Here is an 81,429-nt window from a genome sequence, read left to right on the forward strand (position 1 = left end):
CGGCGCACCAGTCAAGCACGCGCCCGTGCCGGCCACTACAAACGCAGAGGTCACAAACTGTCGTTGCAGTACTAAGGCCATGGCGTCAGCTCGGCCCACCGGCCAGAATCTGCCCCGGTCGGCAGTTGGAATCCTTCACCCTCTTGGTTTGCAGGGCGTACAGGGGGATCGTTGGCTGATAAGGCGCGTGAGAGGCGTGCCGCTCACGGACAGCAAAAGCGGCGCGCTGCCCACGATCCATCATCGGTCCGACGCGTGTAGAACGGCTGCATCTATCGAGGGAGCCCCGCATGGCCAAGGTCAACCCGGGTCGCGTGACCCACGCCTACGACGGTCAGGAGCTGGTCGTCTTCCTCATCGGCATGCGGATCAACAAGCCGTGGCGGGTGCGGCAGTGGTGGCCGACCTTCGCCGCGATGCCGCCGATGCTCAAAGAGCTCTCGGTGGATCCCGACTCCGGTCTTCTGGGGTATCGGATGACCTTCGGCGCGGGCGGTCCGACAGTCATCCAGTACTGGAACTCAACAGACAAGCTCTACGCCTACGCCTCCGATCCCGACGCCAAGCATCGGCCTGCCTGGGCCAGGTTCAACCGTCTGGCCCGGAAAGCACCGGCAGTTGCCGGGGTCTGGCATGAGACGTTCGTGGTCTCCCGCGCCGAATCCATCTACGTTGCCATGCCCCCGAGCGGCCTCGCCAAGGCAACCTCCACGGTGCCCGTGACCGCCCGCTCCGATCGAGCGACCGATCGATTGGCCGGCGAGGCCCGCCGTGCCGACACGGCAGCGAAGCCACCCGCCTAGGACAGGCTTCCGACGTGCCCCCGGTGTCGCGCCCTCGCCCCGCAACACACTCCTGCGACGAACGAGGCATCCGCCCACGACAGGAACTGATGCGTGAGGAGGTGCTGGGGTCAGAGGGTTGTCGCGGCCCGCGGTGGTTGCCGCAGGCGCATCAGCGTGAGGACCGCCGGGACCACCAGTCCACCGAGCAGCAATACCGCGAAGGCGCCCAGTGCCGGGGCCATGGTCAGCGGGGGGCCGCGGCGAGCAGCGAGATGATCGCCAGCACGGTCGCTGCAGCGCGCCGGAGCTCTGTGGCCGGTTCCCGGCGCAGCACGGGAGTCTCCACAATGAGCTGAAGAATGATCAGCACCGGGTAGCCGATCAGTGGCAGGAGTATGGTCAGGGCCGCGAGCACGCTGATCTGGAACATCAGTGGTTGCCTCCCGGCCGGCGCGGGCTCAGCACTGGCCACCACCACCGTCGACGCCGCCCCCGGGATCTCCGGGCCCGTACCCCCAGAGCCCGGCCGTGGAGCCGCCGGCTATCGTTCCACGGTCGGCGCTGGTGCGCTCATCGAGGTGCTTCGGGCGGTAGAGGCGCAGGAGGATCAGCACGCACACCACGGCGACGGCCACGCCGATGACCACCAAGAGGGGACTGAGCGGGGATGGAGCGTTGAAGGCTTCGATGGGCATCAGGGGCGGCATGAGGAGTCTCCTTCGACGTGTCCTGGGATCAGAATGCGGGCAGCCGGCCGATGTTGACCAGGCCCATCTGCCCGACAGCGACCAGTCCTTCCCGGCCCAGCGCACCGGGGGGTGATCCAAGCCGTGTCGCGGGGTGAGAGGACCAGCACGGGACCGGGGGCACCGATAGGTGGCAGGTGGCGGTTCAGCCGTTGATCCTGCTCACCAGGACCGGGACGGAAGAGTCCATGGTGGTGCCGTTGCCGAGCTCGCCCACGTCGTTGTTGCCCCAGGCCCAGACCGCCCAATCGTCTGTGATCGCATAGGCGAAGGAATTGAGCGACTCGATGCTGCGGGCCTCGGGGAGGCCGGTGACCTCCACCGGCACGGAGGAGTTCGTCGTGGTGCCGTTGCCCAGTTGCCCGGCGTAGTTGTTGCCCCAGGCCCAGACCGTGCCGTTCTCCGTGAGCGCGTACGCCGAGGAGGAGCTCGTCTCGAGGGACCGCACTCCGGAAAGCCCGGTGACTTGGACGGGGACGGTGGAAGGCTCCGTGGTGCCGTTGCCGAGTTGCCCGGCGTTGTTCCAGCCCCAGGCCCAGACCGTGCCGTCCCCCGTGAGCGCATACGCGGACCCGCTTCCCGTCTCGAGGCCGTGGACCTCGGTGAGACCGGTGACCTGCACCGGCACGGAGGAGTACGCCGGGGTGCCCTCGTCCTGTTGCCCGACGGTGGAGCCCCAGGCCCAGACCGTGCCGTCGGCCGTGAGCGCATACGCGGACATGTGCTCCGTCGTGAGTCTCTGAACGTCGGACAGCCCACTGACCCGCACCGGGCCGGTGGTGTACGTGGTGGTGCCGTTGCCCAGCTGCCCGGCGGTGTTCAGGCCCCAGGACCACACCGTGCCCTCGGCCGTGAGCGCGTATGCGGTGTAGTCGTTGGCCGCTACGCTGCGGATGCCGGAGAGCTCTGGGACCCGCACGGGGACGGCGGAGTCCCTCCCGGTGCCGTTGCCGAGCTGACCAAATCTGTTGGGGCCCCAGGCCCAGACCGTGCCGTCCTCGGCGACCGCGTAGACCGCGCCGTTGGCCTCGAGGTTGCGTACTCGGGGGAGGCCGGTGACCCGGATCGGGACGGTGGAATGCTCTGTGGTGCCGTTGCCCAGCTGCCCGCCGGTGTTGTCCCCCCAGGCCCGGACCGTGCCGTCGGCCGTGAGCGCGTACGTGGACGGACCGTTCGTCTGCAGATCCTGGACTCCGGACAGGCCGGCGACTGGGACGGGCACGGAGGAGTTCGTGGTGGTGCCGTTGCCCAGCTGCCCGACGTAATTGTGGCCCCAGGCCCAGACCGTGCCGTCGTCCCGGATCGCGTAGCCCGACCCGAAGCTGCTGACCACTTCAGCGGTCGCAGCGTCGCGGCCCGGCAACAGCGCGTCGATGCGGTAGAGGAACGCGGCCGTCTGATCGCGCAACACTGGCCGATGCGGGCGGAACAGCCTTGTGCCTTCCGGCCCGGACCACCCGGTGGAGACCCCGGTGGCGGCCAACCAGGAGATCTGCTGGTAGAAGACGTGGCCGGTGGGCACGTCGGCGAACGGTGAGCCCGCCGGCGCCTCGAAGTCAGGGGAGCCGGCCATCCGGTAGAGGAACGCCGCCATCTGATCGCGCAGCACCGGTTGGTCGGGGCCGAACATTGTGCTGCCGTCGGATCGGGCCCACCCGGTGGAGATGCCGGCCTGGGCCAACCAGGAGATCTCCCGGTAGAAGACGTGGTTGGTGGGCACGTCGGTGAACGGCGAGGTCGCCGGCGCTTCGAGGGCCGGGGACCCGGCCATGCGGTAGAGGAACGCCGCCATCTGATCGCGCGTCGTCGGCTGGTAGGGGCGGAACTGCCGGGTTCCCTCGGGTCCGGGCCACCCGGTGGAGACCCCGGTCTCGGCCAACCAGGAGATCTCCTGGTAAAAGTCGTGGCTGGTGGGCACGTCCGCGAACGGTAAGGCCGTAGCGTGCTGGGACGGCGGCACCGTCAGCGGCAGAAAAACAGCCGAAGAGAGCCCCGGGGCCTGGGCGCGTACCGGGGCAGCGCCGGCCGGGGCGAGTCCGACGGTGCCCAGCAGCATCAGGGCCATCAACACTGTGATGACCGAGGGGAGAATGAGCACAGGAGATCGGGAACCAGACATGACCGCGGCTCCTAGCCGGCAAGGGCGCCGACCGCAGCAGAGGTGGCGGGCCGGGGAGGTCTTTAGCAAATTCTATTCCCTGGTCAGCACCATCACCCGCCCGTGACGGAGATCACTTCTGTGTGACGGCCGTCCGGGCCGTCCACGAGCGGCCCCTTGGACAAGGTGTGGTCGAACGCACCTACCACCGGAGGCGACGCCAAGCCGCGCTCGAGAGATTGACCCCCATAGAGTACGAGACCACATGACCGAACCAGCCCTTCAGACTGCCTGACCCAACGTCACCTGTCGGTGCATCGGTCCCCCATTCATGGGCAAACAGTGGCTCGGGAACCACCCGTCGACCGGAGCCGACAACTCCTTCGCCCGGCACTTGGTGCAGCTGACGGTGAAGAGCATCCGATAGCCGTCCGGCGGCAGTGGGAAGCGCTGCGGCGGGAACCTTTTGCACCCGCTGTACCGCCACCTCGCCCCGAATCGAAGCAGAGCCTTTGACGGTGCACTGCTGACCTGCCGGGGTGAAGCGCGCACCCCAGAAACGTCCGCGAAGAACGCCGACCCACGCCGGGCAATCACCACGAACACAACTCTTTCTTTTTGTGAATTCTTAGCTGGACCATGAGACGTACTAAAGGAATCGTCCTTTCCGCCCCGAGCGGCCAGGATCGCTCACGTCGACGATCAAAGATTCGGTGAAGCCTTCCCGGCAAACTGTCACGCCATAACACGGGTGTCTCCACCGGAAACTCCGCTCCATCGCAGGGGCGTGCTCGCCCGTCGACATGACGTGGACAGAGCCCCGGGTCAAGACCACTTTCGTCTCGAGCTGAGCCTCCCTGGGGATCTCCATCGGTGCTCCTCAACTAGCTACCCCGCCTGGGTACGGAGGCGACCCGCCGGGCCGGCACTGAAGCCGAGACACGCCCGTGATCAAAACGTGACTTTCCCGTTACTTTTCGATTAGTGTTCTATCTGTGCTGATCGCCCAACCGATCAGCATCCCCGTGCACATCGCCGAATTCTGCCGGTGCCCGGGGCCCCCCAGAACACATCGCTCGGCAGAAGCGGGGGAACCATGAATGGTCCCTCCCCCGGGACCTAGGGGTTAAGTCGTCAGGGCCCCCACCCTGCGACCGGGTGTCTCCCACCCGCATCCGACAGCTCACCTCGCAGGCAAGAGGGAGGACATCGCTCATGCCCATCTTCCAGTCCCGCACGCCCCGCCACCGCGCCCAGAGCTCGTTCCGCCTCGGGCGCACCGCGACCCTGGCGGTCACGGCTGGCGCCTTGGCGCTCAGCAGCGTGGCCCCGGCCCAGGCCGCCCCCGCCGCAGCCCCCCAGCAGCTCCTCAGCACCCAGGCCCAGTCCGGCAAGGCCGCGACCATCGCCGTCGCCGCCAAGAACCAGCTCGGCGTGGGCCAGGACTGCACCGCCCTGGCCACCAAGGCCCTGCGCGCGGCCGGGGTCAACCACCACGGGTGGCCGACCTCCTACCTGAAGCTCGGCACCCGTGTCTCCGCCGCCCAGGCCCAGCCCGGCGACCTGGTCTACTACGCCAACGGCGGCATGGGCTTCGCCCACATCGCGGTGTACATCGGCGGCGGCAAGGCCGTCCACGGCGGCTGGAACGGCAACCAGACGGTCATCCAGTCGGTCAACATCGGCTCCGGTCCCGTCTACATCCGCGTGCGCTGACTCCACGCGCTTGAGCTGGGTGTGCGGTTCCCGGCCGTCCCGACGGGAACCGCACACCCGACTCTCACATGAGTTCCCTGCACCGCTGGCTGTTGAGCCCCTCCCCGGAAGGGCCTCACTGATCGACGGAGCTGAACCGGTGGCCATTCTGTCTGCAGATTTGGGGAAATCTTCCTAAGCGCCGGAGGATGAGCCGCTGGTCCGCACGGGAATCCTGTCCGACGGTAGAAACTAGTCACCAGAGGAGAGGAGGAGCGATGTCCCAGGACACTGACATGAACCGGTCCAGCCTGCGCACCCTGCTGCTGCACCGGTCGCTGGTCCCCAAGTTGAACGAGGAGCCTCTGTCCTCCTGGACGCCGCAGATCCTCCAGAACCTCGAGTGACTCAGCAGCCCGTGCACAAGGTCCCGCCGAACGCGATGCGCGAGGCCGTGCTCAACGGACTGATCCACCGCGACTGGAACCGATCCGAACCGACCGATGTCCGGTGGATCGAGCATGACAGCACGCTCGTGGTGCGCAACCCTGGTGGCTTCACCGGGGGCATCACTGCGGACAACGTTCTCAGCAACCGCCACGCGCGCTATCCGGCCCTTGCAGGCCTTTTCCGCGCCATGGGGTTGGTGGAGAAACAGGGACTCGGGGTCGACCGCATGTACCAAGCGATGATCTCGCTGGGGCACCGACAACCCATCATCGTCGAAGAGGCCGGGGACCGCGTCACGTGCACCTTCGTTGGCGGGCCTCCTGTACGCCCCGTCATGGAGCTGGTGGGCAGGATCCGGCCCACGGCACGGCAGAAGGACTACCGGATCGCGATCATCGTCGACGCCCTGCTGCACCGCCCCTCCCTCACCCTGCGGGACGTCGCCGACGCCCTGCAATCGGACGTCGCCTCCGCGGAAGTGGCACTTCAGGCCGCGACCCAGTCGACGGTCGACGGGGAAGCGCTCATCCGGACCTACAAGGACGTGTGGGTCTTCGGCCAATCCTCGTGGCGGCTCATTGCTGCTCGCCGCGCATCCACGTCCGGTCCAGAGGTCCTGCCTCATGCTTCGACGGATTCCCACCGGTTGCGCGCCGTGGTGGACGCCTGGCTCGGCGTGCATCCCGCCATCACCAGCGGCGACCTGACGGAACTGACCGGCGTCGCCCGCGGAACCGCACAACGGGCCCTGCAGGATCTCGAGGGGACCGGTCTGCGGAAGATGGGGGGTGGCCGTTCCACACGCTACGAACCTGTCCCGTGATCTCGTCGACTCGCTGGAACGGGCCTTGGATCGGACGACCACGATGCAGGAGGGTCTGCGCCAAAGCCTGCACCAGCCCCAGCGCGTCGTCGAAGCCGCACGTCGGCCGCGAGCGAGTTGAGCAGAGACGCAGACATTCAATGTCTGCATCTCTAGGGAACGATGATTCCAGGTCTTCGCGGGGCAGCCTCCGCCCCTGAGGGCGGAGCGTCCGCTTCCCTGCAGTTCTTCGCCGCATTCACGCCGTCATCGGCCCGCCCCCAGACGCGCGTCGACCGGATGAGGTTGCTGGACGCCGCGGCGCAGGACGCGCTCGAGACAGCTGTTCAGCCACGTGGTGCGCAGTCGCCCCGTCAACTGCTGAACCTCCGGATACCCACGTCGAGGAGGAGATGGGGAGTCTTCTGCACCTCGTCGAGGATGAGGAAGCCGTCCGGGTTCCGGTCACCGAAGGCACGGGGGTCTCTGCGCGACGCCGCACGTCGCGGTACGGTTGACCTCGGCTTCTGCCTTCGTGTTCTTGGCTTCACCACGCCTATCGGCGGAACCTCCGAGCACCCACATGCCGAGGAGGAGGGGGAAATGGACAACAGCCGTGAAGAAGAGATCGACCAGTGGATCGTCCAGGAGGGCATCAGAACTCATCGGCGCAGTCGGATCATTCCGTCCTCGACCAATCAGATCAGCCACACGCCTGTCGGTACCGGTCTGGACGCGATGGAGAAGGTGGCGTTCTACTTCGGGGACCGGCCCGAACTGCCCGTCGTCGAAATGGGACAGATCAAGGAGCACGAAGTCACCCTTTCCTTCGGTGAGGACGTGCACCTGGACGAACCCTTCTACCCAGTTTCCGAGGAGTACAAAGACCACTGGGCCATCGCCCACGCCGATGCGCTCGCGTTGTCGACCGGCACCGTCTACGGGCAGCAGACCGCAGCACTGACCGCCATCGGAAACTCGATGGCCGGGGCCAAAGTGCTGATGAACACCAACCGCTGGGAAGTGCTCGGCTCTGTCGGCCTGGCCCATTTCACGACCGCCATCATGGTTGGTCAGGTCATGGAGCAGGCCACAGAGCCGTGGGCCAGGAACCAGCACATCTGGCTGGTCGGCTACCGGGAGCTGGGTCCCAAGCTGGTCAGCTTCCTCGCCCCGTACCACGATGAATTCCGTTTCCACCTCATCGAATCCATCGAGCAGATCACCCCGGAGGACCTGCACGGAACCTCAGCCACCATCTACGTCATGGGATCCGGCCCTGCCACCATCAAGGCTTACGACCGTGTTCGATCCGAGAACGTGGGGCTGATGACCGACACTGTCGTCACCGAGCAGGCGATGTTCATCTCCGAGGACGAGGACGGCGGGGCAACCATCGTCAATGCCGGCCCAAACGGATTGAAGATCTGGCCCCATCTCGTCGGAGAAGAAGACGGTCTCTACGCAGCGATGGAGATCACGTGGCAGAAGCGCCGGCAGGAAGCCGAATCCGCCGCTGAAGCTGTCGAGAACCTCACTGTGCGCGACTTCCTCTCCGCAGACGACGCCGACAGTACGGCTGGGTCGACGAGCATCAGCGTGGAGGACCTCGAAGCCATGATGGATCGGGAAAGCGTGATTCCCGATCACGAGAGTAGCCTGGTGGAGAACGGGACATCGGTGGCGCCCATCCCGGCACCGGAGCCCGCAACTCCGGCCCCACCTGCTCAGGAGCAGGCGCCCAGATTCACCCTCGCGCTGCTGGGCAAGCCGCAGATCTACAGTGCGGACGGTGCCAGAGCGGGCGGTAAGCCCGCCGAGACTGTGGCCTATCTGCACCTCAACGATTCAGCCGCAGATGCCATCAGAACGAGCAGAGCCCTCTGGCCGGACGCGGAAACCGAGGGTCACGCCGCACGCACACGACGGACACGCACAGCAAAGAAGATCAAGGACACGTTGCCGGAGATCTTCCGCAATGAGGGCGAGTGGAGGATCGGCCGGCTTGACACCGACATCGAATGGATCGTGGCCACCTTGACCGGGAGCAGTGATCCTCAGCAGAAGGTCGACGCCTGCAAGCTGGTGGACGCGCCCTTGCGGACCTGTGCGGAATGGGCAGACCAGCACCGGTCCCGCATAGCCGACGATCTTCGCCACGTCCTGTACGACGTCGAGAACCGGGCGCTCGCATCCGACCAGTACGACATCGCCGAGGCAGCGCGGCAGGCATCGGACAGGTTGCAGTGAAAAAAGGAATGTCGCGCAATGACGGATAGAAGCAACCCCTTCAAGAGAAAAAGGCCCACAACGGGTTCGTCCACCATGGATGCGCGTCGTGGACCGAGGCAGGGGCGGGGGGCGCGGAGCACGACCGGCGACGGAACCGTGATCCAGTCCGGCGCCTCGGCCGCGGGGAAGTGGTTGGTCTATGGCCTCATCGTCCTCATGGGCCTGGGCTCACTGTGCGGTTTCCTGGCCTTCACCCGGCCCGCCCCCGCAGCGCCACCGGTTGCCGAACCTGGCGTGAGCACCCAGCAACAAGAGGCCGGCGCTTTTGCGCAGGCTTATCTGTCAGCTTGGTTGACGGCCACCAGCGATGACCACGCCGCACTCGACGAGTACAGCCCGGAAGCCGGGGCGGGCGTCCAGGGCCGGAGCCCCATCAGCTACCGCGACCTGACCGTGGCGAGCGTGGAGGATGCGCCGGGGGACGTGACGACCGTGATCGTCTCCGCCTCCATCGAGACCACCGAGGACGAGGACGGGGAGGAAGTGACCTCCTGGACGCCATACTGGTACCAGGTCGCCGTGCAGGCTGACGGAGACACGCTGGCTCCGGTCGGACTGCCGGCGCCGGTCTCGATGCCCGCCATGGGGTCCTCCCCCGATCTCGGATATCCCGGCCGCGTGGTGAACAGGGACTTGCGGGCCACGGTGGAAGACTTCATGACGGCATACCTCACCGGCCAGGGCGATGTGACCCGCGTCGTCTCCCCGGAATCCACCATTACCGCGATCACCCCCGCCTACTGGACCCGGGCCACGGTGGAAGCCCTGACCTCGACCAAGGAGATTGCAGACTCCGACCCGGCTGATGGTCGGACGGTCGAACTGCTGGTCAACGTTGATCTCACCCGTGATGGGACCACCAAGCCCGCCCAGTACGTGCTGGGCATGACCGTCCGGGACGGGCGCTGGGAAGTCCAGTCGCTCAACTCCGCACCGGCACTGAGCAACTGACACACCGACAACGACCCCCGAGGAGCACCCCCGTGTTTACTTCCGCCGCCACCGTGCACGTTGCCCAGGCCACCGCCTCAATCCAGGCCACCGGTATTTTCGACTGGATCAATGACAAGACCACTCAGACCCAGACAGCCATCCAGGGAATACTGATCGTGCTCGGGTTGCTCGTGGCCATCATCATCTCCTGGCGGGGCAAGAACGTGGGGTCGGTCATCATGGGTGTCGTCATCGGCGGTCTCATCGCCGCGCTGCCCGCCCTGATCGTGTTCTTCGCCGGAGCGGCCCAGCAGGAGACCGCGGCCACGGGGACCAGCGCTGCCGCCGGTCAGGTGGCTGCCTACGCTCAGGCCGCTGTCCTGGCCAGGGCCTGAGAGCTGCACGGGAGACGACCTCATGAGAAACCAGGACCACGTGCAGACCGGGAAGTTCTACACCGCGGCGCGCAAGTTCCAGCAGCTCATCGGTGTGACCCCCACGGGGGAGGCGATCCCCGGGGGACCCTACACCGTGACGCAGTTCGTCGTCGGGATCATGGTCCTGGTGACCGGATTCATCACCCGTCCGATCTGGAGTCAGGGGACGATCGCCGATGTTCTGTACATCGCCGCCGCGGCCATCGGCATCACCTACGGGGTGGGCAAGCTGCCTCGCTCGCGCCGGTCGATCATCAATCTCCTCAACTGCTGCATCACCCTGATGTCGCGGCCGCGAACAGGCAAGTACCGCGGCCGGGCAATTCCCAGCTCCTACTCGAGAACCACGGCAAGACCGGCGAACCGGATCCCGTCCGACGACGCCCCGGTCGAGGATGCGACACGGGACGAGCAGATTGCGCCGACAGTCCAGCAGACGCCGATCAACTGCGGGTTGGATCGGCTGACGGCCGATATGACCACCGCGCGCTGAAGAATCGCAAGGAGCCCTCTCATGGCCGACACCATCCGCCAGCCGATCCGCTGGATGCGCGAGAACGTCTTCGTCACCCGCGACGGCGTGGCCTACGGGATCTGGCAGCTGGACGGGCAGGCCTACGGACTGGGCACCATCGCACAGAAGGAGTCCGTGCGCGCCAAGCACCAGGACCTCTTCCAGGCGCTGACCGGAGAGGTGATGCTGCTCGGGCTCGTCACCAGCAGCTCTCCCGACGCCCTGATGGGGAAGATGCTCCAGGACGTCGAGCGCCCCTCCCAGCAGTGGTTGGAGGAGTGCAGCCTGACCTACCAGGACCTGTCCGAGAACCCGTCGGGTGAGCGGCTGTACTTCCTCATCACCCCGCTCTCCTACAAGACCCCGAACGAGCTGTGGAGCAACTTCCGCCGCTCCTTCGACCTGACCGTCTCGGAGATCGCCCGCCTTCCGATCCGACCGCCGGCGGAGCGGGCCTTCACCACTTGGAAGACCCGGATGTCCCAGATCGAGAAGAACATCCCGGCCACCTTCCACCCGCAGCGAGTCGGCATCACAGCGGTCCGGTGGATCACCGACCACCTGGTGACCCGTGGTGCGGACGTGAATCTGACCTACGAGCACAAGACCGTGGCGGAGGTCGGGGAGTGGATCAACCCTTCGAGCTGCCTCCCGGACCCGCTTCTGGACGAAGGCGGGCTGAGCGACATGCCCGACGAGAAGCTGCCCCAGACCAAGCTGTTCAAGCGGCGTTTCCTCAAGATCGAGACCGGTGACACCGAACCCTCCTACCAGCAGTTCTCCATCATGGGGCTCACGCCCCAGGCAGGATTCGTCTTCCCCGGCGCCGAGTTCATCAACTTCGCCGCCTCGATCTCCCACGACATCGACTTCGCCCTGCGACTGGTCATCACTCCGGCCGACAGGGTCACGGCCAAGAACCGCAGGGCGGAGCACAATCTCAAGGACCAGTACCGGCAACGCCAGTCGGGAAGCGACTCCATCGTCGGCGGAAGCGGGGAGATCGACAAGTCGGCCCGGGCGCTCCAGGAATACGTCACCGATCTGAGCGCCACCGATCGTGAGGTCGAGGTCGCCGCGTCGATCATCTTCTCCTCCGCCGCCCCCGATGCGGAGATCGCCATGGACGAGATGAAGGACCTGCGCGACCTCTACACCTCCGACGAATGGACCCTCGACGTTCCGCTGGGAGGTCAGGAGAAGCTGTTCTGGGATTTCTGGCCCGGCTCGACGATCTCCTCCGTCTCCAACGAATTCGCGCAGATCACCACGGGCCGCAACTTTTCCATGGGCGTGCCGTTGACCAACGACCTGCTGGGCATGCCGCACGGTTTCCGGTTCGCCACCAACGTGACCACCGGGCGGTTCTCTCCGCTGCTGCTCAATCTGGCCGGCCTGGCGGAGAACGACATCTCCGGCAGCATGGGATTCCTCGGTGAGCTGGGGTCCGGCAAGTCCGTGGCGATGAAGACGGTGGCCAGCCACAGCATCGACCGCAACGCCCAGATGATCGCGGTCGATCACTCCGACAACCAGGAGTGGGCGGCACTGGCCCGGTCGCTGACCCACGCCAACGTCATCGACTTCATGCGGCCCGACTGGTCACTGGACCCCCTGCGGATCTACCGCCACCCCACGCTGCGGGTGCGCGAGACCCTGAACCTCCTGACCATGATGCTGGGTGTCTCGGTCAAGGACGACGAGGGCGTGGTGCTCAACGCCGAGCTGAAGAAGTTGCTGAACAAGGATCTCGAGATCGGGTCGCTGGGTCAGCTCAGGCACCACCTCGGTTCCGGTGCCGTCGACCAGGCCGACCGTCCGGTGGCCCGCCGGATCGCACGGCTGATGGACGTGTTCGCCGACATCGACTTCGGCGCGACCTTCTTCGACCCCGCGCTGCCGCCGATGGACTTCTCCGCTCAGGCCACGGTCTTCTGCACGCACGGAATGGCGCTGCCGAACACTGATGAGCTGAACAACGCCCAGGCGCGCAAGGAGATGAGCATCGACAAGACGATGGGGCGGTCCTCCTACGCCTACCTCGCCAGCGTCGGTCGGAACATCATGTACGCCGACGATTCCCAGGAGACCCTGTTCGCCGTGGACGAGTGCCACCACATGACCGGTTCCCCCGAAGGCACCGCCACCATCAGCGAGGCGCTGAAGACCGGGCGCAAGCACAAGGGAGCCGTGGTGCTGGGCACGCACTCGGCCTCCGAACTGGGCCCGCCACAGCTGCGCGGTCTGATTCCGCAGCGAGGTGTCTTCCGCACCCGTGACACCGAGATGGCCAAGCAGAACCTCATGTGGCTGGACCCCAGCTACGCCATCGAGGAATACGTGGACCTGGTGACGAGGGACCTGTCACCGATGGATTCGTCGGGCACGGTGCCCTTGCACCGCCGCGGTGAAGGCCTGTTCCGCGACCACCTCAATCGCATCGGCAAGATCAAGGTCCTGATACCCCAGGCTGAGAACCGCGCCAGGACGGTACTGACCAGTCCCCCCAGAGCACGGATCGAGGCGTAGACGTGAAGACGATGTCGAGCACCCCCGCCGAGGACGCCTTGTTGTACCTGTGGGTGTGGCTGAGCATCCACCGCAGGACCCGGGCGGCGCTGGCCGTGGTGTTCACCTGCCTCGTCTGCCAGATGATCAACACCCCTCCGGCCCTTGCCGCTGAGGACGATTCGGCGTCGCAGACCTCCATCGACACCTACTGGCTGCCCCTGGCCGACGTCACCGACACCCACGGCGTGCCCGTGGGCACGTACACCGAACTGCCCCTCGACTACGGCCAGACCATCTACGTCACCCGTCAGATCCGCGGAATCCTCATGCGCCTGGCCTGGATGATCTACACGCTGGTGGTCTACAGCATTCTCGCGCTGTGCGACTTCATCCTGTCGCTGGAGTGGGTGGACTGGATCCTCTCCCCGTTCGTCCTCCTGTCCAACACCGTGCAAGGACTGCTGACCCAGACGGGGATCGTGGGCCTGGGCATCTTCATCGCCGCCGTGGTGATCGCCTGGGGACTCATCCGGGGCAAGATGGGCGCGGCCATCGCCGAGATCGCTCTCGTCGCCCTGTTCGCCGGGCTCGTCTCCACCCCCATTGCCAACCCCAGCGAGCACATCAAGTCGTGGATCAGCACCTCCGCCGAGTACGGCACCGAAGCCGGGACGGCCACCGTGGCGGGCACCGAGGAGGGGGCTCCAGCCTCTGCCAGCCCGGTCTCCGGTCCGATCATCGACCTCACGGTGCGCCACCCTGCCCTGGTGCTCTCGTTCGGCTCCACTCTCGAAGGCGACGAGTGCGCCCGGATCTGGGACGACCAGGCCAGGTCCGGCGCTGATACAGAGGAGCTGCGCAAATCCGTGGTGGGCTGCAACGATGGGTTGGAAGCCGCCAACGAGACCGACAACTTCGTGGTGTTCGCGTTCCTGTTGATCTTCTGGATATCGACCGGTGGGCTCATGGCCCTGATCGTCGTCTTCCTGGCCTTCCTGCTCAAGGATGTCGTGCTGGCCGGACTCGGACTCATCAACACGGTGTTCCGGGCCCACCTGGCGGTGTTCCCGGGCGGCGGACGCCAAGCATTCATCAATGCCGGGCTGCAGCTGCTGGTCAACGTGTTCATGGTCGGGGCCTACATCTTCCTGATCAACCTCTACCTGTGGCTGGTCGGCAGGTTCACTGAGTCCTTCGGCGGAACCGCGATGATGATCGGCAACCTGATCTTCGGTTTCGTCCTGATCGCCATGGCCCTCACGTTCTGGAACCTCAAGCGGCAGGGCAAGTCGGTTGCCGAGAAGATCGCCCGTGCTCTGGGCAGTTCTCCGCTCAACCACGCCGCTCCGCTCCAGCCCTCCGGGTTCTCCCGCAGTGCCACACAGCTTGCCAGCTCCGGCAAGAAGGCCGCGGTCCAGCAGATCCGCCGCCGGTCCATGGGCAAGGGACTCCAGACGGCAGCCGTCTCAGCAGCAGCTCCCGCCACCGCGGGGGCCAGCGTCGTGGCCGCGCGCGCGGCGGCTGCCGGGTGGTTCGTCGCCGGCAGCCTCTACAACGCCCACGCCAATGCCGGCACCCGGCCCGGTTCCGGGGCGTCACCGCGCACCCACACGGCTCCGGTGCGTACCCCCAGGGGACTCGAGGCCGGCCCCACCGGCCACGAGCAGAGCGTGCGCGACGAGAACGGGGCGATCCCGATAGAGCACCAAGCTCCGCAGGACGCCTTCTCGAACTCGGAGACCGCAGAGCAGGAGCACAACGTCGCCCAAGCGCGGTCGTTGCGCACCCCCGAACTGGTGGAGCCCGCTGCTGGAGACCGGGTGCCGGTGACTGCCCGCGCACTTCCTGCTGACGGGTCCGGCGCCACAGCGGACACGTTCTCCTCCGAGGCCGCTCAGCACCCGGCCACGGAGCCCACACGGAAGCGCTCGACGATGCCGGCCGGCCAGTACGGCTCGGTGCGCGTGAACCGCAACGGCACCACCAACAACGTGCTGAGCGGGCAGCTCGTCAACTCCGTTCCCGAGGGAACCAAGGTCGTCCGCGTCTGGGACATCGAGGAATCCGCCCCGGCCCAGAACCGCCGCCGTCAGGCCGCGACGCACTCGGCCACGTACCAGGCGCAGGCTCGCTCACGGGCCAACCGTGCAGCAGAAAGGGGTGGCATCCGATGACGGCGAAGAGGACGGCATGGGCGGCGTTCCTCGTGGCCGCGGCACTGATCGTGGCCGTGCACTTCCTCAGAACACCGCTCCCGGCTCCGGACGCTGCGGCGGAGCAGCAGCAGTCGGAAATCGCCCGGAGCCCGCAGAGTGGCGTTGAGGGCTCCAGCGGCCCCACGTCGGGCTCCGAGGTGGACAGGTCCAACGGATTCGCTCAGCCCTCCCCGGACCACGCGCAGGCCCCGGAAACGGCAGGAGCCCGGCAGTTCGAGCGGCAGACCATCGCGCCCCCGGCCGTCCCGGAACCGGACGAGAACGACCCGGCCGCAGTGGCCGAGGCATTCTTGACGGTCTACAACACCCGCAGCGCCGAGACGGACACGAGCTGGCGGGAGACTGTTCCGCAGTGGTTGACCCCGGACCTCGCCCAGCAGCTTCCCACCGTCAGCAACGGAGCGCTGGAGGGCAAGGCCCCCACCGCAGTCAGTGCCGTTGCCATCAAGGGCAACGTCGAGGACTGGGGTTCTGACACGCCCCTGCGCTGGGCCCACCATGCCGACGTCACCGTGGACACCCAGGACAACGGGACATACGTGCTGACGTTCCGTGTGCGCTCGCAGCTCACCGACCAGGGCTGGCTGATCAACGCCGTCCCCCTCGACAGCTGGCACCGAAGCGAAGAATAGCGCGCCATGACCACCGAGAAGTCCCGAGCACAGGACAATGGGAAGTCGCTGTGGAAGCCCCTGATCGCCATCCTCGTCATCGGCTTCTTCCTCGTCGGAAGCCTGATCGTCGTGGTGACGTTTGTGGTCAGCTCGATCGGGTACAGCAACAATTCGCAGAGCTGTGAATCAGGATCACCGGTCACCCAGGCCATCGGTGCCGTTGACGACGGGCTCGAAGTGCCCGAGGAATTCCACGACGAGCAGCTCCGGAACGCCAAGATCATCGACAGGACGGCCGCCGCCCTCGGCCTGTCCGGACAGGCATCAAGAATCGCCATCATCGCGGCGATGGGGGAATCCAGCCTGATCAACATTGACTTCGGTGACGAAGGCCAGGGGGTGACGAACCCCGACGGCTCTGCCACCACGAGCAAGGGGCTTTTCCAGCAGCAGACGAGCCAGGGGTGGGGCACCGCCGATCAGGTCACCGATCCCGAGCACGCGACCAAGAGCTTCCTGCTCGGCCCTCGGCACGACGGCGCTTCCCGCGGTCTTGTCACCGTCTCCGGGTGGGAGACCGGAGAGATCACCCAGGTCATCCACCGAGTACAGGGAAACTCCAACTCGAACCACTACGCCGACAGCTACGGCCCGGCAGAGAAGATCATCCGAGAGGCCGGCATCGACGTCACCCGCTCGGCCGACGAGGGGGACCAAGAGGACTGGCGCAGAACGGAAGCCCGCTCCCCGGCGCTTTCCGCGGTCACCGGCAGCACCCATGGATCTGTCGCCGACCTCGACGGGTGCTCGTCCCACGGCGGTGCTGGAGCCGGGGTGCCCGGCAGGTCAGCAGACGGCAAGAACACCTATCCGTGGGACCAATCCACTCCAGCGCCCGGAATCTACACCGCGGACCCGGTCAGATTCTTCTACGGTGAGTGCACCAGCTATGCCGCCTGGAAGGTGAACGAGCTGATGGGCGGCAGTCCCACCGACATCATTTTCGACAACAACTACGGTGGTCACACGAAAGGCAACGGCGGGGAATGGAAATCAGCGTGGGAAGCATCGGGCTGGACGGTCTCCAACGTTCCTCAGGTTGATTCCGTGGCGTGGTGGGGACCCCACGGCGGTGCCGGCGTCGGCGCGGCCGGTCACGTCGGCTGGGTCGACGAAATCACGGAGGACGGCAAAGTGATCATCTCCGAGTACAACAATTCCTACTACGCGCCCCCGGGCCACAAGTACAGCCGCCGCTCCGTCGCCATCGACCCTGACCAGGTCGGCGCCTACCTCTATGTGCCGGAGAAGTAGCCAGGACCCCACTCCCGATGCCGCGAGGACTTCGACAACCCCCACCGGCCCCGGACCCCTCGAAAGCCGAGCTCGGCATCAGCCCCACCACCGCCCTGTGCTGCATCCTGATCGTCGCCGGCCGGTCACCCGTATCGAGACACTCCTTCAGCAGCACTGCGCCAAGAATCTGGATCCTCTGCGGGCGTATTGACGATTGTAAAGGGACAGGATCGGGTACAGGCCATCATGTGGTCCGTGCCCGTTCAGCCGCCGATGATCCAGGAGTTCCCGTGGAAGCGGCAGCAGTGACCCAGTGGATGTTCGTCAGCGAGTGCCCCGTCCCGAACGACGTCGCCGGACTCATGGTTCCCGGCGAACAGCCCGCGGCCGCCCACAAGACCTTCCGCGACAGCGCGGTCTTCACGACCACGCGGCTGATCGTCCGTGACGCCCAGGGCATGACCGGCCGGAAGGTCGAGGTGTACTCGCCGCCTCCCTGACGGACGTCATCCTCGGCTCACCCTTCCCAGTCTGATATATGAGTCGTATACTCGATCTGGATCCGCCGGAAGGTCGATCGCCAACTCGATGAGGAGTGGAACAGCATGCGGGAACTTGCGCACCGGCTCGAACGGCTGGGCACCGAAACCGCCTTCAGCGTCGCCCAGGCCGCGGCCGCCTGGAAGGCGGGAGGGAACCGCGTGTACCCCTTCCACCTCGGCGACATCAACATCCCGACGGCCCCCCACATCGTCGAGGCGATGAACCGGGCCATCGCCGACGGCTACACGGGCTACTGCCCCGGCCCCGGCATCCCGCAGCTGCGCGAGGCCCTCGCCGAGGACATCGGCTCGCGTCGTGGCATCGGCCTCGTCCCCGACAACATCGTCGTGATGACCGGCGGCAAGCCCGTCATCACGAAGTTCCTGCAGGCGGTCATGAACCCGGGCCAGGAGGTGCTCTACCCGAACCCCGGCTTCCCGATCTACGAGTCGCAGATCGAGTACCTCGGGGGCACGGCTGTGCCGTACCGCTACCTGCCCACCAGCGAGGGCTTCGCGATCGACCTCGACCAGGTGCGCGCGTCGATCACCCCGAGCACGGTCGCGATCATCTACAACGACCTGCAGAACCCCATCTCGGCCGAGTCCACGGCGGCCGAGCGCGAGGCCATCGCGCAGCTCGCCCAGGAGCACGATCTCTGGGTGCTCTCCGACGAGGCCTACTTCGAGACGCGCTACGAGGGGGTCTCGAGCTCGATCGCGTCGCTGCCCGGCATGGCCGAGCGCACCGTCATCCTCTACACGTTCAGCAAGAAGTTCGCCATGACCGGCTCACGCCTGGGCTGCGCCGTCGCGCCGCTCGAGCTCGCCAAGGTGCTCAGCACGCTCAACACGAACGACGAGTCGTGCACCACGCACTACGTGCAGTGGGCCGGCATCGAAGCACTCCGCGGTCCCCAGGAACCCGTGCAGCAGACGCTCGACATCCTGCGCGGGCGCCGGGATGCCGCCTGTGAGCTCGTCAACGCCATTCCCGGCATGCACGTGGCCGTACCGCAGTCGACGTTCTACCTGTTCCCCGACGTCACCTCCGCCATGGAGCGCATGGGCTGCACGGCAGTCGGCGACTTCGCCACGGCGGCCCTGCAGCAGACCGGCGTCTCCTTCTGCACGCGTGAGCACTTCGGCCGGCGCCAGCCCGGGGAGGACCGGCAGTACATCCGGCTCGCCTACTCGGGCATCGACGTCGCCGACCTCCGCGACGGCCTCGGCCGCCTGCGCGCGTGGATCGAGGCGGCATGAGCCGGGTCGTCGTCACCGGGCGGGTGCCCGAGGCCGCGATCGAGAAGCTCCGCGCCGAGCACGAGGTCGCGGCCTGGCCCGGTCCGGAGTCGATCGACCGCGAGGAGCTCCTGCGCCGGGTCACCGGTGCCGATGCCATCGTGAGCCTGCTCACCGAACGCATCGATGCCGAGCTGCTCGACGCCGCCGGCCCGCAGCTGACAGTGGTCGCCAACGTCGCCGTCGGCTACGACAACATCGACGTGCCGGCCTGCACCGAGCGGGGCGTCGTGGCCACCAACACCCCCGGCGTGCTCACGGACGCCACCGCCGACATCGCGTTCGGCCTCGTCCTCATGGCGACCCGCCGGCTCGGCGAGGGGGAACGGCTCATCCGCTCCGGCGAGGCCTGGAAGTGGGGCATGTTCTTCCTGCTCGGCAGCAGCCTGCATGGCAAGACCCTCGGCGTCGTCGGCATGGGCGGCATCGGTCAGGCGACCGCGCGCCGGGCCAAGGCCTTCGGCATGGAGATCGTCTACCAGTCCCGCAGTGCGATCGATCCCGGGATCGCCGCCGAGCTGGGCGCCCGGCGGGTCGATCTCGACGAGCTGCTGAGCGTCTCCGACGTCGTGTCGCTGCACTGCCCCTACGGGCCCGCCACGCATCATCTGATCGGCGCCGAGCAGCTGGAGGCGATGAAGGACTCGGCCTACCTCGTCAACACCGCGCGCGGACCGATCATCGACGAAGCCGCACTCGCGTCCGCACTGCGCGAGGGCCGGATCGCGGGCGCCGGACTGGACGTCTATGAGCACGAGCCCCAGGTGCACCCCGAGCTGCCGGAGCTCGACAACGTGGTGCTGGTGCCGCACCTGGGCTCCGCCACCGTGGAGACGCGCACCGCGATGGCAGTGCTCGCCGCCGACAACGTGCTCGCCGTGCTCAGCGGGCAACGACCGCCGACACCGATCGGCTAGCAGCACGGCCGTCCGTCGCTCAGGACAGGACCGCCTGCTCCACCTCGAGCGGCGTGGGATTCCGGTGCCACGTCCCCGGCATGACGGCCGCGGCGGTGACGCGGGCGACCATGCCTCATGAGGTGACGCGGAGCCAGTCCTCGAACCGGGTCGGGGCGGTCGTGCAGTTCCCCCGGGGCAGGAGGCCGCCGTTGCCGAGGGCGGTGAAGGACACCGACACCCGGAGGACCTTCCGGCGTCCTCCTCGGCGCTCCGCGATCGCACGGGCCAGCTCCGCCATGTCGCGGACCTCGGGCCCCGCGATGACGGCTTCGTGGTCTAGTGTCGCAACGTCGCCGGGCTCCAGGGCACGGTCGACGACGAACGCGGCAGCCTCCTCGGCGGCCAGCGGCCGGGAGCGCATTCCGGGCACCGCGGAGAGCGGACCGATGCGGATCTGCGACAGCAGGGTCTCGGCCAGTTCGTACCACTGCGCCGAGGCCACGACGGTGACCGGAATCGGCCCGGCACGGTAGGTCTGCTCCTGCGCGGCCTTGCCCGCGTAGTAGCCCATCCACCGGTGCACCTCCGGCTCCCGGGCGTTGATGATGGTGACGCACACGATCCGGGACACCGCCGTCCGCCGGGCCGCGGCCAGCACGTTGCGGGCGGTGGTGCTGAAGAAGTCGACGGCGTGCTTCCGGGACAGTGTCGCCAGGTGGAGGCAGTCCACCACGGTGGAGACCCCGTCGAACGCGGCGTCCAGGCCCTCGCCGGAGTAGACGTCAGTGCCCTGCCCGCGCGAGACCTCGACGACGTCGACCCCGCGATCCCGCAGATGTGCCACCACCCGTGCGCCCAGCTGCCCGGTCGCCCCCAGGACCGCCACCTTCGGGCGCTCGCCCTCACCCGTGCTCTCCATCGCCCACCGCTCTCTTCCCGTTCGCCCGCGCCTCGGTGCTGATGGCGTCGATTCTCCTCGCCTGCCGGTCCCGCCGCGAGTGTCAACTTTCCGACTGTCATCGACTTCCTGCCACATTGCTGGAAGCATGGACCCATGATCAGCAACGTGGCCGTCGTCGTGTTCGACGAGGTCTCCCCGTTCGAGCTCGGCGTGGCCTGCGAGGCCTGGGCGATCGACCGCTCTGCCGACGGCCTGCCGGTCATGGACTTCGCCGTGTGCAGTCCCGACGGGCGGCCCGTCCGCACGATCGCCGGCTTCGACGTGGCGGTCCACCACGGGCTCGACCGGGTGGCCGAGGCGGATCTCGTGGTCCTCCCGGCGATGTCCCGCCACATCCCGGTCCCGGAGGACGTGCTCCAGGCGCTGCGCACGGCCCACGGCCGTGGCGCCCGGCTCATGTCCATCTGCTCGGGTGCGTTCGTGCTGGGGGCTGCCGGTCTGCTCGACGGCCGCCGCTGCACCACCCACTGGATGCACACCGCGGAGCTGGCCGAGCGGTTCCCCGCCGCCCAGGTGGTGCCCGAGGTCCTCTACGTCGAGGACGGCAGCATCCTCACCAGTGCCGGCACCGCCGCAGGTCTCGACGCCTGCCTCCACCTGTGGCGCCAGGAGTTCGGCTCGGCGGCCGCCAACACCGTGGCACGGCGCATGGTCGTGCCGCCGCAGCGCCAGGGCGGGCAGGCCCAATTCATCAAGGACCCGGTCCCCGAGCACCGGGCCGAGACGCTGGACCCGCTGCTCACCTGGATCGTGGGACACCTCGACGAGCCGCTCGACGTCGACGCCCTGGCCCGGCGCGCCGCCATGTCCCCGCGCACCTTCGCCCGCCGGTTCCGCGACGAGACGGGCACCACCCCGCACGCCTGGATCACCGCGCGGCGCCTGCACCGGGCCGAGCAGCTCCTCGAGGAGACCGACCTGCCCGTCGAGCGCATCGCCACGGACGTGGGCTTCGGCAACGCGGCCACGCTGCGCCACCACTTCACCCGGATCCGCAGGCTCAGCCCGCAGCAGTACCGCCGCCGCTTCGCGACCACCTCCTGAGCACCACCTCGGCCACGGCACAGGCGTAGGACCGGTCGAGCGGATCGTCGATTCCACCACCTGTCCGTGTGTTCGCCGCAGCCAGAACCTGCTTCGCGGCGAGGCCCGAGCGAGTTGGCAGAAAATGATCGACACTCGTCATTCCTGCCACTCGTGCACGTGACGCGATCCGGCGAAGCTTGTCCATGTGACAACAAGCCGCCCCCGGAGGGCACCGATCCTCGGACCCGCGGATGCTGCGTCCCCGGTTCGGGCCGTGGATCTGCCCGCAGTGCCGGCACCGTCCAGGGACGTCTCCGCAGGGACGGCACGTCACGACACACCGCTCACCTCGACCCCTTTCCTGGTGGTGACGCGCCGGCTCGAGTACCAGCCGGAACGGGTCGGGACACGACATGCAAGGAGCTCACCATGATCTCGTTCCTGTTCCTGCTGGCCGCCACAGCCGCCGTGCTGTCGGTGTACACGGTGATCGGCCGCCTGGCCATACCCCTGGAAGAGCGCGTGCCGTGGCGCGAGCTCGGAATCAACGGCTGGTCGCACACGCTGCGGCGCAGCCTGGCCTTCCTGGGTGACTCCGCACCATCGGATGGCGCCCGCTTCCGGGGAGCCTGTCGGCCATGGACCCATGCGGACGAGCACGCTGCCGAGGCTCACACCAGTCCGGAGAATGTGTGACCGGTGTCCGGCGCGGGCCGGTCATGCGCCTGACGACGGGCGCTCCCGGCCCGCCCGTCACCAGGGGAGGCCGAGCGAGTGGCACGATGGCTCTGCCGAACGAACAGCGGAGGAGACCACCGTGCCCTACTTGATCGAGACCTTCGACCGGGACAACGCCTACGACCAGCGCCTGGAACTGCGGGACGAGCACCTGCGGTACCTCCAGACGGTCGCCGACAAGCTGCTGGCCTGCGGGGCGAAGCTCTCCGACGACGAGGAGACGGCCGACGGAGGCCTCTACCTCGTCGACGTCGACACCCGCGAGGAGGCCGAGGCCCTCATCGAGGCGGACCCGTTCTCCCGGGGCGGCCTCTTCCGCGAGGTGAAGATCCAGCGCTGGCGCAAGGCCTACCTGGACGGGAAGAGCTACCTGTAACGGGAACCGGACGATCAGGGGATCCGGTCCACCCCGCGCACACCGAGCGTGCGGGGCGGGCCGGATTCATGCGATCAGTGACTCTCAGCCCATGTAGCCCCACAGGAGCACAGCGGCCCCGAAGACGACGCCGATGAAGACGAGGATGAGCACCAGATATCCCATGACCTCGCCCAGCTTCAGCTTGGAGATGGCCAGGACTGGCAGGATCCAGAACGGCTGCACCATGTTGGTCCACTGGTCGCCGATCTGCACGCCCATGGCGGTCTTGGCATGGTCGGCGTTCAGCTGGTTGGCCGCCTCGATCATCACCGGCCCCTGCACGGCCCACTGGCCGCCGCCCGAGGGGGCCAGCAGGTTGATCACCCCGCCGCTGAGGAAGGACAGGAACGGCAGGGTCTCCGCAGAGGCGATGTCGCCGATCCACGCGGCGAAAGTGACGACCAGACCGGAGCCCATCAGGATGCCCATGATGCCGGCGTAGAAGGGGTACTGGACGACGATTCCGGCAGCCAGGCGGATCCCGTCGTTGAGCGTGTCGAGGAAGTACATCGGACGCGTGAGAAACAGGATGCCCAGGAACAGCAGGGCGAAGTTCACCGTGTTGAGATCGAGTCCTCCCCCGGTGGCGAAGTGCTGCACCAGGTAGATCAGGGCGAGGGCGCCGATGCCGACGCTGAAGACGGGGTTGGCGTTGAGGCGCTCGCCCACGGTGAGACCGGACTTGTCGGCCTGGACCTTCTCGGGCGCGGGCGCAACCGTCGTCGGGTCGATCTCCTTGACGTCGGCCGGGTCCTTGGGATGGAGCGCGGCGTTGAACAGCGGGAGCCCGATCAGCAGGACGACCACCATGCCGAGGATGACCGGGTCGAAGATGGTGCGCCCGAGGTCGATCAGACCGATCTGCTCCTCCAGGAAGTGCCCGGGCGTGGTGATGAGCAGGGGCACGGATCCGGAGAGGCCCACGCCGTACAGGGCGAAGCCGCTGTAGCCCGCGGCGATGGCCAGCGGGTAGTGCAGGCCCTTGACGTTGAGGGCGAGCTTCTGGGCGATGAGTCCGCCGAGCACCAGGCCGAACCCCCAGTTGAGCCAGCTGCCGATGCCTCCGACGAGGGTCGCGACGATGATGGCCGCCCGGGGCGACGAGACCCGGTGCGCGATCGCGGTGAGGCCCCGGTCCACGAGGGGGGTCTTGGCGAGGATGTAGCCGGCGACGAGGATGACCGTCATCTGCATGGAGAAGGCCAGAAGGTCCCAGAAGCCGTCGCCCCACTGCCTGGTGACCTCCAGGAACGAGTTCCCGCGGACGACCATGGCCAGGAGCATGGTGAAGGCGGTCAGGCCGATGGCGATCACCAGTGGATCGGGCAGGTACTTGTTGGTGAGGTTGGTGAACAGCTTGGCGGCAGTTTTCATGGGGTCCTCGTCATGATCGGTCGGCGCGCAGGAATCAGGGGCGGGGTGGTCGATCGGGCCGCTCGAACAGCTGCGGGCACCACCGCATCGGATGCTGGTCGCGCCACGGGAGGCGCTCGTCCCACTCCTCGGGAACCGTGTTCCGGGTCAGGCATCTCAGGTGGCCACCGATCCGACAGTCGTCCCGCCGCACACGTACAGGGTCTGGCCCGTGACGAAGCCCGAGCGCTCGTCGAGGAAGTAGGACGCGGCGTGCGCGACGTCCTCGGGCGTCCCCATGCGCTGGACGGGGATCGTGTCCAGGAACGCCAGGGTGCGGGGGCTGTCGGCGGGGTTGGCCTCGGTGAAGAGCGGGGTGGCGATGGGGCCGGGACCGACGGCGTTGGCCGTCACGCCGAACCGCCCCAGCTCGAGGGCCCACACGCGGGTCAGCCCGAGCAGCCCCGCCTTGGTGGCGGCGTAGGCGGAGCGCAGCTCCTTGCCGAGCGCGGCGCGGGAGGAGATCGTGACGATCCTGCCGAACCCGGCGTCCTTCATGGACGGGATCAGCGCCTGCGTGCACTGCATCGCGCTGCGCAGGTTCAGCGACCACGCCGCGTCCAGGTCGTCGAGGGTCTGCTCCTCGGCGGATCCGGGGAAGACGGCACCGACGTTGTTGACGATGCTGGTGAGGGGTCCGCCCGCAAGCGCCTCCTCGAGCGCGGCCGCCGTCGAGTCAACATCCGAGAGGTCGGCGCAGATCCCCTCGCCCGCACGATCGATGACCACGACTTCGAGGCCGTCGGCACGGCAGCGGTCGGCGATGGCCGCGCCGATGCCGGAGGCGCCCCCAGTGACGAGGACTCTGCGGCGGGTGCGGTCGTTCATCAGACGGTTCCGATCGGTGTCACGGGGGAGGCAGCCGCCCCGGGAAGGTTCAGGGGCGGGGCCGTGAGCAGGAAACGGCTGCGCCCACGGGCACGAAGGTGCTCCGCCAGCGGCGTGAGCCGCCAGAGTTCGCCGAGGTGGACGCCGAGCTTGAACAGGCAGTGCTCGTGCAGCGGCAGCAGAGCACAGGGAGGTTCGGCGGGCGTGGCAGGAAACGCCTCGACGGCGTAATTGTCCGCGGCGAGGGCGGTCAGCCCGGAATCGGTGATCCACCGGAGCAGGTCGGGGTCGCGCCCGTCGAGGACGGCGCCCGAGCCGTGCAGCAGCTCCGGGTCAGGATCCCCGCCCATGGCCAGGACCTTCTCGCTCCAGCCGGTGTGCAGACAGACGATGTCGCCCTCCTCGACGAGGACCCGGTCCGCGGACATGATCGCCTTCAGCTGGTCGAAACCCACCAGCACGCGTTCGTCGCCCAGGTGCGCGCGCAGGTCGATCATCACGGCACGGCCCTGGACACCGACCCGCGCCATGCCGTCGATGCCGAGCGGACCCGCCGACGAGGTGCTCGCGCTGTGCAGGGTCTCGAAGCCGGCGTCCTCCGACGACGTCGGTCCCACGACGTCGGTCCCGGCGCGGAAGCCGTTGTAGTACACCGGCTCGGGCACGCCGTCGCCGTCGGCGTCGAACAGGGAACCTGCGTGGGCCAGCGAGTCCCACTGCGTGGAGTACTGCAGGTGGAGGACGGCCAGGTCGTCGCTGAGCACGTCGGTGGCACCGGAGGTGAGCTCGTCCATCCGGCAGTTGTAGTTGACCCGCCCTCGGCGTTGGTTCGGCCGGATCACCGGGGGCAGCCTGTTGGGGTTCAGTGCCGTGCCCCCCGGCAGCGTCAAGGGCAGGCTCAGGGCGAAGGTCAGCCCCTCAGCCACCTCGGCGACGCCCTGCCGGACCTTCTCGGACGTCAGCAGGTTCAGCCGCCCCAGCGCGTCGTCGACCCCGAAGTCGCCCCAGGTGGATCCTTCGGGGCGCCGGACCCACCGTCGAGACGCCTCGGACCGTCCTGCCGACATCCTCGTCCTCCGTCCGCACGCCACCGACCGACCGTGGTGCGGCACACCACTCCGCGTGATCCTCACCACGGCTCAAGATGCCAGCAGCGCTTGTCGGTGTCCAATGAACAAGCATTCCGACGGCAGGCCGCCCGCGGGTGTCGACCCGAGGACTCAGGCAGTCCAGCCGAGGACCTGGTCGCCGAACACCATGACGGCCAACCAGGTCACGGCGGCCACGACGGGAACGAGGAGCACCAGGTAGGACCGGCGCTTCACCAGTTGCACCCCGGCGTACGTGAGGGACAACCACCACAGGCCCAGAAGCAGCACGGCCCACAGCGGAGCCATCAGACCGCTGGCCATGTAGAAGTACCCCGTCATCAGCTGGGCCAGCGCCGCGATCACCGCGGCGGCCGCGTACATCGGCTGCATCGTCCTCATGCGAGAACTGTGCGCGGCGGAGGCAGGTGCCCGCAACAGGGACACGCGCACGCTCCACGTGTCCGCCGGCGCCCCTGCACTCGGCCCCGGCTACGTCCGGCTCAGCTCTTCCCACAGGAGGGTCAAGGTTGGCGGGGCAGCGCCTCCGCAGCGGGGTGTCCCGGGGTGCGGCAGGCCTCCTGGTCGGCCACCTCGTGCACCTTCTGACCCACCACGGTGCGGATGCTCAGATCCATCGCCGCCCTCGAGGGGATCACCGCCCTCGACACCCCTTCGTGGTTCCCGGCGACCAGGGCGATGACCTCCAGGGCATGGCGCTCCCACAGCCGCTCTAGCACGGTGTAGCCGGTCTCACCGCCGATGCTCCGGGTCTGGGTCCGGGCCGGCCAGTCCTCCTCGTCGAAGGGCAGCGCGGCCAGCTCCTCCGGGTGGCCCTGGATCGGCTGCGCCAGGCCAGGGGAACCGGCCTCCTCCTCGCCTCGCGGGGTGCCCGTGGCACCGTCGCGCACAGAAGCCGGTGGTGGGTACGCGGCCGTACGCCCGGTGGTGATCACGTGCCCGCCATGAGTGTCCAGGCCCAGTTGTTCGGCCTGATTTCAGGCTGGGGTCCTCTCACCGCGCTGGCCAGAGCGGGCACGGCGTGCACCTTCGCGCGGAGTGCTGCCTGGCCGGGGCGCCCCGGCCCGGGCGTCACCTGCGCCGCCTACACCACCACCGCGGTGACCACCATGACCGGGACCTCTGGGGCAGCTAGAGCACGCGGCTGTAGAACACGGTGGGCAGCGGGGTGAAGCCGGCGGTGGCGTAGGCGGCACGGGCGGACGTGTGCGCCTCGTCGCGACCGGTGCCCGCCCACGCCACGACGCAGCCGGCCGTGCGCATCGCCTCGCAGGCCGCGTCGAGCAGGGCGCGGCCGAGACCGGCCCGCTGATGCCGGGGGTCGACGGCGAGCAGCGTGATCTCCCCCTGCGGCCCGAGCGGGCCGGGGTGGGTGGTCCAGGCGGCGTAGCCGGCGGGTGCTCCGTCGAGGTCGGCGACGAGGAACCGGCCCTGGTTCTGCGGGCCGGTGAGCTCTTCGAGGGTGTCGCGGTAGTCCTGTTGCCACTGCCCGTTCTGCCGGGCGAACAGCTCGTTCCCCAGCTGGTGCCGGATGCCGTCCTGGATGGGCTCGAAGGCGCGGACGGTGAGGTCGACCAGGGCCTCGAGATCGTCGCCGCGGAAGGTGCGAAGGGACATGGTCCGTCTCCTGGAACGTGTGGGGATCCTCGACTCGTCAGCAGGTCGCGGGAAGGACTCGTGTCCGAACGTTCAGGGGGTCCAGCCCAGGACCTGGCCGCCGAACGTCATGACGCCGAACCATGTCGCGGCGGCCACGACGGGGACGAGCAGCACCAGATAGGACCGGCGCCTCACCAACCACACCCCAACCAGCGTGAGAAGCACCCACCACACGCCCAGGAGCACGATGGCCCACAGCGGCGCCATCAGGCCGCTGGCCAGGTAGTAGAACCCGACCACCAACTGAGCCACAGCCGCGATCACCACGGCCACCACGAACCACGCACGCGTCGCCCTCATGCACACACTGTGCGCTCCCGCTGCAAGCGACCGCAATAGCAAACCGACCTCCTCTGCGGAGCCGTGCGCATCGCCGTGCTCACCCCTTCCTCAGCCTTCAGTGCACGTAGCACCACGCCCCCGAACTGGGGACACCAGCCTCCGTGGCGAATGCATCTGCATCCATAGGCTCGAGGGGAACTGACGACATCCTGACAGCACTTCCGTGACACCTCCCCCCGCCTCGCTTCGCCTGGGCGCCTCGGCGCTCGTCCTCCTGCTCCTGACCGGCTGCGGCGGGTCGGCGGCCTCCAGCGACGCGCCGCCGTCGTCGTCGAGCGCCTCCTCGACCGAGAGCTCCACCGCTCCGGATTTGCGCGGCGAGCGGGCCGTGGTGGACCGCGTGATCGACGGCGACACCGTCGACGTCCAGCTGGGCGGCGAGGTGGTGCGCGTGCGGCTGCTCAACATCGACACCCCCGAGACCAAGGACCCGAACGAGATCGTCGAGTGCCTCGGCCCGGAGGCGACCGCGCTGCTGGAGGAGCTCCTGCCGCCGGGCACCGTGGTGGGTCTCGAGTACGACCGAGAGCGCACCGACTCCTGCGGCCGCACCCTGGCCTGGGTCTTCCTGCAGGACGGCACCCTGGTCAACGCCGAGATCGCCCGCCGGGGCCTGGGCACGCCGCTCTACATCGCCCCGAACGATCGGTTCCTGCCGCCCGTCGAGGAGGCCTTCGCCGAGGCCGGGCAGCAGCAGGCCGGCCTGCTCGACCCCGCCCACGGCTGCACCGTCCCGGCGCAGGTACAACAGGCGACGAGCGCGCTCGCCGACGCCGCACCGGCGGATCTCGCCGATCCGGCGGGTGAGGTGGCGGCCGCCGTCGCGTTCCTGGCGGCTCTCGACGCGGTCGACGGCGACACGCACCCGCACGTGCGCCATCTCGTCGGACTCCCGTCGCTCAAGAGCGGGATCTTGGGAGTTCGCCAGGACGTCGCTTCCCTCCAGGAACGCGCCGCCGAGCAGCGCCGCGCGGCCGAGGCCGAGGCGGCACGGCGTGCGGCGGCCGAGGACCAGCGCCGGCGGGCGTCGGCCGACGCAGCACGCCAGGCGGAAGCCGCCCGGCAGTCCGAGCTGGCCCACCAGGCGGATGCGGCACGGCAGGCGGCCGCCGACGCCGCGCACCGGGCCTTCGTGCCCGCGCCGGCGCCCGCACCAGCTCCGGCCCCCGCGCCCAAGCCGGTGCCTGCTCCTGCTCCGGCTCCCGCTCCTGCACCCGCGCCGAAGCCCGCCCCGAACCCGGGCGCCAACATCGTCAACCAGGCCCCTCCCGGCTACTACGCCGACATCCCCGGCTACACGGGACCGCGCTGCTACGCCCCGGGCGGGAAGTTCTTCAAGCCCTGCTGAGCACGAGGGCGGAGCCAGGGCCCTTCACCGCCGGCGCCGCTGACATGCATCACCCTGCGATCTCTGCTCCGTGCGCACCTCGTGACGTCAGCAGCACCGGCACGTATCACCCCAGCGGTCATATGCGGCGCGCGCCAAGCACCACTGGGCGTTGCGGTCCCGGTCCCGGGCCACCAGGGCCGCGTAGGTGGTGGCGGCGACGGCGGCCAGTACCCATCCAGCGGTCGACCGCCGGGACGAGGGCGGGGCCTTGATGCCCAGCACCATGCCGAGCAGGACGGCCAGCACATGGAGGGGTCGGCCCTCGGGAATGATTTCCATGGGGGTGCTCCTGACGTGGGGAAATGGAAGTCGGAATCAACATCGTCCCATGTCAGGAACACATTCCTGTGCGGAATGCGCTCGGCAGAGCGTCCCCTCATGCGTGGACAGAGACCCGTTTCGGAGCTCCCACGACGTGGACAGGTGATGCCCGTGGGCCCCGGCTGCGGTCGCTGCCGGCGCCCGGCACGGGCCGGGGTGAGCGCCCGGCACGGGCCGCCCGCGGCGCGGGCGTCGTTGCGATGCGGACGCACGACCTCGACGGTCAGGACGACCACGACCGGCTGTTCAGCGACGAGGAACCGTCCGTTGCGCGCGCGTTCCTCATCGGAGAGCGACCGGGGCGAGGTGCGGCCGGATGTCCGGGGTCGAACCGGTCCCCCCGCAGCCTCGGACCGGGCTTGGCCGCGAGTCAGTCTCCCGGCTCCACACAGCCCGACGGCGGCGACGAACTGTTCCCTGGTACGTCCAACCGGAGACTTGTGAGCCACTTATACAACTTCATGCCAGCAAGATTGGATGAGATGAAGTGGTGCCCAACGTTCTCACCGGCCCTCGCCCCCCGGCCGCCGACCGCAACCCCGCCGGGTTCGCGGTGGGCTGGGTCCAGGACCAGGCCCGCGTGTCCCAACCGGCCGCCCAACGAGCCGTCGACCAGCTCCTGGAGGCCGGGGGGCTCACCCCGGCCAGCGCCAACCGGCGCAACCGGGTGTGGGTCGCCGAGGACGTCATCACCGCCCTGGACGACTTCGCCGCCCGCCTCGGCCGCCGCGCCTGAGCCGCCTGCGGGCGGCGGCGTCGTTCACGATTCGCGAGGCGCCCTCACCGTGGTGGCGCGCGGGCCCTCGACCGGGACCAGCGCGGACCCCCTATGCCGTGTCGGACGGGCCGAGGACCCTGGTCCCTGAGACGATCATCGTCCCAGCGACCCCGAGGAGCCCATCGTGGAGAAGACAGGCCAGCCGGTCGAGGAGTACCTCGCCGGCGTTACCCCGAAGAGGCGGCGGGAGGACGCCGAGCGGCTCGTTCCCTGGTTCGCCCGGATCACCGGGCAGCCGGCGGAGATGTGGGGCACCATCGTGGGCTTCGGCCGATACCACTACAAGTACGCGAGCGGGCACGAGGGCGACGCCCCCGCGGCCGGCTTCTCCGCGCGCAAGGCGGCGACGACGATCTACGTGTACGACGGCGTCGACGCCCACCAGGAGAACCTGACACGGCTGGGCCCGCACACCACCGGAGTGGGCTGCATCTACGTCAAGGACCTCGACGCGGTGGACCTGGACGTCCTCGAGCAGATCGTCGCCGCGTCCTGCGCCAAGCTCGGCGACGACCCGTCGACGGACCGCGCCCTCGGCGGCGCCCCGGACTGACCGGGTCCCCCGACGAGACACTCCAGCACGACCCGGCCTCACGACCCGGTGTCAGCCGTGGTGGTGCTGGAGCACCTCGCCGATGATCCGCGCCCCGTCGGGGAAGGCTGCGGGGTTCGGGCCGGCAAAGTTGAGCCGGATGTAGGAGCCGGTGGGTTCGGCCGGGAACCATTCGGTGCCGGCGGCGATGATGACTCCCGCATCCTCGCAGTCGCGGGTGAGCTGGTACAGGTCGGTGCCGTCGGGCAGGCGTGCCCACAGGTTCAGTCCCCCGGTGGGCACGTTCTCGATGTGGGCCCGGGGGGCGTGCTCGGCCATGCCGGTGAGCAGCAGGTCCCGTCGAGCACGCAGCTGCTGGCGCAGACCGCGCAGATGGGTCTGCCACCCGGGGTGGGTCACGACGTCCAGGGCGGCGGTCTGCAGCAATCCGCTGACGTACACGGACTCGGCGGCCCGGTCGGCCAGGATCCGGTCCCGGGCCGGTCCTCGGGCGATGACCGCGCCGACACGGACGGCCGGGGACACGCTCTTGGTCAGGGACCGCAGGTACACGACGTGGCCGGAGTCCTCCCCGGCGGCCAGGGGCACCGGGGTGGTGGTGATGCCGAAGTCGTGGGCCCAGTCGTCCTCGACCAGGAACGCGCCGTGGGCCCGCACCACGTCCAGCACCTGCTGACCCCGTTCGGCCGACCATTGCGCCCCGGTGGGGTTGGCGTAGTTCGGCTGGGCGTAGAGCAGCCGCGCACCGGTCTCCTCGAACGCGCGGGTCAGCTCCGCCGGGTCGGGGCCGTGCGCCCCGGCCGGCACCGGGACGACGTGCACCCCGGCCTGGGAGGCGGCCAGAATGGCCCCCCAGTAGGTGGGGGACTCCATGAGCACCGGCTGGCCGGGACCGGCCAGGGCCCGGAAGACCGAGCTGAGCCCGCTCTGGGTGCCGGGCAGCACGATGACGTCGCCGGGGGTGGGCGGGCTGACACCGGCCGGGGTGGTTGCTCGCAGTTCGTGGGCGAACCACGACTGCAGCTCCGGTACCCCGGCCACCGGCGGCCGGGACAGCGCCGCCTCCGAACGGGCGGCCCGGACCAGGGCCGCCCGCACCAGCCGCTCCGGCAGCAGCTCCCGATCGGGGTAGCCGGAGTGGAAGGCGATGACGTCGTTGGGCGTGCTCCGCAGCGCGGTGGCCACCGAGCGGGCCGGCGCGTGGGGGGCCCTCAGCGCGGCCGTCTGCCAGCCGTAGTCCGCCGGCCGGGTGGTGCGCACGGCACGGACGAAGGTCCCCGCTCCGGGGCGGGTCTCGACCAGGCCCTGGGTCGCGAGGGCGCGCAGGGCCTTCTGCACAGTCACGGGACTGGCCTGGTACTGGGCCACCAGTGCCCGGGTGGAGGGCAGCTGGGCCCCGGGTGCCGCGGCGGCGACCCACGTGCGGAGTCCGTCGACGATGCGCGAACTGTTATCATTGGTCATGACAGACAAGAGTAGCGCTACTATCATCTCGCGCACAATGGTATCGCAGTCCTCCGCCGCCGGTCTGTGGTGGGGCCTTCTCGGGGTAGCGGCCTTCTCCTTGACCGTCCCCCTCACCCGAGTGGCCGTCGAGGGGCTCTCACCGCTGTTCATCGGGGCGGGGCGGGCGGTCCTCGCAGCGGCTCTGGCCGCCGCCGCGCTGGCGCTGACCCGGCAGCGTCTGCCGCGGGGAACCCAGTGGCTCCGGCTGGCGGTGGTGGCCGGCGGAGTGGTGGCGAGCTTCCCGTTGCTGACGTCCTACGCACTGACCACCGTTCCGGCCGGTCACGGGGCGGTGGTCATCGCCCTGCTGCCGGCCGCCACCGCGGTGGTGGCCGTGCTGCGCGGCCGCGAACGGCTTCCGGCGCTCTTCTGGGCCATGACCGGGGCGGGGGCACTGGTGGCGATCGCCTTCGCCTCCGTGCAGTCGGGCAGCTGGGGCCGGCTGCACGGGGCGGACGTGCTGCTGTTCGGGGCGGTCGCCGGCGCGGCCGTGGGCTATGCCGAGGGCGGTCTGATGGCCCGGGAACTCGGCGCCTGGCAGACGATCTCCTGGGCCCTGGTGCTCGCCTCGCCCGTGATGGTGGCCCTGACCGTCGTCTCGGTCCTGCAGCACGCACCCACGGGCACGCCGGTGCAGTGGACCGCCTTCGCCTACCTCGGAGTGGTGAGCATGTTCCTGGGCTTCTTCGCCTGGTACCGCGGCTTGGGACTCGGCCCCATCGCCCAGGTCAGCCAGATCCAGCTCGTCCAACCGGTGCTGAGCATCTGCTGGGCGGCGCTGCTGCTGGGCGAGGACCTCACCTGGCCCGTCCTCCTCGGAGGTCTGGCCGTCATCGTGTGCGCCGGCCTGGCCGTCCGCGTGCGCCTGAGCCCGGCATCATCCCTCCGCTGAGCCGTCAGCCGTTCCTCCGCCCCCGAGGGCGGAGGAGTCACGGACCGTCGCCGCCCGCCGTCGACACGCAACCGCGCCGAACAACGATCCGGTCTCCCCCGGACGACCTGGCGCACCGAGGTCCTACCGTGGAAGCACCCGGCCCGTTCGTGCACCCGTGATGCCCGGGCCCGCACCGCGGAGGAACACCATGCAGACACTGGGCCGCGCCGAGGAGTCCATCCACGTCGAGGCGCCGCCGCAGACGGTCTACGACCTCGTCGCCGACGTCACCCGCACCCCCGAGTACAGTCCCGAGGTCGACGAGGTCGTCTGGCTCGACGACGGCGGACCCCGTGTCGGCGCACGCTTCCGGGCCCGCAACCGGGTGCCCACCGACTCCAGGTTCTCCTGGCACAACAAGCCGGTCGTCATGGCCGCCGAGCCCGGACGGGAGTTCGCCTTCGCCCGCACCGAGGCGTTCTTCGGCACGATCGTGTGGCGCTACCGCTGCGAGCCCGAGGGCACCGGCACCCGGGTGACGGAGTCCTACGAGGTCGCCCGCCCGGTCGGGCGCATCGGCTGGTTCGTCATCGGCACCCTACTCCGGGACCCGGACCGGATGACCACGATGCGCCGGGGCCTGCGCGAGAGCCTCCAGCAGCTCAAGCGCGTCGCCGAGGCCGACGCGGCGTCGTCGTCGCCCCCCGGACCATGATGGACGGGCCCGCCTCAGGTGCCCGCGCCCGACCGGGGCGGTGGAACCGGCGCTCAGGCAGGCGGGGATGAACTCGCGGGCGCCGGCTCCGTGGGCCGGGTGAGCAGCTGCCGCAACCCGATGATCTCGGCCCGCAGATCCGCGACGTCGGCGGCAGTGGCCGCCCGGGTCCTGGCCTCTTCCTCGCTGACCTCCTGGATCAGCCAGGAGGCCAGGGTGGCGGTGACGATGCCCAGCAGCGCGACCCCGTAGATCATCAGCGCCACCGTAATCACCCGCCCGGTGAAGGTGACGGGGTGCAGATCCCCGTACCCGACGGTGGTGATGCTGACGATCGCCCACCAGATCGCGTCCCCGGAGGTGGTGATCATCGCCTCCGGGTGCCGGTGCTCGATGTCGTACAGCGCCAGGGCGGAGACGTAGATCAGCAGGACCGAGGCCCCGGCCGCGAAGATCAGCAGCTTCCTGCGCAGGGCGCGGCCAGCAGCGGCCATCCGGTGAGGTCGTGCCAGCGTTCCGAACTCATTCCGCCAGTCAACCCGCTCACCCGACGCACGCCAAGCCACCGGCGGCCCCACCGGTTCGGTCCACCGAAACCGGCTGAACGAGAAACTGGCTACGGTGAGGGAGTCGAAGGGGAGTAGTTCCCGCCACCTCCTGGGTGGATGCAGAGGCGTGTCGACATGCTGGTCTCCCCGGATGGGAGACCCGGCGCGCCACTCGAGCACCTGAGTGCGCGAGCGAACGAGACCTTCGGCCGGACACCGCTCCGGCCGAAGTCTCCCTGATCCCGGGGGCTCGGGCCGGGACCCTGCCTCGAAGGACGACCATGACCGCCCCTTCCGACCCTCCAGCACCCCACGCTCCGACCCCGGCGGAGGTCCGCCGCTGGCGCCGCTACCTGGCTGACGAACGCGCCGAGGCCGCCGTCTATCGCGACCTGGCCGCCCGGCGCACCGGGGAGGACCGCCAGATCCTGCTGGGGCTGGCCGAGGCCGAGGCCCGCCACGAGCAGCACTGGGTCACGCTCCTCGGCCACCGGGTGGGGCATCCTCGCCGGGGGTCCCTGCGATCCCGCCTCCTGGGCTTCCTGGCCCGCCACTTCGGTTCCGTGTTCGTCCTCGCCCTGATGCAACGAGCGGAGTCCCGCTCCCCGTACGAGGCCGAGATCCACGCCACCGATGCGATGGCCGCCGACGAGCAGATCCACGAGGAGGTCGTCCGGGCCCTGGCCACCCGGGGGCGCAACCGGATGGCCGGCAGCTTCCGGGCGGCGGTCTTCGGGGCCAACGACGGGCTGGTCTCCAACCTGGCCCTGGTGATGGGCATCAGCGCCAGCGGGGTGTCCAACTCCATGGTGCTGCTCACCGGCATCTCCGGCCTGCTGGCCGGGGCCCTGTCCATGGGAGCCGGCGAATACGTCTCCGTCCGTTCCCAGCGTGAACTGCTCGAAGCCTCCACCCCCAGTGCGGACACCCGGCAGAAGGTGCCGATGCTCGATGCCGAGGCCAACGAGCTGGCCCTGTTCTACCGCGCCCGCGGCATGGATCCGGAAGCGGCCGAGGCCAAGGCCGCCCGAGTCCTGCAGACGCCGCACGCTGAGCCCACCGGTCCGGTCCCGGTGGTGGGTGCCGACGAGCACGAGGCCGTCGGCACCGGTCTGGGCGCGGCCGCGGCCAGCTTCTGCTTCTTCGCCTCCGGGGCGATCCTGCCCGTGCTGCCCTATCTCTTCGGACTGGGCGGGACACCCGCCGTGGTCGTCTCGGCCGTCGTCGTCGGTCTGGCGCTGCTGTCCACCGGCGCCGTGGTGGCCCTGCTCTCCGGTGGGTCCCCGCTGAAGATGGCGCTGCGGCAACTGGCCATCGGCTTCGGCGCCGCGGGCGCCACCTACGCCCTGGGTCTGCTCTTCGGCACCAGCATCGCCTGAGCTGCATGCCTCCATGCCGGAATTTCCCGGTGAGCCGGCCGGTGGCCGGTGCGCAGGCCGGAGAGCCGCGCGCAGTCCTCCAGCGGAGTGGAGCGGACCTCAACCCGGTCGTCGTCGCTCCTACGCCCCTTCGACCAGCGGCCGCCACCCACGCCCGGGGACAGCGGGGGTAGCGTGCTGATATGGACAACACTCGCACGGAGAACATCGGGACCCTGGTCGTCCTGGGCGCCACCGGGGACCTCACTTCCCGGCTGCTGCTGCCCGGGCTGGGCCGGTTGCTCACCGAACAGCCCGAGCGGCGGATCAGCCTGATCGGCGCCGACGTCGCTCCGCGCGACGGCCGGCAGTGGGCCGAGGTGGTCCGGGCGGCCTTCGACAGCGTCGACGCCACCGGACCGGCCGTGGAGCACACCATGGCCCACACCGACTACCTGGTCACCGACGCCTCCTCCGCCGAGGACCTGGGCCAGGTGCTGGCCTCGGCCACGGGCATCCCTGCCCTGTACTTCGCCCTGCCACCGGGCGTGACCGCCAGGGCCGTCCGGGCCCTGCACCAGCACGAGATCCCGGAGGGCACCGTGCTGGCCCTGGAGAAGCCCTTCGGCCTCGACCAGGCCGGCGCCGCCGAGCTCAACCGGGAGCTGACCTCCCTGGTCCCGGAGGACCAGGTCTTCCGGGTCGACCACTTCCTGGGCAAGTCCACGGTGCTCAACATCCTGGGCCTGCGCTTCGCCAACCACCTATTCGAACCGTTGCTCCACCGCGACCACGTCGCGAAGGTCGAGATCGTCTACGACGAGATCCTGGGGCTGGAGGACCGAGCCGGCTACTACGACCGCGCCGGGGCGATGGTCGACATGATCCAGTCCCACCTCCTGCAGGTGATGGCCCTGGTCACCATGGACGCCCCGCTGTCCGTGCACGCCGCCGATCTGCGCGCGGCCAAGACGGAGGCCCTGCGCGCGGTGCGCCCCTTCGCAGGGGACCCGGCGGCGGCCGGCCGGCGCGCCCGCTACACCGCCGGCACCATCGGGGAGCGCCGTCTTCCGTCCTACGCGGAGGAGGAGGGGGTGGACCCGGCACGCGGCACCGAGACCCTGGCCGAGGTCACTCTGGAGTCCGCCACCTGGCGCTGGGCCGGAGTGCCGTTCGTGCTGCGCTCGGGAAAGGCTCTGGGCACCGCTCGGCGGGAGATCGCCATCACCTTCCGCGGGGTCCCCCACCTGCCGTCCGGCCTGGACGGAGCCATCCCTCCCACGGTCCTGCGCATCGGCCTGGGCCCCGACGCCATGACCCTCGAGCTCAATGTCAACGGCCCCGGCGACCCCTTCGTCCTCGACCGCAGCCGGCTCACCGCCGAGTTCGGGACGGGCCGGCTGAACCCCTACGGGGAGGTCCTCAACGGCCTCCTGGACCGCGACCCGTCCCTGTCCATCCGGGGCGAGGCGGCCGAGCAGGCCTGGGGCATCATCGACCAGATCCGCGCCGCATGGCAGACCGGTCGGGTGCCCCTGGAGGAGTACCCGGCGGGATCCGACGGTCCCGGCCGCTGGGCCTCCACTGGCTGACCTGCCGACCGCCACCTCCGCGCAGAAGGGCCACGTGGCGGCGGCGCAGCCGGTGCAAGCCCAGCTCCGGATCCGGGCCGAGCTCATCGCGGCAGGTCCCGCCCCGCTCCAGGACATCCCGGGCCGTCAGCCGGGCCCGGCATGGCGTCTCAGCCCTGGGGCGTGCTCAGGTGCGTGAGGTGTTCGGCCTTGAGCCTGCGGTAGTGGACCATGAGCTCGGCCGGAGTGTAGGTGGCGGTGGCGGTCACCGGTGTCCCGGGGTGGCCGTGCTCGGCCAGGATCTGTTGGAGCGCGGCTTCGTGCTGGGCGAGGACCGTCTGGTTGAAGTAGCCGTGGTGCAGCAGGGCGGCGATCCCGCCGGCGTAGGCCCAGGTCGGGGAGCCTTCGCCCATCGGCGCGCGAGGGTCGTCCCAGTCGGCGGGCCCGCCGGTGGAGGCCAGTTCGGAGGCCAGGACGTTCTGGAGCACTTCCGCCTGGAAGGACAGGGAGAGCTCGGCGACCTCGTCGACGATCTCGAAGCTGTCCACGCGCACTCCGGTCGGGGGCGGGGTCTGCACCAGGTCCTTGACGGCTAGCAGGATCTCGGGGGTGGTCATCGTCGTCTCGCTTCCTGACAGGGCGGGGGAGAAGCACAGTCGATGTGTTGTCATCAGCCTACTGGCTACCCAAGAGTCACAATTCCGCCGTCCTGTCCCCAAAAGGGGGTACGCAGCGGGAGGTCTGCTGCGCCGGCGGAAACGCAGCACCGATCCGGTTCCGCCCCTGGTGGGACGGCCCCACGGGGTCCCTGGCGCCGGGCGCTGCCCTGCTGGTCGGTGAGCAACACCGCCTCCGCCGTGGCCGTCACACCCTTCCATGGCATTTCAATTGAAAACTCGTTGATCTACCGTTCGGGGGACACGTCCGTGCAACGTCATCCGTGGGGGAACAGATGAAGGTCACCGTGTTCGGGGCGGTCGGTCCCATCGGCCAGGAGCTCGTCGAGGATCTGCTGTTCCGCGGCTACGAGGTCGTCGCCTTCGTGGCCGACGCCGCGCAGGTGCCGGCCGGCTGGGGCGAGGACGTGGAGCTGATGATCGGGCAGATCACCGACCCCGCAGCCATTGACGCCGCGGTGGCAGGTGCTGGAGCGGTGATCAACACCCTGGATCCGCGCCTGCGGTCCCGTTCTCGCCGACCGGACCTGGTCGAGGGCACCGGTCACATCGTGGCCGGCATGCGCCGCCACGGGATCCGCCGCTACATCGGCTACGGCACCCCGGTGGTGTCCCTGTGCCCCAGGGAGAAGCCCACCACCCGCATCAAGGTCCACCGTTTTCTGGCCCGCCACCTCGATCCGCACGCCTACCGGCAGCTGGCAGGAATGCTGCGGGTGGTCGCCGGCTCCGGGCTGGACTGGACGGTCGTGCGCTTCATGCACGTCACGGGAGGACGTGCCCGGGGGCTGAAGTACGTGGGGTTCTTCGGCCCCGGCGCGGTGGGCTCCTCGGCCACCGCCGCCGACATCGCCCGGTTCACCACCACCCAGATCCTGGAGACGGCCTACATTCACGACGCCCCGGCCGTCAGCAACTGAGGCCTGGTCCCGCCGCCGGAGAGGCGAGGTCGGCGGACCGGGACGCGAGGACAGTGGCACGGTTTCTGGAACGCCGGGGAGGAACCGGCGCTGGTCCGGGTGATCATCTCCCCGGCCGGGTACGAGCGGACCCTGGAGCAGATGGCCGAGCCCAGGGTCGGCACCGGTCCCGGTCAGCTCAGCCGTGCCGCCCCGGCGACGACGACGTTGCGGACGGGCAGCAGGTGCCGCGCCGTGCTCACGCTGTTCGCCGCACGGGCCAGGCGCACCGTCCGGGTGGTCGGCCGGCGGCGCGCGGCGTCGTACCGGTGCAGGGCGCCGGGCACGTCGGGGGCCGCGGTCAGCGCACCGACGAGGGTCGTGGCATCGATCAGGGCCTCGCAGGCGCCCCGGCCGAGATTGGGTGCCATGCCGTGGGCGGCGTCGCCCAGGAGCGCGGTGCGTCCCTGGACGTGGGACGGCAGCGGGGGGACGTCGAACAGCGTGCGCCGGTCGATCGCAGTGCCATCGAGGGCGTCCAGGACGCGCCGCACGTCCGGGTGCCAGTCGCCGTAGAGCCGGTGGAGGACCTGCGGGTCGTCGTGCCCGGCCCCCGCGGAGCCGAGCACGTCGGCGCGGACGCTCGCGAACCAGTTGGTGCGCTCGGCGTCGTGCGGGGTGATGCCGAAGAGCCGTGCCGGCCCCCAGGTCTCCGTGGCCCCGTGCGCCGCTCCCGGGACGGTGCCGCGGAGGGCGACAGTGCCCAGCGGCCGCGGGGCGACGCCGAAGAGCGCGGCGCGGGCGGGGCTGTGGATGCCGTCCGCGGCGACGACGACGTCGGCCGCGGGCAGGGCGCCGTGGTCCGTCACCGGGGCGTTCCACGCGATGACGTCCGGGGGAAGACCCTCGGCCAGTGCCGCCAGGAGCGCGGGCCGGGGGACCAGCCGGACCGTGCGCCCCGGGCCCAGACGGGCGATCTCGGTGCCGTCCGGCCGGAGGAGCCGCGCTCCCCGTTGCTCGACGGAGCCGGCTCGGACCTGCCCGCCCACGCCCAGCTGGTCCAGGGCCCGCATGGCCTCGGGCCACATGCCCAGTGCCGTGCCGGTGCCGGGCAGGCCCGGCGAGCGCTCGAGCACGTGGACGGTCCAGCCGGCATCGAGCAGGCCGCGGGCGGTGGCGAGGCCGGCGATGCCGGCTCCGATGACGACGGCTGACCCGCGCACGACTCCTCCTGTGGTCGGTGGTCCCCGCCTCGGGCGCGTGCCCCGGGCGGACGACCGTGTCGACATGGCCGTGGGCGTTCGCGGACGCCCCTCCTCCCCCAGTGTCTACGCTCGGCCCGCCGATGTCCGGGGACGGTGCTCACCGGTGACCCCGAGGGCGAGAAGCCGGTGCCGATAGGCCTGCACGAAGGCGGTGAAGGCGGCCACGGCGGCGACCGTGTTGAAGACCATCCGGGAGCGGGCGTGCCAGGTCACGAACTCGTCGGCGACCTGGCGGAGGCGCTCGGCGGAGTGCACGGCCGCGCCCTCGACGAACATGATGTCGTTGCGCGGCCAGAAGTACAGCATCGAGACCACCCCTTCCGCCACGAGCACGGCCAGGCTCAGCAGCACCCACCACCGCACCGTGGGCATCCGCCGGCACAGCGCCAGGGACGCCGCCCCCAGCACCCAGGCGGCGAAGCCCAGGGGCGGGAAGAAGTCGGAGGGCCCGCTGACCGCGAGGAACTCCATCCCCAGCTCCAGGGACGCCGGCGGGTCCGCGAAGACGTTGGGATAGACCATGAAGGTCTCGAGGACGATGGCGCCGAACAAGGTCATCGTGACCCACAGGTAGGCGGTCAGGACCGGCAGGGCCAGCCGGTGCGCCACGGACAGGGCGTGCTCCCTGCGCGAACGCCCGGTGGGCCCGGCCGCCGCGGGGGATCCGGGGGTGCTGTTCATGCCGTCGACGCTACGGAGCAGCACCCTGTCCCGGCATCGGGCGGGAGGCGTCTCGTCGATCGGCGGAAGAGGACGGTTCCGGTCTCCCGGCGGCGACCCTGCAGGTCGCCCGGGACCGACGACCGGGGTGGACGCCCGCTGCGCTCCGGAGGAGGACCCGCCCAGGCCGTGACGCTAGTGCCTGTCCCGCGCATCGGGGCGTCCGGCCGCCCAGACGGTGCGGCCGGCCCGCAGTCTCAGGTCCCCGCGGTGCAGCAGGGACTCCGGGCGGTCCGGCGCCAGGAGGTGGTCCAGGACGGCGAGGTCCTCGGCGTCCAGCCGGTCCTGGAGAGTGGGGCGCATGTGGGAGAGCCAGGCCTGGGCGTAGCGAGCTGTGGCTCGCGGTTCCGGGTGGGCTGCGCTGCTGACGGTGTGCGGGCCGTGGACCTCGAACCCGGTCTGCTCCAGCAGGGGCCGCCAGTCCGGGTGGGCGTTCCATCCGGCGTCGGCCAGGGCCTGGTGGCACCGGGCCTCCAGCCCGGGGCGGCCGAAGCCGAGGTCGTCGGGCAGGAAGCGGGGCAGACCGGCCATCTCGACGACCGCCAGCAGCCCGCCGGGCCGCAGGGCGGCCCGGACCCTCGCCAGCACCGCACCGGGGTCGGAGACCTCGTGCAGGAACGAGGAGGCCCACACCAGGTCCGCCGCCCCGACCGCGGGCCAGGCCGCGTCCAGGTCAGCGTGCACCGCGTGCACCCGGTCGCCCAGCTCCTGGTGCCGGGCCGCGGCCCGCACGCGGTCGAGCATCACCGGGGACCGGTCGACCGCCACCACCTCCGCGGCGGGGAAGCGCCGGGCCAGGGCCAGGGCGCCGGTGCCGGTGCCGGTCCCCAGGTCGATGATCCGGCCCGGGCTGTCCACGGCGTACCGGGTGACCCACGCGGTCACCTCCGCCCCGGAGGTGCCGGAGATCGCGGCGTCCAGGTCCAGCAGCTGCGCCAGCCCTTCCTCGTGCCGGTGTCCGTGGGAGGGATCGGGGTGGGCCCGGGGGTGTGCGTGCTCGTTCATGCCTCCCACCGTAGCCGGGCCATGCTAATAGAGCACGTAGTATTGCTCGAGACGCAAGACGTTGATTCCGGCGCCATGACCTGTCAGCGCTTCCGTGCTCGGGCCTGGTCCGCCGGCCGGATCACGAGGATCCCGCCAGCCACGCCAGCGAGCGGCCCCGGGACCAGCAGCGGCCCAGAGCCTCGGCGTGCCGAGCCGATCGGTCGAACAGCGCCAGGCCGATGATGCTGTGCCCGGACGCGCGGCGATCGCCGAGTGCCGGTATCGCCGGCGCGACTCCGACCCCCTCCGCCGACACCCACGCGACGGGCCTGCCGGCGGCCGCGTCGTCGAGGCGCTGCAGGAAGCGCCGGCGGCTCTCGAGCGGGAAGCGCGAAAGCGCCCATGTGGTGGTGACGACCGGCAGGGCGTCCGCAGGCACCCGGGCGACGGCCTCGGGCAGCATCTCGACGGCGTCACCTCGCAGCAGCCGCGGCGGAGCCGTGGCCGCCAGCGCGATCTCGGCGTCGAGCCTCGCGGCCCGCTCCGGCTGATCGGGCGGCAGGCAGGCGCGCAGCCACCGGGCGTCGCCCGCGTCGGTCACGTCGACCGGATCGCGGTCGACGCCGACGCGGGCGACGACCTCGGGCATCGCCCGCGCCGGGACGGCCCGGTTCCCCACGATCGAGGACGACAGCCGCACGGGAGACGACGGATCGCCCAGCGACTGTCCGTTGCTGTACGTGATGCCCACACGGTCGACGGTGAGATTGAACCCGGCCGAGCAGGCCACGTCGATCAGCCCCACAGTGTTCGCGCCGGTCCGCTGCGCGGCCGCGGCAACGGCCGGATACAGCACGGCGCAGCGTCCGGTCCCGTCGGTCCGCGGCCGCCGCCGCACGGCAAGAGCCACGACCGGGCCGGTCATCCGCAGCAGCGTGTCGATCGCCGCGGCGGCGGCAGCGTCACCGTCCGCAGCGGCATAGGCCGCGGCGAGCGCCGGGGCGCGCCCGGAGAGGGCGAGGTCGTGCAGCGCGGCGAGGACCACCGTGGGGTGCCGCTTGCGCGCCGGCACGGCCTCGATGGCGCGCAGCGCCTCGTCGGACTCGCTCAGGGCGACGGCGACGCGCTCGTACAGCGGCGATGTCCCGGCCGCGTCGACCTCGCCGAAGCGGCGGTACACCTGGGCGAGGGAGCGGCCCCGGCCCGAGGGCGCAGCGCTTCCGGCGGTCGGTCCTGGCACCCGCCGATTCTAGCCGCGGGACGACACGACCGCCCGGCCGGTGAGCACCCGGAACGCCCCGGCGCCGGTCCGCGGCTGCCGGTGGCGGCCCGGGACCCGGGTGGTCCGTGCCGGTCACCGGGCTCCGCGCAGATGCTGGACGGCCAGGGCGAGCAGGCCCGCCACGAGACCCCACAGGGCATTGGTGAGCAGGATCGGCACGACGGCGATCGGTGCGGCGACCGGGCCCTGCAGCGTCCCGGTCAGCACGGTCGAGAGGACGGCGCTCAGCGGAATGATGCAGATCCCGTACGTGACGCCGGCCAGCACCAGGGTCAGCACGGGCCGGGGCACGCGGCCGAGGCCGACCACGCCGATCCACACGAGGGTGACCAGGGCCGTCAGCAGCAACGGTCCCGCGGGGGTGCCGAGGCCGTCGGCCGTACCGGTGATCCGGGCGAGGGGACGGACCAGGGCGAGAGCGCCCAGGCCCAGCACCAGCAGCCAGTTCACGGCGGGGCGGGTGCTCGGAGGAGTTCCGGGTCGGTGCGTCATGGCCCCGACGCTACGGAGCGCCGGCCCGGCGGGCATCGGGCGGAAAGCGCCTCCTGCATCGCCGTGGACCGGCGGTCCCGGTCGCCCGTAGGCGACCCGGTCCGTCGCCTCGGGACCGACGACGGTGGCAGGTGGTCTGGCTACCCTGGAACCATGCCCAGCACCGTGGCGGCCCGCCCCGCGCGCCGGACGGCCGAGGAGGTCGACCCCCGGCTCGTCGACGCCGTGCTGGCCGCCGCGATGGCCGTGGTCGTGGCCGTGGTCGCCGCCGCGGACCTGGAGGGCACCGGCCGTGCCGGTGCCCTCGCCTTCCTCTTCGCGGCCGGCTTCGGGATCCTGCTGCTCGCCCGGCGGCACGCGCCCCGGCTGGTGCTGGTGCTGACCGTGCTCGGCATCTTCGTCTACTACATGTTCCAGCTGCCGCCGATCGGCATCGCCCTGCCGGCGGTGGCCGCCCTGGTCTCGGCCGCCGAGGCGGACCGCACCCGGTCCGCGGTCGCCGCCGGGACCGTGCTGGTGTCGGTGGCCGCCTACTTCCGGGTCGACGAGGGACTGCCGGCCTCCTACCTGGTCAGCTACGACCTGCTCACCGACGTCGCCCTGGTCGCGGCGGCCGTCGCGCTCGGGGTGAGCGTGCGCTCCCGCCGGGAGCTCCGCGCCCACCAGGAGCGGCTGCGCGCGCTCGCCGCGGCCGAGCAGCGCCACGCGGCCGACCGCCGGCTGCAGGCCGAGAAGGCCGGGATCGCACGGGACCTGCACGACACCATCGGGCACACGATGTCGGTGATCGCCGTGCACAGCAACGTCGCCGCCGAGGCCCTCGGGCGCGACGACGCGGCCGCGGCCCGGGCGCTCGAGCAGATCCGTTCCGCGGTCTCCGCCACGCTGCGGGAACTCCGGACCACCGTGAAGCTGCTGCGCACCCCCGGCGCCGACCCGGCGGAGCGCAGCGGCCTCGGCCTCGCCGGGCTCCCGCAGCTGATCGCGGCGGCCGAGGACGCCGACGTCCAGGTCACCGTGCGGATCGACGTGGACCCGCACGAGCTGGACACCACCATCGACGCGGCCGCCTACCGGATCGTCCAGGAGTCCCTCACCAACGTCCTGCGCCACGCCGGTGCCCGGCACGCCTCGGTGGAGGCCCGGCTGCGGAACGGGACGCTGGAGCTGCGGATCACCGACGACGGGCGCGGCGCGCCCCCGGGCACCGGTCCCGATCCCGCGGGCGGCGGTCGGGGCCTGCAGGGCATGGCCGAGCGCGCCGGCCTGCTCGGCGGCACGCTCACCGCCGGCAATCGGGACAGCGGCGATCAGGACGGCGGGGGCTTCGAGGTCCGCGCCACGCTGCCGAGGAGGCTGGGACCGTGATCAGCGTCGTCGTCGTCGACGACCAGGAACTGGTGCGCACCGGGCTGCGGGCCCTGGCCGAGCGGGACGGGGACATCGCCGTGGCCGGGGAGGCCGCCACCGGCCGGAGCGGACTGGCCCGGGTGCGCGAGCTGCACCCGGACGTGGTGCTCATGGACATCCGGATGCCCGAGCTGGACGGCCTCGAGGCCACCCGCCGGATCGTGGCCGACCCGGCGCTGCGCGACGTCCGGGTGCTGGTGCTGACGACCTTCGACGAGGACGAGCACGTCTTCGAGGCGATCCGCGCCGGGGCGGCCGGGTATCTGCTCAAGGACGTCTCCCCTGCCGACCTGCGCCGGGCGATCCGCGTGGTCGCGGCCGGGGAGGCCCTGCTCTCGCCCTCGGTGACCCGCACCGTGCTCGGCGCCATCGCGGCCCGGCCGGAGACCGTGCTCGACGACGCCCCGCTGCGGGCGCTGAGCGACCGCGAGCGCGAGGTGCTCGAACAGGTGGGGCGGGGGCTGTCCAACGACGAGATCGCCCAGGCCCTGTTCCTCTCCCCCGCCACCGCGCGCACCTACGTGTCCCGGCTGCTGGCCAAGCTCGGCGCCCGGGACCGGTCACGGCTGGTCGTGCTCGCCTACGAGACCGGGCTGATCACCCCGGGCCGCTGAGAACGGAGGACCGGAATGGACGAGCTGGAGCGGATCGCCGAGGCCTTCCCCGAGCTGACGTGGTCGAGGGCCCGGCGGATCACGGAGGGCTGGGACCACGTCGTCGTCGTCCTGGACGAGGCCCTGGTGTTCCGCTTCCCGCAGGAGGCGCCCTACACGGAGGCGCTCGCCCGGGAGGTCGAGGTCCTGGACCACCTCTCCCCGCGGCTGCCCGTGCGGATCCCGCGCTACGACCGCGTGGCGCCCGACGGCTCGTTCGCCGGGTACCCCCTGCTGCCGGGCCGCACGCTCACCCCCGGGGTGCTGGGCGCCCTGGACGGGGCGGCACGCGGCGCGCTCGTGGACCAGCTGGCCGGTTTCCTCTCGGCCCTGCACACCGCGCCGGTCCCCGGCACGCCGCTGGAGCGGGTGCCGGCGTCCTGCCTGGCCGAGGACCAGGACGACGTCCGCCGCGCGGCGGCCACGCACCTGCCCGCCGTGCTGAGCCCGGAGGAGCTCGGCGAGGTGGAGCAGATCCTCGCCGGCGTCGACGCGCTGCTCGCCGCCGATCTCCCGGCGGTGGTCGTCCACAACGACGTCTACAGCCGGCACCTGCTCTGGGACGACGACGACGCCCGGCTCGGCGTGATCGACTTCAGCGACATGTGCCGCGGTGACCCGGCTGTGGACTTCGCGGAGCTGCACGAGTACGGCGAGGCCTTCGTCCGCGCGGTGCACGAGCGCTACACCGGGCCGACGGACCCCGGGCTCCTCGACCGGGCGTGGACCTACCAGTGCTGGATCGGGGTCTACATGCTCACCGACCACTTCGACGTCGGCAAGACCTCGTGGGGAGTCGCCAGGGAGACCTTCGACCGCGTCCGGCGCGGTCGATGACCCGCAACGCCGGCGCCCCGGCCGACAATGGGAGCATGCGACGACTTACCTACTTCATCGGCGTCTCCATCGACGGCAGGATCGCCGGTCCGCACGACGAGACCGAGTTCTTCCCGCTCTCGGAGGCCTACGGCGCCTGGCTGGGCGAGAAGTTCCCCGAGACCCTGCCGACCCACGTCCGCACCCACCTCGGCGTCGACGACGCACCCCACCGGCACTTCGACACCGTGGTCATGGGCCGGCGGACCTACGAACCGGCCCTGGCGATCGGTGTTGTCAGTCCGTACGCGCACCTGCGCCAGTACGTCGTGTCGACGACGCAGCAGGAGCTCACCCCGGAGGTGACGGTCGTGCGCGAGGACCCGGTCGAGCTCGTGCGCTCGCTCAAGGCCGAGGACTCGCCGTTCGACGTCTACCTGGCCGGCGGCGCGTCGCTGGCCGGCGCGGTGCTCCCGGAGATCGACCGGGTGGTCGTCAAGCTCTATCCGGTGATCGCCGGCGCCGGGCGGCCTGCCTTCGACGGCGGGCAGTTCTCGCCCGCCCGGTTCGACCTGACGGACGTCATCACCTTCGACGGCGGACACGTGGTCCTGACCTGGGACCGCCGGAGGCTGGCCCGGGCGGCGGGTTCTCCCTAGGGTGAGAGGCACGGCCGGCACGGCACCGCCCAGCACCCAGGAGTGACCATGACTCCCACCGAGTTCACGATCCGGCCGGCGACGAGCGAGAGGTTCGACGACGTCGCCACCATCCTGGGACCCCGCAATCCCGACTCGGCCGTCTGCTGGTGCCTCAGCTACCGTCTCCCCTCCAAGGAGAACCGCGCGCTGAGCGGCCGGGAACGGGCTCGGACGGCCAAGGAGCTGTGCGCCCGGCCGATCCCGCCGGGCGTTCTCGCCTACGACGACGGGACCGTGGTCGGCTGGTGCGGCGTCGCCCCGCGGGCCGAGCTGCACGCCTTCACCCACGGGAGGACGATCCCCCACGTCGACGACCTCCCGGTCTGGGCCGTGTGGTGCTTCCGGGTGCGCGGCGGCCACCGGGGACGGGGCGTGGCCCAGGCCCTCCTCGAAGGCGCCGTCGAGCACGCCCGCGGCCACGGCACACCTGCCGTCGAGGGCTATCCCGTCGACAACGGGGACCGGAAGGTCGACACCACGATGGCCTACGTCGGCACCCGCGCCATGTTCGAGCGTGCGGGCTTCACCAAGGCCGCCGACACCACCTCGACGCTCAACGGGTTCCCGCGCGTCCTCATGCGGCTGCCGCTGCGCTGAGCCGGGCCCGCACCCGTCAGCGGCCCGGACGTTCGTGGAACTGCAGCTGGTGCCCGTCCGGCGCGTCGACCGTTGCGTAGGTCCCCCACGGCTCGCTGATCGGGTCGGACACCGTCAGACCCTTCGAGCGCAGCTCCGCCACGGTTCCCGCCACGTCGTCAGCAGCGAAGGTCAGGTAGGCCCCCTCGCCGGGGGACCTGCCGAAGGCCGCGGCCGCCGACAGGACGATCGACGTCTGGGCGCCCCGGGGCCTGACCTCGATCCAGCGGGCGCCCGCACCCATGTCGGCGTCCATCACGACGTCGAAGCCCAGGGTGTCCCGGTAGAACGCCAGGGCCTCCTCCTGGTCGGCCACGTACAACACCGCTGACGCCACGTTCGTGATCATCAGTTCCTCCTGCGCCGGCTCGTCATGCTGGTTGGTGAAGCCGATCGGCCCCACGCATCCATCATGACGGAGTCCAGCGCGCACTCTCTTCTCCGGCGCGTGCGCGACGAGCCGCCACCCCGGACGCGGTCCGTCATGATCCGGGGCCACCCTTCTGAGCATCGGTACCGACGTCCGGCGGGCAAGAAACCGGTCGGTGACCTGGTCCGTCGACGTCACATGGCGCTCCAGCAGGACCGCAGGATGTGAGAGTTCCCACTCGCTCTGTGTTTTGGCAGGTCGGTCCGGATAATGGGAAGGGCTGGCCCGGGCATCGTCGCGGGGATCAGCCCCCCTTCCCCGCAACCGAAGCAGGACAGCATGACTCTGGAAAAACCACGCACCGAGGCCTCCGCGCCCGACGACCAGCCCCAGGCAGAGGAGCAGCCCGCGAAGAAGAGCCCGGCCCTGAACGTCCCGGGCCTCCTCGCCGGCGCCGCCACCGCCGCGACCATGTCCGTGATCGGTGGCCACCTCAGCGTCGTCGGCACCGTCCTCGGCGCCGCACTGACCAGCATCGTCTCCGGTATCGCGATCGTCCTCTACTCGACCTCGCTCGAGAAGAGCCGCCGGGGCCTGAAGAAGGTGAAGACCACCGTCGCCGAGCGCGTGCTCGCGCGCCCGGGCCTGGACGCCCCCGAGTCGGACGGCAGCACTGCCGCGGCCGCCGGCGGCCCCTGGAGCGCCCTGCGCCCCCGCCTGAAGCCCATCCTGGTCAGCACCGGCGCCGTCCTCGGCCTCGCGGTCGCGGCGATCTTCGGCATCCAGGCGCTCACCGGCACGGAGCTCTCCGGCGGCACGGGCACGATCCAGCGCACCGTGACCGGCAGCGAGTCGGTGTCTGTGCGCAACACGGTCACGCCGGCCGAGGATCCGGCCGCCGGCACCGGCGAGGTCGCCCCCGCCGACGGGACCGTCCCGAGCGCGGAGGTCACCTCGCCTCCCGGAGGCGTCGCTCCGGGTGAGGTCGCCCCCACCAGCGGAGCGGTGACCGAGGACGGCACCACGTCCGACGGCGCAGTCCCGGGCACGGGCGGCCAGCAGCTGGACAGCGGTCAGACCGACACCGGCCAGGCGGGCGGCGGCCCGGCCGCCCAGCAAGGCATGACCGGCGCCGACGCCGGGGCGGCCCCCGCGGCACCGTAGGCAGCAGCACACCTCTGGACCGGGGGCGGGGACGTGGACACCACGTCCCCGCCCCTTTGCGTGCCGGCACCCTGCGTGGGACGACGGTGACGCCATCTTTCGTCATGTTCCGCAATCGCCCCTGACCAGGCGCGATGTCGGTGCGGCCGCGGTGAAGTCTGGACTTAAGTCGACAGACATATATCCCGGACGGCACCTAACTTGGCCTCAATCCCGGTTGCGGTCGCAGCCGGACGACAATCGACGAAGGGGAAGACAGTGGCAGGGGTTCAAGAAGTTCGCGGAGATCAGGTGGCGCAGTGGCTGACGGTCGCGGCCGTCATGCTGTTCGTCGCCAATGGCGCCGTCCTGGCCCTCGGATCCCAGGCCTACGGCTGGGCCACGCTGCTGTTCGCGGCAGCCGCGTACTTCGCGGTCTCCACCGGGATCGTGGGACGTCCGCTGCGGCAGCACTGACCCATCGGCGGAGCGACGGCCCGGCACGTTCCTCGTGCCGGGCCGTCGCTCCGTCGTCGTCCCGGCGGTGGTGCTGCAGCGCAGGTGCTGCCCTCAGGAGGACGGCGGTGACCGGGTCGCTCTCCGCCCGTGCACCCGTGGCCCGGGGGGACGCGGTCCGGCTGGTATCGTCCCTGTGGTCCATCCCACACGTGCACCCAGCGAGGACCACCATGTCGCGCTCCCCTGCCCCGCGGACGATCTCCGTCGATGCAGAACCCGCCCACTCTCCGACCACCCCGAACCCTGCCCCGGACCGCCCGTCCGTGGCGCCCGCTCCCCGGAAACCGCCCTCCGCGGTCGACACCGGCTGGATGCTCGGCCTGTTCGGCACCGCCATCGGCGCGGGCATCCTCTTCCTGCCGATCAACGCGGGCGCCGGCGGCCTCTGGCCGCTGCTCGTCGTGACGCTCCTCATCGGGCCGATGACCTACCTGTCCCACCGGGCCCTCGCGCGCTTCGTGTGCGCCTCGCCGAGGAAGGGCGAGGACATCACGGTCGTGGCCCGCGACTACTTCGGGGACGGCGTCGGTCGGATCATCACCGCCCTGTACTTCCTCGCGATCTACCCCATCGTCCTGATCTACGGCGTGGGCATCACCAACACGGTCGAGAGCCTGATGGTCAACCAGCTCGGGCTGCCCCCGGTGCCCCGCGTGCTGCTCTCCGGGGTGCTGATCGCCCTGATGATGCTGGTGATGGTCGCCGGTCAGCGGCTCATGCTCGCCGTGACCCGTTGGCTGGTCTACCCGCTGATCCTCGCCCTGCTGGGGGTGACGATCTACCTCGTCCCCACCTGGCAGCTGGGCGACCTCGCCGTGGTGCCGTCCGCCGGCGAGCTCACGCTGTCGGTCTGGCTGATCATCCCGGTGCTGGTGTTCGCGTTCAACCACTCCCCGGCCATCTCGCAGTTCTCCCTGGCGATGCAGCGCGAGCACGGGACCCACGCGCCCGAGGCGGCGTCCCGGGTGCTCCGCCGCACCGCGGTCCTGCTGGTGCTGTTCACCATGGCGTTCGTCTGGTCCTGCGTCCTGTCCCTGGGCACCACCGGGCTGCAGGAGGCCCGTGAGGCGAATCTTCCCGTGCTCTCCCACCTGGCCAACATGCACGGCAACCCCCTGATCGGCTACCTCGGCCCGGCCGTGGCGATCGTGGCGATCGTCTCCTCGTTCTTCGGCCACTACCTGGGCGCCAGCGAGGGCGCGGCGGGCATCGTGCGCGGCATGCTGCCCGCGCGGGTCCGGCAGCCGCAGGACCGGACGCTGCGCCGTGGGATCGCGGTGTTCATCTTCCTCACCACGTGGGCGGCCGCGGTGCTCAACCCGAGCATCCTGTCCCTGATCGAGTCCCTGGCCGGGCCCGTCATCGCCGTGATCCTCTACCTCATGCCGATGTACGCCGTGCGCCGGATCCCGGCGCTGGCGCCCTACCGGGGTCAGCTCTCGAACGTGTTCGTGACCGTCGCAGGGCTCGTGGCCATCTGCGGCATCCTCTTCACGCTCCTCCGCTGAGCCCGCGGCGCCGAGCGCCGGCGCGACGGCGTCGGCGCTCAGCCCGTGAGGGCTGCCGCGCCCGGTCCGGTGAGCTCCTCCGGGCCGACCGGGCGCCCGGACACCGCCAGCAGCAGGGCGACGACGCTGCCGTGCACCTCCGGACCCGTCCCGGCGTCGAGGTCGGCGTCGGTGGCCACGAGGCGCAGCCCCGCTGCCCGTTCCTTGCCGCCGCCGAGCTTCACCCCGGTCCGCAGCTGGTGGCGCAGGGCCTCCGCGACCGGACCGGGCGGACAGGCGCGGGTCAGGGAGAGCGGGCGCCGGATGTCCTCCCCGTGCACGAACGCCTCCACCAGCCGGGTGGCCGGGGGCGCCGGCGCGCTCGTCGTGCGGCTGCTCACCGCACGGAACGCGGCGAGCGTGTCCCGCGGCTCGGCTCGGCGCTGCCGCGTGACCCCCCGGGCGTTGCAGCGGTCGAAGTCGAAGCCGGCGGACGCGAGGCGGCGGAGGAAGCCCAGGCGCGTCGTCCTCGCGTCGTCGACGAGGTGAGCCAGCACGTCGTGGACGTCCCAGCCCGGGCACAGGGAAGGAGTGGCCCACCGCTGCGCCGGAAGGTCCTCCAGGTCCCGGATCAGCGCCTGGCGCTCGGCATGGACCACGGGCCAGATCTCGGTCATGGGAACTCCTCGCTTCTCGGGTGCACGGCACCGGCGGGATGCGGTGCGGCGGGCTGGTGCGTCCGGAGTCCGGGGCCGTGGTGCGCTGGCCGGACCTACGACTCTTCTGCCGGTGCTCCGCCGAACCAGATCTCGTTGCCCGCCGGGTCCCGGTAGAGCGCTTCCCGCATCCCGTCGGGGTAGTCCTCCCACTCGGCGGGCTCGAGCCCCCGCTCGACGATCCGGGCGACCCAGGACGCCAGGTCCTCGACGCCGCCCACGAAGATCGTGTGCCGGGCGTGACCGGCGTGCTCGGGCCGGTGCACGATGAACAGGGACCGGTGCTCGGCCAGGTCCCACACGGCCTCCGTGGGGCCGGCGAGCAGATCAGGCGGTGCGCCCAGGAGGCGTTCGTACCAGTCCAGGGCGCGGGCGTAGTCGCCGACGGAGATGCCTGCGTAGAGGTCCAGGGCCATGTCCGAACGCTACCGGGGTGAGCACGTCCTGGGAACGCCTCGCTCCCGAGGGTGTGCGGCCCGTGCCGTCAGGGCCGGATCCGTGCCCGCGCCGCCTCCCGGGTCCGGCGCAGGTCCCAGCCGGTGCCGAGGACGACGACGAGCAGGGCCGCGGTGATGAACTCCGGCTGCTGCAGCACTGCCGCGAGGCCGACCAGGGCCGCGGTGAGCACGGCGATCATCGTGCGCGTCATCGTCCGGGCGGCCGTCTGCGCCATCGGTTCCTCCTGCGTGGTCTCGAGCGTGGTCCGGGGTCGAGCCTGGCACGGCCGGCTGTGCCGGAGCTGTCATCCTCACCGGCAGTGCCTGGGCGTCGGCTCCGGACGGTGTCCGCGGCGTCGGTCCCACCGTCCGTTGTCCTCGGAGCTCTCACACCGAGGGCCCGGGCACGCTGACGGCCGAGGAGAAGGTGACGTTCCGGTGCGGGGTGGTCTCCACTGCCGTGCTCCTTCGCGATCAGGGCTGCGCCGGGCCGGTGTAGGCAGGACTGTGGACAGGTGAGTTCCCGTCACAGTGCGGCGGAAAGGGCCTCCACCTCTATTTGCTTTCGTACACTTCTGTACGACCTGCGCGATCGCCCGATCCAGCACAGAAGCCAGGAACCATGCACCAGCCCGGTGGCACCACGCCGCATCGGGGAGCGTCGCCCCCGCCTCGCGACGAGCACACCGCCGCTCCGCGCCTCAAGAGATCGCCGAGCGGACGGACCCCGCAGTGGGTGCTCGACGACGCACTGGACCAGCAGCGGCAGTCCCTGCTGAGCCCGGGCGAACGACGGCGCCGCGCCCGGCGTGCCGCCCGGGCCACCCGGAGGTCCTCCCGCCGCTGGGCGAAGGCCCCCCGCAGGCGCAGCAGGGCGTGGCGGGCGACGCCGGCCGTGGGTGTCGTGGTGCTGCTCGTGCTCTGGTTCACGCCGGGGCTCTTCCAGGACCACGCGCTGCCGGTCATCCGCCCCTATCTGCCGCACGCGTCGGCGCCCCCGCCCGGCGTCGGGGCCGCCCAGGCACCGCTCGGCACGCCCCCGGAGGTCGAGGACCCCGGCGGCTACCGCTTCATGGACCCCCCGGATCCCGCCCAGCCGATGGTCGCGTACGACCCGTGCCGGCCGGTGCACTACGTCGTGCGCCCGGACGGCGGCCCGCCGGGCGGCCGGCAGCTCATCGAGGAGGCGGTCGCCGAGATCTCCGCGGCCACCGGCCTGCGGTTCGTCCCCGCCGGGACGACGACGGAGGCGCCCGCCGAGCAGCGTGCGCCCTATCAGCCGGAGCGGTACGGCCGGCAGTGGGCGCCCGTGCTCGTCGCGTGGTCCGACGAGACCGAGGTGCCGGGTCTGGCCGGGAACGTCGTGGGCCTCGGCGGCAGCACGGCACGGCAGGCGCCGGGGCGGCCGTTCGTCTACGTCACCGGTCAGGTCGCCCTCGACGCCCCCGGCCTGACGCAGGTGCTGGACCACCCGGACGGAGCGGCCCACGTCCGCGCGACCATCATCCACGAGCTGGCGCACGTGGTGGGGCTCGCCCATGTCGACGACCCCACGCAGATGATGCACCCGGCGGGCGGGGCGACGGTGCTCTCGGCCGGGGACCGGGCCGGCCTGTCCGAGCTGGGCTCCGGGCCGTGCGTGCCGCAGCTGTGATCCGGTCCGCCGGCCTCCGGCGGCCCGTCCGCCGCTCCCTGGCCCGGCCCCGGAGCCGCAGGTCAGAGCCAGGTCGGTGAACATCCGGCGCGGTGTCGTTCGCCGTCATGTTCCCCGGACGCCACCGGCCGGCCATGCCCCGGTCCTACGCTCGGCGCATGCGCAGAGTCTCAGCAGCCGCCGCGCTGGCCGCGGCCATGTTCCTCACGACGACGCCGGGGGCTGTGGCCCACACCGGTGATCCGGGCCGGGGGCCCGCCACCGCGCCCGTGCTCGAGCAGCGCGCCACCCTCTCCGCCGACCACCTCGCCGAGGGCCCGCCGTCCGGAGCGGCGGCCACGCCGGCCAACGGCCGCACCGGTCCCTTCGACGGCCAGGTGATCCCCGGCTTCTCTGCCATGGTGGACAACGGCGACGGCACCTTCTGGGCCATGCCGGACAACGGCTTCGGCACCCAGGAGAACTCCGCCGACTTCCTGCTGCGGCTCTACCGCATCGCCCCGCAGTGGGAGAGCGCCGAGGGCGGGACCGGGGACATCGAGGTCCAGGACTTCGTGCCGCTGCGCGATCCGCACCACCGGGTCCCCTTCCCCGTGGTGCACGAGGACACCGAGGAGCGGCTGCTGACCGGCAACGACTTCGACGTCGAGTCCGTGGTCCGCCAGCCGGACGGCACCTTCTGGATCGGCGAGGAGTTCGGCCCCTTCCTGCTGCACGTGGACGCCGAGGGCGTGGTGCTCGAGGAGCCCGTCCCGCTGGCCGACGTCCGCGACGGCGAGGGCACGCTCCGGTCGCCGCAGAGCCCCTCCCTCGAGGACGGGGAGCAGCCCGCCGTCGGTCGCAGCAAGGGCTTCGAGGCCATGGCGGGCTCGAAGAACGGCCGCTACCTCTACCCGATCCTGGAGGGCGCCCTCGCCGACGACGACGACCAGCGCCGCCGGCTGGTCCTGGAGTTCGACACGAGGACGCGGGAGTACACCGGCCGCACGTGGGACTACGAGACGGACACCGACGCCAACCTCGTGGGCGACGCGTTCCTCACGAAGCAGAACCGGCTCCTGGTCCTCGAGCGCGACGACTTCGACGGCGCCGCGGCGGTCACCAAGCGCATCTACGCCGTCGACCTCCGTCGCACGGACGACTCGGGGCACCTCGAGAAGGACCTGGTCGCCGACCTTCTGGCCATCGGCAACCCGGCCGGCATCGGCACCGGGACGTCCCCCGGCGCCTACGGCGTGGGTGAGCAGTTCTCCTTCCCCCAGCAGTCGGTCGAGGTGGTCCTGCAGCTGCGGGACGGCCGCCTGCTGGTCGGCAACGACAACAACTACCCCGGCAACGACGCCCGCTACCCCGGCACCTCGGACGACACCGAGCTCATCGTGCTGGACCGCGAGCGCCTCGATCCCGGGGCCGGGACGGGCACCGAGGTGATCGGTCACCGCGGCGCCTCGGGCTACCGCCCCGAGCACACGCTGGCCGCCTACCAGCTGGCCATGACGCAGTGCGCGGACTACATCGAGCCCGACCTCGTCCCCACCCGGGACGGCGAGCTCGTGGCCCGGCACGAGAACGAGATCGGCGGGACGACGGACGTCGAGGACCGCCCGGAGTTCGCCGAGCGGCGCACCACCAAGGTGATCGACGGCGTCGAGGTCACCGGCTGGTTCACCGAGGACTTCACGCTGGCCGAGCTGCGCACCCTCCGCGCGGAGGAGCGCATCCCGGAGCTGCGGGCGGGCAACACCGTCTTCGACGGCCTCTACCCGGTCCCGACCTTCGAGGAGGTCGTGGACCTGGCCCGCCGCTCGCGCACCTGCGACGGCGAGCCGATGGGCATCGCGCCCGAGCTCAAGCACCCCGCGTACTTCGACTCGATCGGGCTGTCCCTGGAGGAGAAGGCGGTCGAGGTGCTCGAGGCCAACGGCTACGGCGACGAGGAGGACCCGGTCGTCCTCCAGAGCTTCGAGACGGCGAACCTGCGCGAGCTGGACGGGATGACGGACGTGCGCCTCGCCCAGCTGGTCAACTGCTCGGGCGCGCCGTTCGACCTCGTCGCCGCCGGTGACCCGCGCACCTACGCGGACCTGACGACGGCGGAGGGCCTGGATGAGATCGCGTCCTACGCCGACATCCTCGGCGCCTGCAAGGACGTCATGATCCCGCGGGAGGCCGACGACACCCTCGGCGAGCCGACGGCCGTCATCGCCGACGCCCACGCCGCGGGTCTCGAGGTCCACGGCTGGACGTTCCGGGCGGAGAACGCCTTCCTGCCGGCCGAGCACCGCGCCGGCGCCGATCCCCGGGAGCACGGCGATCTGGCCGGCGAGATCAGGGCTTTCGTCGAGGCCGGCATGGACGGGCTCTTCTCCGACCACCCGGATCTCGCGGTCGCGGCCGTGGACGACGGGTCCTGACGGCCCGCTTCGACGACGCGCTCCGGGGGCCGCCCGGGGGCCACCCGGCCGGACCGGGCGGCCCCCGGGCTGCCGGTCCGTCAGCGGCTCCGCTCGCCCCCGTCCTCGCCGGGAGACCCCGGTCGTCGCCGCGAGATCCCGACGAGGACCGAGGCCGTCGCCGTGATCGCCACCGCCAGCACTCCGACCCAGACCGCCACGGACCCGTAGCCGCCGGCCGACTCGTTCGGGTCCAGGAAGGGATAGGGATACCACCAGGGGTTGCCGGTGCCCTCGTCCAGCACGAACGGCGCCCGCACCAGCGTGTACGCCGCCCACAGCACCGGATAGACCACGATCCCCCCGACCGTCCGCCACCGGACCCGGCCCCGCCCCGGGGCGAGCAGCCAGTCCAGCAGCGCGTAGACCGGGACGATCGTGTGCAGCACCTCGTTGGCCCACGGCTGCTCCAGCCCCAGCTCCTGCGGAAGGCCGCGCAGCAGCGCGTTGTAGACCACCCCGGTGGTGACCGTGTACGTCGTGGCCGCGGCGCGCAGGGCACCGAGCCACTGGGGGTCCGCGCCCCGCCGCGCGAACAGGAACCGCGCCCCGATCGCGAACACCACGGCGTGGAACAGCGACGTCTGGATCGTGAAGTAGCTGAAGAAGTTGGCCACGTCGACCGCGATGGCGCGGTCCCCGCGGTCGACCCAGAACCGCAGATAGGCCTGTAGCCGCCCGGCCACGGCCACGACCAGGGCGAGGCCCATCAGCACGCGGGCCGCGGCGAAGAACCGTCTCATGTCTGCCTTCCTCCGGTGCCGCAATCTACCCTGCCCGGCTGACCTGCGAGAATAGGATCTCGGAAATCACCGGCCGGAGCGGGGGGACCACCGTGCGCAGGACCGCAGCACCGCAGACCCCTGCACGGTGGACGATCCTCGTCCCGCTCGCGGTCGCCCTGGGCGTCCTGACCGGGTGCACCCCGCAGGCCGTGGAGGGCTCCTCCCCCGCCGCGCGAGCGCTCGCCGCCCTGCCGGTCGACGAGGCCGGCGGCGGCGAGGACTACGACCGGCTCGCCCAGTTCGGGGACTGGGCCGATCCCGACGGCAACGGCTGCGACGCCCGCAACGACATCCTGGCCCGGGACCTGACCGGCGTCGTCCTCGACGACGACGGGTGCACGGTCCTCTCCGGGACCCTCGAGGACCCCTACACGGGGCGGACGATCGCGTTCCGGCGCGGACCGCTGACCTCCGCCGACGTGCAGATCGACCACGTCGTGGCGCTGAAGAACGCGTGGGTCTCCGGGGCCGACCGGCTCGCCCCCGGCGAGCGCACGGCCCTGGCCAACGACCCCCTGAACCTGCGGGCCGTGGACGGGCCGACCAACGGCCAGAAGTCCGCCTCCGACGCCGCCGAGTGGCTGCCGCCGGACGCGTCCTTCCGGTGCGAGTACGTGGCCACCCAGATCGCGGTCAAGACCCGCTACGAGCTCTTCGTGACGGCTCCCGAGCGGGACGCCATGGCCGAGGTGCTCGCCGGGTGCCCGGACCAGGACGTGCCCGGCGAGGTTCCTCCCGCGCGGGACACCCCGGGACCGTCCGGCACGGACCCCTCGCCGGTGGCGGAGGTCCACTACGCGGACTGCGCCGCCGTGCGCGCGGCCGGCGCGGCTCCCCTGCGCTCCGACCAGCCCGGCTACCGCCCGGCGCTGGACCGCGGCGGGGTCGAGGGCCTCGCCTGCGAGGGGTAGCAGGGCTCCGGGAGGGTGCCCGACGCCACAAGCCGTTGTCTGACCTGCACGTTAGTGTCCCCGACGGGGAGCTGAAGCCGACGGCCGCACCGCACCGTGCTCGTCACGACGCACCCCGCTGGTCGCACCGAGTGGGGAACTCGGCCCTGCTCGCGGGGCGGATCCCGACCGGATCCGGCCGTCTTCCGCCACTCAGACAGGAGCTGCCGTGCCCTTCCCGACCGTTCACAGCCCGGGCCTCGCCTACAACGCCAACGGGCTGCGCTCGTTGTCCCTGCCGGCCGCCGTCCGGCTCCTCGCCGACTCCGGCTACGCCGGCATCGAGCTGTCCCTCAACCGCCAGCACGTGGATCCGTGGAGCTTCACCGACGCCGACGCCGATGAGCTGCGGGCCGTGCTGGACGGGACCGGCATGGTGGCGTGCAGCCTGGCCACCGGGGACCCGCTGCTGCTGAGCGAGCGCCCGTTCGAGCCCGCCCTCGTGGACGCCGACCCGGCGGCCCGCGAGCGGCGGATGGATCTGCTGCGCCGCGCCGTGCGCATCGGCGTGCGGATCGGCGTGCCGATCGTGGTGTTCTCCACCGGCCGGCTCACTCCCGGCGCGGACCCGGAGCAGGCGCTGCGCGTCCTGGACGGATCCGTGGCCGAGCTCCTGGGCGTGCTGGAGCGCGAGCTGCGGGCGGCCGGTGCGGCCCCGGGCTCCACCGTGCTGGGCATCGAGCCCGAACCGGGCTTCCTCGCCGAGACCAACGCCCAGGTCGCGGGCATCATCGAGCGCGCCGGCTCCGACTCCCTGTGGCTGAGCCAGGACCTCGGGCACACCGTGGTGGTCGAGGAGGACGCGCTGGCGTCCCTGCGGCACCACCTGCCCGTCACCCGCCACCTGCAGGTCGAGGACATCGCCGGGCGCGTCCACGCCCACCTGGTCCCCGGAGACGGGGACATCGACTTCGGCGCGGTCGGCCAGGTCCTGCACGAGGAGGAGTTCACCGGGTGGGTCAGCGTGGAGCTCTACGACCACGACGACGTGCACGAGCGCTCCGTCCCGGACAGCCGCCGGTTCCTCCTGGACCACCTCCCCTCCCTCGGCGGTCTCCACCGCGCGGGAGCCCGCCGTTGAGCGGGGTGGGCGCGGGGACCGTGCTGCTGCGCCAGCTCGGTGACCTGAAGCGGCTGCGCGACGCACGCGGCCCCGGCTCGCTCGCGGACCGGGCCTTCGTGCGCGGCTGGCGCCGCCTGGTGCAGGGTGAGGAGTTCGAGCGGATCGCCCTCGAGGAGACGGCCCGGGCCCTCGTGGCCACCCGGCTCGCCGGCGTCGACGGCTCCGTGCTGCGCCGGGCCGGTCTCGACCGGGCCGAGTCCCTGGAGGTGCTGGAGCGGGCGTTCGACGCCGCCCTGGAGGTCGGCGGCCCGGAGCTCGGCGACACCGACGACCTGCGCGCCGTCCTGCCGCAGCTCGTGGACGCCGAGGACGGAGCCGCGGCCGACCGGGACCGGGTGCCGGCGTTCGTGCTGGCGCTCGTGGACCAGCCGCGGGCGGGTGCCACGCACCCGAGCACCCCCCGGATCATCGTGGAGCCTCCCGAGAGCCACGGGGACCACTGCTTCGTCACGGCGGTCTACTCCGCCCTGCTCGCCCCCCGCCACGGCGTGGACAGGGGGGATGCGTTCGTGGTGGCCATGGCCCACCACCTGCCCAACGGGGACCTGCCCGACGCCGGGTACGCCGGCGAGGTACTGCTCGGCGAGCACTACCTGCGCATCCTGGACGCCCTGGAGCGGCGCTCGCTGGGGCAGCTCCCCGAGGAGCTCGCCCGGCGGCTGCGCACCCTGCTGCCGCAGCGCGAGACCGCGGAGACCCCGGTGGGCCGGGTGTTCAACGCCGCCGACGTCCTCGACAGGGTCCTGCAGGTGCACCACCACGCGCGGGCCGCGGCGTTCACGGCGTCCCAGGCGCTCGGGGACCTCGACATCGTGCACCCCGGCACCGTCCAGACCTACCAGCTCGGCGTGCTCGCCGACGCCGGGCTGGGCGCCCGGTGAGCGTGCCGCAGCCCGTGGGCTGGGTCATCGCCGGGGCCGGCTGGGTGGCCAGCGACCACATGGCACCCGCCATCGCGGCCTCGCCCGGCAGCCGGGTGGTCGCCGTCGTGGACCGGGACCCCGCGGCCGCCGAGCGGCTGGCCGCCCGGTTCCCCGGTGCCCGGGCCTGCCGCGACGTGGCCGGTGCCGCCGCGGTCCCGGGGGCGCAGGTCGTCTACGTGGCCACCCCCAACCACGCGCACCGCCCCGTGGTGGAGGACGCCGCGGCCGCCGGGCTGGCAGTGCTGTGCGAGAAGCCCCTGGCGGCATCGCTCTCCGACGCCCGGCAGCTCGTCGCCGCGTGCTCCGCGGCGGGAATCTTCGCCGCCACGGCCTACGACCAGCGGTTCCACCCCGCCCACCGGGCCGCCGCCCGGCTGGTGGCCTCGGGGGTGCTGGGCACGGTGACGGCCGTGCGCATCGTCTACGGGTGCTGGCTGCCGCCGGACTGGGTGCCCGAGAACCACCCCGGGCACGACAACTGGCGTGCCGACCCGGCCCGGGCCGGCGGCGGCGCCTACGTGGACCTGGCCCCGCACGGCATCGACCTCGTCGGCGCCCTGCTCGGGGAGGACCTCGTCCGGGCCACCACGCTCCAGCAGCGGAGGGTCCAGGACTACCCCGTGGACGACGGCTCCGTCCTCGTGGGCACGACCGCCTCCGGCGTGCTCGTGAGCATCCACAACTCGTACAACACCGCCGACTCCTTCCCCCGGCGGCGGCTGGAGATCGTCGGCACGCGGGCCCAGCTCGTGGCCACGAACACGATGGGCCAGGACGCCGGCGGGCGGCTCGAGCTCATCGACGCGGCCGACGGGACGTCCGCACCGGTGCCCTTCGACACCGGGCTCTCGCCCTTCACCGCCCAGGTGCAGGCCGTGGAGGCGGCCCTCACCGATCCCGGCCGCACCGCGTGGCCCTATCCCATGGACCGGGACCTGCGCCTGCTGGGCCTCATGCACGACGCCCTGCCCGTGACCACGTCCGACGACTTCGAGGAGCTCCTCCGATGACCGATCCGCACTCCGCCCACGGTGCCCGGGACCGGCGCGACGCCGAGCTGGCCGTCCTGCCCACCCGCGCGAACCCCGCCCACGTGGCCTACTCCTGCGACAACTGCGGCCACTGGCAGCGCTGGTTCGCCGCCTCCCCGCCGCCCCTGTGCCCCGTCTGCGCCGACGTGCGCAACGAGCTCCCGCGGGACGGCTTCACCTTCCGCACGGCCGCCGAGGTGGACCGGCTGGTCACCACGTCCTGGCGCGAGGCCGTGCCAGGCGTCACCGAGTTCTACTCCGACCCCGACATCGGCCTCGGCAGCCACGGCTGGGTCCTGGAGACGGACTCCGGGCTGCTGGGCTTCGAGGCCACCGGCTGGTACAGCCAGGAGGCTCTGGCCGAGCTGCGCCGCCGCGGCGGCCTCGCCGCCCTCGCCTCGAGCCACGTGCACGGCTTCGGCGCGCTGTGGCAGCTGCAGGACGAGCTCGACCCGCCCGTGCTGGCGATCGGCGTGGACGACCTGCCCTGGACCAAGGCGTTTCGCGTGACCTACCCGGCCGACGAGACGCTGCTGCTGGCCAAGGACATCACCCTGCACCGCACCGGCGGGCACTTCCCCGGCCACAGCGTGCTGCACGACGCCGGGCGCGGCCTGCTCTTCTGCGGCGACTCCCTGAAGATCGACCTGAACCCCGACGGCAGCGCGCGGGCACTGAGCGCCCACAAGGCGTTCCACGCCCAGATCCCGCTGTCCCGGCGGGAGCTGAGCCACATGCGCGAGATCGTCGGCGCGTTGTCCTTCGACACCGTCTTCAGTCCCTTCGAGTTCGCCGCCGGGGTGACCACCGCGCACGTCGTGGCACTGATCGACCACATGCTCTCGCGGCCGCCCTCAGCGGCCCCGGTGCCCATGGACGAGCTGCGGCCCGCCACGACGGTGCTCGCATGAGGGCCCTCGGACACCCGCTCGTCGTCGAGCACCCGATCCGCACCGGCGACGACCACGGCGTGACGAGCGACTACCGGGACGCCGCAGGCGAGGGCGAGGCCGTGGAGTTCCCGACCTACCGCCTGGACACGGTCGGCGTGCCCTCCTGGTGGACGATCGCCGCCCACAGCGCCGGCGTCTCGGCCGGCCACGGCTACGGCGGCACGGACGCCGACGCCCGCCGCTCCAGCTGGGGGGAGGCCGCCGAGATCGGGCTGCACTCCCGGCACGTCGTCGGAATGCCCTTCCGCCGCGACTCCTACGCGGGCCTGCGGGCGGCCGAGGGCGCGGACGCGGTCGTCGATCCGCCCTCGCTGTGCCTCGACGCCGGCAGCCGCTACTCCCCCGGGACCCCGCTGAACTGGATGCCCGTGCAGCGGCTGTCCACGGGCGGGACGGTGTGGGTGCCCGCGGACATGGTGCTCCGGGACCGGCACCTGGTTCCCCCGGGCATGGTCGACGACCCGCCCGAGGAACGGCTGGTCACCCGGATGGGCAACGGCATGGGCGCCGGGGACACCTTGGACCGGGCGATCGCCCACGGCCTCGGCGAGCTGCTGCAGCGCAACGGCAACGGCACCCGGTTCCGTGCCATGGACACCGGCGTGGTCGTGGACCTCGGCCCGGACGACCGCGACGTCGCCGACCCCGTCACCCGCCGGACCCTCGCGGCGCTGCGCACGGAGGGGGTGGACGTCATGGTGAAGCTCGCCGACGTCGGCCTCGGCGTCGTCGGCCTGTTCGTGGTGGGCACCGATCGGAACCCGCTGCAGCCCGTGATGGTCACCGCCGCCGGCGAGGCCGCCCACCCGGACCGCGAGGTCGCGCTGCGCAAGGCCCTGCTGGAGTTCGTGGCCGCCCGCTCGCGCAAGGCCTTCACGCACGGCTCGCTCGAGGCGGTGCGCGCCATCACCCCGGACGGGTACCTGGAGCGCTACGCGGCCGATCCGGCCGGGGAGGAGCCCAGGGCGCTGCGGGGCATGCTGCGCTGGCTGGAGATGGGCAGCGACGAGCTGCGCGGGCTGCTCGAGCCGACCGTCCTGGCCCGCCGCTCCAGCGTCCCGTTCACCGGCCTCCCCACCTGGCGGGCCCCGGAGGGGACCGACGAGCAGGCGGCGCTGCGAGACCACCTCGTGGACGCCCTGGCGGCGGAGGGCCTGGAGGTCCTCGTGCTCGACTGCTCCGAGCCCGGCGCGGAGGTGGCCGCCGTGCGCGTCATCGTCCCGGGCCTCGAGGTCGAGATCATGAGCTACGGGCGCGTGGGCGAGCGCGGCGTCGCGGACCTGCTGGCCCGCGGCGACGGCCGGACCGGATTGCACGGCATCGTCGGGCTCGGCGCGGCCGGGGAGCAGGGCGTGCCGGACACGGCCGTGCCCGTGCACCTCACCGCCGGCGCCCAGGAGCGTCTGGGCGGACCGGCCTGGCTGGACCGCGCCGCCATCGACCGGGTGGTGGGCGAGGACCTGTACCCGCTCTACCGCGAGCCCGCCCTGCACGCGGCGGCCGTCGCCCGGGCGAAGGGGTGGGCCGCGTGAGGATCTGCTTCCTGAGCCGGCGCTACTGGCCGGCGGTGTCCGGGATGAGCGTGTACGCGGAGAACCTTCTCGCACAGCTGCGCGCCGACGGCCACGACGTGGCCCTGGTCTCGCAGTACCGCGGCGACACAGCCGGCAGCGCCGTCTACGGCGGCGGCCCGCCCCCGGCGGAGCGCGTGCCGGCGGGGGTGCAGGTCGTGGGTCTCGAGTCGCTGGGCGAGCAGCGGGTCGCCGACGGCCTGCCCGCGGACTTCGAGCAGGACATCGCCGCCATGCGCGACGCCGTGCTGCGGCTGCATGCGGAGGAGCCGTTCGACGTCGTCCACGCCCAGTACGCCTGGCCCACCGGCATGGCGGCCCTGCAGGCCGCCACCCTGCTGGGTCTGCCCTGCGTCATCAGCGTGCAGGGAGGGGACGGGCACTGGGTGGGGCTGTGCTGCGCGGAGCACTCCGTGGGCATCCGCACCGTGCTGGACCGGGCCGACGCCGTGCTGATCGGCTCCGAGACCTTCGCGCAGGAGGTCACCGAGCACCACGGGACGCTGCCGGAGCGGTGCACGCTCATCGGCGGGGCCACCGACACCCGCGCGTTCACCCCCGGCCCGGACGACCGCCTCGCGGGCGAGCTCGACCGGGACGGCGACGGGATCACCACCCTGGTGTTCCACGGCCGGGTGGACCGGCGCAAGGGCGTGCTGGACCTGCTGCACGCCCTGGCCGCGCTCCGCCGTGAGGGGCGCGCCGTGCGGCTGCTGGTCTCGGGCATCGGCCCCGACGTGGACGCCGTCTCGGAACTGGTCGGGCAGCTGGGTCTGCAGGACGCGGTGGAGCAGACGGGCTACACCCCCTACGCCGGGGCCCCGGAGGTCTACCGCCGGGGGGACGTGTTCGTCTCGCCCACCCAGTCCGAGGGGTTCTCCAACACCATCCTCGAGGCAATGGCCTCCGGTCTGCCCGTGGTCACCACACGCACGGTGGGCGTGGTCGACTGCGTGCGGGACGGGCAGAACGGCCTGCTGCACGAGGTGGGGGACGTCGACGGCCTGGTGGCGACGCTGCGCCGGGTGCTCGACGACCCGCCCCTGGCCCGCGCGATGGCCGCCCAGGCCCTCGCAGAGGTGCGCGAGAAGTGGTCCTGGCTGGCGCTGACGGAGCGGATCGAGAACGTGTACGACCGGGTCGTGGGAACCCCCGGTGACAGCACCTGGACCCGGCTGCCCACGGCGGAGCGACCGACCTCGGGCGGCCGTGGGGTGGAGCCGGCCGAGCGGCCGGACTGCCCCTACCTGGCCGCCCCGCACCTGCTGTGAGCGGGCCCGGGACGGCACACGACGCCGGACCCCCCGTGGTCCTCGCCGTCTCCCCGCACCTGGACGATGCCGCCTTCTCGGCCGGGGCCCTCCTGGCCGGGCTGGCGGCGCGGGGCGCGCAGGTGCGGGTGGTCACCGTCTTCACCGCCGGCGTGCCCGCGCCGGAGGGGTTCGCCCTCGCCTGTCAGACCGACAAGGGGATTCCCCGCGACGTCGACTACATGGCCCTGCGCCGGGCCGAGGACGGGACCGCGATGGCGGCCCTCGGGGCGCGGGCCGTGCACCTGGGTCTCGCGGAGGCCCCGCACCGCGGGTACTCCAGCGCCGCGGCGCTGTTCGGTCCCGTGGTGGCCGGCGACGAGGACACCACGGAGTCCGTGGCCGCCGCCCTGGAGCAGGAGCTGGCGCGTCCCGGGATGCCGCCGCCGGACCTCGTGCTCGGCCCCGCGGGGCTGGGGAATCACGTGGACCACCGACACGTCCGGGACGCCCTGGAGCTGCTCTCACACCGGCACGGGCTGCCCGTGGTGCGCTGGGACGACCTCCCCTACGCGCTACGCCTGCCCGCCGGCGCCGGGGGTGCCCACGAGCGCCCGGCGACCGCGGCGGAGACGCGGACCAAGCTCGCCGCCTGCGCGTCCTATCCGAGCCAGCTCGGCTTCCAGTTCGGCGACGCGGAGGCCATGACGGACGCCCTGCGGCCGAGGACCGAGCGGTTCAGCGGCGATCCGGAGCGGACGGTGCCGACGGGACGGTCCCATCCTCCGGTGGCGCGTCGCGCAGGTGCTGCCGCCCGACCCTGCGGAGGCACCCGGTGATGCGGTGGAGCAGCTCCGAGTCCAGCGTCCAGGTCTGCCAGTACAGCGCGACGTCGTGGTGCGCGTGGTCCTCGAGCAGGTCCAGGGAGCCGTCGAGGAGGTCCGTGCCCAGCTGCAGTTCCGGAAGCATGCCCCAGCCCAGGCCGGCTCGCACGGCGGCGAAAAAACCCTCGGCCGACGGGACGGTGTGCGTGGGCGGGAACCGGTCGACCCCGCGGGTGCGCAGGGCCTGGTGCTGCAGGTCGTCCTTGGCGTTGAACCGGAGCACGGGCATGCCCGCCCAGTCGACGCCGGCGTCGGTGCTGAACCGGCGGCGCAGCTCGGGGGAGGCCACGGGAAGGTAGCGCATGGCGCCCAGCCGCTCGACACGGCACCCGTTGACGGGTGTGGGATCGGCGGTGACGGCGCCCAGGACGTCACCCTGGCGCAGGAGCCGGCTGCTGTGGTCCTGGTCCTCCACGTGCAGGTCCAGGGTGGTGTCCGCCCAGTCGGCGGCTTCGCGCAGGACGGGCACGAACCAGGTGGCCAGGGAGTCCGCGTTGACGGCCACCGGGGTCACCGTGCGGGACGATGCGCCGCTGCCCAGGGAGTGCCGGGCCTCCGCCTCAAGGAGCTGCACCTGGCGGGCCGTGCGCAGCAGCACGGCCCCGGCCTCGGTCGGCGTGCAGGGTGCGCCGCGGCGCACCACGACCTGACCCACGGAGGTCTCCAGGGCCTTGATCCGCTGGCTGACGGCCGAGGGGCTGATGCCCAGCGCATCGGCCGCGGCCTCGAAGGTGCCCTCGTCGACGATCGCGGTCAGGGCGCGCAGGTGCTCGAAGTGCATGAAGCAAAACTAACGCACCTCCCGGATCTTTCGTTTGTCTGCATCTCCGCGGCTGGCTACCGTCGAGGCCATGTGGAGCATCTGGGGTACCGGGCTGACGAGCGGGCTGGCACTGATCGTCGCCCTCGGCGCGCAGAACGCGTTCGTGCTGCGTCAGGGCATCCGCCGCGAGCACGTGGGCGTGGTCGTGGCGCTGTGCGCGGTCAGCGACGCCGTGCTGATCCTCGGCGGCACGGCCGGGATCGGGGCACTGGTCTCCCGGTTCCCCGAAGCCCTGGACGTGCTGCGGTGGGGTGGCGCCGCCTACCTGACGTGGTGGGCGGTGCGGTCCTTCGCCTCGGCCCTGAAGCCGTCGTCCCTGACCGCCGAGGCCCCGCGGTCCCGCGGATCGGTGATCGCCACCGCCCTGGCCCTGACCTACCTCAACCCCCACGTCTACCTCGACACCGTGGTGCTGCTGGGCAGCCTCGCCAACCAGCACGGCCCCGACGCCCGGTGGGTCTTCGCCGGCGGGGCCGTGCTGGGCAGTGTCGTGTGGTTCTCCGCCCTGGGCTACGGCGCCCGTGTGCTGTCCGGGGTGCTCGGCAGCCCGCGCACCTGGCGGGTGGTGGACCTGGTGATCGGCGTGGTGATGCTCGCCCTGGCCGTCAACCTGGTCCGGGGCTGATCCGGCCGCCACCCACCACGACCGCGTCCGCCCCGGCGTGCCCTAGCCGGACTCGGGGCCGGACCGTGTCGGGACCGGGTCGCCCTCCGCCGGGATCCGCTCCCCGGTCGCCGGTTCCGGGGTGGCCGGCTCCTCCGTGGCCGGCTCCTCCGTGACCGGCTCCTCGGTGACCGGCTCCTCGGCGGCCGGCGCCGGCGGCGTCGCCCCGGTCCAGGAGGCGCCGGGCTGCCGGGGCACCCCGGCGGCGAAGGCCTGCCGGACGGCCTCGGCCTGTTCCTCGGGACCGGCGTGCTCGGCGGCGGCGATCACCGTGGCGAACGCCTTCGTGTCCTGGACGAGCTCGGTGATCGTCTCGGGCGAGTCGACGCACCAGGCGTAGGCCGTCGCGTAGTCCACGGGGCGTCCGTGGACGGTCACGGTCCCGCGCTCGTCGATCTCCACGCTCATGCGTCCTCCTCGGTCGGGGCTCCGGCTCCCGGGGCGGGCCGGACGTACGGCGAGAGTACCCCCGGGCGGCAGGGCGGGACCGGAGGTGGCTCCCCGCCGACCGGATCCCCCGCCCGTACCGGGCTGTCACCGTCCCGCAATGACAACCTGTCGTCAGCGGTTGTCAGGCCCGCTCCCTAGACTGGACGGGTGCAGGCCTGGCTGGAGTCCCTCCCCCTCGGGGCCGCGATTCTGTTCTTCTGGGCTGGGGCCATCGTGCGGACCACCACCGTGTTCGCCCTGGGCCGTGCCGCCGCCACCGGTGGGAGCCGGCGCTCCGACCGCGTCCGCGGGCTCATGGACACCGCCGTCTACCGGCGGGCCCAGCGGCTGGTGCACCGCTGGGGCGTCCTGGCCGTCCCCGCCTGCTTCCTGACCGTCGGCCTGCAGACCGCCGTCATTCTCACCACCGCTGTCACGGGCATGCCCCTGCGCCGGTGGATCCCCGCGATGCTCGTGGGCACCCTCATCTGGGGTGTCATCTACGGCACCGTGGGCATGGCGGTCATCTGGGCCTGGCTGGAGCAGCCGTGGGTGGTCGCGCCGGTCGTCGTCGGCCTGCTCCTGCTGCTGCTCGGCCGGAAGGTCCGCGCGCGCCGCCGGGCCCGCGGCGAACACCGCGACGAGAACCTGCCGATCTCCCGGTGAGCGCCCTCGGGTCCGCAGGACCCGGACCGGCCCTCCGGCCGATCTCAGCGCAGTTTTATGAACCAGGAGTAATGTTCCGGCAGTGATATCACCGATGCACACTCCAATTCCCCGCATGTACGCCGCGCCCCTCTACGCCGCCGAGCGGCTGCTCGCCGAGGCCATCCACGACGAGCACGTCAGCGTCGACGCCGTGGTCGTCCTCGACGCCCTGGCCGAGCACGTCACGGCCGACGAGGCCCCGTCTCTCGAGGCCGTCGGCGAGAACGCCCAGCTCACCTGCGAGAAGCTCGCGGCCGCCCTGGGCGACCTCGACGACCTCGGCTACCTCGAGGAGCTGGCCGAGCACGCGCCACCCCTGTCCGCCCTCCGCGCCTCGCTCTTCGGAACGGCGGCCTGATCGGGACGGTCTGTGCTCCTTCAGGTCGACCGGCGGCGCCCCTCGGGACGTCGGGAGCCGTGGGAGGCTCCCTCAGCCGCTCGTGCGACGCGCACCTCGCCACGTACCTCCGGTGGACGCGGCCACCTGCGTCATGAACTCCCCGCCCGTTGTCCCGCCGCCAGAGCAGTCCTAGCGTGGACAGGGCCACAGTGTTGGTGGCGCGTCATCAGTCATTGCAGTTCCGACATCGACGAGGAAGGCAGGACATCATGGCCAACGAGCCCGAGAGCCCGGTGAAGGACCCCAACTACAACCTGGTGTGGGCCCTGGAAGCGTCCCTGCACAACATCTGGAAGATGGAGACGTACATCCAGGATGCCGAGGCCGCCGGCGACGACGAGCTGGCCCAGTGGTTCCGCAAGATCCAGAAGAACAACCGCAAGGCGGGTGAGCAGGGCAAGAAGATGCTGGCCCAGCGCCTGCAGCAGGAGACCGGCTGACCCGGACGCTCCCCGCGCCGCCCACGGGGCGGGGAACGGCCCCTCCGGGCCGCTGCCCCGCTCCCACGGACGAGCCCCCGTGCACCGGTGCGCGGGGGCTCGTCCGTCGTCGACCGTGACGACGCCGGGCCCGGCAGTCAGTCAGTCAGTCCTGCTGGTCCGACTCCTCGTTCTTGGGGTCTCCGTGCTCGTGCGGGACCGGGGTCATCTCGGTGGTCATGTCGGCGTCGTCGATGGAGGCCGCGTCCTCGATGGGGTCCGGACCGGCGGTCGGCTGCTCGCTCACTGGGTGCTCCTTCGTCGGGAGGGCTGGTGTCCTCAGCCTACGGCTCCGGCCGGAGCTGCGGACAGCAGCCGCACCGCCTCGCGGGCGGCAGCCCGCCTCGCGCGGGTCCGCTCGTCGACCCGGAGCACAGCGACGGGCCGGTGGATCGGCTGCGTGAAGCGGCGCTCGTTCTCGCCGCAGCAGCGGACGACGACGGCGGAGGCCGGCCCGGCCGGGGCCGCGTGCTATTCCGCGGCCCGGTCCGCCGTCGGGGCGGGCTCCCGGAGCAGGGAGCGGACGTGCCGGACCGCCCGGCGGGCCTCCGGCGTCCACCAGGCCCCCACGTAGACGTGGAAGGCGCCGGGCTCGTAGAGCAGCTTCCCCGGGTTGCCCGTCCGCGCCAGGTCCCGGGCGAAGGCCAGGACGTCGGCGGCCAGGATGTCCTTGCCGCCCTGCACCACGTGCACCGGCGGCAGCCCGGCCACGTTCCCGTAGAGGGGGCTGACCAGCGGGTCGGTGAGCTCGCGGTCCCGCGCCCAGGCCGCGGCCATGGGCACCACCCGGTCGGTGCTCAGCATGGGGTCGTGCGGGTCGATCTCCCGCACGGCCGGGTGCGTGGCGGAGACGTCCACCGCCGGGGAGAAGCCCACCACGTGGTCCGGCAGCCGCTGTCCGGCGTCCCGCAGGCGCATGGCCAGCCCGATCGCCAGGCACCCGCCGGCGGAGTCCCCGGCGACCACGATCCGGTCCGCGGCGGGGCGGGCCACGAGGTCGGCCCAGGCCGCGGCGAGGAATTCGTAGCCCTCGTCCACGTGGCCCTCCGGAGCCAGCCGGTACAGCGGGACCGTGACCGTGGTCCCGGTGTCCTTCACGAGCTCGCGCACGATCCACCAGTGCGCCGGCAGCAGCGGGTTCACGAACGCCCCGCCGTGCAGATAGATCAGGTGGGACCCGTCCGCCCCGGCGCGCGGGGTCAGGCGCAGCAGCGGGCGCCCGGCCACGTCGGTGCGCTCCACGGCGTGCGAGCGCCGCAGGCCGGCCGGGATCCTGGCGGGCTCCGGGTACCGGCGCCCGTGCAGCTGCTCCACCGGGGTCCACGGCTGCAGCCGCGCCCGCAGGCGGACCGCCTGGGACGTCACGGCCATGCTGATGCTCATCCGGTTGCCTCTCCCTCGGACCGGACTCAGGCCAGCTGCACGGTCGTGAGGCAGGTCGGGCTGTCCGGGGTGGTCGCGAACTCGGACTCGGCGCGGCCCTGCTCCGCGCTGATCTCGAGCGTGCCGGTGATGTCCTTGGGCAGCCAGAAGCCCACGAACCCGTTCCGGTAGCTGGTCACGTTCTCGTCCACGAGCACGGCCCCGGAGTCGTCGGTGATCCGCACGTCGAAGTCTTCGCCCACGAGCTCGCCCTGGCACCCGGAGAGGCTGTGGAAGAAGCAATCGTGGGTGGTGGTGGTCCACGGGGCGACCGCGAGGTAGAAGCGGTCCTCCGGCATGGGCAGGATCGTCTCGGTGGTGCCGTCGTCGAGGACCACCTCGTCGTAGGTCACGGAGCCGGCGAGCCCGGCGTCGCGGTCCTCGTGCGCGCGGTCGAGCTGATCGACGACCTCCTGCGTGCTCGCTCCCTCGAGCCCGTGCTCCCGCAGCAGGTCGTCCTGCTCGGAGCTCCCGCCGGCGCAGCCGGAGACGAGGAGGAGGACTGTGGCGGACACGGACAGCACGGCGGATCTCATGGGTCCAGGGTATCGGGGGACGCCCCGGGCGCCCGGCCGGGACCGAGAAGCCCGGGACGCCACTGCGCGAGCAGGACGAGGCCGCCGAGGCCCACGGCGAAAGGTACGGTCCCGAGCACCAGCAGCACTGCGAGCCGGGGCGCCTCGACCACGAGCAGCTCGCCCGGCAGGACCAGCTGGGCGACCGCCTGGAACGCCAGGTGGAAGCCCGTGCCGGCCCAGATGCCGCCGGTGACCGCCCGCAGGTATCCGAGTCCGAGGCCCATCGCCAGGAACAGCCCCAGGTCCTCGGCGCCGCTCCAGCCGCGCAGCGCGGTCGCGAAGGCGGCGAACAGAAGGGTCTGGCCGAGGATCACCGACCAGCCGCGGAGCCGCTCTGCGAGGACCGCCGTGGCGTGCCCCCGGAAGACCAGCTCCTCGGGCCACGCCTCGAGCAGGAGCACGAGCACCGCTGTGAGCGCCACCGCGGCGGCGAGCTCGGCCGGTGGCGCCGCAGCGCGCAGCGGGACGCCGAGGGCCGCCAGGAGCGCGAACCCGGCGGCCGCCGGCAGCAACCACGCGAGCGCGCCGGCCACGGCCTGCCGCCCGGCCCGCGGAACCACGACCCCGAGCGCAGCGTGCCCGTCCCAGGTCCGCCGACGGAGTAGCGCGACGACGCCGGTCGTCACCCCGGCGACCGCGAGCCCGGTCAGGACCTCTCCGACCGGGGACGCACCGGCCCGTCCGAGCGCACCGGTGGCCACGAGGAGCAGCCCGCCGAGCACGGCGGCGGGCACCAGGACGCGGACCAGCACGGACGACGCCGAGCTCCGGGGCGGGACGGAGGCCTCCATGCCCCGCACCTTAGCGAGTGCCGGGAGACGCCGGAATGTTCCCCGCAGACCGGTCACAGAGTCCGCACCGGCGGCTAGAGTGGTTCTCCAGTGGTGTGAGGGTTCGGGAGGATCCGCCATGAAGAACACCGAGAACAACGACGTCTCCGGCATCGTGCTCCTGATCGCCGCCGCGGTCGTCCTGTCCGTGGTCTCGTTCGTCCTCACCCACCTGGGCACGATCCTGCTCATCCTCCTGGCCGTCGCCGCCCTGTGCCTGCTCGGCTTGTTCGTGCGGTCGTTGACCCGCTCCCTGGCGGAGCGTGCGTCCGCAGTGCGGCAGAGCGCACCGCGGACGGCCGCGCGGACCGCAGCGCGGACCTCCGAGCAGGCCCGGCGGACCGCCGCGGAGGACATGCGCACGGCCTGGATCCGGTGGCAGCTCGGCGTCCTGCCACCGCAGCAGCGGCACGGGGACGCGACCTTCATCGCCGTCCGGCTCGCCGAGATCCCGCGGGCCGAGTGGGACGCGACCCGGCTCCGGCGGCACGGCCAGGCCCTGTGGTCCGTCCGGGACGCGGCCGTCAGGACGCCCCTGCACGGGGAGGTCGAGGCCCGCCTCGACCGGGTGGCCGCCATGCTCTCGGAGCTGACCGACGAGGAGTTCGACACCCACCGCGGCCAGACCGACGACCGCTTCCTGTACCACCCGGACCGCGAGGTCCGGGCCGCCTACCTGGCGGGCGGGTCGCAGGGGGTCGAGGCCATCATGGGCACCATCACCGCCGTGCGCACCCAGGTCCGCGAGGACGCGGCCGCCCGGGCGGCCGCGGACTCCCTGGCGCGCGAGCGCAACGCCGCGCTCCGGGCCCTGCGGGAGACCCGCCGGCCCGCCCGGCCGCGGGACGCCCACGCCGCCTGGGAGGCGCAGGCCGAGCAGATCGGCCGGTGAGCCGCCGCACCGGAGCTCCGGTCCTCGGCCGACGATCCGGCGCATCTTCTCGCGGCAGCGGCGGTCGACCACGACCGGGTCCGCGGCAGCGTCGGCGCCCCGGCGGGCCATCGGCCCCGGGTCGTGCCGGCCGCGACGGCGATGTCGTCGATGGTCGTCGCGGTGTAGCCCTTCGTCACGAACCGCTCCAGCCCCTTGTCGAGGAGGAGCTGCCGGGTCATCTGCTTCTGCGCTGCACGGAGCCGGGCCCCCCGCCAGCCCAGGACCCGTCGTCCACCCACTGGACGCCCGTGCCGTGACGCACCGGGGCGGCCACTACGCCAGGTGCTCCTCCGGCTCGCCCTGGAACTCGCGCACCTCCACCGGGAGAGTGGTCGCCTGCGCCAGCTTCCGGCCCCACTCGATGGCGGCGTCGTAGTCCGGCGCGGCCACGATGCAGATGCCCCCGGCGTGCTCGTCCTCGCGCTCGTACGGGCCGTCCGTGGTCACCACGTCGTCGCCGTGGAAGCGCACGACGACGGACGCCTCCGCCCGGTCCAGGCCCCCGGCGAAGACCCACGCCCCGGCCGCCCTGAGCTCCTCGTTGAACGCGGCGACGTCCCGCATCACGGGTTCGAGGATCTCCGGGGCCGCCGGTCCGCCGTCGGGCTGTTCGATGCTGAGCAGGTAGTGCTTCATGGTGGACGAGCCTCCCTGGGCGTCGGATGGTCCTCGGAGTCTACGGTTGCGGCGGGCCGCCGAAATAGACCTGGACCTCCACGACCCGCCCGTCGCGCACGGTGATCGCCTCCATGTTCCGGAAGGTCCCCCCGGTCCGGAGCTCGTACTCGTACCGGACGAGCACGAGGCCGGGCTCCGCCTCGACCAGCTGGAGCAGGTCCTGCCGGGCCACCCGGTCGGCCGTGGGGAAGCACCGCTCGAAGTACGCGGCCCGGTCGATGTGGTCGTCCTGCGGGGACGTGAACCGGAACCCGTCCCCGACGAGCTCGCGGGCCGCCGCCTCGTCCTGCGCGAGGTAGGCGGCGAAGAGCCGCCGGACGACGTCCGCGCCGCCGGTGCTCATGTCCCGTCCTGCGCGGCCCCCGCCTGGTCCAGCAGGTCGCACAGGTCGAAGACGTACTCGGCGGTGTTCTCCGTGACGTCGACCGAGACGGTCGTCGGCACCTCCGGCTGTGCGTCGGTCGGGGCCCCGAAGACGAACGTCCCGGCGAGGGTCCCGTCGAGGTGGACGAAGGCCTCGGGCAGCCCGGCCTCGGCGAACGCCGCGGCCTCGACCTCGTCGAGGGCGACCACCAGGGACGGCCCCTCGAAGTCGAGCGTCACGGTGGTCCCGTCGGCCGAGTAGGTCTCGAACCCGGTACCGGAGACGTCGAACTCGTCGAGCGTCGCGCCGTCGGAGGCCCGGGTGATGTCCACCGTGTCGGTGCCGCGGTACTCGACGACCGTGTCGCCCTCCTCCGTGACGAGGGACCGGTACTGGCCCTCCCGGACGTCGCCCCCGGTGAGCGTCAGCTCCGAGCCGCAGGCCGGGACGGTCTGCGGCTCGTAGAACTCGGCCGGCACCGGCAGGAAGGCCCCGTGGGTGCTGGCCGGGGGCCACGGTGGGACAGCCGGTTCCTCGGCCGCCGACCCCGCCCCGAGCGGAACGGCGGTGGCCACGAGAGCAGCGGCGGTGGCGGTGAGGAGTCGCGAGGTGGAGTGCATGACGGTGTCCTTCGCACGGGGCGCGCCGGGGCCGGTGGCCTGCGGTCGGTGGTCAGGAGACGAGCCGGGCGCACGGCTCCCCGGGCCGCTGCTCCTCCCGCCAGTGTTCCACCGGGCGCCACGCGAGGCGGACGATCGACACCCGGATCGTTGTGCTCGCGCGCAGATGACGACCACCCGGGGCTCGGACGTTCTGCGGAACCTGCGCCACCAGCTCGTCGTCGCCGGGCTCCGCCACGGGCGGCAGGACCCGGACCTGGTCCGCGCACTGCTCCACCGGGTCGTGGGCGCGGGTCTCGATCCGCCCGTCGCGGGTCACGGTCCAGCTGATGCCCACCTCGGGGCCGTCGTCCCCGGAGGTCCTGGATGCCCCGGATGCGCTGGATGCGCTGGATGCGCGATCATGGGAGGTCCGAGGGACCGCTGACGCGTCCGTCCCCGCCCGTCAGGAGGATCCGTGCCGAAGAGCAAGCCCCGCAAGAAGGCCGCCGCCAAGAAGAAGCAGCAGCGGCGGGAGTTCCACGCCGCGGCCGGCGCGCGCCTCGTCGACGTCGAGGGCGCCGCGCAGGGCACGTGGGACGACGACGCCCACGAGCTGCTCGTCGCCCGTGGCTGGGTGGCCTACCGGGACCTGGAGATGGACCAGCTCGGCGACGGCTGGGAGTGGCTGCCGTCCCAGCTGCCCCTGGACGCCGGCGTGGGCGGGGAGCCCGGGCCCACCACCGTGTTCGCCTCGGCCGAGGGCGGCTACGACGTCGAGCTGGCCAACCCGAACGGCTCCGTGGACCCGGACCGCGCGGGCCACTACGACACCCTCGAGGACCTCGCGGCGGACCTGGACAGCCTCGAGGCGTGGCGCGTGCCGGGCGACGAGTACGTCCTGCCCGACGTCCCCACCTTCTCCGCGGACACCCCGTGGGCGATCTGCCAGCTCTGGGCCGGCGGGATGATCGACCACTGGGAGCTCGCGGCGGACCTCATCCACTTCCCGTACGAGGAGACCGAGGAGGGCTTCGCGGCGGTCGAGCGCGCCCACCGGACCGGGCTGATCCCCGCGCAGCTCTACGCCGCGGTCCGCGCCGGCCGGGTCGCGTAGCAGGCTCCTCTTGTCGGGGCCCCGGGCCCGGCGTAGCGTGAGGCGGAACCATCACCCTGCTGAGCACATGAGGAGCGGCATGAGCGAGACGACCCCGGACCCCGCCGAGAACAAGCCGTCGCAGGCCGAGGGGGACGTCCCCGAGGACCAGAGCGTCCGGTCGGCCGTCCACCCGGACGACAACAAGCCCTCCCAGGCCGAGGGGGACGCCCCCGCGGACGCGCCGGGCGACGACTGACTCCCGGCGCGCTCGTGCGCAGGCTCCGGGCGGGTCACGCCGTGGGCACCGTCCTCGCCAGGCCCAGCGCCTCGGCGAGTCCCACGGCCACGAGCGATCCCGCGGCCAGGAGGCAGATGCCCAGCAGGGTCGGCAGGGCCGCCGCCTTCCGGGTCGTGCGGCGGGTCCGGGTTCGCCCGGAGCTCCGCACGACCCGGGTCAGTGGCGGGTCAGTCCCCGGCCGTCCCTGGCGGAGACGCTTGTCGGCGCCCACTCGGACAGGCCGAGGAGGTCGGCCACCTCGCGGTAGTGGGTCGTGGAGAGGATCCTGAAGCCGGCCTCGACCGCTCGGCGGTAGTAGTGCACGTCGAGGGCGTCGGCGGGCAGGTTCTCGTCGTAGCGGTGCAGCTCGAGCCGCATGGGCACGTTCCAGCTGCGCATCCGCAGGCTCTCCTCCATGTCCGGGACGTAGTGGCCTGCGAAGCCGACCACCCGGCGGAGGTCGGGCACCTCCCGCCGGACGTCCTCGACCGTGGACAGGCCGTCCTCGTGGGTCGGGACGAAGTAGACGAGGTCGGGGGCGATCCTGCGGTAGACGGCCAGCTCCGTCAGGCCGTGCACGCCGACCACCACCTGGCTCTCGGCCCGGTGCGTGCGGACGAGCTCGACGACGGTCTCCGGGGTCACGTTCTTGACGTCGAGCCACAGCACCGCGCCGGCCTGCACCGCCCAGGTGAGGAACTCGCCGGCCTCCCGGATGGGGAACCGGGTGACCTCGCCGTAGTTGTCCACCAGGTGCTGGCTGAGCACGTAGTCGGCCGACTGCTCGCTCACGGGGCCGGCGCCGGTGCTCCCGTGTCCCATGACGGCCTCGTGCAGGACCACGCACCGGCCGTCGACCGTGGTGCGCAGCTCGATCTCGATCATGGTGCGCGCCCGCGTGGCCAGGACGTTCTGGGCGGACTCGAGCGCCGAGCAGGGCCACGGCCCGTCGGGGTGGTACCCGGCGCGGCGGGCGAGCAGGAGGGGGCCGGTGTCGGCCAGGCGGTCGTGGCGGGTGTAGGCGGCCAGTTCCGCCGGCGAGTCGAAGACGATCGAGTGCCCTGCTGCTCGCGACGGCACGTCGGCGGTGACGTGGTCCGGCGGGTCCGGGCGGCGGTAGTCGTTCGGCATGGAAACTCCTGGGGGGATGGGAGCGCGGACAGCGGCCGTGGGGGGACGGCCGGCGGACGGGAAGCGGGGAACTGCCCGTCCACGTGCTCAGGGGCCCTCGGCCACCCGTGCACGCTCCAACTCTTCCACGTCCGAGGCCGAATACGTGGCTGCGATCTGCATGTCGTTGCCACCGCGCAGGACATTGCGGGTGCTGAGACCCCTGAAGAGGGTCCGGGGAATGGGCCGGTAGGCGGTGCGGCCGTCACCGACGGGCCGGATCCCGGTCCCGTGCCGCAGGGCGACGGCGTGCAGCCACACGTCGTCGGCCATCGGCGCGCACGCGGTGAACGCGGTGCCGAGCTCGCGCAGGGCGTCGAGCAGGTGCGGCGGATAGAGCACGCCGGAGGTGCCCGTGGCGAAGGTGCGGACGGACGCCTCCGGCGGGGCGCCGGGGCTCCACGTGGCGTAGGGCAGGATCCGTCCTCCGTCGACGCGGATCCGGTGGGTGCGGTGGGCGACCACGTCGTGGGGGTGCCGCGCGTGGACCGTGAGCAGCTCCTCGAGCCACGTCGCGCCGTAGAGCACGTCGTCGTCCGCGATGACCAGCGGCAGCTCGTGCCTCGCCCGGGACCGGACGTAGGGGTAGTACTTCTGGTGGGGGCCCCAGTCCTCGGTGCACCTCAGCTCTAGGCCCCGGCGCACCAGCCGGGCGAGCGGCGCGGGCGGGTCGGCCACGACGTCGGCCTCGCGCAGCCACAGGATCAGCCGCTGCGGGCGCACGGTGCCGTGCGCGATCGACTCGACCGCCAGGTGCACGGCGCGGATCCGGCTGCCGTAGGACGTGAGGCTCACGACCACGGGCGCGTGCCCCCGCACGGGTGCGGTCGAGACGCGGTTCCGGACCCGGAAGTACAGGACGCTGCGGCTGGTCCGGAACGAGCGCAGCCAGTCCCGGACCAGTTCCCGGGACAGCACCCACCGCAGCGGGTGCGGACGCCTCCCGCCCGGCCGGGGGCTCATGACGGGCGGTCCAGGGCCGCCCGCGCCGCCTCGCCGCCGTTGCGGTTGCCGTTGCCGTTGCGGTTGCCGGAAGGATCTGCCTCGATCATGGCCTCATTCTGGCAGGAGCCGCGGCGAGCGGAGCCGCGCTCAGATCTCCGCGGTGGCCAGCACGGGCGGAGTGGGCGTCTCGGAGCCACCGGCGGGCTCCACGGTCATGGCCACCGCCCCGGTCCGCTCGATGTCGCCGTCCAGCCAGACCTGCACCTGCCCTCCGCCGAAGTGCACGTCCGGCACCGGGGTCCCGCCCTGCACGAGCCACAACTGGTACTCCCGGCCCTCCCCCGGTCCGGCGAGATCGGCGGCGACGAACAGCGCCGCGTCCTCCTGCGCCGAGACCACCAGGGTGGCCGGGCGACCGTCCACCTCGAGCTGGCGGGTGGTGACGTCGGGGGCGCTCAGCAACCGGTTCTGCCGGTCCTGCTCCTGGGCCACGAGCTGCTGCTCCCGCTGCTCGGACTGCGTGCCCACGGCCCAGCCGCCCAGGGCGGCGCCGGGCAGGAGCACGGCGGCCGCCGCGGCCGCCAGCCACCTGCGGTGGGGGCGGGGCCGGCGCCGCTCCGCCAGGGACACGGGCGTGGCCCCGGACACGCCCCCGGTCCGGTGCTCCGATCGCCGCTCCTGCCGGGTCCCGCGCACGGCCGCCAGGACGTCCTCGCGCAGCGCCGGCGGCGGCGGTCCGGCGAGGCCGGTCGCCAGGTGCGCCCCGACCTCGCCGAACGCGGCCACCTCCTCCTGGCAGGCCGCGCAGCCGCGCAGGTGGAGCTCGAACGCGGCCCGCTCTCCGGGCTCGAGGGCGTCCACGGCGTAGAGCGCCGCGTCGGCGTGGACGTCGCCGGCCCGGTCGTCCTCCTGGATGTCCTTCACTGCCGCACCCCCAGTGCCGATCTCAGATTGTTGAGCCCGTCGCGGATCCTGGCCTTCGCCGTGCCCAGCGGGACGTCCAGGTGCTCCGCGACCTGGCGGTGACTGTACCCCCGGTAGTACACCAGGCAGACGGCCTCCCGCTGGAGCGGGCTGAGCGCGGCGAGCTCCGCCCGCACCTCGCCGGAGTCCAGGGCCTGCTCCACCTCGCTCCAGGTGGAGTCGGACGGGGTCTGGGCCTGCCGGACCTCGTACTGCTGGTCCCGGTCCCGCTCCCGCTGGTTCTGCCGGATCCGGTCCACCGCGCGGCGGTGGGACATGGTGCACAACCAGGCCAGGGCCGTGCCGCGGCCGGCGTCGAAGCGCTCCGCCTGCTGCCAGGCCATCAGGTAGACCTCCTGGACCACCTCGGCGGCCAGCTCCGGGGAACGGAGCAGCCGCAGCACGAGACCGTGGACCGTCGCCGATGTCGCGTCGTACAGCTCGGCGAAGGCGTCCTCGTCCCCATCCGCCACGCGGCGCAGCAGCTCGGCCTGCTCCTCGGTCCGCCCGGGAGCGGGAACCGGGTCGCCGGCTCCGCGGCCCCGGCCGGTCGGTCCTTCGCTCACACGATCTCGCAGTCCACTCGGGGGGCAGCACCTCGCCCGGGACCCGGACGAGAGCAGTGTCGAACTGCACCCTGCCACACCGGGTCGGGGCGATGCCGTCGACACACTCGCCGTCTCCATGACTCCTGTTCGTCGCGGGACCGGCCCCGGACGGGTCCGCAGGCCGTCCTGGTGCCTCGAAAAGTTTTTCTCCCCAGCACCCATCCGGGGGCCGGCCGGCGTCGAACTCACCGTGCACACACCGAAAGTGCGCACACGGCACGACCCCCGGTACGACACAGGAGAGAATTCGATGCGCAAGTCCATGCTCCTCACAGTCCCCACCCTGGCCCTCGGCGCCCTCACCATGGCGGCCGCCCCTGCCGCCGCCCACGAGGGCGACATGTGGTCCGCCCAGGCCACCCTGAGCACCCTGAACGGCTCCGGCACCACCGGCGACGTCATGGTCGACGTCCACGGCAGCGAAGCCACCGT

At 71.6% G+C, this 81,429-nt stretch carries 91 protein-coding genes, 2 pseudogenes and 1 riboswitch; of the genes and pseudogenes, 52 read left to right on the forward strand and 41 right to left on the reverse strand.

All coding sequences use genetic code 11. The features are described from left to right. The first annotated feature begins 290 nt into the window (after positions 1 to 290). A complete protein-coding gene (locus tag ACFYE1_RS13570; RefSeq protein ID WP_387743745.1) occupies positions 291 to 803 on the forward strand; it encodes a DUF4188 domain-containing protein in 513 nt (170 codons plus the stop codon). A 226-nt stretch (positions 804 to 1,029) separates the two neighbouring features. Here ACFYE1_RS13570 and ACFYE1_RS13575 read toward each other — a convergent pair whose 3' ends face one another. The 3 genes from ACFYE1_RS13575 to ACFYE1_RS13585 form a co-directional block, all read right to left on the reverse strand. Next, positions 1,030 to 1,215: a hypothetical protein gene (locus ACFYE1_RS13575; protein ID WP_387743748.1), complete on the reverse strand. Its 186-nt coding sequence runs from the start codon at positions 1,213 to 1,215 to the stop codon at positions 1,030 to 1,032. 28 nt (positions 1,216 to 1,243) lie between these two features. Next, positions 1,244 to 1,492, reverse strand: a complete 249-nt coding sequence (locus ACFYE1_RS13580) for a hypothetical protein (protein WP_387743751.1) — start codon at positions 1,490 to 1,492, stop codon at positions 1,244 to 1,246. Positions 1,493 to 1,676: 184 nt separating this feature from the next. Then, on the reverse strand, positions 1,677 to 3,449 hold the full coding sequence (locus tag ACFYE1_RS13585; RefSeq protein ID WP_387743754.1) for an RCC1 domain-containing protein: 1,773 nt from the start codon (positions 3,447 to 3,449) through the stop codon (positions 1,677 to 1,679). A gap of 1,203 nt (positions 3,450 to 4,652) precedes the next feature. Next, positions 4,653 to 4,839, forward strand: a riboswitch (cyclic di-AMP (ydaO/yuaA leader). A 5-nt stretch (positions 4,840 to 4,844) separates the two neighbouring features. On the opposite strand from ACFYE1_RS13585, the gene ACFYE1_RS13590 reads away from it, so the two are divergent. The 14 genes from ACFYE1_RS13590 (at position 4,845) to ACFYE1_RS13655 (ending at position 20,150) form a co-directional block, all read left to right on the forward strand. Then, on the forward strand, positions 4,845 to 5,345 hold the full coding sequence (locus tag ACFYE1_RS13590; RefSeq protein WP_387743756.1) for an NlpC/P60 family protein: 501 nt from the start codon (positions 4,845 to 4,847) through the stop codon (positions 5,343 to 5,345). 257 nt (positions 5,346 to 5,602) lie between these two features. Beyond that, positions 5,603 to 5,731, forward strand: a complete 129-nt coding sequence (locus ACFYE1_RS13595) for a hypothetical protein (protein ID WP_387743759.1) — start codon at positions 5,603 to 5,605, stop codon at positions 5,729 to 5,731. Beyond that, positions 5,728 to 6,597 (forward strand): DUF5635 domain-containing protein, encoded by an 870-nt coding sequence (locus ACFYE1_RS13600; protein ID WP_387743761.1) that lies wholly within the window; start codon positions 5,728 to 5,730, stop codon positions 6,595 to 6,597. The genes ACFYE1_RS13595 and ACFYE1_RS13600 overlap by 4 nt, the downstream gene beginning before the upstream one ends. Positions 6,598 to 7,179: 582 nt before the next feature. After that, complete coding sequence (locus ACFYE1_RS13605) at positions 7,180 to 8,826, forward strand: hypothetical protein (RefSeq protein WP_387743764.1); 1,647 nt, start codon at positions 7,180 to 7,182, stop codon at positions 8,824 to 8,826. A gap of 138 nt (positions 8,827 to 8,964) precedes the next feature. Beyond that, a complete protein-coding gene (locus ACFYE1_RS13610) occupies positions 8,965 to 9,819 on the forward strand; it encodes a conjugal transfer protein (protein WP_387743767.1) in 855 nt (284 codons plus the stop codon). A 32-nt stretch (positions 9,820 to 9,851) separates the two neighbouring features. Beyond that, a complete protein-coding gene (locus tag ACFYE1_RS13615) occupies positions 9,852 to 10,196 on the forward strand; it encodes a hypothetical protein (RefSeq protein ID WP_387743770.1) in 345 nt (114 codons plus the stop codon). Between the two features lie 22 nt (positions 10,197 to 10,218). Continuing rightward, entirely contained in the window at positions 10,219 to 10,731 is a 513-nt protein-coding gene (locus ACFYE1_RS13620) for a hypothetical protein (RefSeq protein WP_387743773.1), read from the forward strand. 21 nt (positions 10,732 to 10,752) lie between these two features. Continuing rightward, the gene (locus tag ACFYE1_RS13625; RefSeq protein ID WP_387743776.1) at positions 10,753 to 13,281 is read left to right on the forward strand and encodes an ATP-binding protein; all 2,529 of its coding nucleotides are present in this window, start codon (positions 10,753 to 10,755) and stop codon (positions 13,279 to 13,281) included. An 11-nt stretch (positions 13,282 to 13,292) separates the two neighbouring features. Beyond that, complete coding sequence (locus ACFYE1_RS13630) at positions 13,293 to 15,437, forward strand: hypothetical protein (RefSeq protein WP_387743779.1); 2,145 nt, start codon at positions 13,293 to 13,295, stop codon at positions 15,435 to 15,437. Continuing rightward, positions 15,434 to 16,111 (forward strand): hypothetical protein, encoded by a 678-nt coding sequence (locus ACFYE1_RS13635; RefSeq protein WP_387743781.1) that lies wholly within the window; start codon positions 15,434 to 15,436, stop codon positions 16,109 to 16,111. The genes ACFYE1_RS13630 and ACFYE1_RS13635 overlap by 4 nt, the downstream gene beginning before the upstream one ends. Before the next feature lie 6 nt (positions 16,112 to 16,117). Continuing rightward, positions 16,118 to 17,407 carry a CHAP domain-containing protein gene (locus ACFYE1_RS13640; RefSeq protein WP_387743784.1) on the forward strand — a complete coding sequence of 430 codons (1,290 nt, stop codon included), beginning with the start codon at positions 16,118 to 16,120 and terminating at the stop codon, positions 17,405 to 17,407. 272 nt (positions 17,408 to 17,679) lie between these two features. Continuing rightward, positions 17,680 to 17,889 (forward strand): PH domain-containing protein, encoded by a 210-nt coding sequence (locus ACFYE1_RS13645; protein ID WP_387743787.1) that lies wholly within the window; start codon positions 17,680 to 17,682, stop codon positions 17,887 to 17,889. Between the two features lie 105 nt (positions 17,890 to 17,994). Beyond that, the gene (locus tag ACFYE1_RS13650) at positions 17,995 to 19,194 is read left to right on the forward strand and encodes a pyridoxal phosphate-dependent aminotransferase (RefSeq protein ID WP_387743790.1); all 1,200 of its coding nucleotides are present in this window, start codon (positions 17,995 to 17,997) and stop codon (positions 19,192 to 19,194) included. Beyond that, the gene (locus tag ACFYE1_RS13655; protein ID WP_387743793.1) at positions 19,191 to 20,150 is read left to right on the forward strand and encodes a 2-hydroxyacid dehydrogenase; all 960 of its coding nucleotides are present in this window, start codon (positions 19,191 to 19,193) and stop codon (positions 20,148 to 20,150) included. Before ACFYE1_RS13650 ends, ACFYE1_RS13655 begins: the two co-directional genes overlap by 4 nt. 115 nt (positions 20,151 to 20,265) lie before the next feature. Here the strand turns inward: ACFYE1_RS13655 and ACFYE1_RS13660 are convergent, their stop codons facing one another. Beyond that, positions 20,266 to 21,051, reverse strand: coding sequence for an SDR family oxidoreductase (locus ACFYE1_RS13660; protein ID WP_387743796.1), 786 nt, complete (start codon positions 21,049 to 21,051; stop codon positions 20,266 to 20,268). Positions 21,052 to 21,186: 135 nt separating this feature from the next. Here ACFYE1_RS13660 and ACFYE1_RS13665 point away from each other — a divergent pair, with 135 nt between their 5' ends. The 3 genes from ACFYE1_RS13665 (at position 21,187) to ACFYE1_RS13675 (ending at position 23,233) form a co-directional block, all read left to right on the forward strand. Beyond that, entirely contained in the window at positions 21,187 to 22,137 is a 951-nt protein-coding gene (locus ACFYE1_RS13665) for a helix-turn-helix domain-containing protein (RefSeq protein WP_387743799.1), read from the forward strand. Positions 22,138 to 22,548: 411 nt separating this feature from the next. Further along, entirely contained in the window at positions 22,549 to 22,815 is a 267-nt protein-coding gene (locus ACFYE1_RS13670; protein WP_387743801.1) for a hypothetical protein, read from the forward strand. Between the two features lie 121 nt (positions 22,816 to 22,936). Continuing rightward, complete coding sequence (locus tag ACFYE1_RS13675; RefSeq protein WP_387743804.1) at positions 22,937 to 23,233, forward strand: YciI family protein; 297 nt, start codon at positions 22,937 to 22,939, stop codon at positions 23,231 to 23,233. A gap of 84 nt (positions 23,234 to 23,317) precedes the next feature. Here the strand turns inward: ACFYE1_RS13675 and ACFYE1_RS13680 are convergent, their stop codons facing one another. The 7 genes from ACFYE1_RS13680 to ACFYE1_RS13710 form a co-directional block, all read right to left on the reverse strand. After that, positions 23,318 to 24,649 carry a short-chain fatty acid transporter gene (locus ACFYE1_RS13680; RefSeq protein WP_387743807.1) on the reverse strand — a complete coding sequence of 444 codons (1,332 nt, stop codon included), beginning with the start codon at positions 24,647 to 24,649 and terminating at the stop codon, positions 23,318 to 23,320. 156 nt (positions 24,650 to 24,805) lie between these two features. Further along, the gene (locus ACFYE1_RS13685) at positions 24,806 to 25,516 is read right to left on the reverse strand and encodes an SDR family oxidoreductase (protein ID WP_387743810.1); all 711 of its coding nucleotides are present in this window, start codon (positions 25,514 to 25,516) and stop codon (positions 24,806 to 24,808) included. Then, complete coding sequence (locus ACFYE1_RS13690) at positions 25,516 to 26,583, reverse strand: cyclase family protein (RefSeq protein ID WP_387743812.1); 1,068 nt, start codon at positions 26,581 to 26,583, stop codon at positions 25,516 to 25,518. The genes ACFYE1_RS13685 and ACFYE1_RS13690 overlap by 1 nt, the downstream gene beginning before the upstream one ends. Positions 26,584 to 26,736: 153 nt before the next feature. Then, positions 26,737 to 27,006 carry a hypothetical protein gene (locus ACFYE1_RS13695; RefSeq protein WP_387743815.1) on the reverse strand — a complete coding sequence of 90 codons (270 nt, stop codon included), beginning with the start codon at positions 27,004 to 27,006 and terminating at the stop codon, positions 26,737 to 26,739. 122 nt (positions 27,007 to 27,128) lie between these two features. Beyond that, on the reverse strand, positions 27,129 to 27,560 hold the full coding sequence (locus ACFYE1_RS13700) for a hypothetical protein (protein ID WP_387743818.1): 432 nt from the start codon (positions 27,558 to 27,560) through the stop codon (positions 27,129 to 27,131). Between the two features lie 196 nt (positions 27,561 to 27,756). Beyond that, positions 27,757 to 28,242 (reverse strand): GNAT family N-acetyltransferase, encoded by a 486-nt coding sequence (locus ACFYE1_RS13705; RefSeq protein WP_387743820.1) that lies wholly within the window; start codon positions 28,240 to 28,242, stop codon positions 27,757 to 27,759. Between the two features lie 72 nt (positions 28,243 to 28,314). Continuing rightward, complete coding sequence (locus ACFYE1_RS13710; RefSeq protein ID WP_387743822.1) at positions 28,315 to 28,584, reverse strand: hypothetical protein; 270 nt, start codon at positions 28,582 to 28,584, stop codon at positions 28,315 to 28,317. 205 nt (positions 28,585 to 28,789) lie between these two features. On the opposite strand from ACFYE1_RS13710, the gene ACFYE1_RS13715 reads away from it, so the two are divergent. After that, a complete protein-coding gene (locus ACFYE1_RS13715; protein WP_387743825.1) occupies positions 28,790 to 29,974 on the forward strand; it encodes a thermonuclease family protein in 1,185 nt (394 codons plus the stop codon). Positions 29,975 to 30,061: 87 nt separating this feature from the next. Here ACFYE1_RS13715 and ACFYE1_RS13720 read toward each other — a convergent pair whose 3' ends face one another. After that, positions 30,062 to 30,295: a hypothetical protein gene (locus ACFYE1_RS13720; RefSeq protein ID WP_387743827.1), complete on the reverse strand. Its 234-nt coding sequence runs from the start codon at positions 30,293 to 30,295 to the stop codon at positions 30,062 to 30,064. A 532-nt stretch (positions 30,296 to 30,827) separates the two neighbouring features. Here ACFYE1_RS13720 and ACFYE1_RS13725 point away from each other — a divergent pair. Both ACFYE1_RS13725 and ACFYE1_RS13730 read left to right on the forward strand, forming a co-directional pair. Further along, positions 30,828 to 31,073 carry a hypothetical protein gene (locus ACFYE1_RS13725; protein WP_387743830.1) on the forward strand — a complete coding sequence of 82 codons (246 nt, stop codon included), beginning with the start codon at positions 30,828 to 30,830 and terminating at the stop codon, positions 31,071 to 31,073. Between the two features lie 166 nt (positions 31,074 to 31,239). Further along, the gene (locus ACFYE1_RS13730) at positions 31,240 to 31,668 is read left to right on the forward strand and encodes a DUF1801 domain-containing protein (RefSeq protein WP_387743833.1); all 429 of its coding nucleotides are present in this window, start codon (positions 31,240 to 31,242) and stop codon (positions 31,666 to 31,668) included. A 51-nt stretch (positions 31,669 to 31,719) separates the two neighbouring features. On the opposite strand, the gene ACFYE1_RS13735 is transcribed toward ACFYE1_RS13730, so the two are convergent. Next, the gene (locus ACFYE1_RS13735) at positions 31,720 to 33,132 is read right to left on the reverse strand and encodes an aminotransferase-like domain-containing protein (RefSeq protein WP_387743835.1); all 1,413 of its coding nucleotides are present in this window, start codon (positions 33,130 to 33,132) and stop codon (positions 31,720 to 31,722) included. Between ACFYE1_RS13735 and ACFYE1_RS13740 the strand changes: the two genes are divergently transcribed. Beyond that, entirely contained in the window at positions 33,131 to 34,066 is a 936-nt protein-coding gene (locus ACFYE1_RS13740) for a DMT family transporter (protein WP_387743838.1), read from the forward strand. The genes ACFYE1_RS13735 and ACFYE1_RS13740 overlap by 2 nt on opposite strands. Before the next feature lie 190 nt (positions 34,067 to 34,256). Continuing rightward, positions 34,257 to 34,763: an SRPBCC family protein gene (locus ACFYE1_RS13745; protein WP_387743841.1), complete on the forward strand. Its 507-nt coding sequence runs from the start codon at positions 34,257 to 34,259 to the stop codon at positions 34,761 to 34,763. Between the two features lie 53 nt (positions 34,764 to 34,816). Here ACFYE1_RS13745 and ACFYE1_RS13750 read toward each other — a convergent pair whose 3' ends face one another. Beyond that, the gene (locus tag ACFYE1_RS13750) at positions 34,817 to 35,257 is read right to left on the reverse strand and encodes a potassium channel family protein (protein ID WP_387743844.1); all 441 of its coding nucleotides are present in this window, start codon (positions 35,255 to 35,257) and stop codon (positions 34,817 to 34,819) included. A gap of 335 nt (positions 35,258 to 35,592) precedes the next feature. Here ACFYE1_RS13750 and ACFYE1_RS13755 point away from each other — a divergent pair, with 335 nt between their 5' ends. Both ACFYE1_RS13755 and ACFYE1_RS13760 read left to right on the forward strand, forming a co-directional pair. Further along, the gene (locus ACFYE1_RS13755) at positions 35,593 to 36,690 is read left to right on the forward strand and encodes a VIT1/CCC1 transporter family protein (protein WP_387743846.1); all 1,098 of its coding nucleotides are present in this window, start codon (positions 35,593 to 35,595) and stop codon (positions 36,688 to 36,690) included. A 182-nt stretch (positions 36,691 to 36,872) separates the two neighbouring features. Next, on the forward strand, positions 36,873 to 38,261 hold the full coding sequence (locus tag ACFYE1_RS13760) for a glucose-6-phosphate dehydrogenase (protein WP_387743848.1): 1,389 nt from the start codon (positions 36,873 to 36,875) through the stop codon (positions 38,259 to 38,261). A 149-nt stretch (positions 38,262 to 38,410) separates the two neighbouring features. On the opposite strand, the gene ACFYE1_RS13765 is transcribed toward ACFYE1_RS13760, so the two are convergent. Further along, on the reverse strand, positions 38,411 to 38,857 hold the full coding sequence (locus tag ACFYE1_RS13765) for a hypothetical protein (RefSeq protein ID WP_387743851.1): 447 nt from the start codon (positions 38,855 to 38,857) through the stop codon (positions 38,411 to 38,413). 335 nt (positions 38,858 to 39,192) lie between these two features. Between ACFYE1_RS13765 and ACFYE1_RS13770 the strand changes: the two genes are divergently transcribed. Continuing rightward, entirely contained in the window at positions 39,193 to 39,837 is a 645-nt protein-coding gene (locus tag ACFYE1_RS13770; RefSeq protein WP_387743854.1) for an NAD(P)H-binding protein, read from the forward strand. A 173-nt stretch (positions 39,838 to 40,010) separates the two neighbouring features. On the opposite strand, the gene ACFYE1_RS13775 is transcribed toward ACFYE1_RS13770, so the two are convergent. From ACFYE1_RS13775 to ACFYE1_RS13795, 5 genes are all read right to left on the reverse strand, one after another. Next, positions 40,011 to 41,039: an FAD-dependent oxidoreductase gene (locus ACFYE1_RS13775; protein ID WP_387743857.1), complete on the reverse strand. Its 1,029-nt coding sequence runs from the start codon at positions 41,037 to 41,039 to the stop codon at positions 40,011 to 40,013. Between the two features lie 105 nt (positions 41,040 to 41,144). Next, the gene (locus tag ACFYE1_RS13780; protein WP_387743859.1) at positions 41,145 to 41,762 is read right to left on the reverse strand and encodes a hypothetical protein; all 618 of its coding nucleotides are present in this window, start codon (positions 41,760 to 41,762) and stop codon (positions 41,145 to 41,147) included. Positions 41,763 to 41,936: 174 nt separating this feature from the next. After that, positions 41,937 to 42,806: a class I SAM-dependent methyltransferase gene (locus ACFYE1_RS13785; RefSeq protein ID WP_387743862.1), complete on the reverse strand. Its 870-nt coding sequence runs from the start codon at positions 42,804 to 42,806 to the stop codon at positions 41,937 to 41,939. A gap of 121 nt (positions 42,807 to 42,927) precedes the next feature. After that, on the reverse strand, positions 42,928 to 44,028 hold the full coding sequence (locus tag ACFYE1_RS13790) for a DUF2332 domain-containing protein (protein ID WP_387743864.1): 1,101 nt from the start codon (positions 44,026 to 44,028) through the stop codon (positions 42,928 to 42,930). 114 nt (positions 44,029 to 44,142) lie between these two features. Then, positions 44,143 to 44,562, reverse strand: coding sequence for a hypothetical protein (locus ACFYE1_RS13795; protein WP_387743866.1), 420 nt, complete (start codon positions 44,560 to 44,562; stop codon positions 44,143 to 44,145). Positions 44,563 to 44,715: 153 nt separating this feature from the next. On the opposite strand from ACFYE1_RS13795, the gene ACFYE1_RS13800 reads away from it, so the two are divergent. Genes ACFYE1_RS13800 through ACFYE1_RS13820 form a run of 5 tightly spaced genes read left to right on the forward strand, consistent with a single transcriptional unit; the run spans position 44,716 to position 48,739 of the window. Beyond that, positions 44,716 to 45,930: a sensor histidine kinase gene (locus ACFYE1_RS13800; protein ID WP_387743869.1), complete on the forward strand. Its 1,215-nt coding sequence runs from the start codon at positions 44,716 to 44,718 to the stop codon at positions 45,928 to 45,930. Then, positions 45,927 to 46,586 (forward strand): response regulator, encoded by a 660-nt coding sequence (locus ACFYE1_RS13805; protein ID WP_387743872.1) that lies wholly within the window; start codon positions 45,927 to 45,929, stop codon positions 46,584 to 46,586. The genes ACFYE1_RS13800 and ACFYE1_RS13805 overlap by 4 nt, the downstream gene beginning before the upstream one ends. A gap of 15 nt (positions 46,587 to 46,601) precedes the next feature. After that, a complete protein-coding gene (locus ACFYE1_RS13810; RefSeq protein WP_387743875.1) occupies positions 46,602 to 47,462 on the forward strand; it encodes a phosphotransferase family protein in 861 nt (286 codons plus the stop codon). Between the two features lie 35 nt (positions 47,463 to 47,497). Further along, a complete protein-coding gene (locus ACFYE1_RS13815; protein WP_387743878.1) occupies positions 47,498 to 48,100 on the forward strand; it encodes a dihydrofolate reductase family protein in 603 nt (200 codons plus the stop codon). 48 nt (positions 48,101 to 48,148) lie between these two features. After that, the gene (locus tag ACFYE1_RS13820) at positions 48,149 to 48,739 is read left to right on the forward strand and encodes a GNAT family N-acetyltransferase (protein WP_387743880.1); all 591 of its coding nucleotides are present in this window, start codon (positions 48,149 to 48,151) and stop codon (positions 48,737 to 48,739) included. Between the two features lie 16 nt (positions 48,740 to 48,755). Here the strand turns inward: ACFYE1_RS13820 and ACFYE1_RS13825 are convergent, their stop codons facing one another. Further along, positions 48,756 to 49,127 carry a VOC family protein gene (locus ACFYE1_RS13825; RefSeq protein WP_387743883.1) on the reverse strand — a complete coding sequence of 124 codons (372 nt, stop codon included), beginning with the start codon at positions 49,125 to 49,127 and terminating at the stop codon, positions 48,756 to 48,758. A gap of 360 nt (positions 49,128 to 49,487) precedes the next feature. On the opposite strand from ACFYE1_RS13825, the gene ACFYE1_RS13830 reads away from it, so the two are divergent. The 3 genes from ACFYE1_RS13830 to ACFYE1_RS13840 all read left to right on the forward strand — a co-directional run bounded on the left by ACFYE1_RS13830 (position 49,488) and on the right by ACFYE1_RS13840 (position 52,318). Then, the gene (locus ACFYE1_RS13830) at positions 49,488 to 50,312 is read left to right on the forward strand and encodes a hypothetical protein (RefSeq protein WP_387743886.1); all 825 of its coding nucleotides are present in this window, start codon (positions 49,488 to 49,490) and stop codon (positions 50,310 to 50,312) included. 291 nt (positions 50,313 to 50,603) lie between these two features. Further along, positions 50,604 to 50,768 carry a hypothetical protein gene (locus tag ACFYE1_RS13835; RefSeq protein ID WP_017834952.1) on the forward strand — a complete coding sequence of 55 codons (165 nt, stop codon included), beginning with the start codon at positions 50,604 to 50,606 and terminating at the stop codon, positions 50,766 to 50,768. A gap of 212 nt (positions 50,769 to 50,980) precedes the next feature. Further along, the gene (locus ACFYE1_RS13840) at positions 50,981 to 52,318 is read left to right on the forward strand and encodes an HAAAP family serine/threonine permease (RefSeq protein ID WP_387743889.1); all 1,338 of its coding nucleotides are present in this window, start codon (positions 50,981 to 50,983) and stop codon (positions 52,316 to 52,318) included. A 38-nt stretch (positions 52,319 to 52,356) separates the two neighbouring features. On the opposite strand, the gene ACFYE1_RS13845 is transcribed toward ACFYE1_RS13840, so the two are convergent. From ACFYE1_RS13845 to ACFYE1_RS13855, 3 genes are all read right to left on the reverse strand, one after another. Next, a complete protein-coding gene (locus ACFYE1_RS13845) occupies positions 52,357 to 52,974 on the reverse strand; it encodes a maleylpyruvate isomerase family mycothiol-dependent enzyme (RefSeq protein WP_387743892.1) in 618 nt (205 codons plus the stop codon). 95 nt (positions 52,975 to 53,069) lie between these two features. Then, the gene (locus ACFYE1_RS13850) at positions 53,070 to 53,429 is read right to left on the reverse strand and encodes a VOC family protein (RefSeq protein ID WP_387743895.1); all 360 of its coding nucleotides are present in this window, start codon (positions 53,427 to 53,429) and stop codon (positions 53,070 to 53,072) included. Between the two features lie 68 nt (positions 53,430 to 53,497). Further along, complete coding sequence (locus ACFYE1_RS13855; protein WP_387743898.1) at positions 53,498 to 53,686, reverse strand: hypothetical protein; 189 nt, start codon at positions 53,684 to 53,686, stop codon at positions 53,498 to 53,500. A 500-nt stretch (positions 53,687 to 54,186) separates the two neighbouring features. Between ACFYE1_RS13855 and ACFYE1_RS13860 the strand changes: the two genes are divergently transcribed. Further along, a complete protein-coding gene (locus ACFYE1_RS13860; protein WP_387743900.1) occupies positions 54,187 to 55,104 on the forward strand; it encodes a peptidase in 918 nt (305 codons plus the stop codon). Between the two features lie 158 nt (positions 55,105 to 55,262). Continuing rightward, positions 55,263 to 57,518 (forward strand): esterase-like activity of phytase family protein, encoded by a 2,256-nt coding sequence (locus tag ACFYE1_RS13865; RefSeq protein WP_387743903.1) that lies wholly within the window; start codon positions 55,263 to 55,265, stop codon positions 57,516 to 57,518. Positions 57,519 to 57,598: 80 nt separating this feature from the next. Here ACFYE1_RS13865 and ACFYE1_RS13870 read toward each other — a convergent pair whose 3' ends face one another. Continuing rightward, positions 57,599 to 58,300, reverse strand: a complete 702-nt coding sequence (locus ACFYE1_RS13870; RefSeq protein WP_387743906.1) for a Pr6Pr family membrane protein — start codon at positions 58,298 to 58,300, stop codon at positions 57,599 to 57,601. 92 nt (positions 58,301 to 58,392) lie between these two features. On the opposite strand from ACFYE1_RS13870, the gene ACFYE1_RS13875 reads away from it, so the two are divergent. From ACFYE1_RS13875 to ACFYE1_RS13910, 8 genes are all read left to right on the forward strand, one after another. Beyond that, positions 58,393 to 59,253 carry an HNH endonuclease family protein gene (locus tag ACFYE1_RS13875; RefSeq protein ID WP_387743908.1) on the forward strand — a complete coding sequence of 287 codons (861 nt, stop codon included), beginning with the start codon at positions 58,393 to 58,395 and terminating at the stop codon, positions 59,251 to 59,253. Between the two features lie 208 nt (positions 59,254 to 59,461). Next, the gene (locus tag ACFYE1_RS13880; RefSeq protein ID WP_387743911.1) at positions 59,462 to 60,373 is read left to right on the forward strand and encodes a sugar phosphate isomerase/epimerase family protein; all 912 of its coding nucleotides are present in this window, start codon (positions 59,462 to 59,464) and stop codon (positions 60,371 to 60,373) included. Positions 60,374 to 60,378: 5 nt separating this feature from the next. Further along, complete coding sequence (locus ACFYE1_RS13885; RefSeq protein WP_387743986.1) at positions 60,379 to 61,296, forward strand: HD domain-containing protein; 918 nt, start codon at positions 60,379 to 60,381, stop codon at positions 61,294 to 61,296. Further along, a complete protein-coding gene (locus tag ACFYE1_RS13890) occupies positions 61,293 to 62,348 on the forward strand; it encodes a Gfo/Idh/MocA family protein (protein WP_387743914.1) in 1,056 nt (351 codons plus the stop codon). Before ACFYE1_RS13885 ends, ACFYE1_RS13890 begins: the two co-directional genes overlap by 4 nt. After that, positions 62,345 to 63,280, forward strand: coding sequence for an MBL fold metallo-hydrolase (locus ACFYE1_RS13895; RefSeq protein ID WP_387743917.1), 936 nt, complete (start codon positions 62,345 to 62,347; stop codon positions 63,278 to 63,280). Before ACFYE1_RS13890 ends, ACFYE1_RS13895 begins: the two co-directional genes overlap by 4 nt. After that, the gene (locus ACFYE1_RS13900) at positions 63,277 to 64,854 is read left to right on the forward strand and encodes a YcaO-like family protein (protein ID WP_387743920.1); all 1,578 of its coding nucleotides are present in this window, start codon (positions 63,277 to 63,279) and stop codon (positions 64,852 to 64,854) included. Before ACFYE1_RS13895 ends, ACFYE1_RS13900 begins: the two co-directional genes overlap by 4 nt. Further along, positions 64,851 to 66,164, forward strand: a complete 1,314-nt coding sequence (locus tag ACFYE1_RS13905) for a glycosyltransferase family 4 protein (protein ID WP_387743923.1) — start codon at positions 64,851 to 64,853, stop codon at positions 66,162 to 66,164. The genes ACFYE1_RS13900 and ACFYE1_RS13905 overlap by 4 nt, the downstream gene beginning before the upstream one ends. Positions 66,165 to 66,199: 35 nt before the next feature. After that, positions 66,200 to 66,982, forward strand: a complete 783-nt coding sequence (locus ACFYE1_RS13910) for a PIG-L deacetylase family protein (protein WP_387743925.1) — start codon at positions 66,200 to 66,202, stop codon at positions 66,980 to 66,982. Here the strand turns inward: ACFYE1_RS13910 and ACFYE1_RS13915 are convergent. Then, positions 66,882 to 67,808, reverse strand: coding sequence for a LysR family transcriptional regulator ArgP (locus tag ACFYE1_RS13915; RefSeq protein WP_387743928.1), 927 nt, complete (start codon positions 67,806 to 67,808; stop codon positions 66,882 to 66,884). The genes ACFYE1_RS13910 and ACFYE1_RS13915 overlap by 101 nt on opposite strands. Before the next feature lie 70 nt (positions 67,809 to 67,878). On the opposite strand from ACFYE1_RS13915, the gene ACFYE1_RS13920 reads away from it, so the two are divergent. Next, positions 67,879 to 68,475, forward strand: coding sequence for a LysE/ArgO family amino acid transporter (locus tag ACFYE1_RS13920; protein ID WP_387743931.1), 597 nt, complete (start codon positions 67,879 to 67,881; stop codon positions 68,473 to 68,475). Positions 68,476 to 68,517: 42 nt separating this feature from the next. Here ACFYE1_RS13920 and ACFYE1_RS13925 read toward each other — a convergent pair whose 3' ends face one another. Continuing rightward, a complete protein-coding gene (locus tag ACFYE1_RS13925; protein WP_387743934.1) occupies positions 68,518 to 68,922 on the reverse strand; it encodes a hypothetical protein in 405 nt (134 codons plus the stop codon). 189 nt (positions 68,923 to 69,111) lie between these two features. Between ACFYE1_RS13925 and ACFYE1_RS13930 the strand changes: the two genes are divergently transcribed. The 3 genes from ACFYE1_RS13930 to ACFYE1_RS13940 all read left to right on the forward strand — a co-directional run bounded on the left by ACFYE1_RS13930 (position 69,112) and on the right by ACFYE1_RS13940 (position 70,491). Continuing rightward, positions 69,112 to 69,609 carry a DedA family protein gene (locus ACFYE1_RS13930; RefSeq protein ID WP_387743936.1) on the forward strand — a complete coding sequence of 166 codons (498 nt, stop codon included), beginning with the start codon at positions 69,112 to 69,114 and terminating at the stop codon, positions 69,607 to 69,609. Positions 69,610 to 69,703: 94 nt separating this feature from the next. Next, positions 69,704 to 70,009: a hypothetical protein gene (locus ACFYE1_RS13935; protein ID WP_387743939.1), complete on the forward strand. Its 306-nt coding sequence runs from the start codon at positions 69,704 to 69,706 to the stop codon at positions 70,007 to 70,009. Positions 70,010 to 70,260: 251 nt separating this feature from the next. Beyond that, complete coding sequence (locus tag ACFYE1_RS13940) at positions 70,261 to 70,491, forward strand: hypothetical protein (protein WP_387743942.1); 231 nt, start codon at positions 70,261 to 70,263, stop codon at positions 70,489 to 70,491. Positions 70,492 to 70,636: 145 nt separating this feature from the next. Here ACFYE1_RS13940 and ACFYE1_RS13945 read toward each other — a convergent pair whose 3' ends face one another. The 4 genes from ACFYE1_RS13945 to ACFYE1_RS13960 all read right to left on the reverse strand — a co-directional run bounded on the left by ACFYE1_RS13945 (position 70,637) and on the right by ACFYE1_RS13960 (position 73,321). Continuing rightward, positions 70,637 to 70,777, reverse strand: a complete 141-nt coding sequence (locus ACFYE1_RS13945) for a hypothetical protein (RefSeq protein ID WP_387743944.1) — start codon at positions 70,775 to 70,777, stop codon at positions 70,637 to 70,639. Positions 70,778 to 71,001: 224 nt separating this feature from the next. Next, the gene (locus ACFYE1_RS13950) at positions 71,002 to 71,913 is read right to left on the reverse strand and encodes an alpha/beta hydrolase (protein WP_387743947.1); all 912 of its coding nucleotides are present in this window, start codon (positions 71,911 to 71,913) and stop codon (positions 71,002 to 71,004) included. Positions 71,914 to 71,939: 26 nt separating this feature from the next. Then, positions 71,940 to 72,488: a CueP family metal-binding protein gene (locus ACFYE1_RS13955; RefSeq protein WP_387743949.1), complete on the reverse strand. Its 549-nt coding sequence runs from the start codon at positions 72,486 to 72,488 to the stop codon at positions 71,940 to 71,942. Continuing rightward, the gene (locus ACFYE1_RS13960) at positions 72,485 to 73,321 is read right to left on the reverse strand and encodes a CPBP family glutamic-type intramembrane protease (protein ID WP_387743952.1); all 837 of its coding nucleotides are present in this window, start codon (positions 73,319 to 73,321) and stop codon (positions 72,485 to 72,487) included. The genes ACFYE1_RS13955 and ACFYE1_RS13960 overlap by 4 nt, the downstream gene beginning before the upstream one ends. Positions 73,322 to 73,439: 118 nt before the next feature. Here ACFYE1_RS13960 and ACFYE1_RS13965 point away from each other — a divergent pair, with 118 nt between their 5' ends. Further along, a complete protein-coding gene (locus ACFYE1_RS13965; protein WP_387743954.1) occupies positions 73,440 to 74,252 on the forward strand; it encodes a hypothetical protein in 813 nt (270 codons plus the stop codon). A 125-nt stretch (positions 74,253 to 74,377) separates the two neighbouring features. Here ACFYE1_RS13965 and ACFYE1_RS13970 read toward each other — a convergent pair. The 5 genes and pseudogenes from ACFYE1_RS13970 to ACFYE1_RS13990 form a co-directional block, all read right to left on the reverse strand. Continuing rightward, positions 74,378 to 74,473: pseudogene (locus ACFYE1_RS13970) on the reverse strand (TetR family transcriptional regulator); the annotation flags it as partial. Between the two features lie 94 nt (positions 74,474 to 74,567). Then, positions 74,568 to 74,930, reverse strand: coding sequence for a YciI family protein (locus tag ACFYE1_RS13975; RefSeq protein ID WP_368822497.1), 363 nt, complete (start codon positions 74,928 to 74,930; stop codon positions 74,568 to 74,570). 40 nt (positions 74,931 to 74,970) lie between these two features. Beyond that, the gene (locus ACFYE1_RS13980; RefSeq protein ID WP_387743957.1) at positions 74,971 to 75,315 is read right to left on the reverse strand and encodes a nuclear transport factor 2 family protein; all 345 of its coding nucleotides are present in this window, start codon (positions 75,313 to 75,315) and stop codon (positions 74,971 to 74,973) included. After that, positions 75,312 to 75,956 carry a hypothetical protein gene (locus ACFYE1_RS13985; protein WP_387743960.1) on the reverse strand — a complete coding sequence of 215 codons (645 nt, stop codon included), beginning with the start codon at positions 75,954 to 75,956 and terminating at the stop codon, positions 75,312 to 75,314. Before ACFYE1_RS13985 ends, ACFYE1_RS13980 begins: the two co-directional genes overlap by 4 nt. A 52-nt stretch (positions 75,957 to 76,008) precedes the next feature. Next, positions 76,009 to 76,293, reverse strand: coding sequence for a hypothetical protein (locus tag ACFYE1_RS13990; RefSeq protein WP_387743963.1), 285 nt, complete (start codon positions 76,291 to 76,293; stop codon positions 76,009 to 76,011). Between the two features lie 120 nt (positions 76,294 to 76,413). Between ACFYE1_RS13990 and ACFYE1_RS13995 the strand changes: the two genes are divergently transcribed. Then, positions 76,414 to 77,052, forward strand: coding sequence for a hypothetical protein (locus ACFYE1_RS13995; RefSeq protein ID WP_387743966.1), 639 nt, complete (start codon positions 76,414 to 76,416; stop codon positions 77,050 to 77,052). A gap of 79 nt (positions 77,053 to 77,131) precedes the next feature. Next, positions 77,132 to 77,290: a hypothetical protein gene (locus ACFYE1_RS14000; protein ID WP_387743968.1), complete on the forward strand. Its 159-nt coding sequence runs from the start codon at positions 77,132 to 77,134 to the stop codon at positions 77,288 to 77,290. A 34-nt stretch (positions 77,291 to 77,324) separates the two neighbouring features. Here the strand turns inward: ACFYE1_RS14000 and ACFYE1_RS14005 are convergent, their stop codons facing one another. The 5 genes from ACFYE1_RS14005 to sigK all read right to left on the reverse strand — a co-directional run bounded on the left by ACFYE1_RS14005 (position 77,325) and on the right by sigK (position 80,955). Then, a complete protein-coding gene (locus ACFYE1_RS14005; protein WP_387743971.1) occupies positions 77,325 to 77,480 on the reverse strand; it encodes a hypothetical protein in 156 nt (51 codons plus the stop codon). Positions 77,481 to 77,488: 8 nt separating this feature from the next. Next, entirely contained in the window at positions 77,489 to 78,442 is a 954-nt protein-coding gene (locus tag ACFYE1_RS14010) for a hypothetical protein (protein ID WP_387743974.1), read from the reverse strand. Between the two features lie 87 nt (positions 78,443 to 78,529). Further along, positions 78,530 to 79,444: a hypothetical protein gene (locus ACFYE1_RS14015; RefSeq protein WP_387743977.1), complete on the reverse strand. Its 915-nt coding sequence runs from the start codon at positions 79,442 to 79,444 to the stop codon at positions 78,530 to 78,532. Positions 79,445 to 79,573: 129 nt separating this feature from the next. Further along, complete coding sequence (locus ACFYE1_RS14020) at positions 79,574 to 80,350, reverse strand: anti-sigma factor (RefSeq protein WP_387743980.1); 777 nt, start codon at positions 80,348 to 80,350, stop codon at positions 79,574 to 79,576. Continuing rightward, on the reverse strand, positions 80,347 to 80,955 hold the full coding sequence (sigK, locus tag ACFYE1_RS14025) for an ECF RNA polymerase sigma factor SigK (protein WP_387743983.1): 609 nt from the start codon (positions 80,953 to 80,955) through the stop codon (positions 80,347 to 80,349). The genes ACFYE1_RS14020 and sigK overlap by 4 nt, the downstream gene beginning before the upstream one ends. A 292-nt stretch (positions 80,956 to 81,247) precedes the next feature. Here sigK and ACFYE1_RS14030 point away from each other — a divergent pair. After that, a pseudogene (locus ACFYE1_RS14030) lies at positions 81,248 to 81,429 on the forward strand (hypothetical protein); the annotation flags it as partial.

It is taken from the genome of Kocuria nitroreducens, assembly GCF_042879195.1.
Classification (GTDB): Bacteria; Actinomycetota; Actinomycetes; order Actinomycetales; family Micrococcaceae; genus Kocuria; species Kocuria nitroreducens.

Coding starts and splice junctions, on each gene's coding strand:
- ACFYE1_RS13570 (WP_387743745.1), top strand. CDS start 291: ATGGCCAAGGTCAACCCGGGTCGCGTGACCCACGCCTACGACGGTCAG.
- ACFYE1_RS13575 (WP_387743748.1), bottom strand. CDS start 1,215: ATGTTCCAGATCAGCGTGCTCGCGGCCCTGACCATACTCCTGCCACTG.
- ACFYE1_RS13580 (WP_387743751.1), bottom strand. CDS start 1,492: ATGCCGCCCCTGATGCCCATCGAAGCCTTCAACGCTCCATCCCCGCTC.
- ACFYE1_RS13590 (WP_387743756.1), top strand. CDS start 4,845: ATGCCCATCTTCCAGTCCCGCACGCCCCGCCACCGCGCCCAGAGCTCG.
- ACFYE1_RS13595 (WP_387743759.1), top strand. CDS start 5,603: ATGTCCCAGGACACTGACATGAACCGGTCCAGCCTGCGCACCCTGCTG.
- ACFYE1_RS13605 (WP_387743764.1), top strand. CDS start 7,180: ATGGACAACAGCCGTGAAGAAGAGATCGACCAGTGGATCGTCCAGGAG.
- ACFYE1_RS13620 (WP_387743773.1), top strand. CDS start 10,219: ATGAGAAACCAGGACCACGTGCAGACCGGGAAGTTCTACACCGCGGCG.
- ACFYE1_RS13625 (WP_387743776.1), top strand. CDS start 10,753: ATGGCCGACACCATCCGCCAGCCGATCCGCTGGATGCGCGAGAACGTC.
- ACFYE1_RS13630 (WP_387743779.1), top strand. CDS start 13,293: ATGTCGAGCACCCCCGCCGAGGACGCCTTGTTGTACCTGTGGGTGTGG.
- ACFYE1_RS13635 (WP_387743781.1), top strand. CDS start 15,434: ATGACGGCGAAGAGGACGGCATGGGCGGCGTTCCTCGTGGCCGCGGCA.
- ACFYE1_RS13640 (WP_387743784.1), top strand. CDS start 16,118: ATGACCACCGAGAAGTCCCGAGCACAGGACAATGGGAAGTCGCTGTGG.
- ACFYE1_RS13650 (WP_387743790.1), top strand. CDS start 17,995: ATGCGGGAACTTGCGCACCGGCTCGAACGGCTGGGCACCGAAACCGCC.
- ACFYE1_RS13655 (WP_387743793.1), top strand. CDS start 19,191: ATGAGCCGGGTCGTCGTCACCGGGCGGGTGCCCGAGGCCGCGATCGAG.
- ACFYE1_RS13660 (WP_387743796.1), bottom strand. CDS start 21,051: ATGGAGAGCACGGGTGAGGGCGAGCGCCCGAAGGTGGCGGTCCTGGGG.
- ACFYE1_RS13665 (WP_387743799.1), top strand. CDS start 21,187: ATGATCAGCAACGTGGCCGTCGTCGTGTTCGACGAGGTCTCCCCGTTC.
- ACFYE1_RS13670 (WP_387743801.1), top strand. CDS start 22,549: ATGATCTCGTTCCTGTTCCTGCTGGCCGCCACAGCCGCCGTGCTGTCG.
- ACFYE1_RS13680 (WP_387743807.1), bottom strand. CDS start 24,649: ATGAAAACTGCCGCCAAGCTGTTCACCAACCTCACCAACAAGTACCTG.
- ACFYE1_RS13685 (WP_387743810.1), bottom strand. CDS start 25,516: ATGAACGACCGCACCCGCCGCAGAGTCCTCGTCACTGGGGGCGCCTCC.
- ACFYE1_RS13690 (WP_387743812.1), bottom strand. CDS start 26,583: ATGTCGGCAGGACGGTCCGAGGCGTCTCGACGGTGGGTCCGGCGCCCC.
- ACFYE1_RS13695 (WP_387743815.1), bottom strand. CDS start 27,006: ATGAGGACGATGCAGCCGATGTACGCGGCCGCCGCGGTGATCGCGGCG.
- ACFYE1_RS13705 (WP_387743820.1), bottom strand. CDS start 28,242: ATGTCCCTTCGCACCTTCCGCGGCGACGATCTCGAGGCCCTGGTCGAC.
- ACFYE1_RS13710 (WP_387743822.1), bottom strand. CDS start 28,584: ATGAGGGCGACGCGTGCGTGGTTCGTGGTGGCCGTGGTGATCGCGGCT.
- ACFYE1_RS13720 (WP_387743827.1), bottom strand. CDS start 30,295: ATGGAAATCATTCCCGAGGGCCGACCCCTCCATGTGCTGGCCGTCCTG.
- ACFYE1_RS13740 (WP_387743838.1), top strand. CDS start 33,131: ATGACAGACAAGAGTAGCGCTACTATCATCTCGCGCACAATGGTATCG.
- ACFYE1_RS13735 (WP_387743835.1), bottom strand. CDS start 33,132: ATGACCAATGATAACAGTTCGCGCATCGTCGACGGACTCCGCACGTGG.
- ACFYE1_RS13745 (WP_387743841.1), top strand. CDS start 34,257: ATGCAGACACTGGGCCGCGCCGAGGAGTCCATCCACGTCGAGGCGCCG.
- ACFYE1_RS13750 (WP_387743844.1), bottom strand. CDS start 35,257: ATGGCCGCTGCTGGCCGCGCCCTGCGCAGGAAGCTGCTGATCTTCGCG.
- ACFYE1_RS13755 (WP_387743846.1), top strand. CDS start 35,593: ATGACCGCCCCTTCCGACCCTCCAGCACCCCACGCTCCGACCCCGGCG.
- ACFYE1_RS13760 (WP_387743848.1), top strand. CDS start 36,873: ATGGACAACACTCGCACGGAGAACATCGGGACCCTGGTCGTCCTGGGC.
- ACFYE1_RS13765 (WP_387743851.1), bottom strand. CDS start 38,857: ATGACCACCCCCGAGATCCTGCTAGCCGTCAAGGACCTGGTGCAGACC.
- ACFYE1_RS13770 (WP_387743854.1), top strand. CDS start 39,193: ATGAAGGTCACCGTGTTCGGGGCGGTCGGTCCCATCGGCCAGGAGCTC.
- ACFYE1_RS13780 (WP_387743859.1), bottom strand. CDS start 41,762: ATGAACAGCACCCCCGGATCCCCCGCGGCGGCCGGGCCCACCGGGCGT.
- ACFYE1_RS13785 (WP_387743862.1), bottom strand. CDS start 42,806: ATGAACGAGCACGCACACCCCCGGGCCCACCCCGATCCCTCCCACGGA.
- ACFYE1_RS13795 (WP_387743866.1), bottom strand. CDS start 44,562: ATGACGCACCGACCCGGAACTCCTCCGAGCACCCGCCCCGCCGTGAAC.
- ACFYE1_RS13800 (WP_387743869.1), top strand. CDS start 44,716: ATGCCCAGCACCGTGGCGGCCCGCCCCGCGCGCCGGACGGCCGAGGAG.
- ACFYE1_RS13810 (WP_387743875.1), top strand. CDS start 46,602: ATGGACGAGCTGGAGCGGATCGCCGAGGCCTTCCCCGAGCTGACGTGG.
- ACFYE1_RS13815 (WP_387743878.1), top strand. CDS start 47,498: ATGCGACGACTTACCTACTTCATCGGCGTCTCCATCGACGGCAGGATC.
- ACFYE1_RS13820 (WP_387743880.1), top strand. CDS start 48,149: ATGACTCCCACCGAGTTCACGATCCGGCCGGCGACGAGCGAGAGGTTC.
- ACFYE1_RS13825 (WP_387743883.1), bottom strand. CDS start 49,127: ATGATCACGAACGTGGCGTCAGCGGTGTTGTACGTGGCCGACCAGGAG.
- ACFYE1_RS13830 (WP_387743886.1), top strand. CDS start 49,488: ATGACTCTGGAAAAACCACGCACCGAGGCCTCCGCGCCCGACGACCAG.
- ACFYE1_RS13840 (WP_387743889.1), top strand. CDS start 50,981: ATGTCGCGCTCCCCTGCCCCGCGGACGATCTCCGTCGATGCAGAACCC.
- ACFYE1_RS13845 (WP_387743892.1), bottom strand. CDS start 52,974: ATGACCGAGATCTGGCCCGTGGTCCATGCCGAGCGCCAGGCGCTGATC.
- ACFYE1_RS13850 (WP_387743895.1), bottom strand. CDS start 53,429: ATGGCCCTGGACCTCTACGCAGGCATCTCCGTCGGCGACTACGCCCGC.
- ACFYE1_RS13855 (WP_387743898.1), bottom strand. CDS start 53,686: ATGGCGCAGACGGCCGCCCGGACGATGACGCGCACGATGATCGCCGTG.
- ACFYE1_RS13865 (WP_387743903.1), top strand. CDS start 55,263: ATGCGCAGAGTCTCAGCAGCCGCCGCGCTGGCCGCGGCCATGTTCCTC.
- ACFYE1_RS13870 (WP_387743906.1), bottom strand. CDS start 58,300: ATGAGACGGTTCTTCGCCGCGGCCCGCGTGCTGATGGGCCTCGCCCTG.
- ACFYE1_RS13895 (WP_387743917.1), top strand. CDS start 62,345: ATGACCGATCCGCACTCCGCCCACGGTGCCCGGGACCGGCGCGACGCC.
- ACFYE1_RS13900 (WP_387743920.1), top strand. CDS start 63,277: ATGAGGGCCCTCGGACACCCGCTCGTCGTCGAGCACCCGATCCGCACC.
- ACFYE1_RS13915 (WP_387743928.1), bottom strand. CDS start 67,808: ATGCACTTCGAGCACCTGCGCGCCCTGACCGCGATCGTCGACGAGGGC.
- ACFYE1_RS13920 (WP_387743931.1), top strand. CDS start 67,879: ATGTGGAGCATCTGGGGTACCGGGCTGACGAGCGGGCTGGCACTGATC.
- ACFYE1_RS13925 (WP_387743934.1), bottom strand. CDS start 68,922: ATGAGCGTGGAGATCGACGAGCGCGGGACCGTGACCGTCCACGGACGC.
- ACFYE1_RS13935 (WP_387743939.1), top strand. CDS start 69,704: ATGCACACTCCAATTCCCCGCATGTACGCCGCGCCCCTCTACGCCGCC.
- ACFYE1_RS13940 (WP_387743942.1), top strand. CDS start 70,261: ATGGCCAACGAGCCCGAGAGCCCGGTGAAGGACCCCAACTACAACCTG.
- ACFYE1_RS13950 (WP_387743947.1), bottom strand. CDS start 71,913: ATGAGCATCAGCATGGCCGTGACGTCCCAGGCGGTCCGCCTGCGGGCG.
- ACFYE1_RS13955 (WP_387743949.1), bottom strand. CDS start 72,488: ATGAGATCCGCCGTGCTGTCCGTGTCCGCCACAGTCCTCCTCCTCGTC.
- ACFYE1_RS13960 (WP_387743952.1), bottom strand. CDS start 73,321: ATGGAGGCCTCCGTCCCGCCCCGGAGCTCGGCGTCGTCCGTGCTGGTC.
- ACFYE1_RS13965 (WP_387743954.1), top strand. CDS start 73,440: ATGAAGAACACCGAGAACAACGACGTCTCCGGCATCGTGCTCCTGATC.
- ACFYE1_RS13975 (WP_368822497.1), bottom strand. CDS start 74,930: ATGAAGCACTACCTGCTCAGCATCGAACAGCCCGACGGCGGACCGGCG.
- ACFYE1_RS13980 (WP_387743957.1), bottom strand. CDS start 75,315: ATGAGCACCGGCGGCGCGGACGTCGTCCGGCGGCTCTTCGCCGCCTAC.
- ACFYE1_RS13985 (WP_387743960.1), bottom strand. CDS start 75,956: ATGCACTCCACCTCGCGACTCCTCACCGCCACCGCCGCTGCTCTCGTG.
- ACFYE1_RS14000 (WP_387743968.1), top strand. CDS start 77,132: ATGAGCGAGACGACCCCGGACCCCGCCGAGAACAAGCCGTCGCAGGCC.
- ACFYE1_RS14010 (WP_387743974.1), bottom strand. CDS start 78,442: ATGCCGAACGACTACCGCCGCCCGGACCCGCCGGACCACGTCACCGCC.
- ACFYE1_RS14015 (WP_387743977.1), bottom strand. CDS start 79,444: ATGAGCCCCCGGCCGGGCGGGAGGCGTCCGCACCCGCTGCGGTGGGTG.